Origin of the sequence: Xanthomonas sp. 3058, from assembly GCF_014199765.1 — a bacterium.
Lineage (GTDB): Bacteria > Pseudomonadota > Gammaproteobacteria > Xanthomonadales > Xanthomonadaceae > Xanthomonas > Xanthomonas campestris_B.
The window spans coordinates 173015-288357 of the sequence record NZ_JACHOF010000003.1 but is presented as its reverse complement, the minus strand read 5'-3'; the positions used below and the strand labels follow the sequence as shown (position 1 = coordinate 288357).

Annotated in this window: 95 protein-coding genes, 1 other RNA gene and 3 pseudogenes (2 of these 99 running past the window's edge); 35 read left to right on the top strand and 64 right to left on the bottom strand. The window is 66.0% G+C overall.

Annotation, left to right across the window (positions count from 1 at the left end):
- Positions 1–79, bottom strand: the 5' end (the start) of a protein-coding gene (birA, locus tag GGR61_RS06730) for a bifunctional biotin--[acetyl-CoA-carboxylase] ligase/biotin operon repressor BirA (RefSeq protein ID WP_221237301.1). Its footprint begins 926 nt before the window's first position; the window shows 79 of its 1005 coding nt (coding positions 1–79); the start codon lies at positions 77–79; its stop codon lies beyond the left edge, outside the window.
- A gap of 359 nt (positions 80–438) precedes the next feature.
- Between birA and GGR61_RS06725 the strand changes: the two genes are divergently transcribed.
- Both GGR61_RS06725 and GGR61_RS06720 read left to right on the top strand, forming a co-directional pair.
- On the top strand, positions 439–717 hold the full coding sequence (locus tag GGR61_RS06725) for a hypothetical protein (protein ID WP_184406403.1): 279 nt from the start codon (positions 439–441) through the stop codon (positions 715–717).
- 8 nt (positions 718–725) lie between these two features.
- Complete coding sequence (locus GGR61_RS06720; RefSeq protein ID WP_184620878.1) at positions 726–1481, top strand: M90 family metallopeptidase; 756 nt, start codon at positions 726–728, stop codon at positions 1479–1481.
- A 134-nt stretch (positions 1482–1615) separates the two neighbouring features.
- Here the strand turns inward: GGR61_RS06720 and GGR61_RS06715 are convergent, their stop codons facing one another.
- From GGR61_RS06715 to dinG, 11 genes are all read right to left on the bottom strand, one after another.
- Complete coding sequence (locus GGR61_RS06715) at positions 1616–2800, bottom strand: DUF1501 domain-containing protein (RefSeq protein ID WP_184620877.1); 1185 nt, start codon at positions 2798–2800, stop codon at positions 1616–1618.
- A gap of 44 nt (positions 2801–2844) precedes the next feature.
- Positions 2845–4353 carry a DUF1800 domain-containing protein gene (locus tag GGR61_RS06710; protein ID WP_326520621.1) on the bottom strand — a complete coding sequence of 503 codons (1509 nt, stop codon included), beginning with the start codon at positions 4351–4353 and terminating at the stop codon, positions 2845–2847.
- A gap of 204 nt (positions 4354–4557) precedes the next feature.
- Complete coding sequence (locus GGR61_RS06705; protein WP_184406609.1) at positions 4558–5928, bottom strand: ATP-binding protein; 1371 nt, start codon at positions 5926–5928, stop codon at positions 4558–4560.
- Between the two features lie 74 nt (positions 5929–6002).
- Positions 6003–6686, bottom strand: a complete 684-nt coding sequence (locus tag GGR61_RS06700; protein ID WP_002808458.1) for a response regulator transcription factor — start codon at positions 6684–6686, stop codon at positions 6003–6005.
- Between the two features lie 71 nt (positions 6687–6757).
- Positions 6758–7069, bottom strand: coding sequence for a hypothetical protein (locus tag GGR61_RS06695; protein WP_221237314.1), 312 nt, complete (start codon positions 7067–7069; stop codon positions 6758–6760).
- A 339-nt stretch (positions 7070–7408) separates the two neighbouring features.
- On the bottom strand, positions 7409–8416 hold the full coding sequence (gene dusA / locus GGR61_RS06690) for a tRNA dihydrouridine(20/20a) synthase DusA (protein ID WP_184620874.1): 1008 nt from the start codon (positions 8414–8416) through the stop codon (positions 7409–7411).
- Positions 8417–8869: 453 nt separating this feature from the next.
- Positions 8870–9091, bottom strand: coding sequence for a hypothetical protein (locus GGR61_RS06685; protein WP_184620873.1), 222 nt, complete (start codon positions 9089–9091; stop codon positions 8870–8872).
- 719 nt (positions 9092–9810) lie between these two features.
- Positions 9811–10386 carry an ankyrin repeat domain-containing protein gene (locus GGR61_RS06680; protein ID WP_184406410.1) on the bottom strand — a complete coding sequence of 192 codons (576 nt, stop codon included), beginning with the start codon at positions 10384–10386 and terminating at the stop codon, positions 9811–9813.
- A gap of 57 nt (positions 10387–10443) precedes the next feature.
- On the bottom strand, positions 10444–11949 hold the full coding sequence (katB, locus tag GGR61_RS06675; protein ID WP_184620872.1) for a catalase KatB: 1506 nt from the start codon (positions 11947–11949) through the stop codon (positions 10444–10446).
- Between the two features lie 82 nt (positions 11950–12031).
- Positions 12032–12382, bottom strand: coding sequence for a hypothetical protein (locus GGR61_RS06670; RefSeq protein WP_184620871.1), 351 nt, complete (start codon positions 12380–12382; stop codon positions 12032–12034).
- A 76-nt stretch (positions 12383–12458) separates the two neighbouring features.
- Positions 12459–14594: an ATP-dependent DNA helicase DinG gene (gene dinG / locus GGR61_RS06665; RefSeq protein ID WP_184620870.1), complete on the bottom strand. Its 2136-nt coding sequence runs from the start codon at positions 14592–14594 to the stop codon at positions 12459–12461.
- Between the two features lie 194 nt (positions 14595–14788).
- Between dinG and GGR61_RS06660 the strand changes: the two genes are divergently transcribed.
- Complete coding sequence (locus GGR61_RS06660) at positions 14789–15688, top strand: hypothetical protein (protein ID WP_184620869.1); 900 nt, start codon at positions 14789–14791, stop codon at positions 15686–15688.
- Between the two features lie 351 nt (positions 15689–16039).
- On the opposite strand, the gene GGR61_RS06655 is transcribed toward GGR61_RS06660, so the two are convergent.
- Genes GGR61_RS06655 through aroE form a run of 3 tightly spaced genes read right to left on the bottom strand, consistent with a single transcriptional unit; the run spans position 16040 to position 17479 of the window.
- Positions 16040–16267 carry a hypothetical protein gene (locus tag GGR61_RS06655; RefSeq protein ID WP_184620868.1) on the bottom strand — a complete coding sequence of 76 codons (228 nt, stop codon included), beginning with the start codon at positions 16265–16267 and terminating at the stop codon, positions 16040–16042.
- Entirely contained in the window at positions 16264–16593 is a 330-nt protein-coding gene (locus GGR61_RS06650; protein ID WP_184620960.1) for a hypothetical protein, read from the bottom strand. Before GGR61_RS06650 ends, GGR61_RS06655 begins: the two co-directional genes overlap by 4 nt.
- Positions 16594–16627: 34 nt before the next feature.
- Positions 16628–17479 carry a shikimate dehydrogenase gene (gene aroE / locus GGR61_RS06645; protein WP_184406416.1) on the bottom strand — a complete coding sequence of 284 codons (852 nt, stop codon included), beginning with the start codon at positions 17477–17479 and terminating at the stop codon, positions 16628–16630.
- A gap of 52 nt (positions 17480–17531) precedes the next feature.
- On the opposite strand from aroE, the pseudogene GGR61_RS21360 reads away from it, so the two are divergent.
- Positions 17532–17935 (top strand): annotated as a pseudogene (locus tag GGR61_RS21360) (TolB-like protein); the annotation flags it as partial.
- A gap of 175 nt (positions 17936–18110) precedes the next feature.
- On the opposite strand, the gene GGR61_RS06635 reads toward GGR61_RS21360, so the two are convergent.
- From GGR61_RS06635 to GGR61_RS06625, 3 genes are all read right to left on the bottom strand, one after another.
- A complete protein-coding gene (locus GGR61_RS06635; RefSeq protein WP_184620866.1) occupies positions 18111–18524 on the bottom strand; it encodes a hypothetical protein in 414 nt (137 codons plus the stop codon).
- 3 nt (positions 18525–18527) lie between these two features.
- On the bottom strand, positions 18528–18902 hold the full coding sequence (locus GGR61_RS06630; protein WP_184620865.1) for a hypothetical protein: 375 nt from the start codon (positions 18900–18902) through the stop codon (positions 18528–18530).
- Between the two features lie 492 nt (positions 18903–19394).
- Entirely contained in the window at positions 19395–21914 is a 2520-nt protein-coding gene (locus GGR61_RS06625) for a sulfite reductase flavoprotein subunit alpha (RefSeq protein WP_184620864.1), read from the bottom strand.
- 242 nt (positions 21915–22156) lie between these two features.
- On the opposite strand from GGR61_RS06625, the gene GGR61_RS06620 reads away from it, so the two are divergent.
- Positions 22157–22915 (top strand): DNA/RNA non-specific endonuclease, encoded by a 759-nt coding sequence (locus GGR61_RS06620; protein ID WP_184406421.1) that lies wholly within the window; start codon positions 22157–22159, stop codon positions 22913–22915.
- 115 nt (positions 22916–23030) lie between these two features.
- On the opposite strand, the gene GGR61_RS06615 is transcribed toward GGR61_RS06620, so the two are convergent.
- A complete protein-coding gene (locus GGR61_RS06615) occupies positions 23031–23945 on the bottom strand; it encodes a LysR family transcriptional regulator (protein ID WP_184620863.1) in 915 nt (304 codons plus the stop codon).
- Between the two features lie 92 nt (positions 23946–24037).
- Between GGR61_RS06615 and GGR61_RS06610 the strand changes: the two genes are divergently transcribed.
- A complete protein-coding gene (locus GGR61_RS06610; RefSeq protein WP_184620862.1) occupies positions 24038–25030 on the top strand; it encodes an NAD-dependent epimerase/dehydratase family protein in 993 nt (330 codons plus the stop codon).
- A gap of 44 nt (positions 25031–25074) precedes the next feature.
- Here the strand turns inward: GGR61_RS06610 and hemB are convergent, their stop codons facing one another.
- Together hemB and GGR61_RS06600 are read right to left on the bottom strand one after the other, a co-directional pair.
- On the bottom strand, positions 25075–26067 hold the full coding sequence (hemB, locus tag GGR61_RS06605; RefSeq protein WP_184620861.1) for a porphobilinogen synthase: 993 nt from the start codon (positions 26065–26067) through the stop codon (positions 25075–25077).
- Positions 26068–26164: 97 nt separating this feature from the next.
- A complete protein-coding gene (locus tag GGR61_RS06600) occupies positions 26165–26407 on the bottom strand; it encodes a hypothetical protein (protein WP_184406611.1) in 243 nt (80 codons plus the stop codon).
- 205 nt (positions 26408–26612) lie between these two features.
- Here GGR61_RS06600 and GGR61_RS06595 point away from each other — a divergent pair, with 205 nt between their 5' ends.
- Positions 26613–27068 (top strand): hypothetical protein, encoded by a 456-nt coding sequence (locus GGR61_RS06595; protein ID WP_184620860.1) that lies wholly within the window; start codon positions 26613–26615, stop codon positions 27066–27068.
- Between the two features lie 217 nt (positions 27069–27285).
- Here the strand turns inward: GGR61_RS06595 and GGR61_RS06590 are convergent, their stop codons facing one another.
- From GGR61_RS06590 to GGR61_RS06575, 4 genes are all read right to left on the bottom strand, one after another.
- Positions 27286–29076 carry a DUF885 domain-containing protein gene (locus GGR61_RS06590; protein WP_184620859.1) on the bottom strand — a complete coding sequence of 597 codons (1791 nt, stop codon included), beginning with the start codon at positions 29074–29076 and terminating at the stop codon, positions 27286–27288.
- 69 nt (positions 29077–29145) lie between these two features.
- Positions 29146–29619 (bottom strand): cytochrome c oxidase assembly factor 1 family protein, encoded by a 474-nt coding sequence (locus GGR61_RS06585; protein WP_260287058.1) that lies wholly within the window; start codon positions 29617–29619, stop codon positions 29146–29148.
- A gap of 160 nt (positions 29620–29779) precedes the next feature.
- Positions 29780–32032 (bottom strand): S9 family peptidase, encoded by a 2253-nt coding sequence (locus GGR61_RS06580; RefSeq protein WP_184620858.1) that lies wholly within the window; start codon positions 32030–32032, stop codon positions 29780–29782.
- A 320-nt stretch (positions 32033–32352) separates the two neighbouring features.
- Complete coding sequence (locus GGR61_RS06575) at positions 32353–33042, bottom strand: glutathione binding-like protein (RefSeq protein ID WP_184620958.1); 690 nt, start codon at positions 33040–33042, stop codon at positions 32353–32355.
- Positions 33043–33296: 254 nt separating this feature from the next.
- Here GGR61_RS06575 and GGR61_RS06570 point away from each other — a divergent pair, with 254 nt between their 5' ends.
- From GGR61_RS06570 to GGR61_RS06550, 5 genes are all read left to right on the top strand, one after another.
- A complete protein-coding gene (locus tag GGR61_RS06570; RefSeq protein ID WP_184620857.1) occupies positions 33297–36311 on the top strand; it encodes a TonB-dependent receptor in 3015 nt (1004 codons plus the stop codon).
- Between the two features lie 154 nt (positions 36312–36465).
- Positions 36466–37167, top strand: coding sequence for a SapC family protein (locus GGR61_RS06565; RefSeq protein WP_184620856.1), 702 nt, complete (start codon positions 36466–36468; stop codon positions 37165–37167).
- On the top strand, positions 37157–38170 hold the full coding sequence (locus tag GGR61_RS06560) for a cupin-like domain-containing protein (RefSeq protein ID WP_184620855.1): 1014 nt from the start codon (positions 37157–37159) through the stop codon (positions 38168–38170). Before GGR61_RS06565 ends, GGR61_RS06560 begins: the two co-directional genes overlap by 11 nt.
- Positions 38171–38181: 11 nt before the next feature.
- The gene (locus tag GGR61_RS06555) at positions 38182–39747 is read left to right on the top strand and encodes a tryptophan halogenase family protein (RefSeq protein WP_184620854.1); all 1566 of its coding nucleotides are present in this window, start codon (positions 38182–38184) and stop codon (positions 39745–39747) included.
- A 138-nt stretch (positions 39748–39885) separates the two neighbouring features.
- Positions 39886–40899, top strand: coding sequence for an energy transducer TonB (locus GGR61_RS06550; RefSeq protein WP_184620853.1), 1014 nt, complete (start codon positions 39886–39888; stop codon positions 40897–40899).
- 428 nt (positions 40900–41327) lie between these two features.
- Here GGR61_RS06550 and GGR61_RS06545 read toward each other — a convergent pair whose 3' ends face one another.
- The 6 genes from GGR61_RS06545 to GGR61_RS06520 all read right to left on the bottom strand — a co-directional run bounded on the left by GGR61_RS06545 (position 41328) and on the right by GGR61_RS06520 (position 47023).
- Positions 41328–42521, bottom strand: a complete 1194-nt coding sequence (locus GGR61_RS06545) for an ABC transporter permease (protein WP_184406433.1) — start codon at positions 42519–42521, stop codon at positions 41328–41330.
- Positions 42518–43264 carry an ATP-binding cassette domain-containing protein gene (locus GGR61_RS06540; RefSeq protein WP_184406434.1) on the bottom strand — a complete coding sequence of 249 codons (747 nt, stop codon included), beginning with the start codon at positions 43262–43264 and terminating at the stop codon, positions 42518–42520. The genes GGR61_RS06545 and GGR61_RS06540 overlap by 4 nt, the downstream gene beginning before the upstream one ends.
- A gap of 31 nt (positions 43265–43295) precedes the next feature.
- Positions 43296–44876, bottom strand: a complete 1581-nt coding sequence (locus GGR61_RS06535) for an alpha/beta hydrolase (RefSeq protein ID WP_184620957.1) — start codon at positions 44874–44876, stop codon at positions 43296–43298.
- A gap of 58 nt (positions 44877–44934) precedes the next feature.
- Complete coding sequence (locus GGR61_RS06530) at positions 44935–45135, bottom strand: helix-turn-helix transcriptional regulator (protein WP_184620852.1); 201 nt, start codon at positions 45133–45135, stop codon at positions 44935–44937.
- Entirely contained in the window at positions 45132–45716 is a 585-nt protein-coding gene (locus GGR61_RS06525) for a hypothetical protein (protein ID WP_184620851.1), read from the bottom strand. The genes GGR61_RS06530 and GGR61_RS06525 overlap by 4 nt, the downstream gene beginning before the upstream one ends.
- Before the next feature lie 446 nt (positions 45717–46162).
- Entirely contained in the window at positions 46163–47023 is an 861-nt protein-coding gene (locus GGR61_RS06520; RefSeq protein ID WP_184620850.1) for a ferredoxin--NADP reductase, read from the bottom strand.
- 1 nt (position 47024) lies between these two features.
- Here GGR61_RS06520 and GGR61_RS06515 point away from each other — a divergent pair, with 1 nt between their 5' ends.
- The 4 genes from GGR61_RS06515 to GGR61_RS06500 all read left to right on the top strand — a co-directional run bounded on the left by GGR61_RS06515 (position 47025) and on the right by GGR61_RS06500 (position 50928).
- Entirely contained in the window at positions 47025–48053 is a 1029-nt protein-coding gene (locus GGR61_RS06515; protein WP_184620849.1) for an ABC transporter ATP-binding protein, read from the top strand.
- On the top strand, positions 48050–48853 hold the full coding sequence (locus tag GGR61_RS06510; RefSeq protein WP_184406439.1) for an ABC transporter permease: 804 nt from the start codon (positions 48050–48052) through the stop codon (positions 48851–48853). The genes GGR61_RS06515 and GGR61_RS06510 overlap by 4 nt, the downstream gene beginning before the upstream one ends.
- A gap of 163 nt (positions 48854–49016) precedes the next feature.
- Positions 49017–49955 (top strand): 2-dehydropantoate 2-reductase, encoded by a 939-nt coding sequence (gene panE, locus GGR61_RS06505; protein WP_184406440.1) that lies wholly within the window; start codon positions 49017–49019, stop codon positions 49953–49955.
- Positions 49956–50412: 457 nt separating this feature from the next.
- Complete coding sequence (locus GGR61_RS06500) at positions 50413–50928, top strand: hypothetical protein (protein WP_184406441.1); 516 nt, start codon at positions 50413–50415, stop codon at positions 50926–50928.
- 6 nt (positions 50929–50934) lie between these two features.
- Here the strand turns inward: GGR61_RS06500 and GGR61_RS06495 are convergent, their stop codons facing one another.
- The 11 genes and pseudogenes from GGR61_RS06495 to mgtE all read right to left on the bottom strand — a co-directional run bounded on the left by GGR61_RS06495 (position 50935) and on the right by mgtE (position 63957).
- On the bottom strand, positions 50935–51339 hold the full coding sequence (locus GGR61_RS06495) for an acyl-CoA thioesterase (RefSeq protein ID WP_184406442.1): 405 nt from the start codon (positions 51337–51339) through the stop codon (positions 50935–50937).
- Between the two features lie 27 nt (positions 51340–51366).
- A complete protein-coding gene (locus tag GGR61_RS06490; RefSeq protein WP_184406443.1) occupies positions 51367–51819 on the bottom strand; it encodes a DUF3592 domain-containing protein in 453 nt (150 codons plus the stop codon).
- A gap of 40 nt (positions 51820–51859) precedes the next feature.
- Positions 51860–52186, bottom strand: coding sequence for a thioredoxin family protein (locus GGR61_RS06485; protein ID WP_184620848.1), 327 nt, complete (start codon positions 52184–52186; stop codon positions 51860–51862).
- Complete coding sequence (locus tag GGR61_RS06480) at positions 52158–52643, bottom strand: flavodoxin (protein WP_184406445.1); 486 nt, start codon at positions 52641–52643, stop codon at positions 52158–52160. Before GGR61_RS06480 ends, GGR61_RS06485 begins: the two co-directional genes overlap by 29 nt.
- 89 nt (positions 52644–52732) lie before the next feature.
- Complete coding sequence (locus tag GGR61_RS06475; RefSeq protein WP_184620847.1) at positions 52733–53776, bottom strand: ribonucleotide-diphosphate reductase subunit beta; 1044 nt, start codon at positions 53774–53776, stop codon at positions 52733–52735.
- A 178-nt stretch (positions 53777–53954) separates the two neighbouring features.
- Positions 53955–56465, bottom strand: coding sequence for a ribonucleoside-diphosphate reductase subunit alpha (locus GGR61_RS06470; protein WP_184620846.1), 2511 nt, complete (start codon positions 56463–56465; stop codon positions 53955–53957).
- 762 nt (positions 56466–57227) lie between these two features.
- Positions 57228–57449, bottom strand: a pseudogene (locus tag GGR61_RS21355) (hypothetical protein); the annotation flags it as partial.
- Between the two features lie 308 nt (positions 57450–57757).
- Complete coding sequence (locus GGR61_RS06465) at positions 57758–58798, bottom strand: DUF475 domain-containing protein (protein ID WP_184620845.1); 1041 nt, start codon at positions 58796–58798, stop codon at positions 57758–57760.
- Between the two features lie 107 nt (positions 58799–58905).
- A complete protein-coding gene (locus tag GGR61_RS06460) occupies positions 58906–61614 on the bottom strand; it encodes a bifunctional acetate--CoA ligase family protein/GNAT family N-acetyltransferase (RefSeq protein WP_184620844.1) in 2709 nt (902 codons plus the stop codon).
- Between the two features lie 289 nt (positions 61615–61903).
- Positions 61904–62557, bottom strand: coding sequence for a hypothetical protein (locus GGR61_RS06455; RefSeq protein WP_184620843.1), 654 nt, complete (start codon positions 62555–62557; stop codon positions 61904–61906).
- A gap of 32 nt (positions 62558–62589) precedes the next feature.
- Positions 62590–63957 (bottom strand): magnesium transporter, encoded by a 1368-nt coding sequence (gene mgtE / locus GGR61_RS06450; protein WP_184620842.1) that lies wholly within the window; start codon positions 63955–63957, stop codon positions 62590–62592.
- Between the two features lie 597 nt (positions 63958–64554).
- Here mgtE and GGR61_RS06445 point away from each other — a divergent pair.
- Together GGR61_RS06445 and GGR61_RS06440 are read left to right on the top strand one after the other, a co-directional pair.
- Positions 64555–65385 (top strand): carbonic anhydrase family protein, encoded by an 831-nt coding sequence (locus tag GGR61_RS06445; RefSeq protein ID WP_184406461.1) that lies wholly within the window; start codon positions 64555–64557, stop codon positions 65383–65385.
- 192 nt (positions 65386–65577) lie between these two features.
- Positions 65578–67383, top strand: coding sequence for a monovalent cation:proton antiporter-2 (CPA2) family protein (locus tag GGR61_RS06440; RefSeq protein WP_184620841.1), 1806 nt, complete (start codon positions 65578–65580; stop codon positions 67381–67383).
- An 89-nt stretch (positions 67384–67472) separates the two neighbouring features.
- Here the strand turns inward: GGR61_RS06440 and zwf are convergent, their stop codons facing one another.
- Together zwf and GGR61_RS06430 are read right to left on the bottom strand one after the other, a co-directional pair.
- Positions 67473–69287: a glucose-6-phosphate dehydrogenase gene (zwf, locus tag GGR61_RS06435; protein WP_184620840.1), complete on the bottom strand. Its 1815-nt coding sequence runs from the start codon at positions 69285–69287 to the stop codon at positions 67473–67475.
- Complete coding sequence (locus GGR61_RS06430; RefSeq protein WP_184620839.1) at positions 69284–71083, bottom strand: glycoside hydrolase family 15 protein; 1800 nt, start codon at positions 71081–71083, stop codon at positions 69284–69286. Before GGR61_RS06430 ends, zwf begins: the two co-directional genes overlap by 4 nt.
- Positions 71084–71180: 97 nt before the next feature.
- Between GGR61_RS06430 and GGR61_RS06425 the strand changes: the two genes are divergently transcribed.
- A complete protein-coding gene (locus tag GGR61_RS06425; RefSeq protein ID WP_184620838.1) occupies positions 71181–71927 on the top strand; it encodes a response regulator transcription factor in 747 nt (248 codons plus the stop codon).
- Between the two features lie 73 nt (positions 71928–72000).
- On the opposite strand, the gene GGR61_RS06420 is transcribed toward GGR61_RS06425, so the two are convergent.
- Positions 72001–73368, bottom strand: a complete 1368-nt coding sequence (locus GGR61_RS06420; RefSeq protein ID WP_184620837.1) for a HAMP domain-containing sensor histidine kinase — start codon at positions 73366–73368, stop codon at positions 72001–72003.
- A gap of 211 nt (positions 73369–73579) precedes the next feature.
- Between GGR61_RS06420 and GGR61_RS06415 the strand changes: the two genes are divergently transcribed.
- Complete coding sequence (locus tag GGR61_RS06415; protein ID WP_221237299.1) at positions 73580–75928, top strand: YadA-like family protein; 2349 nt, start codon at positions 73580–73582, stop codon at positions 75926–75928.
- A 65-nt stretch (positions 75929–75993) separates the two neighbouring features.
- A complete protein-coding gene (locus GGR61_RS06410) occupies positions 75994–77883 on the top strand; it encodes a S8 family serine peptidase (RefSeq protein ID WP_184620836.1) in 1890 nt (629 codons plus the stop codon).
- Positions 77884–77953: 70 nt separating this feature from the next.
- Here GGR61_RS06410 and GGR61_RS06405 read toward each other — a convergent pair whose 3' ends face one another.
- Together GGR61_RS06405 and GGR61_RS06400 are read right to left on the bottom strand one after the other, a co-directional pair.
- Positions 77954–81274, bottom strand: coding sequence for an ankyrin repeat domain-containing protein (locus GGR61_RS06405; protein WP_184620835.1), 3321 nt, complete (start codon positions 81272–81274; stop codon positions 77954–77956).
- Positions 81267–81527: a YcgL domain-containing protein gene (locus GGR61_RS06400; RefSeq protein ID WP_184406616.1), complete on the bottom strand. Its 261-nt coding sequence runs from the start codon at positions 81525–81527 to the stop codon at positions 81267–81269. Before GGR61_RS06400 ends, GGR61_RS06405 begins: the two co-directional genes overlap by 8 nt.
- 218 nt (positions 81528–81745) lie before the next feature.
- On the opposite strand from GGR61_RS06400, the gene GGR61_RS06395 reads away from it, so the two are divergent.
- From GGR61_RS06395 to GGR61_RS06380, 4 genes are read left to right on the top strand one after another with little or no spacing between them, the layout of a single operon-like run.
- Positions 81746–82942: a beta-ketoacyl-[acyl-carrier-protein] synthase family protein gene (locus GGR61_RS06395; protein ID WP_184620834.1), complete on the top strand. Its 1197-nt coding sequence runs from the start codon at positions 81746–81748 to the stop codon at positions 82940–82942.
- Positions 82942–83715, top strand: a complete 774-nt coding sequence (locus GGR61_RS06390; protein ID WP_184620833.1) for a beta-ketoacyl synthase chain length factor — start codon at positions 82942–82944, stop codon at positions 83713–83715. Before GGR61_RS06395 ends, GGR61_RS06390 begins: the two co-directional genes overlap by 1 nt.
- A complete protein-coding gene (locus tag GGR61_RS06385; protein ID WP_184620832.1) occupies positions 83712–84533 on the top strand; it encodes a glycosyltransferase family 2 protein in 822 nt (273 codons plus the stop codon). Before GGR61_RS06390 ends, GGR61_RS06385 begins: the two co-directional genes overlap by 4 nt.
- A complete protein-coding gene (locus tag GGR61_RS06380; protein WP_184620831.1) occupies positions 84530–86152 on the top strand; it encodes an NAD(P)/FAD-dependent oxidoreductase in 1623 nt (540 codons plus the stop codon). Before GGR61_RS06385 ends, GGR61_RS06380 begins: the two co-directional genes overlap by 4 nt.
- A 51-nt stretch (positions 86153–86203) precedes the next feature.
- Here the strand turns inward: GGR61_RS06380 and GGR61_RS06375 are convergent.
- Positions 86204–86279: non-coding RNA, sX9 sRNA (locus tag GGR61_RS06375), on the bottom strand.
- Between the two features lie 99 nt (positions 86280–86378).
- Between GGR61_RS06375 and GGR61_RS06370 the strand changes: the two genes are divergently transcribed.
- Entirely contained in the window at positions 86379–86714 is a 336-nt protein-coding gene (locus GGR61_RS06370) for a hypothetical protein (protein ID WP_326520619.1), read from the top strand.
- A 337-nt stretch (positions 86715–87051) separates the two neighbouring features.
- Here GGR61_RS06370 and fabG read toward each other — a convergent pair whose 3' ends face one another.
- The 10 genes from fabG to xanC form a co-directional block, all read right to left on the bottom strand.
- Entirely contained in the window at positions 87052–87789 is a 738-nt protein-coding gene (gene fabG, locus GGR61_RS06365; RefSeq protein ID WP_184620830.1) for a 3-oxoacyl-ACP reductase FabG, read from the bottom strand.
- Between the two features lie 163 nt (positions 87790–87952).
- Positions 87953–88390, bottom strand: a complete 438-nt coding sequence (locus GGR61_RS06360; protein WP_184620829.1) for a phosphotransferase — start codon at positions 88388–88390, stop codon at positions 87953–87955.
- Positions 88377–90743: an MMPL family transporter gene (locus GGR61_RS06355; RefSeq protein WP_184620828.1), complete on the bottom strand. Its 2367-nt coding sequence runs from the start codon at positions 90741–90743 to the stop codon at positions 88377–88379. The genes GGR61_RS06360 and GGR61_RS06355 overlap by 14 nt, the downstream gene beginning before the upstream one ends.
- The gene (locus GGR61_RS06350) at positions 90733–90957 is read right to left on the bottom strand and encodes a hypothetical protein (protein ID WP_184406482.1); all 225 of its coding nucleotides are present in this window, start codon (positions 90955–90957) and stop codon (positions 90733–90735) included. The genes GGR61_RS06355 and GGR61_RS06350 overlap by 11 nt, the downstream gene beginning before the upstream one ends.
- 93 nt (positions 90958–91050) lie before the next feature.
- Positions 91051–91698, bottom strand: coding sequence for a LolA-related protein (locus GGR61_RS06345; protein WP_326520229.1), 648 nt, complete (start codon positions 91696–91698; stop codon positions 91051–91053).
- Positions 91622–92596, bottom strand: a complete 975-nt coding sequence (locus tag GGR61_RS06340; protein ID WP_184406483.1) for an acyltransferase — start codon at positions 92594–92596, stop codon at positions 91622–91624. Before GGR61_RS06340 ends, GGR61_RS06345 begins: the two co-directional genes overlap by 77 nt.
- Positions 92593–92880 (bottom strand): hypothetical protein, encoded by a 288-nt coding sequence (locus tag GGR61_RS06335; RefSeq protein ID WP_184406484.1) that lies wholly within the window; start codon positions 92878–92880, stop codon positions 92593–92595. Before GGR61_RS06335 ends, GGR61_RS06340 begins: the two co-directional genes overlap by 4 nt.
- Before the next feature lie 10 nt (positions 92881–92890).
- Positions 92891–93640, bottom strand: a complete 750-nt coding sequence (locus GGR61_RS06330; protein ID WP_184620827.1) for a lysophospholipid acyltransferase family protein — start codon at positions 93638–93640, stop codon at positions 92891–92893.
- Positions 93641–93693: 53 nt separating this feature from the next.
- Positions 93694–94377 carry a ketosynthase gene (locus GGR61_RS06325; protein ID WP_184620955.1) on the bottom strand — a complete coding sequence of 228 codons (684 nt, stop codon included), beginning with the start codon at positions 94375–94377 and terminating at the stop codon, positions 93694–93696.
- 37 nt (positions 94378–94414) lie between these two features.
- Positions 94415–94684 carry a xanthomonadin biosynthesis acyl carrier protein XanC gene (gene xanC, locus GGR61_RS06320; RefSeq protein WP_005914783.1) on the bottom strand — a complete coding sequence of 90 codons (270 nt, stop codon included), beginning with the start codon at positions 94682–94684 and terminating at the stop codon, positions 94415–94417.
- A 232-nt stretch (positions 94685–94916) separates the two neighbouring features.
- On the opposite strand from xanC, the gene GGR61_RS06315 reads away from it, so the two are divergent.
- The 3 genes from GGR61_RS06315 (at position 94917) to GGR61_RS06305 (ending at position 97839) form a co-directional block, all read left to right on the top strand.
- A complete protein-coding gene (locus tag GGR61_RS06315) occupies positions 94917–96287 on the top strand; it encodes an FAD-dependent oxidoreductase (protein WP_184620826.1) in 1371 nt (456 codons plus the stop codon).
- Positions 96284–97291, top strand: coding sequence for a pteridine-dependent deoxygenase (locus GGR61_RS06310; RefSeq protein ID WP_070693896.1), 1008 nt, complete (start codon positions 96284–96286; stop codon positions 97289–97291). The genes GGR61_RS06315 and GGR61_RS06310 overlap by 4 nt, the downstream gene beginning before the upstream one ends.
- A 200-nt stretch (positions 97292–97491) precedes the next feature.
- Positions 97492–97839, top strand: coding sequence for a hypothetical protein (locus GGR61_RS06305; RefSeq protein ID WP_184406487.1), 348 nt, complete (start codon positions 97492–97494; stop codon positions 97837–97839).
- 57 nt (positions 97840–97896) lie between these two features.
- Here GGR61_RS06305 and GGR61_RS06300 read toward each other — a convergent pair whose 3' ends face one another.
- Complete coding sequence (locus GGR61_RS06300; RefSeq protein ID WP_184620825.1) at positions 97897–99240, bottom strand: AMP-binding protein; 1344 nt, start codon at positions 99238–99240, stop codon at positions 97897–97899.
- 600 nt (positions 99241–99840) lie between these two features.
- Here GGR61_RS06300 and GGR61_RS06295 point away from each other — a divergent pair.
- The 4 genes from GGR61_RS06295 to hemF all read left to right on the top strand — a co-directional run bounded on the left by GGR61_RS06295 (position 99841) and on the right by hemF (position 105218).
- Positions 99841–102201 carry a S9 family peptidase gene (locus GGR61_RS06295; protein WP_184620954.1) on the top strand — a complete coding sequence of 787 codons (2361 nt, stop codon included), beginning with the start codon at positions 99841–99843 and terminating at the stop codon, positions 102199–102201.
- 293 nt (positions 102202–102494) lie between these two features.
- The gene (locus GGR61_RS06290) at positions 102495–103211 is read left to right on the top strand and encodes a hypothetical protein (protein ID WP_184620824.1); all 717 of its coding nucleotides are present in this window, start codon (positions 102495–102497) and stop codon (positions 103209–103211) included.
- Positions 103208–103783, top strand: coding sequence for a hypothetical protein (locus GGR61_RS06285; protein ID WP_184406490.1), 576 nt, complete (start codon positions 103208–103210; stop codon positions 103781–103783). The genes GGR61_RS06290 and GGR61_RS06285 overlap by 4 nt, the downstream gene beginning before the upstream one ends.
- A 535-nt stretch (positions 103784–104318) precedes the next feature.
- Complete coding sequence (gene hemF, locus GGR61_RS06280; protein WP_184406491.1) at positions 104319–105218, top strand: oxygen-dependent coproporphyrinogen oxidase; 900 nt, start codon at positions 104319–104321, stop codon at positions 105216–105218.
- A gap of 426 nt (positions 105219–105644) precedes the next feature.
- Here the strand turns inward: hemF and polA are convergent, their stop codons facing one another.
- Positions 105645–108446, bottom strand: a complete 2802-nt coding sequence (gene polA / locus GGR61_RS06275; protein WP_184620823.1) for a DNA polymerase I — start codon at positions 108444–108446, stop codon at positions 105645–105647.
- Between the two features lie 77 nt (positions 108447–108523).
- On the opposite strand from polA, the gene GGR61_RS06270 reads away from it, so the two are divergent.
- Entirely contained in the window at positions 108524–108811 is a 288-nt protein-coding gene (locus GGR61_RS06270) for a DUF2782 domain-containing protein (protein WP_184620822.1), read from the top strand.
- 509 nt (positions 108812–109320) lie between these two features.
- Here GGR61_RS06270 and GGR61_RS06265 read toward each other — a convergent pair.
- Both GGR61_RS06265 and ecfK read right to left on the bottom strand, forming a co-directional pair.
- Complete coding sequence (locus tag GGR61_RS06265; RefSeq protein WP_184620821.1) at positions 109321–111855, bottom strand: serine/threonine-protein kinase; 2535 nt, start codon at positions 111853–111855, stop codon at positions 109321–109323.
- Positions 111834–112373, bottom strand: coding sequence for an ECF-type sigma factor EcfK (ecfK, locus tag GGR61_RS06260; protein WP_184620820.1), 540 nt, complete (start codon positions 112371–112373; stop codon positions 111834–111836). The genes GGR61_RS06265 and ecfK overlap by 22 nt, the downstream gene beginning before the upstream one ends.
- A 243-nt stretch (positions 112374–112616) precedes the next feature.
- On the opposite strand from ecfK, the gene GGR61_RS06255 reads away from it, so the two are divergent.
- The gene (locus GGR61_RS06255; RefSeq protein WP_184620819.1) at positions 112617–114248 is read left to right on the top strand and encodes a serine hydrolase domain-containing protein; all 1632 of its coding nucleotides are present in this window, start codon (positions 112617–112619) and stop codon (positions 114246–114248) included.
- A 35-nt stretch (positions 114249–114283) separates the two neighbouring features.
- Here the strand turns inward: GGR61_RS06255 and GGR61_RS06250 are convergent.
- Together GGR61_RS06250 and GGR61_RS06245 are read right to left on the bottom strand one after the other, a co-directional pair.
- A pseudogene (locus tag GGR61_RS06250) lies at positions 114284–114373 on the bottom strand (RNA polymerase subunit sigma-70); the annotation flags it as partial.
- A 442-nt stretch (positions 114374–114815) separates the two neighbouring features.
- Positions 114816–115343: the 3' portion of a follicular epithelium yolk protein subunit gene (locus GGR61_RS06245; RefSeq protein WP_184620818.1), read on the bottom strand. It continues 330 nt past the right edge of the window; the window shows 528 of its 858 coding nt (coding positions 331–858); its start codon lies beyond the right edge, outside the window — the gene reads right to left on this strand; the stop codon is at positions 114816–114818.

Genomic DNA, 115343 nt, shown 5'->3' with positions numbered 1-115343 from the left:
GGCCGCTCGCAAGTTTGGCCAGCAATGCGCGGTCATCCACGGCTGGTAGCGGGCGTAATGGAGGGCGAGATGCGTGCAAAGCGTCCTGTGCTGGATCGAAACGCGACGTGCCCAGCAGCCCAGGCGGCCTCGCGGGGAAACCCGCGCCAGGCCGTATCGGCATGCCACAGGCCGCTCGCTTCCGGCTTGGCCGGCGGCAGCGCAACGCGCGCACAGGGCCGGTTGCCTTGGCGCCAGCCATGCTGGCGCTTCGCAGCCGCGGCTCGGCATCGCTGACGACCGACGCATCTCATCTCAAGGTCCATCACACGCTCGAAGTCCCCACATCCATCCGTGAAAGTATGCGCCAAGCCTTCCCGGGCGCCCAGCGTGGCTTGCGTGAGGGAGTGAAAACCGCGTTATGATCGGGAACTCACGCCGCCTGCCTGGATGTGGACGATGCGCCGAATCACGGTTTGCTTGCTCCTGTTGTTGGTTCCGCTTGCCGCGCTGGCATCGGACCAGCTGGTCGATGGCGACCATGAGAGCTGCGTCAGCTCCAATTCGGCCGCGCGCGGCAGGACCCCGAATGGCGAGGCGGCGGCCCCCGCACGCGCGCCTGCCCACAAGCCCGCACCATCGACCGGTGGTGGCGGTGGTGGCGACGGCGATTCGTTGTTCCCGCGCATGCGCATGATGCCGCGCTGGCACAGTTTCCTGCCGGGCATGTTCCGCTGATCCAGTGGTTGAGCCGCTGGCTGCGCCGGCCGCCCATCGAACTCCCTGATGCGTTGTGGCAGCCGGTACGCACCGGTTGCGCCTGGGTCGCCGCGCTCGACCCACCCCGCCAGCAACGTCTGCGCGCGTTGAGCGCGCAATTTCTGCAGCAAAAAACCATTTCGCCGGTCGATGGGCTGCAGCTGCAACCGCACGATCACGTGTTGCTGGCGGCCATCTGTTGCCTGCCGCTGCTGGAAATCGGTGCGTCGGGCTGGCGTGGTTGGTCGCAGCTGATCGTCTACCCGAACGCGTTTCGCGTCCACCGCACCCATGTGGATGCGGCCGGCGTCATGCATGCCTGGGACGACACGCTGATCGGCGAGGCCTGGGAGCAAGGTCCGCTGATCGTCAGCTGGGCCGATGTGCAGGCCGACCTGGACGATCCGCATGCTGGCTTCAATGTGATCGTGCACGAGATGGCCCACAAGCTCGACGCGCTGGATGGCGCACTCGACGGCACCCCGCCGCTGCCGCGCGATGCGCAGCGCGCATGGGCACGCGATTTCCAGCAGGCCTTCGATGCGTTTTGCAAGCAGATCGATGCCGGCCAAGACACCGAGATCGATCCGTATGCTGCGCAAGCGCCGGAAGAATTTTTCGCGGTCGTGAGCGAATACCACTTCTCCGCACCGCAGGTCCTTGCGCGTGTGATGCCGCAGGTCGCTCAACAATTGACGCGCTTTTATGGGCCTTCGCCATTTGCGGTGCACGCGTCGAGGTGATGCCTCGGCGCGGGCCGGTTGCATTGGCGACATGCGTTTGGGTTCGCAGACAGTTCGCTCGATCGAACGACACACCACACGAGCCCTCGCACTACCTCATGCGGCACTGCAGCCGGCAACCGCATGCCACGCACTCACACCAAACCCAGATCGCGCGGTTTGGCACCGGGAAACACCCGCTCCAGCTGCGCGGGCGACAATCCCCACAACCTGCTCAACACGCCACCGAACAGGCTACGGTAATTGGTGAGCACCGGGTAATCGCGATTCTGCAGCAGCTGCGCTTGTGCAACGGCGACCTGTTCGCCTGCAATGCGCCCACCATGCACGCCGCCACCCAAGACCCAGTAGGTGGTGCCGTGTCCGTGATCGGTGCCCTTGCTGCCGTTCTCGCGGAAGGTGCGGCCGAACTCGGAAATCACCACCACCACGGTGTCGTTCCAGGCCGGACCCAACGCGTCGGCATACGCGGCCAGCCCTTCGCCGAGGTTACGCAGATTATTGGCCAGGCCGCCTTCGATGCTGCCCTGATTGGCATGCGTGTCCCAACCGCCCACATCGACGAAGCCCAAGCGATAACGCTCGCGCATCAAGGTCGCCATGCGCCGGGTTTCGTCGGCAAAGGTGCGCGCACTTGCAGCGCCACGACCGGCCCGCTCCATCTCATCGCGCAACTGCGCCGTCACCTGCTGACGCAGCGCCAGGCCGTCGCGCGCTGCCGCCGCCAACGGCGTCGCGTCGTACATCTGCGACAGGATCTGCGCCTGGCGTGCATTCACACCGCCCTTGCCGATCCCTTTGAGCGAGACGTTGGGCAGATCGCCGCCGCCTTGAAACGTCAGCGGCAACGAATCGGTGAAAGCGATTGCCGGCACACCGCTCAGCACGCCCGACAAGCGCGCCATGAAACCGGAACGATAATCGCGGCGCGTACCGGCCTGCCCGGATTCGATGTCGTCCTGGGTCTCGAAATGGCTGCGCGACAGATCATCGGTGCCGGCAAACGGCACGAAGGCCAGTTGCTTGCGTTGCCAAAACGGCAGCAACGCATCGCGCATCACCGGGTTGAGCCCCCATTGGGCATCCAATGCCACGGCGCTGTGCGGGTTGGATGCATCCGGCCGCGCGATCGCCAGCGTCGGCCGCGCCTGGTAGTAAAAGTCGCTGGCATGCGGCACCAGCAGATTATTGCTGTCGTAGCCGCCGCGCAGGAACACCACCAGCATGCGTGCGCTGTCGCGCGGTGCGGCGAACAGGCGGCCGGCCCACGGCATGCTTGCGGCAGCCGCAGAAGCGAGCAGAAATTGACGTCGTTGCATGATGCGTGCACTCCTGCGCCGGCAACCGCACGGCGATCGTTGAATCAGCGATAGTTGAAGTCCGGCGATGCCAGCAGAAACCCGTTCCATTCCGCTGGCGACTGCGCCTGACCCAGTGCCTGGCGCGTACCGCTGGACAGCGTCGGCTCCCACCACCGATAAGCGGGGCGTGCATCGATCCGCAGCAGTGCCGGAATCGGCGTGGCGTTATCGCCGTCCTGGCGGAACAACTGCTTGGGGCCACTGCCCAACGACCGTGCCACTTCGAAACGCCGTGCCAGTTGTCCGGAGCTGGTCCAGGCCTGCGATTGCAATGACCATCCATCTGGTGTGATGCGGCCGAACAACGGCTCGCCCAATTGCTGCATCCAGCTCACCATCGGCGCGGCGTTGACGATGGGTTGCCCCTCATAGCTCAGACGCATCGCCGAGACCACGAAGCGATTGGGGTCCTTGAACTTGCGCGGCTGGACCTGCGCGAACTCCGGCGACTCCAGCATGGTCTGCATCACCTTGGCGATATCGCCATCGCTGCGCCGGAAGGTATTGGCCATGCGCGTGACCAGTGCGGCAGGCGGGGTATCGCTGACGAAGTATTCGGCCAGGCGATGCGAAACGAATTGCGCACAGGCTGGTTGCCGTACCAGCAGTTGCACGGCGCGCTCGATCTCATCCAGGCCACCGCCGGCGATGCGCTGCCCCAGCAAGGTCTTGTCGCCCGGTTGATGGCGCGACGGATTGAATTCGAACAATCCCTTGCGCACCGCCTGCGGCTGCCCCGGCACGGCAGGCCGCAGCGGGGGAGCGCCTTCGGCCTTGATCGGCACCAGGCCGGCGCCGGTAAGGATCAATGCAAGTTGCTGCACGTCCTGCTGGCTGTAGCCGCCATGCACGCCCAGCGTGTGCAACTCCATCAGCTCACGGGCGTAATTTTCGTTGACCTTGCCCTTGGCGTTTTTGGCGTTGTCCAAAAACTCCAGCATGGCCGGGCTTTCCAGCGTGGCCATCACCAGATCGGCGAACTTGCCGGTGGCATTGGGCCGAATCGCGTTTTCCATGTAATCGGCCGCCATCCACTTCACGCGGCCCTTGTCGGCATACACGCTGAAATGGTTGAGCCAGAACCACACCAACTGCTCGCGCAGCTGATCCGGCGCATACACCGCACGCAGCAATTGCGCCTGACGCGCCTGGGTCAGCATCTGGCCGCCGCGCGCTTGCCACGCCTTGCGCGCAGCCACCTTGTCGTCGCCATCAGGCATGGCCTGCAGCTGGATCTTGTCGGCCTCGTATTGCGTCAGCAGGTCCACCAGCGGTGTGTGCAGCGCGTCGAATTGCTGCAATTGGTCGCGCGCCGGCGCCGGCAATGCGGCATCGCCGCTGGGCTGCAGTAGCAACGCGCCGTAGCGCTTTGGGCCAAGTCGGTGCAGTTGCGCGATGCTGTCGGCGTCCATTCCATAGGTGGCCCGTTGCAACCAGCGCGTTTGTGTCGGCGTCAATGGCGCTTCGGCCGCGACGCCCGGCAGCGCGACTGCGCAGCTGGCCACCAGCAGCGCGCTACGCCAACGGCGTTGCCAGTGCGCTTTGGTCAAGCCCGCTTTTACGCGGGCTGCCTGCGCAATGCGCTCGAACATCTGGTTCTCCATCACAACGGCCTCCAACCGACCCAGTATGGTCAAGCGAACGCATGAGGCGTTAAACGGTTGTCGGGCTGTTGCGCCACATTGACCGGGGATTCATCCGGCCGCGCCGGGCCGTCACAAGCCCGGCGGCAGGGTCACATCGAAGCGGGCGCCACCCAGTTCCTGGGAACGCACCACCTGCAGTTCGCCGCGATAGGCCTTGATCAGATCCTGCACGATCGACATGCCGATGCCATGGCCTTGCACGCGTTCATCGCCGCGCACGCCACGCTGCAGGATCTTGGCCACATCCTCCGGCGCGATGCCGGGGCCGTCGTCTTCCACCGACAGGATCAGGCCGGCGCGGCGACTACCGGTGGTGGGCCCGGGCTGTGCGGTCAGCAGCACACGGCTGCGCGCCCACTTGAAGCCGTTCTCCAGCAGGTTGCCGAGCAACTCCTGCAGATCGCCCGGCTCGCCATGGAAGCGTGCATCCGGCGAGATATCGAACTCGCACAGCACGCCCTTGATCGAATATACCTTCTCCAGACCGCGCACGATTTCCTCGGCGGTCGACTCGATCGGCAACGGCGCAGCGAACAACTTGTGGCCACTGGAGGCCGCGCGTGCAAGTTGATAGGACACCAGATCGTTCATGCGCCGCAGCTGCACGTCCATTTCTTCGTGCAGATCGCGCTCGGACGAACCGCTGTCCAGCTGGGTCCGTAGCACGGCGATCGGCGTTTTGAGACTGTGCGCCAGATCGGCCAGCGTGTTGCGCTGCCGATCCAGATTGTCGCGCTCACTTTCGATGAAGGCGTTGATGCTCTCGGTCAGCGGTTCGAGTTCGCGCGGATGCTGTTCGCTCATGCGCTGAATCTCGCCGCGTTGCACCTTGGAGAGCTCATTGATCACCCGCCGCAGCGGGCGCAGGCTCCACTGCAGGATGAAGGCCTGCAGCACCAGCAGCACCACGCCGGCACTGCCGAGATAGAACCACACCGCACTGCGGAACACGCGCAACTGCGCGCCCATCGAGCGCGCATCTTCCATCACGTAGATGGTGTAAGGAATCTCACCACCATGTTCGCGCTCGACATAGCTCACGCCCAGGCCGTAGCGGTATAGCTGGCCCAGGCTGCCATCGATCTGGGTCATTTCCAGCGGGCCGATGAACTCTTCCTGGCGCGGCTCGAGCATGCGCCCGTGCGGAATATTCGGGCCTTCGGCCGACATCGAGGTCCAGCTTTCGTCCGGACGCACGACTTCGACGTACAAGCCGCCACCGGGCACATCGAAACGCGGGTCGGGCGGCTGACCACCGATATACAACGAGCCATCGCGCACGAAGTCGATGTTGGCGGCGTACGCGGAGGCGTAGTTCTTCAGCCGCTCGCGCAGGTTCTTTTCGGCAGTGTCGGCAAACGCCACATCCAGGGCATAACCGGCCAGGGCCAGGAAGGCCACCAGACTGAGGCTGGCGGCCAGCAGCTGGCGGGCCTGCAGGGAGCGCGGCCGCCAGCGTCTATACCATTTGGAGCGGCCCGGCACCTGATCTTCCTGTTTGCCGACGCGCGGACTCAGCCTTCTGTACGCGGAATGGCGAAGCGGTAACCGCGACCACGCACGGTTTCGATCGGCTTGAGCTCACCATCGGGGTCGAGCTTCTTGCGCAGGCGACCGATGAACACTTCCAGCACGTTCGAATCGCGATCGAAATCCTGCTGATAGATGTGCTCGGTCAAATCGGCCTTGGACACCAGTTCGCCCGCGTGCATCATCAGGTACTCAAGCACCTTGTACTCGTAGCTGGTCAGATCGACATTGGCGCCGTTGACGCTCACCGTCTGCGCAGCCAGATCCAGGGCAACCGGCCCACACTCAAGCGTCGGCTTGCTCCAGCCAGCCGCACGCCGCAGCAGTGCATTGACACGTGCCAGCAACTCTTCGACATGGAACGGCTTGACCAGGTAGTCGTCGGCGCCCTGCTTGAGGCCTTCGACCTTGTCCTGCCAGCTCGAACGCGCGGTCAGGATCAGCACCGGGAACTTCTTGCCTTCGTCGCGCAGCGCCTTGATCAGCTCCATGCCCGACATCTTGGGCAGGCCAAGGTCGATGATGCCGACATCGAATGGGACTTCGCGGCCCATGTACAGGCCTTCCTCGCCGTCCTGTGCAGCGTCGACCGCAAAGCCTTCACGCTTCAGGCGCGCGGCGAGCGTCTCGCGCAGCGGAGCTTCGTCTTCGACCAAAAGGATACGCATGCACTCTCCCTAGTTACGTTATCGGCCATCGGCCTGGGAATTTATGAGACTGAACGTACGACTATCTACGTTCAGTGGTTATCGTCGCGTGGTGGTGGCGCATCCGGCGGTGCCGGGTCGCGCGGCGGCGGCGCATGCATCTGCTCCGACTCGTACACGGTGTGCACGCGCCCATCCTTCATGTATTTGACCCGATTGAGGTTGCCGCCATCGAACGGCACCCGCTCGGCCCCGAGAATCTGTCCCCCGGTGGACCGCTGCACGTGCCGGATGGTGTCCGATAGCGTACGGCTATTGGCGCCGCCACGCGCGGATGGCGGCAGCGCCTCGCGACCACCCTGCGCCATCGGGTAGCCCTGGCTCCACGCCGATGGCGCGGCCATGGCGACCCAAAGGGCAACCAAGGCGACATGGCGAGTGCGGCAGAGCGGCTGGGTCACAAACGAATCCTAGCGGGTTGTTCAGGAACATTCAAAATTCGTGAATCCGGTCACGCATAATGCGCTGGACCGGGCCTGGAATTGAGCCAAATTCTTGATTTTTCAGGGTGAATCCGATCTGAACTTTTTAGCTAAGCATTAACGCCGTTCAGTGAAATGAATTCCATGAGCCACTGTGCATCTTGTTGAAGGCTCATCCTGACGCCATATTGCTGCCCCCGATCGCCCGACAACGGCGATCCTGGAAGGCACGTTCAGCTGATGCAAGCTTCGGGCCGAAGCTCAGGCAACCACGCGCCAGGGGCGGTCATCGGTGCGCTGCAAGGCCTGTTCGACCAGATCCCAACCGGCACCCGGGCGGTGCGCGCCCTCGCTCAGCACCTGCCGGAATATCCGTCCGCCCGGCTGTCCATGAAACAGGCCCAGCACGTGCCGGGTGATGTACTTCAAGGCCAGGCCCTGCTCCAGCTGGGACTGCACATAGGGCTGCAGCGCACGCAACAAGGATTCGCGCGACTGCACGGCACGCTGATGCAACGCCGCATCCAGCCGGTGCAGCACATACGGGTCGTGATAGGCGGCGCGGCCGAGCATGACGCCGTCGGTGTGCTGCAGGTGGTCCAGCGCGGTGTCGACCGCAGCGATGCCTCCGTTGAGGACCACCGGCAGGTCCGGCCGCTCCCGCTTCAGGCGATACGCCCAGTCGTAGCGCAGCGGCGGCACTTCGCGGTTTTCCTTGGGTGAGAGCCCCTTGAGCCAGGCGTTACGGGCATGCACCACCACCATGGCTGCACCGGCCGCTACCACCTGGTCGACGAAGCTGGCAAACGCCGCATAGTCGTCATCGTCGTCCACGCCAAGGCGGCATTTGATCGTGATCGGCAGCGTGGTGGCCGCGCACATGGCGGCGACGCAGTCGGCCACCAATGCCGGCTCGCGCATCAGGCAGGCGCCGAAGCGTCCGGCCTGGACGCGGTCGGACGGGCAGCCGCAATTGAGGTTGACCTCGTCATAGCCCCATTCCTGCGCGATCGCCGCCGCCTGCGCGAGCAGGGCCGGCTCGCTGCCGCCCAGTTGCAGGGCGAGCGGATGTTCGACCGGATCGAAACCGACCAGCCGCGCACGGTCGCCGTGGATCACCGCGTTGGCATGCACCATCTCGGTATACAGCCGTGCCGAGGGCGCCAGCAGGCGGTGGAACACCCGGCAATGGCGGTCGGTCCAATCCATCATCGGGGCGACGGACAGGCGCAGGGAATCGGCGTACGCGGTGGACGGGGAAAAAGTCATCGACAATGGGCCGCGCACATGGCGGCCTGGAATGCAGAGCAGGATCAATAGCTTACACGGCAGGCGCTGAATCTGCGGCAGCCCGGCGTGGCAGATGGGCGCCTTGCTGCCGACCCTGCCCGACGATCATCTGCTCGTAGCGCCTGGCGATTGCGCCCTACCTGCTGGCCGAGGTCGACCCCTGCACGCTCGGATCCCGCTGGAGCCGCGCTTCGGCGGCCAGCATTACGGCAGCTTACTTACCGTCCAGAGGTGCGAACATCGCGTTGGTGTTGTTTCCGCTTGCTTGGCTTGCCGCATGCGAGCGCTATCGGATCGCGTCGCTGCGGAACGCGCAGTGCCTTGTGGCGTTTGCGTATGCACGGCAAACGCGCTGCATCATCAGTGACGAGCGGAGCTTCTTTCGTCAACTGTTGGGGCAAGCGCTGCTGCGCTCCCCCAAGACCACCCATCTCAGCTGCGGATGCTGGCGCGCTCTTCAACGCTCAGCGGCTTGCCCAGTGCGTGGTAGGAGGCCACCAGCGTGATCAGGGCGGTGCCCAGCACGGTGTAGAAGCTCCACGAAGTCGCCAGCACATGCACCTGACCGAACACCAGGGCGACCACGGCAGTGGCGGTGCACAGCACCATGGCCAGCAGGGACATCAGAAAGGGAATGGAGGGATCGAGCTTCATGGGCCGGGGGGTTCCGTGTGCGATAGCGGAAGCATCGGCGCTTACGGCACTTTCTTGAACTGTTTTTTGTGCTTTTCCGAGCCGGATGCCAGGCAAGTCAGCGCACGCTCAGTTTTATGTCAAACCCTTGGCGCACAAGGGTTTGCGCGCCAGCAAAATTCCGCCACTGCGGTCGAAGAATCACCACTTTCGCCAAACTTCCAACGCGGCAGCGGCGGAAAACCGGCGGCGCGGCAAACGTTGTTTTTGGCAACCGGAAGGCCGAAGCGGCGGCGTGGCGATCGGCCACCCGCATTTTCGAGCCACGGATGCACAGACGCGCTGACTGGACGAGCGCCGACGACCAGCAGGAGCGCGGGTGTCCTGGGCGAACAGGGTGTCCTGGGAGAACTGGCCGATACCGATAGACACCGGCTGCGCGTGCTGCACGACACCGCGCGCAGGGCGCAGGGCATGGCGGCCGATTCGATCCTCGCCATGCCACCGATCCAGGCGGGCCTGTTACGGCTGGCACGCCAAGGCCTGAGGTCGTCGTCGCCATGCGGTTTCCTGGGCGGCCTGTGCACACCGGTGAAACTGAAAGCCCACCTGGAATCAGCGTGCAGGGCACGTAGGTGATGCAGGGCAGAGGCAGACAGGCAAAAACGCGCGGCCCCGGCGTCGCAACGCGCAGCGGGAGGTTGCGCCAGATACACCGCAGCCCGGCATTGCAGCCGCGCTCAGCGAGCCGGCGCGGTGGCGAATTCGCCGCGTTGCAGCTTGGTCACGTCGTTGCCCTGCCCGTCCTTGAGGCTGAGGTCCGCGCCCTTGGCGGCCAGATCCTTGAGCACATCGGTGCGCTGGAACAGCGCCGCGTACATCGCTGCGGTCTGGCCGGCGTTGTTGCGCTGGTCCGGGGCGCAATCGGCCTGCATCAGGCGCCTGGCGATGCCCAGCTCGCCCTTGAAGATCGCGCCCATCAGCGCGGTGTTGCCACGCTTGTCCTGCGCGCAGGGATCGGCCCCAGCGCTGAGCAGTTGCTCCACCGCCGGGCGCTGGCCGTGATACGCGGCCAGGATCAAGGCGGTGTAGCCCTTCTCATCGCGGGTGTCGAGGTCGTAATGGGAGCGGATGAACTCGGCCAGCATGTCCTGGCGTCCCTCGCGTGCCGCGTCGAAAAAATAGTCGCGCAACTGCAGCTTGATCTGCTCGGGCGTGGTCACCGCGTTGGTGGCACTGGCAGGCACGGGCGCGGGTGAGGCGGCGTTGGCACCTGCAGACAAGGTGCCAAGGATCAGAAACAGCAACGTGCGCATGGCGCTCTCCGAAGCGAGGACGGCACTGCGGCACGGGCCGCAGTGCCGTCGGGTGGATCAGTCCTGCAAGCTGGAGGCCAGCTGCTTGACGCGGGCCAGGTCGCCCTTGGCAACACGGGCTACACCGGTGCCGTACTCCGGGTCGGCCTTGTACAGGAACGACAGCACCAGGTGCTTGCTCTCGGTGTCCGTATTGGCCAGCGACTCGCCAAAACTCTGCACCAGGTCGGCGCGATCCTTCTTGCTATAGGACCGATACAGCTCGCCGGCCTGCTTGAAGTTCTGCTCGCGGGTGATCTTGGCCTGCTGGGTGGTGCCCGACAGCGGCAACGCGCTGTAACGCGCTGCGGTGTCCTGCGGACGCGGCTCCAGACGGCTCGGCTCGTAATTCACGCCGCTGGTGGTATGGCCGTTGTTGCCTTCGCCATCCTGGTTGCCGTTGTTGACCGCCACCCGCGGACGGTTCACCGGCAGGTTCAGGCCGTTGGCGCCGATGCGATACAGCTGGGTGTCTGCGTAGGAAAAGATACGCCCCTGCAGCAGACGGTCTTCGGATGGTTCGATGCCGGGCACCAGGTTGGCCGGCGCCATCGCGACCTGTTCGGTCTCCTGGAAGAAGTTGTCGACGTTCTTGTTCAACACCATCTGGCCGACCTTCTGCTCCGGCACGTCCGGCCAGATCTTGGTGGCGTCCAGCGGGTCGAAATCGAACTTGGCCAGGTCTTCGGGCTTGAGCACCTGCACGTACAGATCCCACTTGGGGTAATCGCCCTGCTTGATCGCGCCGACCAGATCGTTGGTCAGGTGGCTGTAGTCCTTGGACTGGACGGCGGCAACCTGCTTGGGATCGAGGTTCTTGATGCCCTGCAGCGTTTTCCAGTGGAATTTGACGTAATGCACTTCACCTTGCGCGTTGACCAGCTTGTAGGCGTGCACGCCGTTGCCATCCATGAAGCGGTAGCCGGCCGGCGTGCCTTCGTTGGAATACAACAGTGTCAGCGTGCGGGTGGATTCGGGCACGTGCGAGAAGAAATCGAAGCGACGCGAGTCGTCGTCCAGGTTGGTGCGCGGGTCCGGCTTGAACGCATGGACCATGTCGGGAAACTTGATCGCATCGCGGATGAAGAAGGTGGGGAAGTTGTTGCCGACCAGATCCCAGTTGCCTTCGCTGGTATAGAACTTGGTGGCGAAACCGTGCGGGTCGCGCAGCGTTTCCGGCGAGTGATTGCCGTGTACCACCGAGGAAAAACGCACGAACACCGGGGTCTTTTCGCCGGCGCTGAACACCTTGGCCTTGGTCAGGCTGGACAGATCGGCGGTGGCGGTGAATTCGCCTTTGACGCCGGTGCCGCGTGCATGCACCACGCGCTCGGGGATGCGCTCGCGATCGAAACGCTGCAGCTTCTGGATCAGTTGCACGTCCTGCAGCAGCGTCGGGCCGGTGGCACCTGCAGTCTGCGAGTTCTGGTTGTCGCCGACCTTTGCGCCGTTGTCGCGGGTCAGAACGGATTGCGCGAAGACCGGCGGGGCGATCAGTGTCGGCGCTAGCAGGGCTAGCACCATGAGGGAACCTGGGCGCATGGCGTCAGCTCGTGTTGAGGGAGCTGAATCATGGCCAGCAAGCCGAAGCGAGAGAAGTCATTCGTTATGATCGCTGCGATAGGCGAATGTGATCGGTGCCGTTTTGCGTGATATGCATCGCTAACTGCTGAGGCAGTGGGTTGCAGATACGTCGCTTGTTCGCTTGACGATCACATTGATGCCCCGTGCATTCGTTGATGCCATTGCGGAGGCATTGCAGGCAATGCTGCGCTGCACGTTCGAAATGCCTGGCGTGATCGTGCAGCGCTTGCGTGTTGAGCGCCGTCTCTTCGCTGAGCGCATCCTGTTTGGGTGGCGCACTGCGCATCCATCTATCAATCCAGCGCAGCGATGCACGTCGTTGGCAATGCGTCGATCGATGGCGCGTGCCAACAGCGGATGCGCTGCCGATCATCTGTAGCAGCTGCGGCGCGTGCACAACGGGCAGTGGCTGCCTCCATGCAGGATCTGCACGGAGGCAGCACACTCGATCAACGTCCGATCACCCGCTTGAAAGGCGGCAGCGCGTCGATGATGCGCTTGCCGTAGCGGCGCGTGAGCAGGCGCGAGTCGAGGATGATCACGCGGCCGTGGTCGTTGGAACTGCGGATCAGCCGGCCGGCGAATTGCGTCAACGTGCGCAGCGCATGCGGGATGGCGATCAGGTTGAAGGCGTTGTGGCCGCGGCTTTCCAGCCATTCGCTCAAGGTGGAGGTCTGCGGGTCGGTCGGCACCGCGAACGGCACCTGGGTGATGACCACCGTGGTGCAGGCATCGCCGGGCAGATCCAACCCTTCGCCGAACGAGTTCAAGCCGAACAGCACCGAGCCCTCGCCTGCCGCAATGCGACGCATGTGTTCGGTGATCAGTTGCGACTTGTTGCCCTCGCCCTGAACCAGCACGCGGTTGCGCTGCACCAGCGGCATCAGGTCGGCGACCTTTTCCATCTTCCAGCGCGAGGTGAACAGCACGATGCTGCCCTTGGCGTTCCAATCGAGTTCGCGCACCAGATAGCGCGCAACTTCCTTCGGGTGGCCTTCGCGGTCGTCGGGGGTGACCGGAAAATTGGGCACGATCAATTCGGCCTGATTGGGCAGGTCGAATGGCGACGCCAGCGAGGCCATCTCGGCATGATCGGGCAGGCCGTTGTCGATGGCGAACGATTGGAAATCACCGCCGCCGGTCAAGGTGGCCGAGGTCATCACCACCGAATCCACTTCGTTCCAGATCATCGTGCGCAGCACCTGCGCGGCCGACACCGGCGAGCAATGGCAGATCAGATCGCCGTCGCGCGAGAGGGTGATCCAACGCGCCATCGGCGGCTGGCCTTCCTTGTCTTCGCGTCGCCAGCCGCTCCACAGATTGTGCTGCTGCTCGGCCATCTCCAGCGCCAGGCCAAGACTGCGCTGCAGGCGCTCGCGCGCCGAATCGTCCTGCTTGCCCTTGGCGATCGCGCTGTGCGCGGCATGCACCCAGTTGAACAGCGCGCGGGTCTCTTCGCCGAGCTCTTCGATCGCCGGGCCCCACTGCGGCGGCAGCTTGCCGTTGACCGCGCGCCACAGCGGATCACGCTCGCCGGGCTCGGGCTTCCACACGCGTTCGACCTCGGCGTGGAAGGCCTTGAGCAGTTTGGACACGCGCGCGGCCACCTCGATGGCCTCGTTGGGCAGCAGGGTGCCGAGCTTGTCCTTGTCCACTGCGCGGTAGGCGGCAGCGATGAGGATCTGCATCCGGCCGGTGCGCTTGGCCATTTCGTCCAGCGGCAGATTCGCCGCGCCCTGGTCGATCGCCACGCCGGCGATGTGGTGGCCTTCGTCGAGCACCAGCAGCATGTCGGCAGGCGCAGCGATCAAGGGCTGGCCATTTTCTGCATCGCCCAGCGACAGCGACGACAGCAACAGGGCGTGATTGGTGACCACGATCTGCGCTTCGCGCACGTCGGTGCGCGCCTTGAGCACCGGACACTGTGCGGCGTAGCTGCAGCGGCGACCGGCACAGCCGGAGGCGGGCGTGGTGATGCGCAACCGCAGCGGGACCGAGATCTGTTCGGGCGCATCGTCAAGATCGCCATTCCAGCTGCGCTCGGCGTAGGCCTTGGCCAGGCGCTTGGCCAGGTCGGCGTCGGCCGGGCTGAGCGGGCGGTCGTAGAGCACCTGCTCGTCGTCAAACATGCCTTCCTGGCTGGTTTCGCCCTGCAGCTCGGCGGCGTTGCGGGTGCACAGGTAGCGGGTGCGGCCCTTGGCCAACGCCACGGTCGCTTCCAGGCCGGTGGCCTTGAGGAAGGCCGGGATGTCGCGCTCCACCAGCTGCGATTGCAGCGCCACGGTGCCCGTGCTGATCACCAGCTTCTTCTTGGTCGCCAGCGCGATCGGCACGCCGGCGGTGAGATAGCCCAAGCTCTTGCCGACACCGGTGGGCGCTTCGGCGATGCCGATACCGCCGGAAGTGGCCAGCGCGCGCGAGACCAGGCCGATCATCTGGCTCTGCGCCCGCCGTGTGGCGAAGCCGGGCGTATTGGCCTGCAGCTTGGCGTATGCCTCGCGGATGCCGGCCTTGATCGGGTCGGTCAGGCTGCGCTGGGTAGGAACGGGCGCGGACGGCGCGGCCGGTGGGGCAAGGTCACTCATCGCGCTATTTTCGCACGGACCGGCGCCGCGGCTGCGACCGGCGCGCCGCGCAGCTGAATCTGTTTGCCTGGGCGTCGCCACTGCCTGGATATGGGGCTAGCGCTCTGAAGGCACGTTATAGTTTTGGCTCAAAGAACGGGCCCAACCCTGTTCTGGCACCGCCAAGCACATTCGCAGGGGCTGGAAGCATGAGGATGCCGAACATCAAGAAGGGCCATGAGGGCGCTTTTCCTCTTGCCAAGAAAGCTGATTTCGATGTACGTCCACATGTCCTGTGCGACGACCTTCGCGCAGAGATATATCCGGACACGTCCGATGAATTGGCTCGATTTTACTTCCTTGATAAAAGCTTTCGCGATTTCATCGAGCATGATCTTTTCAGCAAGCCGTTCTTCCGAAAATCCATGATTGAAAGCTATAGCGAGGAATCCACCGACCATTCAAGAAGGTTGACGCTTGACTACCCGTGGGGTGAAGTTTTCATTACCGTACATCCGTGGGCCGGCCCGAGTACCAGCGAAGAAAGTTCTGCATTTTCCACCTTGATTTCGACTGGCAACCCGCCGTCCGAAGCATCCTTTGCCTATTACGTGCAAATGTCGCTCGACCAGCACGCGATGGTAGGGTTTTGGGAGGACGAGCGATGCGACCGCGTCCCCGATGCATTTCTGGGCAAAACGCCGCTAACCGATCTTGTCGAGCTCGCCGCCGCCAATCCTTCGATCTTGTTCGGCTCGGAAGGATTGGCCACTTATCTGAAGCCTAGCGACCATATCAAGGGGCTGGAAAACATAGCCGGTGATGTCTTCCTGGCATCCGGAGAATATTTCAAAGACAAGAAAGACTTGATCCCCCAGTCCGCGCTATACCTGTGCAGATATTCGGAATGCGTCAAGCGCGTTTTAGAGATGCGTGACAACAAAGATGCAGATTTCGAATTCTGTCTTGCATATCTCCTGGATGTTATGGAGTTAATGGGAAACGGCATGTTCGGCTCACCCGTTCGCCTTGATGATTTCAGTCGGTACGGACTGGCTGGTTCCATACAGATGCCGGATTCACTGGCAACACCACGAAGCTGGAAATACGCTTGAACTGCAGGTCAACGCCTTGGTCGAGGTGATAGCGGTTTTTCGGTTCGCCCCGGACGATTGCAGTGTCCTGGAATGGCAATCGGCGCTTGAAGATGGCTTCAGGCAAGTCGATCGACTAGCCGGGTGGTCAAAGCCTGGTGGCGCACGCTATCGCGTGTCAGCGCCATCTGATACATACAGTGTGGCCAAGCGTTCGACAGCGCCGCCGCGCGCACGCGAATTTGCCAGCAGGACGTAGCAAGCACCCGTTCGCTGGACGCGTTGACCGCTCAGCAAAGCGCGGTGCAACACGCGGCGATCAGACAAGCGAACACCAGCCACAGTCGCTTCGCGGTCAACACCGCAGTGCGATCAGGGGCGACGCGGCCAGGCGTAGCGCGTCCACACCACGCCGATCGCCAGCATCAACGCGCCGGTGACCAGCATGCCGACGCCCACACCGGTCGGCCCGAAGCGCGCGTACAGGCTGCCGCCACGATTGACCTCCGCCAACGTATCCGGATGCAGCAGCGTCCAGACACCCTGACCGGTGCAGACAAGGCCAATCACCGTCAGCGCCAGCGGCTTGATCGGGATCATCGGCGCTTGCTCGCTGCGGGCGACAGCCGCTGCAGGCTGCGTGCCAGGGTCCATACCAGCATGCCGATGCCCACGCTCTGCACGACCGTCAGCACCAAGCGCGACGCGCCCAGCACCGAGGCGATCTGGCGCGCATTACCCTGCTGCAGCAACAGGACGGGAATGACCTGAAAGGCAACCTCGCACAGCACGCAGCCAAACAGCAGCCACACGGCTGCCAGGCTGGTGCGCCTCGGCGGCACGCGCGGGGCGCGCCACAGCAGCACCACGCCGAGCAGCAGGGCGATCAATAGCGGCACCCGCGACAGCAGGCTGGTCACCAGCATCAGCAGGATCTCGGTCGTGGTCACCGTGCCGGGCTCAGTCAGCGCTGATCAGGACGGACTCGCGCGCGCGCAGCGCGGCGTAGACCGGGTCGGTGTCCGGGCGCACGCCGTGCCACAGCGAGAAACTTTCGGCAGCCTGTTCCACCAGCATGCCAAGGCCATCGATGGCGTAGCGGCAGTGCGCCGCACGTGCCCAGGCCAGGAACGCGATGGCGGTTTGGCCGTAGTTGAGATCGACTGCAGCGGTGAGGCTGTTGACCAGCCCCAGCGGCATCGCAAAGGCACCGGCGTCACGGTCGCGTCCGGCGGCGGTGGCGTTGACGATCAACTCGAAGTCGCCCAGATCGCGCAGGTCTTCGATGTAGCGCGACACCACCCGCCCCGGCTCGCCAAGCGCATCGCACAGCGCGTCGGCACGCTCGGGCGAGCGGTTCACCACCACCATCTCGGTGATGCCGGCCTCCAGCAACGCCGGCGCCACACCCCGCGCGGCGCCGCCGGCACCCAGCAACAGCACGCGGCGGCCGCGCAGGTCCAGCCCGTGGCGGTCGGTGAGGTCGCGCACCAGGCCGGCGCCGTCGGTGTTGTCGCCTTGCCACTGGCCGTCGTTGCGCACCAATGTGTTGACCGCACCGGCGAGCCGCGCGCGCTCACTCAGGCTGGCCGACAATGCGCAGGCGGCCTCCTTCAGCGGCAGCGTCACGTTGGCGCCCTTGCCACCTTCCTGGGCGAAGCGCTCCAGCGCGGCGGCAAAGTCCTCCGGCGGCGCATCGATGGCGGTGTAGTCCAGCGCGATGCCGGCCTGCTTCCCGAAGTCGGCATGGATGGCCGGCGACAGCGAATGGGCGACAGGGTGACCGAACACGGCATAACGGGATGCGGGCATGAAACGCTCTCTGGTTGACTGGACTGTGCGCGACGTGAGGCAGGAACACCCCATGCAACGTCGCTGGACGCTGCTGGCGCTGGCGGCAAGTTTACGCTTGGTCCCGGCCGCGTCGGGACTTGCCGAGTTCGGCAGCCCGGGCATGGACCTGGTCTCCACGCCCGGCAACGCCACGCCCGGGCGGCCAGCGCATCGCGTGGGCCAGCGACCGCCAGCGGGCGGGTGACTGGGTCTACGGCAAGCCCGGCTGAGCGGCAGGCGGCGGCAACAGGCGCAGCCCTTGCCGATCGACACCGCGCGGAGGAGCGCGCGCCACTGTCCGCTGGCAACGGCCGCTGGCTACGGCTTGCCTCGGATCACCCAGGCGGTACCGGCGGCGCGGAGTTGTCTCGCGCGACGATGGATATGCAGGGCCGGATCGATGCTGTGCAATCGTTGGGAGCGGCGATCTACAGCTAGGGCGACCAACGCTCCCTCTTCCTTAATCCAGAACGTCTCACGCCCGGATCATCGATATCCCGATGAACTGCGTTTGCAGTACACCTCTCCGAGGCATTCCATCAAGCATTAGCTCAATCGCCGATTTACCCTGCGCAAAGTGGCGGCACTCCAGCCAATGGAGAAACCCACTTCATTGACCAGGCATATCCGAGAAGCTGATCGGCGCATTACTCGACTGGATGCGAATTCGAGCGCCCGGGAGAAAGTAAATATCGTACTCAGCGCCATCGGGAATATCTATTTCCACCTCATCCTCAGTCTCGTCACCGAATAGACTTGATGCTGAAGGAGCCAAGCCGGTAGGGGGAGTGATCTCGGCCAGAACATCGCTGGATAGATAAAATACACCTTTGACATATAGCTTGACCGGATTCGACTGCAGGCTCTCTTTGGTGAGGACCCAGCGCCTACCCTCTGGAACGGTTACCTCCTCCCCATTTTTCGCAGAGACGACACGCGGACTTGAGTCGGCCGCGAGCAGTGGAGGCAGGGAATAAAGAGAGAAAATGACAAAAATGAATGCCCTGGCCGCGTAGAGTTTCATCCCTCACTCCTGCTCGAGCAATAATGCTTCCAACGAATCGTAGGCAATTACTCTTGAGCCGCAGCGTATCACAACATCGCCTCCCGCCAAATCATTGAACGTGATATCGAACCTGCCGGAAATTTTTATCTTTTTCTTGCTTCCAAAAACGATGGACCCATTGAGACCGATATCGGGCGTACTATATTCACCTCTCTCAGCAACGCCGCCAAAACGTCTTGCATTCAATTGCTTGATGCGGAGCCCTTTTTCCTGGGTGACATCGTACTCGTCTTGTGCCTTTAGAGTGACAGCGGTGTCTTTCGCCACTGCGCCGCATGGGAAAATGAAGGAGGCTGCGAATAGAACTGTGAAAAACCGTAATGAAACGAGCTTCATATCACCCCCGAGTCCTTTATCTGCATCATTCAATAACGCGCGCTTTCTAAGCCGAACGCCTGGGACCTTGCATCCTCTCCGTCGTATCACCAGACGCTGCGAACCTGCGGGCAGCATATGTAATTACCACGTTCAAGCCACTTGCGTAACAGACCATTTTGAATGCGTTTTTTAGCGAGGAAAAGGATTTCAGTCGTCAGCAGGAACGCTACCGTGCTGGATACGGCCACGCCAGGCGAACGCTTGATTATCGGCAGCATATCCCTGCGGCGTGCGGGGCCGCTGGATATCTAGCGCACAAAGACGTCGTGGTGGGTGCCGATACCAGCTGCCGCCAAGGCGCAGCCCATTGTCGCGCCGTAGCAGACGTGACGCACCCGCGCAGCCGTGTATTGCTGCAGAACTGCGTAGTGAGCGCGATGGGCGCACGCTGCCGAACCTGAAGATGCGCACATCCGACGCAAGCCGCCCTGCAGCCGCCGACGCGCGCGCTCAATACACATCGCGCCGATAACGGCCCGCTGCGGTCAGCGACTCCAGGCGCGCCTCGCCCAGCAATTCGCGCAGCGCGGCATCGACCTCACGCGCCATGCTGTCCAGACTGCCGCACACGTAGATCACCGCGCCGCGATCGATCCAGTGCCGCAGCGTCTCGCCGGCGTCGCGCAATTGGTGCTGCACGTAGCGCTTGTGCGGCTGGTCGCGCGAGAACACCCAATCGAGCTGCTGCACGTGCCCGCCGGCGTGCCAGGCCTGGAGCTCGTCGGCGAACAGGCGATCGTGCGCGGCATGACGTTCGCCGAACAGCAACCAATGCCCATGCACGCCGGCCAGGTCGGCCTCGCGCAGCAAACCGCGCAAGCCCGCGATCCCGGTGCCGTTGCCGATCAACACCATGGGCGCCGATGCAACGCGATGGAAGCCGGGATTGGTGCGCAGCCGCGCGCGTATCGGCGCGCCGACCGCTGCGTGGCAGATCAACCATCCCGAGCCCAGGCCGGGGCTGCCATCGGCACGCCTGGTGAGCCGCACCACCGCCATCGCCGTGCCATCGGCCGGCACACTGGCCAGCGAGTAGTCGCGCGTCGGTAGCCAGGCGCAGGCATCCAGCCAGGTCTGTGGATCGGGATGCGGCATTGGCGGATGCGTGGGCGGCTCGGGCAGCACGCGCTCGGCGGCGGCCTGCTGCAGCGGCAGCAACTGCGCATCCACATGCACCAGCGCATCTGCTTGCAATCCCCAGGCCGCCAAGCAGGCACGCACCTGGGCGTGGGCATGGGCGGACTGCACTTCCAGGATATCGCCGGCCTGCCATTGCGCTGCCGGTGGTGGCTGTAGCTCGATCCGCCAGATCGGCGCGCCTTCGCTGCCCGGGTTGAGCTGCGTGCGGGAGGACAACGTCCAGTCGGCCAAGGTCGGCCGTGTCAGCGCCGCCGCCGTGACCGGCGCACCGGCGATCTGCCCCAGCTGCGCATGCCATTGCGCCAACGCCTGCGGGTCGACGTTGTCCATTTCCACAGCGGGAAACAGCGCACGTGCACCCTGCCCGTCCAACCAGCGTTCGATCCGCCGCGAGAACCCGCAGAACTGCGCGTACTGACGGTCGCCCAACGCCAGTACGGCATAGGCCAACTGCGGCAGCGGCATGCGCTGATGCAACAACTCGCGCTCGAAACCGCGTGCGGCATCCGGCGGCTCGCCATCGCCGTAGGTGCTGACCACGAACAGCGCATGCCGGGTGCGCTGCAGGTCCTGCGCTTGCAACTGCGCCAGCGAGCGCACCTGCACCGGCAGGCCGGCGGCCTGCAGATGCCCGGCCGCCTGCCAGGCGAGCCGTTCGGCAAACCCGCTCTGGCTGGCGAACCCGATCAACCACGGCTCGGCCTGCGAAGCCGGCGGCGTGCCTTGCAGCAGCTGGCGTGCGGCGCGCAGTGCGCGCTTCTTGCGACGACGATCCAGATACAGCATCCAGCCGGTGACGAAGAACACCGACATGCCGACACTGGCCAGCATCACCACGATGCGCCCCGGCAGGCCGAAGAAACTGCCCGAGTGCAGCGGAAACATGCTCACCAGCAGCTGCTGGCCGCGTGGCAGCACTGCGTAGTCCTGCCGACGCAGCAACGCACCGCTGACCGGATCGATTTCCAGATTGTCGTAGGCGCGGTCGTGGTCCGGTTTGTCGGCGAGAAACCGCACGCTCAGCGATTGCCCGGCACGCGGTGGGATGCGCAGATCCAGCGCCGCGTGATGCGTCGCCGGGGTAGCGTCGAGGGTGCGTTGCACCGCTGCGAAATCCACCGTCGCCGGGCGATGGTCGCGGCTGTCGCTACGCATCGCGGGCTCTTTGCCGAGCAAGGCCGCCATGCCATCGCGGTACCACGTGTACGACCAGGTCAGCCCGGTCAACGCCACCAGTAGATAGACCAGCAGACACCAGGTGCCGAACACCGCATGCAGGCTCCACAGAAAACTGCGGCCCTGGCGTCGCCATTCCACCACCCACCAGGTCCGCAGACTCCACCAGCGCCTTGGCCAACGCAGATACAGGCCCGATGCGCAAAAAAACAGCAGGATCAGCGTGCTCGCACCGGTCACCGCCTGGCCCCGTTTGCCGGCGGTCAGATGCCGGTGCAGGTCTTCGATAAAGGCAAACGCTTCGCTCAGACGCGGCGCGGCGACTTTTTCACCCGTGTACGGATCGAAGTACACGCGGCCGCCGCCCTTGGCGGCCAGGCGTGCGTTGGACGGACGCTTGCCGGTCGGGTCGATGAGCATGCGCGTGACCGCCTGCTGCTGGCCCAGATCGAGCCGGCGCAGCAGCACATCCACCGGCAATGGCCGCTCGCCTGCCGCATGCCGTTGCGCCAGCTGCGCGATGGCCGGATTGGCCACCCGCACGATCTCGTTTTCGAAGGACATCAACGCGCCGGTGAGCCCCATCACCGACAGCACCAGGCCGGCAGTGATGCCGAGCAGCCAGTGCAGTTGGAACAGCAGCGTTTTGATCAAGACCGGAGCACAACGAAAGGCGGCTCGGCATTGTAGATGAGAATGCGTCTCGCATGCGGCGCAGCGAGGACGCACGCGGCGTCAGGCCAACCGCAGTGCGGGCCCGGCAGCCAATCGCACCGACATCAACGCCGCGACAGGCCGGCATGCGCACCGTCATTTTTGCCACATGCGCTGGTCATCGCTTGGACATGACACGTTGCCACTTTCTTCATTCCCCCAACTGACAAGCGAGTCCTGCGATGTCACCGTCCTTCCTTCTACGCGGCTGTCTCTTCCTGGCGGCAGTGTTCGGCGCGCACACGGCAATGGCCGCCACCAGTTGCCCCACGCTGTATGCCAACGGCACGCCGCCGAGCGTGCGCAGCGCAACCACGCGCACCACCGAGGTGTGTCATACCGAATACGCCCTGCTGGCATCGGGCGTGACCAAGGGCCCGGTGTATTCGGCCGAACATCTGACCGACCAGCAAGTGGCCGGTGCCGAGGCGATCGGTCGGGTCGGGTCGTTCCACGAAGAGACCGGCATTCCCGCTGCCGACCGTTCCAGAAGTTCGGACTACACCAACACCGGCTACGACCGCGGCCATATGACCCCGGCCGGCGACGCATCGACCGAGAGCTCGGAAAAGGAAACCTTTTCCATGGCCAACGTCGTGCCGCAGGACCACAAGCTCAACACCGGCGAGTGGGCGCATATCGAAGAACAGGTGCGGCAACTGGCCAAGCAGCGGGGCGAGCTCTACGTGGTGACCGGCCCGACGTTCGACAGCGGCACCGCAGCGACCATCGGCACCGACAAGGTCGCCGTGCCCGATTACGTATGGAAGGCGATCTACGAACCCGGCGTGGGCGCAGCCGCCTATCTGTGCGTCAACGACAGCAGCATCAACTGCGATGTGGTGTCGATCGACGACCTGACCATGATGACGAACATAGACCCGTTTCCGTCGCTCAGCGCCAGCATGAAGTCCCACGCGATCGCGCTCGTACTGCCGTAACGGCTAGGCCTGCGCTGCCGGCTACACGCAATACAGTGCGGTGACGGCGCCTGCGCTGCGCAAACGGCGGGCGCAGCGGCCAGGCGCCATGCAGGGCGCGTGCATGCAGACGCTTTCAGGTTGCGCCGACGCCAGCATCCGGCGCGGCGCAGTGTGCGGCCAATCCAGCCGCCAAGGCCGCGAACACCGCACTGCAGGCGGCACTGGCGCGCAGGTCCTGGTGCATCGTGACCCAGGCCTCCAGGGCCATGCCGACCTGCTGCGGCAATACCGGCAACAGGCATGGGGTCCGCCGCGCCAGCGCCGCCTGGCAGAAGCCGATGCCGCAGCCGGCGCGGATCAGCGCCAGCTGTGCCAGATCGCTGTCGGCACGTAGCGCGAAGGCCGCGTGGGTCCAGAACGGGAAGGCCTTGCGCGCGCCGCGCAGGAACGGGGTGTCCGCGTCGAAGCCGACCAGCGCGTGGTGCGCCAGATCGTCCGGGTGCTGCGGCATGCCGTGCCGGTCCACGTAGTCCGGGTGCGCGTACAGGCCGATCGCGACCTCGCCGACACGGCGGGCCACCAGCAGCTCCTGCTGCGGCCGGGTCATGCGCACTGCCACATCGGCTTGGCGGTGCAGCAGATCCTGCACGCGATTGCTCAACACCAGTTCCATGCACAGCTGCGGATGCGCCTCGCGCAACGCAGCCAGGATCGGCGGCAGGATTTCCGCACCGACCACCTCGCTGGCCGAGATCCTGACCGTGCCCTGCACCGCGTCGCCGTGACGGTCGGCTGCGCGCTGCAGCGCAGCGGCAATGTCGGCCATCGCCCGCGCATGCCCGCGCAATGCCTTTGCGGCGTCGGTCGGCAACAGCCCGGTCTGCGACCGCACGAACAGCGGCACCGCCAGCAGCGCCTCCAATGCCGCGACATGCCGCCCGACGGTGGGCTGGGTCAGACCCAGCGCGCGCGATGCCGCCGACAGCGAGCCCTCTTCCAGCACCGCGAGGAAGGACCGGTAGAGTTCCCAGCTGATCGTGTCGGCCATACGCAAATGTATAGCTGCCCACTTATCTTGGGCAATTTATTCGTAGCGACAGCCTGTCCACACTGGCCGCATCTCGATAGCGGAGCGGTTCCATGACACAGACAGCGATCGCCTTGGTACTGGGCGCCAGTGGCGGAATCGGCGGCGAGCTGGCGCGGCAACTGCGCGACGCCGGTTGGCAGGTACGCGCCCTGCAGCGCGAGTTGGCGACCGCCGCCGAACACCGCGATGGCATCGACTGGCGGCGCGGCGACGCCATGCGGCAACAGGATGTCCTGCAGGCAGCGCGCGGTTGCGCAGTGATCGTGCATGCGGTCAATCCGCCCGGCTACCGGCGCTGGTCCGAGTTGGTGCTGCCGATGCTCGACAACAGCATCGCCGCAGCCCGTGCCGAAGCCGCCACCCTGGTGCTGCCCGGCACCGTCTACAACTATGGCGCCGACGTCTACCCGTCGCCGGACGAGGACGCGCCGCAGACGCCGAGCAGCCGCAAGGGCGCGATCCGGGTCGAGATGGAGCGCCGCCTGCAGGCGGCCACCGCGCATGGCGCGCGGGCACTGGTGGTGCGCGCCGGCGACTACTTCGGCCCGCGTGCGCGCAGCAGCTGGTTCGCGCAGGGACTGGTGAAGCCGGGACGCGCGGTCAGCACGGTGACCCTGCCGGGCGCGCCGGGCGTCGGCCATCAGTGGGCCTACCTGCCCGACGTCGCGCAGTGCATGCTGCGGCTGTTGCAGCGCCGCGACACCCTACCGGCGTTCGCGCGCCTGCACATGGCCGGGCACTGGGATGCCGACGGCACGCAGATGGCGGCGGCGATCGGCCGGGCGGTGGTGCGCCATGGCGGCGCGCAGCCGAGACTGCGCCGCTTCCCGTGGTGGGCACTGCCGCTGGCCAGTCCGTTCGTGCCGCTGGCACGCGAACTGCGCGAGATCCAACCGCTGTGGCGCCATCCGCTGCGGCTGCGCAACACGCGCCTGCTCGACATCCTGGGCGAGGAACCGCAGACACCGCTGAACGCGGCCGTGGAGGCCACGCTCGCCGGCCTGGGCTGCCTGCCGACGCCGGTGCTGGCGTCAGCGCGCTGAAGGCCGGTGCGCACAGCGCCACGTGCCCCCGCAGCAACGCCCGCTTAGGGCGCCTCGCGCAGCCAGCGCGCCACCTGCGGCGCGAAGTAGGTCAGCACGCCATCGGCGCCGGCGCGCTTGAACGCCATCAGCGCTTCCAGCACGCACTTGCGTTCGTCCAGCCAGCCGTTGGCACTGGCCGCCTTCAACATCGCGTACTCGCCACTGACCTGATAGGCGAAGGTCGGCACGCGGAACTCTTCCTTCACCCGGCGCACCACGTCCAGGTACGGCATGCCCGGCTTGACCATCACCATGTCCGCGCCTTCTTCCAGGTCCAGCGCAATCTCGCGCATGGCCTCGTCGCTGTTGGCCGGGTCCATCTGATAGGTGGTCTTGTCGGCCTTGCCCAGATTGCCGGCGCTGCCCACCGCATCGCGGAACGGGCCGTAGAACGCCGAGGCGTACTTGGCCGAGTACGCCATGATGCGCACATTGAGATGATCGTCGGCATCGAGCGCGCGGCGGATCGCGCCGATGCGTCCATCCATCATGTCCGACGGCGAAATGATGTCCACGCCGGCCTGCGCATGGGACAGCGATTGCCTGACCAGCGCCTCGACGGTGATCTCGTTAAGCACATAGCCCTTGTGGTCGATGATGCCGTCCTGGCCGTGGGTGGTGTACGGGTCCAGCGCCACATCGGTCATCACCCCGAGCTCGGGAAAGCGCGACTTGAGCGCGCGCACCGCACGCTGCGCCAGGCCGTCCGGATTCCAGGCTTCGGCCGCATCCAGGCTCTTGCCGGCCGGGTCGATCACCGGGAACAGATCGATCACCGGGATGCCCAATTCCAGCGCGTTTTCCGCCTCGCGCAGCAACTCGTCCAGCGACAGGCGCTCGACGCCGGGCATCGAGGCGATCGGCGCGCGGCCGGACAACTCATGCACGAACACCGGCCAGATCAGATCGTCGGCGGTGAGGGTGTTTTCACGCATCAACCGACGCGAAAACGCATCGTGGCGCATGCGGCGGGGGCGATAGTGGGGATGGGCCATTACGGGCTCCTGTCAACAGCGCACCAGTCTACGCCCGCCATCCGTCGCCGAACGCGCTGCGACGCTGTGTCGCAGCGCTGCAACGGCCAGTTCCCCGTCAGAACACACCACCGCCCAGACTCAGACGGATCACACCGACCACGATCACCAGGCCATTGAGCAACAAGCCGGTCTTGGCCCGGCCGCGGTTGCCGGCCGAGGTGAACAACAACGCGATCGCCGCAATGAGTGCGCCCACTGCTGCAAACGGAATCAGGAACCAGTTGCCCCAGCCCAGCAATGGGATGAAGGCCGGCACCATCCACAGCAACGCCACAATGCCCCACAGCAGGCTGATCAGTCCCACGTGCCACCTCGCCTTTCAAAGAAGGCACGAGCTTAGCGCCGTGCACGCCAACACGGCGCGGGCGGGTGGTCACCCTGACCAATGGCGGCTTGGCGGGAGCCTCACATCGGCATGGCTAGGGTGCGGGCAACGTCGGGCGCGATTCAGACCATGCGCCGGATCATCGCCGTCATTACCGCCATGCCCAGGGGGCTACACCATGAACAAGCACATCGTCACTGCAGCTGCGCTGGCGTTGCTGTTGGCCGGCTGCGCCAGCAGTTCCAAGGTCATGCTGGGCCAGGCACGGGCGCCGATCGACCCGGCGCAGGTGCAGGTGTACTCCAACGCACCGGCCGGCTCGGTGGAGATCGCCCAACTCGAATCCACCAGCGCTGCCGGTTTCGGCACCCAGGGCCAGACCGATGCGGCCGTCCTGCGGCTGAAGCGCGAAGCCGCCAAGCTCGGCGCCAATGGCGTGGTCATCGTCGGCGTGGGCTCCGAGCGCTCCGGCGGCGGCCTGTCGGTGGGCGGCGGCAGCTACGGCGGCCGGGTCGGCGGCGGCCTGGGCATCGGCATCCCGACCACGCAGAAGCGCGCGGCCGGCATGGCGATCTGGGTGCCGGCGGGTGCGCAGCAGCACGAGGCACCGCAGCCAGCGCCGTCCGTGCGTTGAGCTTGGAGCGGTTGTCGAAACGCCCCAGCCGCCAAGCAGGCGGCGGTGCGCGGAATCGGCAGCCCATGCGTTCACTGCGACCAGTGTGCGCGGTGCGTGCATCTGCTGAACACAGCTCGCAACGTTAGGTCGCCGCTGTTCGCCGCTGAGGGATACACGCGGACACGATGCCTGCAGCCTGCGGCATCGCGCCCATCGGACATCACCATCTGCCGAATCAGCGCTTGCCCTGCTGTGTTGGAACAAACTGTGTCTCCACTGCCTTGGCCAGCTGGTCAGGCGGCAGCAGGCCCTGGTCGAGCAGGAAGTTGTTGAAGGCCAGGCGGTCGAACTTCTTGCCTAATGCCAGCTCGGTGCGCATGCGTAGCTCGAGAATGCGGGTGTAGCCGTAGAAGTAGCTACCGGCCTGGCCGGGCGCGCGGACGGTGTAGCGGTCCAGTTCCTGGCGGGTCATCGCCGGCGAGAGGCCGACGTCGTTTTCCAGCACCTGGCGCGCGCGTTCGCGATCGATCAGGCCCAGGTTGAGCATCGGGTCGAGCATGGCACGGGCCGCACGCAACAGGCGGAACTGCAGCGCGATCAACTGACCGTCGAGCGGTTCGTACGGCACCATTTCGGCTTCGGCATACAGCGCCCAGCCTTCCACGTTGACCGAGTTGAACGCGAACATGCTGCGCGCCAGCGACACGCCGCGCTCGACCATGGCGGTGAACTGCAGCTCGTGGCCGGGGCGGCCTTCGTGCGCGCTGAGCGTCCAGGCGGCCGAGCCGAAGTTGAAATCGTCGTACTGCTCTTTTTTGCTGCCGTCGGCAGTCGGGTTGCCCAGCGGCAGCACGAACTGGCCTTGCTGGCCGGTATTGCCGATCAGCGGCGCGGGCAGGAAATGCGGTGCCGGCTGTGCGGCGCTTTCGGCCGCGCTGCCCAGGCGCATCTGCATCGGGCGATTGGGCACATCGACGATGCGCTGCTGGCGGATGATCGGGTCGATCTGATCGATCACGCCACGGTAGTGGGTCTCCAACTGGTCATCGGCGATGGTGTCGCCCTTGAGCGCGCGGATCACCTGCACATAATCGCCGCCCTGCACGCCCTTGGCCTTGGCCACCAGCGGCGCCAGCTGGCGCATCGCCGCGCGGGTTTCCATGAACTCCAGTTGCGCGCGCTGGATCAGCTGCTGCGGGGCGATATCGATGCCGACCTGCTTGAGCTGATAGGCATAGAGCGGCTCGGGCAAGCGGGTGTCCTTGCGCGCCTTCGGCAGCACGCTGGTGCGGGTCCAGCGGGCGTAATCCTTGAGCTGGGTGGACATTGCCTTGAGCGCTTCGTCGGCCCCGGCGATCTTGTACTTGGCGAACAACTCACCGATGCCGGCGACGTAGGTGTCCACGTTCGCCAGCGCCTGCTCCACTTCGCGCTCGGTGGGCTGCAGCAAGGCGGTGTTGCCAAGCTGTTCTTCATAGCGCTGACGCGCCAGCACGGTGGTTGGCGTGCTCCCCGGCACCAGGCCGACATAGCGCTTGAGGCGATCCAACGCCTTGGCGCGGCGCTCGGGCGCGGTCTGGTCGGACAACAACCCGTTGAGGCCGCTGAAGACCAGCTGCGGGGCGTCGTTCCACGGTAGTAGGTAGCGTTCGTTGAGCTCGCTGCCTTCGATGTTCTGTTCGGCCGCGCCGATCATGATCTGCAGGTCCTGGCGCACGTTGGCATCGCGCTCGGTGGCCAGCTTGGCCTGCAACGCAGCGCGTGCCTTGCTCATTGCCTCGCGATAGCGCGCAGGATTCTTCGGCCCCAGGTCGATGACCTGGTCGTCATAGCCGGGCACGCCGAAGAAGCTGGCGTATTCGGGTTGGAAGGGCGCCTGCGCGTTGAGCAGGATCTGCGCGTAGCCATTGCTGGTCTTTACCCAGGCCGGCACCGCAGGCTGGGCCTGCGCGGTGTTGCCGGTCTGTGCCTGCAATGGCAATGAACAACCGAGCGCCAGCGCAACAGCAAGAACAAGTGGTTTCATGTCGCAAATCCGCAGATGTGAGTAGCGCGACCCTACCCATCTGCAGCGTCTGCGGCAATGCGTCTTAGGTCATGGCATGCAGGGTTGCGATGGCGCGTGCGTGGCCGGTAGCAGGCTGATCGGCTCGGCCTGCCCGCTCGCGAACGTCAGCGTCTGATAGCTCCATCGTCCGTGCCGCCGCGTGGCGTCCACCTGTACGTTTCCGTCGCCGCGTGGACCATGTAGGTCCACGCTGAAGCGAGCATCTCCCGCCTGACCGGTATAACTGATGCTGCCGCTGGGCAAAAACGCGTCGTCGATCGGTGTGCCCAGCGCCTGTACCACGCGCGCATCGGCGCGTGCGATGCAAAGCGCATCGCGATACACATCGCTGGACTTCAGCGTTGCGGCAATCACCGAGAGCAAGCCACCGATCGCCAGGGCCAACAGCAGGAACAGCGCCACGCCAATGCCGGGCACCATCCACTTCCAGTGCCGGCTCCAGAAGCTGGGCGATTGCACCGTGGAAGGCGATGCAGCGGGAATCGGTGGCGGCGACGACATGGCAACGTCCTTCTAGGTCAGCTGTTGGCAAACGACTGCAGATGACGCGAGCGGCACGCTACGCTACAGCGCGGCCAGACACGTTGTGTGGGCAAGTGCTCGGCATCGGCGGCCACCTTACCACTGCACGTTGTTGCGGAACTCCGCGCCCAAGTGGCGACTACTCGCTTCCCTTTCCGACCGTTTCTGGCGTCAAACAGCGCTGAATAAACGCCTCTGCCGTCTTGTAGCGATGCAAGGCGGCACTGCCGGACAGGCCATGTTTGGCACCGGGGTACGTCATCAGTTCGAACGGCGTGCCGCGTTGCTGCAGCTCGCTCATCAGCGCGGTGGAGTTGGTGGACAGCACGTTGTCGTCGGCCATGCCGTGGATCAGCAGCAACTTGGCGCGCAGGCCATCCAGATGGGTGGCGACGCGTGCATTGCGATAACCATCGGCGTTGCCGGCCGGCAGGTCCATGTAACGCTCGGTGTAGTGGGTGTCGTACAGGCCCCAATCGGTGACCGGCGCACCGGCCACGCCACAGGCGTAGGCCTCGCTGTGCTTGGCCAGCAACATCAAGGTCATGTAACCGCCGTTGGACCAGCCCTGCACGCCGATGCGTGCCGGGTCCACCCAGCGCTGCGTCTTGAGCCAGGCCACGCCCTGCAACTGGTCGTCCACTTCGACCGTGCCTTGCTTGCCATGGAGCGCGCCGCCGAAATCGCGGCCGCGTCGCGGGGTGCCGCGATTGTCCAGCGAAAACACCACATAACCGCGCTGGGCAAGATACTGGTCGAACAACGCATCGCCACGGCCCGGCCAGGCATCGAGTACGGTTTGTGCGGCCGGGCCGCCGTACACGTACACCATCACCGGATAGCGTTTGGCCGGGTCGAAGTTATGCGGCTTGAGCAACCGATACTGCAGCGGCGTCTTGCCGTCGGCAGCGGTGAGCGTGCCGAATTCCACCGGGCGCTGCGCATCGCGATACCTGGCGTAAGGATGCTGCGGATCGGCCAGATCGTTCTTCAGCAGCGTGGCGATCTTTTCGCCATTGGCGTGGAACAGCTCGATCTGCGGCGGCGTGGTGGTGTTGGACCAGGTATCGACATACACGCTGGCATTACTGGCGAAACTGCCTGCGTGCGTGCCATTGGGCCTGGAGCGTTTTTCGATCGCGCCACCGGCCAGCGGCACGGCGTAGATGTGGGTCTGGGTCGGCGACTCTTTGCTTGCAGCGAAGTACACCGTGCCGGCCTGCTCATCGACGGCGAGCAGTGCATCGACCACCCAGGCGCCGGAGGTCAGCGGCGTGAGCGTGCGGCCGTCTTCGGACGCAATGTAGAGATGCTCGTAGCCGCTGCGCTCGGAATTCCAGATAAAACGGCCGTCCTTGAGAAACCGCAGATCGTTGTTGAGCGGCACCCAGGTCGGCGAGGTCTCGGTGATCAGCGTGCGTTGCTTGCCGTTGACCAGCGTGGTTTCGATCAGCTCGAGGGTTTTCTGGTCACGCGACTGGCGTTGAAAGGTGAGTCGCTGCGCATCGCGCCAATCCACGCGCGCGAGGTAGATATCGGGGTGTTTGCCCAGGTCGATCCAGCGCGGCGCCGCACCGGCACGCGGTGCGATCACGCCCAGTTGCACCGCCACATTCGGTTGGCCGGCCTGCGGATAGCGCTGGTCGATCACCTCGGTGTGGTCGGCATAGACTTCCGGGCGTTTCTGGATCGGTACGCCGGATTCGTCGATGCGCGCAAAGGCAATCGCCGAATCGTCCGGCGCCCACCAATAGCCGGTGTGGCGATCCATTTCTTCGTCGGCGACGAACTCGGCCACGCCGTTACCGATGGTCACGCTGCCATCGCCGGTGAGTTGCGCTTGTTTGCCGCTGGCAAGATCGATCACCCACAGGTTGCGCTCCCGCACGAAGCTGACGAAGCCGCCCTTGGGCGAGAGCTTGGCGTCGGTGGCGAAGCCTTCGCCGTGGGTGAGTTTGCGTACCGCCGCCGCGCCGGTCTTGCGCAGGTCGTACAGATAGAGCTCACCACCGAGCGGGAACAGCAATGCGTGCGCGTCCGGTGCCCACTGGTAATCGACGATGCCGGTCATCGCCGCGATGCGCTGGCGCTCGCGGCGGGCTTTTTCTGCATCGCTGAGCGTTTCGGTGCCGGGCAGCACGACTTTGGAATCGACCAGCAGGCGGGTCTGGCCGCTGGCGATGTCGTATTCCCACAGATCCAGTTGATTGCGGTCGTTGTCCTTGCCGCGCAGGAAGGTCACACGCGTGCCGTCGGGTGCGACCTTGGGCTTCATCAACGTCGGGCCGGCTAACGGCAATGGGCCGGTGATGGCTTCCAGCGTGAGTTTGTCGGCGTGGGCGGTGGTGATCGTGCTGAGCATGAGGGCAAGGGCTGCGAACAGGGAACGCATTGAAGATCCTGGCGGGAGTGCCGGGGCAGGATGCAGGGGTGCTGGGCGTTTGGGAAGCGCTGGGGCGCCCGCGAGGACTGCCCTCACCCCAACCCCTCTCCCGCAGACGGGAGAGGGGCCGGTGCGCATTCGATTTACGTCGTTTCTCCCGGCTGCGGGAAGGGGCTCGTGCGCATTCGATTTCGACATGCCGTCTTCCGCGCGGGACGTTCCTTCTTCCGCGTGCGGAGGAAGGTGTCCGCAGGACGGATGGGAGAGGGAGCGCCGGCAGTCGATCGAGCCGGCCGTTCTCCCGGCAGGAGACGGCGTGATGCTGCGCGTCAGCGCTTGCCGAACAGATGCTTGCGCTCTTCCTCGCTCAGCGGCTTACCGGCGTTGGGGTTGACCTGCTCCTTGAGCGCATAGGCGCGCAGGGTGGCTGGACGTGCGGCAATGGCGTCATGCCAGCGCTTCAAATGCGGAAAATCGGCGTAATCGGGACGGATGTCGGCGTAGACCTCGATCCACGGGTAGCTGGCCATATCGGCGATGCCATAGTCGTCTCCGGCCAGAAACGCGTGCGCGGCCAGACGCTTGTCGAGCACGCCATGCAGGCGACGCACCTCGGCGTTGTAGCGCTCGATCGCATAGGGAATCTTCTCCGGGGCGTAGACAGTGAAGTGGCCCATCTGGCCGCTCATCGGCCCCAGCCCGCCCATCTGCCAGAACAGCCATTCCAGTGCGGCGATACGGCCGCGTGCATCGCGCGGCAAAAACCGTCCGGTCTTCTCGGCCAGGTACAGCAGGATCGCGCCGGACTCGAACACGCTCTGCGCTCCGCCGCCATCGACCGGTGCGTGGTCGACGATTGCCGGCATCTTGTTGTTGGGCGAAATCTGCAGGAAGTCCGGTTCGAATTGCTCACCCTTGCCGATGTTGAGCGGCTTGAGCGTGTAGTCCAGCCCGGCCTCTTCCAGGAACAGGGTGACCTTGTGGCCGTTGGGAGTGGGCCAGTAATACAGATCGATCATCGTGCGCTCCAGTTCGAAAGGGGGAGGCGGCATGTCGCTGCACACCGTCAACGCGCGATGGTACGGCCTGAGGCATCGGCACGCGTGCATGCCACGCCGTGTGGATTGGAACGGTGTGTGACGCAATTGGCGCAGGCCGATGCTGCACTGCAAATTGACTTGCCCCACGCCGCGACAACAAATGCTCGCTTGCTTGATTGACTTTGCCTGTCCCGCCTTGGGGCCGGCGTTTTTCGTTTGGGGAAGAAATCATTGTGAGAGAGCCACGCACCCTGCCGCGCACGCGGCGTTTGACGTCTGCACTACTGTTTGCGTTGTCCACACCGCTTGCCGCGCAGACCGTGCCGGCGCCGCAGTCGGCATCTCCCATTCCCGGCGCCAGCCAGGCCGATCCAGCCACGCTCGATGCAGTGCAGGTCACCGGTATCCGTGGCAGCCTGACCTCGTCGATGAACGTCAAACGCGATGCGCAAGGCATCGTCGACGGCATCGTGGCCGAGGACATCGGCAAGTTCCCCGACACCAATCTGGCCGAATCGCTGCAACGTATCAGCGGCGTGTCGATCGACCGCTCACTGGGCGAAGGCTCGCGCGTCACCGTGCGCGGCGTCGGCCCGGACTTCAACCTGGTGCTGTTGAACGGCCGGCAGATGCCGGGCGCCAGCATCGAAGAATCCAACGCCTCCAACTCGCGTGCGTTCGACTTCGCCAACCTGGCGTCCGAGTCGATCTCCGGCATCGAGGTGTTCAAGACCAGTCGCGCCAGTACGCCCACCGGCGGCATCGGTGCCACCATCAACATCAAGACGGCCCGGCCGCTGGACAACCCGGGCCTGCATGCCAATGTCGGTCTCAAGGGCGTGCACGACAGCTCCAACGAGAACCTGCCAGGGCGTCTGCAAGGCGATGCGCTGACGCCGGAAATCTCCGGCATCTTCAGCAACACCTCGGCCGACGGACGCTTTGGCGTGTCGCTCAGCGGCAGTTATCAGGAACGCGATTTCGGCTATAGCCAGGTCGGCGTGCCCAACGGCTGGCGCGCGTTCCGTGGCGACTCCACCGCCTACGGCACCATCCCGCAGCCGGGTGCGCCGGGTTCGGAGAACATCGTCAACCGCCCTGGTCCGAACGATATCTATTCGGTGCCGCAGAACCTCAACTACCGCGTGGTCGGCGTCGAACGCCAGCGCACCAACGGGCAGCTGGTGCTGCAGTACAAGCCGCTGGACAACATCACCACCACGCTGGATTACACGTACTCGGAAAACAAGATCCAGCAGCAGCGCAACGAGATGTCGGTGTGGTTCAACTACGGGCCGTCGGCCAGCGCCTGGACCAACGGTCCGGTGGCAGGTCCGATCACCTACTCGGAATTCGTCAATCCGGCCACCAGCGATCTATCGACCGCCGGCTCCAATGCAGCCACGCGCAATCAGAACAAGTCGCTCGGTTTCAACGTGGACTGGGCGGTCAGCGATCAGCTCAAGCTCAACTTCGATATCCACAAGTCCACCGCCGAAGCCGGTGCGGACAGCCCGTACGGCTCGAGCAATTCGCTGGGCGTTTCCGGCTTCTACCGCGGCACCTCGGTGGTGGATTTCAGCAAGGATTTCCCGGTGCTGCAGCAGCAGTTGGGGTTTGGTCTGAACGGGCTGGATCCGTCACGCACGCTGGTCACCGGGTCGGCGTTCCGCAACAGCTACATGAAGTCGGAGATCGACCAGGCCCAGGTCAACGGCGACTTCACCTTCGAAAATTATTCGCAGTTGAAGTTCGGCATCGGCAGCACCGAAGTCAAGAACCGATCGGCGTTTTCCAACGTGCAGCGCGATACCTGGGGCGGCAACGGCACCGCGGCCGATTATCCGGACGATCTGTGGAGTCCCAGTTCGTTTGCGCAGTACTTCGATGCGATCGATGGCAGCGGCAATCCGGCGCAGTTCAACCAGCTGTTCCTGTTCGACTTCGAGCGTGCCCGCCAGGCCGCCGCGCAGGTGGCCGGCGATGACGCGCTGTACCGCATCTCGCCGGAGTTCACCACCGATCGCCGCGTCACCGAAAAATCCAAGAACGCCTACCTGCAGTGGAACAACAGCTGGGACGAGTTGCGCGTGCCGATCAGCCTGGCCGCCGGCGTACGTTACGAAGAAACCAAGGTGGAGGCGCAGGCGCTGGTGCCGGTGGCAGTGGGCATCGACTGGGTCGCCAACAACGAGTTGCCGATCCGCCTGGCCGATTCGGCGTTCGCCAGCGGCAGCGGCAAGTACGAATACTGGCTGCCCAGCCTGGACTTGAGCTTCAAGCTCACCGAGGACCTGGTGCTGCGCGGCAGCTACGGCGAAACCATCGGCCGTCCCGGTTGGGGCGATATCCAGGGCGGACAGACGCTCAACCAGATCGCGCGCCTGGAGGGCGGCACCGGCCAGGAGGGCAATCCCGGCCTCAAGCCGCTGCTCTCGCACAACATCGATTTTTCGCTGGAGTGGTATTACAGCGATGCCAGCTACGCGTCGGTGGGCTTCTTCCGCAAGAACATCGACAACTACATCGGCGTGACCACGCGCAACGACACCTCGCTGGGCTTGAACACCCCGATTGGCGGCGCGTACTGGAACGAAGCGCTGGGCAATGGCTGCGCCTCGGCCGACCTCACCTGCATCCGCAACTACATCTTCCGCAATCGCGGCGGTGCGCCCGGTGTGGTGCGTGGGGCGGACGATACCAACGGCAATGCCACCGGCGTGATCAGCGGGCAGCCGGGCGATCCGGTGGCCAACTTCGCCATCACCGCGCCGGCCAACCAGCGCTCGGCCTCGCTGGACGGTTGGGAATTCAACCTGCAGCACATGTTCGGCGCCAGCGGCTTCGGCGTGTCGGCCAACTACACCATGGTCGACTCCGGACTGACCTACGACAACTACGTGATCGGCGAGCAGTTCGCGCTGGAAGGGCTGAGCGACTCGGCCAACGTGGTCGGCTTCTACGACAAGGACAAGTGGCAGGTGCGTGCGGCCTACAACTGGCGCGACGAGTTCCTGGCCGCGCGTTTCGATGGCAGTGGCCAACCGAACCCGGTGTATACCGAAGCCTACGGTCAGCTGGACCTGAGCATCGGTTACCAATGGACCGAGAATCTGTCGCTCAGCCTGGAGGCGATCAACCTCACCAACGAGGTGCAGCGTCAGCACGGCCGTCATCCGAACCAGATCATCTATGCCACCCAGACCGGCCCGCGCTACATGCTGGGCGTGCGCTACAAGTTCTGGTGATGTAGGCGCTGCACCGAGTATCCCGGCAGCGCGTCTGCCGGGATGCTCGCACGGCCTTTCAGCATGCTGACCGGAGTCGTGCATCCGGCACTTGCCACGCGAAGGGCTTTTATCCAAGCATGGGCCACGCGCCCCGCGTGATGTGCCAGCCCCCATGACCAATGCCGTGTTGTTGAACAATCTCGATCACCGCGATCTGCGCGTGATCACCGCGCACGGCGCCGCCTATGGCGACGACGTGATGTCGGCTGCGACCTTTCCGCAGGAATTTCGCCAACTGCAGGCGCAATACCCGATCGTGTTCCATCGCAGCGGCGAGCGCAGTTTTCAACCGCTGGCGTTGCTGGGCCTGCGCCAGGGCGAGAACCTGTTTCTGGACGGCGCGCGCTGGGACGCGCCGTATGTGCCGCTGGCGATCCAGCGCCAACCGTTTTTGATCGGCGAACAACCCGACGGCCCGATGGTGCACGTGGATCTGGACAGCCCGCGCATCAGCAGCAGCGACGGCGAGCCGCTGTTCCGCGAGCATGGCGGTACCACTGCATTTCTCGACCACGTCAGCCAGGTACTGCGCACGCTGCACGATGGGCTGGCTGCCAGCGACGCGTTTGTCGCGCGCCTGCTCGCTTATGCGTTGCTGGAACCGTTCGTGTTCGAAGCCACCCTGCAAGACGGCCAGCACTGCAGTTTGACCGGGCTCTACGTGGTGCATGAAGAACGCCTGCGTGCGCTTGACGATGTTGCGCTGCTGGATCTGCACCGGCATGGCGATCTGGAGCCGCTGTACATGGCGCTGGCCTCGATCGCGCAGTTCCGCCACCTGCTCGACCGCATGCAGCGCCGCCATGCTGGCTGAGCCGCGCGCCATCGAAGCGGTGCACGGGCTGGATCCGCAGCAGCTGGATCCAGCCGTGCTGCGCTCCACCACGCCCCTGGTGTTGCGCGGGCTGGTGCGCGACTGGCCACTGGCGCAGGCCGGTGCGGCCTCCGCACAGGCGGCGGTTGCGTACTTGCGCGGCTTCGACCGCGGCGAGGCGGTGGTGGCACAGGTGGGCCCGCCGGAGATCGATGGGCGCTTCTTCTACAACGCGGACATGAGCGGTTTCAATTTCCGCCCCGAGCGCGTGCCGCTGGGGGTGGTGCTGGAGACCTTGCTGCGCGATCTGCACAACCCGCAGCCGCCGGCGATCTATGTCGGCTCCACCACGCTGGATACCTACCTGCCCGGCCTGCGCGCGCACAACCCGATCGCGCTACCGCAGGCCGAGCCACTGGCCAGCATCTGGATCGGCAACCGCACCCGCATCGCCGCGCACCAGGATCTGCCCGACAACCTGGCCTGCGTGGTCGCCGGGCGCCGCCGCTTCACGCTGTTTCCGCCCGAGCAATTGGCCAACCTGTATATCGGCCCGCTCGACCTCACGCCGGCCGGGCAACCGGTCAGCCTGGTCGATATCGCCGCGCCGGATCTGCAGCGGTTTCCACGGTATGCGCAGGCGCTGGAACACGCATGGGTTGCCGCGCTGGCACCGGGCGATGCGCTGTTCATTCCCAGCATGTGGTGGCATCACGTGCAAGCGCTGGAACCGTTCAACGTGCTGGTCAATTTCTGGTGGCGGCAGAGCCCGGCCTACATGGATTCGCCAATGAACGCGCTGATGCTGGCGCTGCTCACCATCCGCGACCTGCCACCCGAACAACGCGCCACCTGGCAGGAGGTGTTTCGGCATTACGTGTTCGACGCCGATGCGCACACCGCCGCGCATGTGCCCGAGCCTGCACGCGGTGTACTGGCACCGATGGACGACGCGCGCGCCCGCAGCCTGCGCGCGCGCTTGCTGCAACGCCTGAATCGCTGAGGAGCTGAGGCATGCCGCACACTGCATCTTGCGACCCGCAACAGCGCCCGGTGCGCCGCGTGGTCATCGCCGGCGGTGGCACTGCCGGCTGGATGGCCGCCGCTGCGTTATCGAAGGTATTGGGCCGGCAGTTGCAGATCACCCTGGTGGAATCGGACGAGATCGGCACGGTAGGCGTGGGCGAAGCGACCATCCCCAGCCTGGTCACCTTCCATCGCTTGCTGGAGATCGACGAGGCCGCGTTCATGGCCGCCACGCAAGCCACCATCAAGCTCGGGATCTGCTTCGAGCATTGGCGCGATGTGGACCAGCACTACATCCATTCGTTCGGCCACACCGGCACCGATCACTGGAGCGCCGGTTTTCAGCATTTCTGGCTGAAGGGCCGGCAGCGTGGCGTGGCGCGCGATTTCGGCGACTACTGCCTGGAATTGCGCGCCGCGCAGGAAGGCCGCTTTGCGCATCTGCCCAACGGCGGCATGAACTACGCCTACCACCTGGATGCGGGCCTGTATGCACGCTTCCTGCGCCGTTTCAGCGAAGGCTTCGGCGTGCGCCGTAGCGAAGGCCGCATCGGCGCCGTGGAAACCGATGCGCACAGCGGCTATCTCACCGCGCTGGTGCTCGAGGACGGCACGCGGGTGGAAGGCGATCTGTTTCTGGATTGCACCGGCTTCGCCGGCCTGCTGATCGGCAAGACGCTGGGCGTGGGCACGGACGATTGGTCGCAGTGGTTGTTCGCCGACAGCGCACTGGCGGTACAGACCGAATCGGTCGGCGCACCGGTGCCCTACACCCGCTCGCGCGCCGATCAGGCGGGCTGGATGTGGCGTATCCCGCTGCAGCACCGGGTCGGCAACGGCATCGTGTATTCCAGCCGCTACATGGACCAGGACAGCGCCGCGCAGGTCTTGCAGCGCAATCTCACTGGCTGCGCACTGACCCAGCCGCGCGCATTGCGCTTCACGCCCAACCAGCGGCATCGGGTATGGGAAAAGAATTGCGTGGCGCTGGGGCTGGCCAGCGGCTTTCTGGAGCCGTTGGAATCGACCAACATCCATCTGATCCAGCGCGGCATCATCCGGCTGATGCAGACCTTTCCGCAGGTCATCAACGATGTCGACATCGCCGAATACAACCGTCAGGCGGCCGCCGAAATCACCCATATCCGCGATTTCGTGATCCTGCATTACCACGCCACCGACCGCCGCGACACGCCGTTCTGGCGCGATTGCGCGGCGATGGACATCCCCGACACGCTGCGGCACCGGGTGGAGTTGTTCCGCCAGAGCGGGCGGGTGTTTCATCAGGCCAACGAGCTGTTTGCCGAGAACTCGTGGGTGCAGGTGATGCTGGGCCAGGGCATCGTGCCGAAGCAGCACCACCCGGTGGCCGACCTGATGGGCGATGCCGAACTCGGTCGCTTCCTGGAAACCATTCGCGCCCGCGTGGACGCCGCCCTGGTGCGGTTGCCGGCGCATGCGGACTTCCTGCGCCGCTACTGCCCGGCCCCAGCGCTGCCCGAGCCGTCGATCCACCGGCCGGCCGACGCGCCGCCGGCCGCTCCGGCGCACTGAATTTCGCCCGCCCCCTGCGCCCCCTTGGCTTACAGCGCCCCAGCAATGCTAGATTGCCGCTTTGCCGTCCATTGCGGGAACAGTGGCCGGCGCTCACCGCAGCATCATTATCTTTCGCACTCGGGGAAAGGGGGACGCATGTTGGATCTGACACAGGGCCGTATGGCACGCCGGATCGCGCCGGTCATTTTACTGGTGGGTCTGGCCGCCTGCTCCAAGCAGGAAGACAAGGCCGCCACCACGCCCGCGACCGGCGCCACGCCTGCGGCATCGGCTGCCGCGCCCACACCTGCCACGGCGGTCTCGCCGCAGGTGCAATCGATGGCGGCCGAGCAGTTGCGCGAATCGGCCACCAAGGCACTGCAGGACAACCGCATGTACGCCCCGGCTGGCGACAACGCGGTGGAGTACTACCTGGCCTTGCGTGAAAAGCAGCCGCAGGACGCCACCGTCAACAGCGCGCTGACCGACCTGCTGCCGTACACGCTGATCGCCGCCGAACAGGGCATCAGCCGCGAAGAATTCCCCGAAGCGCAGCGCCTGATCGCGTTGATCGAAAAGGTCGACCCCAAGGCACCGGCACTGCCGCGGCTGAAGAGTGGCCTGGAAACCGGCATGAAGACCGCCGCCAGCCGCTCCGAGCAGGATGCCGAGCAGGCCAAGAAGCTGGTGGAGGACAAGGCCAAGCAGGCCGCCGAGCAGAAGCGTCTGGCCGAGCAGCAGACCCGCGAAGCGGCCGCTGCGCAGCAGATCGCCGCGCAACAGGAAGCCGCCCGCCAGCAGACCGCCGAAGCCGAACGCCAGGCCGCTGCGCGCCGCCAGCCGGAGACCCCGGCCGCGGCCGCGCCGCGTCCTGCGCCGGCTGCGGCCGCTACGGCGGCAGCGGCACCGGCCGCACAATCGTTGCGCCCGATCAGCACCCCGGCGCCGCGTTATCCACCCGAGGCACTGCGCGCGGGCACCTCCGGCGAAGTGTTGGTGGAACTGACCGTCGGCACCGACGGCTCGATCACCGCCTCGCGCGTGCTGCGCGCCACCCCACCGCGCGTGTTCGACCGCGAAGCACTCAACGCGGTCAAGCGCTGGCGCTTCGAGCCGGTGGCTGCACCGGTGACGACCCGGCGCACACTGTCGTTCAATCCTGGGGGTTGAGCAGGTCGTGAGGCGATTGCACGGTGTGCAGGCGGCCAAGTGGGTGCGCTGGTTGATCGTGGTTGATGGTTGACGCAATGCACTCCCGGCAACTGCCGGTTGCCCAACAAAAAGCCCGCAGCGCTGCGGGCTTTTTGTTGACTGGCACTCGGTGCCCTCATCCGCCCCTGCGGGGCACCTTCTCCCGCCTGCGGGAGAAGGGATTAAACGGGAGGAGGGATTAAACGGGAGGAGGGATGACAAAGCCCCTCTCCCGCACGCGGGAAAGGGGTTGGGGTGAGGGCAAAGCGGCACAAGCACTCCATCGATAACAGCGACATTCCACCCTTCGCTGCCCGCTTGGCAGTTCAACCGCAGCGACGGTCCGCGCGCGACGGTCCGCGCGTATCCACCGCGCTCGGGATCAACTCCCAATCGCAGAAGCATCATCAGCCCGAAATCGCCAGCCGTTCCTGGTGATAACGCCGCACCGCCGCGTACCACAACACCGCCGCCAGGCCGAAGCCGGCAAACAAGTACACCGCCCAGGTCTGCGCATTGATCTGCTCGTGGCGGATCACCTTGAGCAGCATCTGGTTCTGCGCCAGAAACGGCACCGCGAAATGCCACAGCTGCGTCTTCAGCGGATACGCCATCAGCGCATACCCGGGCAGCATCGGCAACAACAGCAACCAGGTCATATGCGCCTGCGCTTCCTTCATGCTCTTGGCCGCTGCGGCCAGATAGGTCAGCAGCGAGGTGCCGATGAACAGCATCGGCACCAGGATGAAGAGCATCTGCAGCATCGGCACGAAGCCGACATTGAGCTGACGCCCCAGGTTCGACGTCGACAACTGCGCACTCAGCTTGAACGCCAGCAAGGTCAACAACAACGACACCATGCCGATCACGCAGGCGGCGGCGATCTTGCCGCTGACAATGGCGCTGCGCGGCGCGGGCGTGGCCAGCAAGGGCTCCAGCGATTGGCGTTCGCGCTCGCCGGCGGTGGCATCCAGAATCAACGACGCACCGCCCAGAAACGAGGTGATCACCAGCAACACCGGCAGCAGCACCGCCATCATCTGGCCGCGTTTGGCTTCGGCGGTCGCCAGGTCCTGCGCGGCGATTTCCAGCGGCCGGCCCACCTGCGCATCGATACCGCGCGCCAGCAAGCGCAGCGCACCGACCTGCTGGCTATACCCGCCGAGCGCGGCCTGCAGGCGCATGCTCGGCACGTCGGCCTCGCGGCGGGTGCTGTCCTTGATGATCTCCACCAGCGCGGGGCGGCCGGCGCGCCAGTCGTCGGCGTAACTGGCGCTGATACGCAGTGCCACGTCCACATCCTGATTGCGGATTGCGGCGGTCAGATCGGCTGGCGCATCGACGGCATTGAGGCCTTGCGCGGCCAGAAAACGCACCAGATTCGGCGCGTTTTCGCGACCGAGCGTGGGGATGTCCAACGGCTTGTCGATCTGCGTACGCACGCGGCTTTCGCTCAGCGCGCCCATGCCCAGAATCAGGATCGGATACAACAGCGGCGAGAGCAGCAACGCCAAGGCGAGCGTGCGGCGATCGCGGCCGATATCGCGCAGTTCCTTGCGCAGCACCGTCCACACGGTGGCCAACAACGATGTGGTGCTCATGCGTGCAGTCCCTCGTCCGAGCCGATCGCCTTGACGAAGGCGTCTTCCAGATTGTCTTCGCCGGTGGCGGCGCGCAGTTCGTCGGCGCTGCCGCAGGCCACCACCGTCCCCTTGGCGACGATGACGATGCGATCGCACAGCGCCGCCACCTCCTGCATGATGTGGCTGGAGAAGATCACGCAGCGCCCCTCTGCACGCAGGTGCTGCAGGAAGCCGCGCATCGCGCGCGTGGTCATCACGTCCAGGCCGTTGGTGGGTTCGTCGAGGATGACGTTGCGTGGGTCGTGCACCAGCGCGCGCGCAATCGCGGTCTTGGTGCGCTGGCCCTGGCTGAAACCGTCGGTCTGGCGATCGAGAATGTCGCCCATGTCCAATGCGTCGGAGAGCAGGCGGGTGCGCTCGGCGATCTGCGCGCGCGACATCCCGTGCAGCTCGCCGAAGTAGGCGATGTTTTCGCGTGCGGTCAGCCGCTTGTACACGCCGCGTGCATCCGGCAGCACGCCCAGCGCACGGCGCACCGTCACCGGGTCGCGCGCGGCATCCACGCCATCGACGGTGACGCTGCCCTGGTCGGGCGACATCAGCGTATAGAGCATGCGCAAGGTGGTGGTCTTGCCGGCACCGTTGGGCCCGAGCAGGCCGGTGATCTGGCCATCGGCCGCGTTGAAGCTGACCCCATCGACCGCCTTCACCAACCCGGTCTTGGTCTTGAACGATTTGTGCAGCGTATCGACGACGATCATGCGAGCGCCTCCGTGGCGTGGTCGGTGCGGCTCATGGTTCCCATCCATTGAACGAGGTGAATGCAGGCACATTGTTGAGGCTGGCCACGCACTGCGCATCCAGTGCCTTGGCATCGGCAGTCTGTAGAAACTGGCCCAGCAATTTGGGCATGCAGCCAAGCCGGAACACGCCGTGGCTCTGGCCCGGCGCCACCAGGTGCCGGCCGTTCGGCAGGCCCTGCAAGACACGTTCGGCATAGCGTGGCGGTGTCACCGGGTCCAGTTCGCCCGACAACAGCAACACCGGCAGGTTGGAGCGCAACGGTGCCGCATCGGCCGCGGGTGCCGGCGTGGCAGGCCAGGCCTTGCACGGGGCGAAGAACATCTGTGCCACCTCCGCGCCCAGTAAGGTGTCGTCCTTGCCGGTGGGCGGCGTGTAGCGGCCCGCATCCTCGCTGCACAACACCGACCATTGCATCGGGCGATTCATCTGATCGGACATGTCCGAGGCACTTATCTGCGCCAGTGCCATCAGCGAGGCGTAGCGACCGGCCGCTGCTTCGTCCAGCACCAGCGGCAATAGCGAAGCGGTTTCTGGCGCATAGGAAAACCCGAATGCCAGGCCGACCACGGTGTCGGCGGTGACCTGTTCGTGGCGCAGCGCGCCGGTGCGTGGGTCGCGGTAGTCCACCGCGACCGGCGCTTGCCGCAGCCGTTCGACGACATCCCGCAACTGCGTGCGCGTATCCACCGCAAAGCGCTTGGCGCATGCCGGTTGCTTGCGGCATTGCGCTGCCTGCAATGCGATCGCATCTTCGAAGGTGCGCGCAAATTCGCCGCCGATCACCAGATCGTTGGGCGCCACGCCATCGATCACCAGCGTGCGCGTGTGCTGCGGATAGCGCGCCGCATAGCGCTGCGCCACGCGGGTGCCGTACGAACCGCCAATCAGGTTGACCTGCTGCACGCCCAATGCCGCGCGCACCGCATCCAGGTCGCCAATGGCTTGGCGGGTGGTGAAGTAACGCGGGTCGGCATCGTTGCGCAGCCCTTGTGCGCATTGCCGTGCGTAGTTGGTCAATTGTTCGGCCGTGGCTGCGCTGTCGTTTTCCAGCGTCAGCGCCTTGCCGGCCGCATCGCGGCATTGCAGCGGATGCGATCCGCCGGTGCCGCGTTGATCGACCAGGAAGATGTCGCGCTGCTTGCGTACCTCGCGCAGCCCCATGTCCACGATCGCGGCGACCTGCGTGGCCGACTGGCCTGGTCCACCGGCAATGAAGAACACCGGGTCCGGCTTACTGCCCGCACCGGCATCGCTCTCCAGCCAGGCGATCTTCAAGTCGATGTTGCGCCCTGTCGGCACGGCCGGATTTTCCGGCACACGCAGGTGCGCGCACTGCGCCTCGATATTGCCGGCGGCGCTGCCGGAGCTCAGCGTGCACGGCGCAAACTGCAACGCGCCATAACGATTGCCTTCCGCTGTGCCGGTCTGGGTTTTTGCCGCGCGCGGCGGCGCAGTGCGCTGCACCGCTGCAGCGTTTTCCTTTGCAGGCGCGTCTGCGCGCTGACATCCGCCAGCCAGCATTGCGACCAGCACTGCCGCCACCACTGTGGGTTGCTTCACCATGTCCACCCTCTCCTGGTATTCCGTGTCCACTGACGCTGCAGTCGGTCGGATGTGACCGGCGCAGCTACTGCCCGTCTTCATACAGAAACACGTGCTCGAGCGATTCCCCGAACAACCGCGCGATGCGAAACGCCAACGGCAGGCTGGGATCGTACTTGCCGGTCTCCAGTGCATTGATGGTCTGCCGCGACACGCCAAGCCGCTCGGCCAACTCGCCTTGTGACCAGCCACTGGCCTCGCGCAATGCGCGAACCCGGCTGTTCATTGGAAACGTCGCGCGTTGATGCTCTTGGTGACGCCGTACAGCGCGCACAACATCGGGAACACCCACAGCATCGCCACCGTTGCCGGGATGTCGATCAGGTGAGCGGCCTGCAGGAAGCCACCGGTCATGTACGCGCCACTGACCAGCCCGGCCGCGATGGCGATCGATTCCAGTTCGATACGCCGTTGCATCTCGTCCGAATCGCGCACGTGCCGCGCCACCGCGCGGATCACCAACGCCACCAGCACCGCAGGCAACAACGCGATCAACACACGCGCCCAGTTGGGATCCACGCGGCCAAGCAGATATTTCCAGAACAGCATCACCACATACAACAGCATCGGCACGCCGAATTCGCGGTGATAGCGTCGCGCCAGCGCCGGTTGCGTGCTGTCTTGCAGATTGCCGCGCGATAGCCACAGCACCAGCGACAGCAGCAGGCAAAAGACACCCAGACCTGCACTGAGCCCGGCCAGATACTCGCTCAACGGCAATTGCCGCCACTGGCACAGCGCCGCAACGCCAAGCAATCCCAGGCCCAGGCAGAACGCGATCAGCGCGTTGCGATTGCAGGTGGTCATGCGCCTGGCCTGCCCTGCTCCATGGCAGGCGTGGCCCAGCGCGGGGCACAGGCGCGCTTCGATGGAGATGCCGCACATGGCTGTGTGCGATCGGCCTGCTGACGCTGCTGAGACATCCCACCCGCCTGTCAAGTACGCTTGACAGGCAAGATGCGCCGAATAGTTCCGGCTGTCAAGCGTCCTTGACATACAGATCCTGCGCGATCCGATTGCCCGGACCGTTGTCAGCGAGCGCCCGGCAAGGCGCCAAGCCGATAAGCCCGGCACCATCCGGACGCAGCTTGTCCGCACACAGCGAGACTGAGCAGGACTGGCGGCCATCGCCGTTGCGCCGCAGCCCGCCAGTGCTCGCTGCGGCACGCTCGCCATGGCCAGGGCATGACCTTGCCTGGCCAGGATCACCTGCGCGGGGCCGGCCACAGCCGCCCCGCGCGAGGCCTAAGCCCTCAGCTCTTTGCCGGCGGCGGGCTGACGTATTTCTCGCGGCGGATCTGTGCGTTCGGCAGGCCGGCTTCTTTCAGCGCGTCGATGCAGGTATCCACCATGTCCGGGTTGCCGCACAGGTAGGCGATGTCGCCTTGCCCATCGGGGGCGATGTCGGCCAGTTGCTGCTGCACGTAACCGTGGCGCACATCGGCGTGCGGCTGCTCGGGCAGTTCGCGCGAGAAGCAGGGCACGTAGCGGAACTGCGGATGCGCATCGGCGAACGCCCGGAAGTCATCGCCATACAACAGCTCGGCCGGGGTGCGCGCACCTTGCAGCAGCAGCACCTGCACGCCGCGGGTGGCGATCGCCTCGGCCAACAGCGGCAGCATCGCGCGGTACGGGGTGACGCCGGTGCCGGTGGCGATCAGCACATAGCGCCGGTTGTGGTCGCCCGGCGGCAGGCAGAAACGGCCGTAGGGCCCGCTGGCCTGCAACTGGTCGCCGATCTCCAACCCTTCGAACAGCGCGGTCGCCGCGCCACCTGGCACGAAGCTCACTGCGATATCCACCGCTTCGCCCGGTCCCAACGCATGGTCGTGGATGGTCGCCAGCGAATAGCTGCGTTTGGTTGGGGTGCCATCGGCGTTGCTGAAATGAATCTGGATGAACTGCCCGGGCTGGAAATCCAGCGGCTGCCCGTCGTCACGCACGAACTGACAGTGGGCTACGGTGGGCGCAATCATGCGCCGGTCGACAAGTTTGAGAGGAAATTGGACGGGCACGAACGTATTTAGGACAGTCTGTGATCGGGGCAACCCCCAACGGGCTTCTATAATAACGGCTGCAACTCGCTGCGCCGTCACCCTGGCGCGAAGGACCATCTTGACTGCCCCCTCCCTGACCGCAGCACCCGCGCTGCGCGTGTGCGATCTGCGCAAGACCTACGACAACGGCACCCAGGCGCTCAAAGGCGTCTCGCTGGACGTGGCGCCGGGCGATTTCTTCGCCCTGCTCGGCCCCAATGGCGCCGGCAAGTCCACCCTGATCGGCATCATCAGCTCGCTGGTGAACCTGTCTGCCGGCCAGGTGGAAGTGTTCGGCACCGACCTGGTCCGCCACCGCAGCGATGCGATGCGGCTGATCGGCCTGGTGCCGCAGGAGGTCAACTTCAACCTGTTCGAGAAGCCCTTCGACATCCTGGTCAACTACGCCGGTTTCTACGGCATGCCGCGCGCCGAGGCCGAGCGCCTGGCCGAAGCGGAGCTGCGCCGCGCGCACCTGTGGGAAAAGGCCCAGGTGATGAGCCGCACGCTGTCCGGCGGCATGAAGCGCCGGCTGATGATCGCCCGCGCGATGATGACCCAGCCGCGCCTGCTGATCCTGGACGAACCCACCGCCGGCGTGGACATCGAGATCCGCCGCGACATGTGGCGCGTGCTCAAGGAGATCAACGCCGCCGGCACCACCATCATCCTCACCACGCATTACCTGGAAGAGGCCGAGCACCTGTGCCGCAACCTGGCCATCATCAACCACGGCCAGATCGTCACCCAGGGCCCGATGCGCGAATTGCTGGCCAAGCTCGACGTGGAAGGTTTCCTGTTCGATATCGACGGCGACCTGCCGGCCGAGTTGCCGGTGATCGAAGGCACCACGCTCACCGCCATCGACGGCCACACGCTGGATCTGGACATGCCGCGCGCGATGGATCTCAATCGCGTGTTCGCCACGCTGGGCGGCGCCGGCATCCGGGTCCGCTCGATGCGCACCAAGAGCAACCGGCTGGAAGAGCTGTTCGTGCGCCTGACCGGTGACGCGCCGGTACCTGCCGATGCAGCCGCCACCGCACCCACGCCTGTTGCCCCGAATGGCACACCGCCAGCGCAGCCGCGCAGCGGAGGCCAGCCATGAACGAGATCCGCACCGTGACCGAACCCACCAACGCGCGCCGCAACTGGATTGCGCTGGGCACCATCGTGCGCCGCGAAGTGCAGCGCATCCTGCGCATCTGGGGCCAGACCCTGGTGCCGCCGGCCATCACCATGACGCTGTACTTTTTGATCTTCGGCGGGCTGATCGGTTCGCGCGTGGGCGACATGGGCGGCTACACGTACATGCAGTTCATCGTGCCGGGCCTGGTGATGATGAGCGTGATCCAGAACAGCTACGGCAACATTTCCTCCAGCTTCTTCGGCGCCAAGTTCGGCCGCCATGTGGAAGAACTGCTGGTCAGCCCGATGCCCAACTGGGTGATCCTGTGGGGCTATGTGGCCGGCGCGGTGCTGCGCGGGGTGATGGTCGGCGCGTTGGTGCTGGTCATCGCGATGTTCTTCACCCCGGTGCGCATCCCGCATCCGCTGGTCACGCTGACCACCGTGTTGCTGGGCGCGATCATCTTTTCGCTGGCCGGCTTCGTCAACGCGGTGTACGCCAAGAAGTTCGACGACGTGGCGATCGTGCCGACCTTCATCCTGACCCCGCTGACCTATCTGGGCGGCGTGTTCTACTCGGTGAAGTTGCTGCCCGGCTGGGCCGAGGCGGCCACGCATGCCAACCCGATCTTCTACATGGTCAACGCGTTCCGCTATGGCCTGCTCGGCAGCTCGGACGTGCCGATCTGGGTGGCCTACGCGCTGATGCTGGGCTTTGTCGCGGTCCTCAGCGCATTGGCGCTGTGGCTGCTGCGGCGCGGTGTCGGGCTGCGTAGCTGATGCGAACGCCGGGCGCGGGCTCTAGCGGGAAAGCGGGTTCGTAGCGGACGCTCCTTCCCCCATCCGCCCTTCGGGCACCTTCCCCCGCAGGCGGGGGAAGGGAATTGGACACGCTTGGCTGTCCGCTCCCTTTCAGTACCCCCCCTTCAGGACAGACGATTTCATGCGCATGCTCATTCTTGGCGCCGGTGGCACCGGCGGCTATTTCGGCGGGCGCCTGGCCCAGGCCGGTGTCGATGTCACCTTTCTGGTGCGCGCTGCGCGCGCTGCGCAGCTGCAGGCCGATGGCTTGCGCATCCGCAGCCCGCTGGGCGATGCACAGCTCGCGGTGGCGCATGTCACCGCGCAGGACCTGCCGGCGCTGGTGGCGCAGCGGCCGTTCGACCTGGTGATCCTCAGCTGCAAGGCCTACGACCTGGACAGCGCGATCGAGGCGATTGCGCCGGCGGTGGGCGAGCACACCACGGTGCTGCCGATCCTCAACGGCCTGCGCCATTACGCGGCGCTGGACGAACGTTTCGGCGCGGCGCGCGTGCTGGGTGGGCTGTGCTTCATCAGCGCCACCAAGGGCGAACACGGCGAGATCCTGCACCTGGGCAAGCCGGCGGCGATGACCTTCGGCGAGCGCGATGGCAGCGCCACATCGGCCCGTGTGCAGGCGCTTGCTGCGTCCTGCGTGCAGGCCGGCATCGACCATGTGGCCAGCGAACAGATCGTGCAGGAGCAGTGGATCAAGTACAGCTTCCTCACCGCGCTGGCGGCGGCCACCTGCCTGATGCGCGCGCCGGTCGGGGCGATCGTTGCCACCGACGACGGGCGTGCAGTGATCAACGGCTTGTACAACGAATGCCTGTGGGCCGCCGACGCGGCCGGGCAGTCGATTCCCGAAGCCGCGCGCGCCAAGGCGTTGCAGACGCTGTTGCAGCTGGACTCACCGTTGAAGGCCTCGATGCTGCGCGACCTGGAGGCCGGGCAGGATGTGGAAGCAGCGCAGATCGTCGGCGACATGCTCAAGCGCGTGCGCGAAACCGGGCGCAATGCGCCGTTGTTGATGGCGGCGCACGTGCATCTGCAGGCGTATCAGGTGCTGCGTCAGGCCTAATGCGGGCAGAGGACGTGCAGCGGCTGAAGGCGTGACGCGATGGCGCCCCTCATCCGCCCTTCGGGCACCTTCCCCCGCATGCGTGGGAAGGGAACGGGTAGCTCCACTGCATCGACTGCATCGACTGTATCGCTGGATGCATGGCTACAGCGCCTAGGAAACAAGGCACATCGCACTACTCCCTTCTCCCGCGAGCGGGAGAAGGTGGCGCGCAGCGCCGGATGAGGGGATTGGGCTAGCCAGGTTACTCAGCGCACAGCCCTACCCACTTTCCAAGGCGCATGACAGAGCCTGCAGCAACCAGACATGGCCGCACGCAGGCCTGACGCGACCGCATTCCCCTTATCCGCACCGCGCACAGACCTGCAGTGCGCCACGCTCATCATTCCCTTGCCTTCGCGCGGCAACGACGTGGCGCACACGATGCTCTGCGTCCCATCGCCCGTGTTGCCCCCTGATGAAACTGCTCAGCCACCTGTTCCGTGCCGGTCACCTGGTGATCCTGGCGTTTTTCGTGCTGTGCGCGGCGGGCCTGGTGGCGATGGCTGGGTTGGAGCTGTGGCACGGGTTTACGCCCGGCGGCGACATGGTGGTGCGCGACCGTTTCAACGTGGTGCTGGAAGCCATCGGCCTGCTGACCGTGGCATTGGTGACGCTGGAACTGGGCCAGACCATCTTCGAAGAAGAGATCCTGCGCGACGTCAAGGTCAGCGGACCCACCCGCGTGCGGCGCTATCTATCGCGCTTTTTCGTGGTGATCGTGATTGCGCTGGCGATCGAAACGCTGGTGTCGATCTTCGAGCTGATGCACGACGACCCGGCGAAGCTGCCGTACGCCGCAGCGGTTGGCCTGTGCGCGGCGCTGCTGCTGATCGCCTGGGGCGTGTTCGTCAAACTCAATCGCAGCGCCGAAGAGCTGGAACCCGAAGCGATGGCCGAGACCAAGCGCGAAGACCGCGAGGTCGAGGAATAAGCGCAGTCAGCCGGCGACGGCTGGCAGCGGCGGCACCGAGGTCGGCTTGCCGTCGGCATCCAGCGCGATCATCACGAAGGTACCGCGCGTGCACAACTCCCGCGCGCCACTGAGCAGATCCTCGGCGATCAGCTCCACCTCCACCTTGATCGAGCTGCGCCCGACCGACACCACCCGCGCGATGGTCTCGACCATCTGGCCCTGACGGATCGGCAGCTTGAAATCCACTTGGTCCGAGCGCGCGGTCACCACCGTGCGCCGCGCATAACGCGATGCCGCCAGAAACGCGGCCTTGTCCATCCACGCCAGCGCCTGGCCGCCGAACAGCGTGCCCATGTGATTGGTGTGGTTGGGAAACACGATCTCGGCCATGCGGGCCTCGGTCGGTGCAACGGTGGTGGTGCTGGTCATGGGGCGGGACCGTCGAGGAAGGGGCAATCAGCGTTGCAGCGTCGGCAGGAAACTCAGGTCCATGTGGTAGCGCGTGGGACGCTGCGGATCGACGAACACGCGCAGCCGTTGTCCTTCGACCAGGAACGGCTGCGGATCCACCCACAGATTGTCGCTGCGATACTCGGCTAGTGTGTTATGGGTGCGATCGTGGCGCTGGGCAAGAATGCGAAACGGATGCTGGCCGTTGACCTGCAGGGAGGGGTTGAGCTCGACCTCGACGAAGGTCGCCTCCACCACCGTGCCGTGCTGGCGTAGCCAGGCGGCACGGCGCGCATGCCACACCCGATAGCCCAGCAGGCCAGCGCCGGTACCGCCGAATACCAGGCCCAACAGCAACAGGATCCAGCGCGCCTGGTCGGGTAGCAGCGCGGCACCGACCAACATGCCCAGCCCCGCCAGCAGGAAGCTCCAGGCGACGATGGTGACGGTCGCGTTCATCGCCGGGCGCCTGCGCTACCGCAATGGACGGCCAGCATGCTCACAGCCCGCTACGAACCGCCGCTTCGACCTGCGCCGGCGACTGGAAACCGGGCAGGCGCGTCACTTCGGCGCCGTCCTTGAACAACGCCAAGGTCGGCGTCTGCCGCAGGCCGAGGTCGCGGAAGAAGTCCTCGCCCACCACTTCCAGCTTGACCTTCAACAAGGCCACACCGTCGGCCGCATCGCTGTTGGCGAACTTGTCCAGCGACATGTCGAGCATGCGGCAACCGGGGCAGTTGTCCTTGTAGAAATCCACCAGCGCGCGCGGATGCGCGGCCAGGGTCTGGGTGTAGTGCTCAGGCGACGTGACGGTAATGGTGTGCATCATGGGGATCGTGTTTGCATTGGGCCAGAACCTCGTCGGTCCAGGCGGCGATGGCCTGCGCGTCGCGCTGGCCGTGGGGCATCTGTTCGATGGTCAAGCGCGGAAACGGGCTGGCGAAGAACTGTGCGATGCGATGCACCGCACCGCAAAAATAGTCCTCGCCCCACTGCGTTTCGCCGGTGCCGAACACGGCCACCTGCGGTGGCTTGCCCAGCGTTTCGACCAACTCGACGATGAAGCGTTTCATCTCCGACGGCGTACGCCCGCCGTTGTCGGTCCAGCTGCCAAACAGAAAAAGATCGTACTGTCCCGGCGCATGCGGCACCTGCTCCAGCCGCTGCACATCCGTCTCCAGCCAGGTCACCGTGTGCCCGGCCGCCTCACAGTGCAGCGCGACACTGCGCGCCACATCGCGGGTATTGCCGCTCAACGATGCCAGGGCCAGCAGGATGTTCATGGGGCGGGGAATTGGGAGTGGAGAATGGGGAATCGGAAGAGCGCGGTGTTGTCTGCTTTTGCCATTCCCGATTCCCTATTCCCGATTACTCACAGATCGTCGAAGCCGTTATCCGAATTGGTCTTCTTGTACGAGGCATTCCGCATCTCGAAGAAGTCGGTCTTGGTCTCGGTGAAGTTGTCGGCGTAGGCCTTGATCCACGGCATTACGTTGTCGTTGGCGCCTTCGTACAGCTTCTCGATGCCGAGCATGCCGGCCATCTTGTTGGCGCGGTACTTCACGTAGCGGATCATCTCGTCCACGTCGATGCCGTCGATGCCGTCCAGCACTTCGGCCGTCCAAACCGTTTCCAGGTCGATCGCGTGCTCGAAGGCCTTGTGCACGTAGTCGGTGAGCTGGTCGCCCTGCAGCTGCTGGTTTTCGCCGATGATGGCGCGAATCAACTCGCTGATGAACTTCGAATGCGCCAGCTCGTCGCGGTTGATGAAGCTGATGATCTTGCCGGTGCCGGTCATGCGGTTCTGGCGGACCAGATTGTAGAAATACGCAAAGCCGGAATAGAAGTTGATGCCTTCCAGGATCGAGGACTGGATCAGCGCGCGGATCAGCGTTTCGGCCGTCTTGTCGCGCATGAAGTCTTCGTAGGCGCCCATGATCGGCGCATTGCGCTTGATGATGGTCGGGTGCATGCGCGCGATTTCGAACACGCGGTTCTGGTCGGCCAGGCCGGTGATCGAGGCCAGCACATAGCTGTAGCTCTCGTTATGGATCACTTCCTGCTGGCCGATGATCGCGGCATTGGCATGCGCGGCCGGGTCGGTGATGTATTCGGCAACGTTGTAGATGAAGCGCGTCTGCGGCGAATCCAGCGTGGCCAGCAAGCCGATGATCGAATCGTAGGCGTTCTTTTCGCGCGCCGACAGCTCGTTGTACTGGCGCGCATCGCCCTTCATGTCCACTTCGTCGGGGATCCAGAAGTTGGTCGACAGCTCCTTGTAGGCCCGATAGAAGGACGGGTACGGGATGTCGTTCCAGTTGAGGATGCCGGAAGTTTCGCCATTGATGATGGCGGTGGAGCGGTTCGGGTGACGCGGCTCCAGGATCTTGATGCGTTCAAGCGGTGTTGCGGACATGGGTCTTTACTCGTCTTTCAGGCGTCGCGCGCGCGTGCAGCAGGGACGACGGCAGCAATCGTTCTGGAGGAAAGCCCCCTGAGTCAGGGGGCGCGCCAAAGGCGCGGGGTGTGGGGGCTGATGAAGCAGGGTCCACGGTTCGCAACGCGAACCGTGGAAGCGAAAGCGCGAATGCGCTTTAGCTACTGCACCACTCGCATTCGCTGATGTCGATATCGTTGGAACGCACGTAGTACGTGGTCTTCAAGCCTTCGCGCCAGGCGGTCATGTGCAGATCCAGCAACGTGCTCGCACGGATGGTGCTGGGCACGTAGAAGTTGAAGCTGATCGACTGGTCGACGTGGCGCTGGCGACGCGCGTTCTGGCGCACGCTGGCGAACTGGTCGACCTTGTAGGCGCCCTTTTCGTAGTACGGCCAGGTTTCCAGCGACAGGCCGGGCGCGGCGACCGGACGACGGAAGTCCTTCTTCTCTTCGTAGTAGAACGCGCTATAGATCGGGTCGATCGAGGCGGTAGAGCCGGCGATCTGTGCGGTGCTCATGTTCGGCGCAACCGCCAGCATCCAGGCATTGCGCACGCCGTTGACGGCCACCTGCGCCGACAGCTCCAGCCACTGCGGGCTGTTGTAGTCGCGCGCACGGAAGTACTCGCCGGTGTGCCAGTCGCTGCCGCGGAACACGCTGTAGGTGCCCTTTTCCTTGGCCAGCTCCATGCTCGCCTGGACGGTCAGATAGTTGATGCGCTCGTACAGCTCGTCGCTGTAATCCTCGGCTTCCTTGGCATTCCAATGGATGGACTTCTGCGCCAGCAAGTGATGCCAACCGAAGGTGCCCAGACCGATGGCGCGGTACTTCTGGTTGGTGATGGTGGCCTGCGGCACCGGCAGCTGATTCAGATCGATCACGTTGTCGAGCATGCGCACCTGGATCGGGATCAACCGTTCCAGCACGTCGGCGCCCAGCAGATCGGCCTGGTCGTCCTGCGCGATGATCGCGCGGCCCAGGTTGATCGAGGACAGGTTGCACACGACGAAGTCGCCCGCCTTCTTGGTGGTGACGATCTGATTGCCGCTGATGATCTCCTGCATCATCCGCGTCGGGCTCATGTTCTGCAGGATCTCGGTGCACAGGTTGGACGAATAGACCATGCCCTCGTGCTTGTTCGGATTCTTGCGATTGACTTCATCGCGATAGAACATGAACGGGTTGCCGGTTTCCAGCTGGCTGACCATGATGCGCTTGAAGATTTCGATCGCCTTGACGGTCTTGCGCGTGATGCGCTCGTCGGCGACGACTTCCTCGTACTTGCGACGGAAGCTGCTGTTGGCGTCGCCCTTCTTCTCGTCGTAGAAATCCTGCAGGTACCAGCCCTTGATCCGCTTCACTTCGTGCGGATCGAACAGGTACCAGTCGCCGCGACGCTCGACCGCTTCCATGAACAGGTCGGGGATGCACACCGAGGTGAACACGTCGTGCGCGCGCAGGCGCTGGTCGCCATTGTTCAGGCGCAGATCCAGGAACGACTCGATGTCGCGGTGGAAGATGTCCAGATAGACCGCGATGGCGCCCTTGCGCTGGCCCAGCTGATCCACCGACACCGCGGTGTTGTTGAGCTGCTTGATCCACGGCACCACGCCGCCGGAGGAATTGGACACGCCACGGATCGCCGAACCCGACGAACGCACATAGCCCAGATACGCGCCCACGCCGCCGCCGTGCTTGGACACGCGCGCCACGTCGGTGTTGGAGTCGTAGATGCCTTGCAGGCTGTCGTCGACGGTGTCGATGAAGCAGCTCGACAGCTGGCCGCCGACCTTGCCGGCATTGGCCAGCGTCGGCGTTGCCACGGTCATGTACAGGTTGGACAGCGCCCAGTAGGCCTCGCCCACCAGCTGCATGCGGCGCTCGCGGCTGCCCTTGCCGTTGCCGATCTCGTCCTGCATCAGATACAGCGCAATGGTCAGCCAACGCTCCTGCGGCAGCTCGAACACGCCGCGCGAGTTGTCGGTGGCCAGGTAACGGGTGGCCAGCAGGTACAGGCCGTTGTAGGCGAACAAGTTGTCGCGCTCGGGCGCGATCATCTTGCCGGCTTCGATCAGCTCGTCCTTGGAATAGCGACGCAGGATGTCGTTGGAATAGACATTGCGGTCGGCCAGGCTCTCCTGCAAGCCGACGAACGAGCCGTACTTCTGGCTGGCGTCGTAGAAGCGGTTACGGCTGGCGCGCTTGTACAGGCGGCGCAGGTACAGACGCGCAGCGAAGTGCTCCCACTCCGGGGTGGTCAGATCGACGCGGGCCTCGGCCTCGCGGATCAGGTGGTCCACCAGGTCGTCGGCGTTGACGCTGTCCTTGCGATCGACGAAGCCGAACACCGAACGCTTGTAGTCGGCCACGTCCAGCTGCGGGAATTCGGCATGGATCTGGTCGATGGCGCGCTCCAGGCGCTGCGGCTCGAACGGGATCTTGCGGTTGCCGGCTTCCTTGGTGATCCAGGTGGCGACGGCTTGTTCTTCGATGGTCTGTGCGTGCATTGCAATGGCTTGGCGGGGAGGCGGCACGATGTCCGACGGGTCGGTCAATTCCGGCGCGCCGCAACCGGGCGCGCTGACGCTGGCTGGAACGCTGGCGGAAACGCTGTTGGGTGCTGCGGTGCCGGCGGCGATCGCGGCAAGGGTGTCGTTGGTGGTCATGCGTCCTCCATGCGTAGGCACACGAACCCGCTGGGGACGGGCTGCGACCGGATCCGGACTCCCTGGACAGCGATGACGGTGCGGGACGACCAGCACGCAAGACCCACGGTCTGCGGCGGCATCGCCATCACCAGCCATCTCCTCACCGGAGATTCCACGGCCGCCACCGCGCGGTGTGCTGTCGCGCGGTGGTCGGTGGCGAAACAACCGCAACCCCATCGGCCCACGCAGTCCGCTCCACGGCGTTGCCCTGGATGGCTGGATGAAACCGAATGCGGTTGCGGCGAGGAGGCTGATCGACCGCGTACCTAACGCAGATCGTGCTCTTTCAGGTCCAGCTGCTTGGGGCAGCCAACCACCGACTCCCCCAAGATAGTGGGGTACCCGCGAGGGGTCAACACATAATGTGGGGAAAGCCCGTAAACCCTTGTGGTGCAAAGCGCCATCTGACGAACGGTCGATTCACCACCGCGAACTGCCCAATCCGCGTGCGCAGTCAAGGGCCGGGCGAGCGTTTTTGCTGACTGGTTGGGTCCGGTTGGGTTAGCTGCGACACGCATCGATGCTGAAGCCGGTCACAGTCGGCCGTGACTGCCGCGGGCGCCATGCCCGCAGCACGCGCCAATAGACTTCACCAGCGGAGAGCGCTTACAAGCTGGCACCGGCCCGGGCGATCGGTCGGCGACGGAGCGATGTCAGGCGGCACGCCCAGCAACGGGAGGAACTCGCCACTGCCGAATCCAGGTGGGAAGCCCCGTTCCTCTATTGGGCGTTGCGGTCGAGGGCGCGGTGCCCTCGCCGCTCGCGGGACACGCCGTGAACCCGTCCGTGGGGGCTCGGTGGCGGCATCCATGCCGCCACACGGTCCCGCAAGCGGCGAGGACACCGCACCAGAAAGTTTGCTGGCTGCTTTGTTGAAAACCAAGCGCACCGATCAACTCTACTGGTCCTTGCCCGCTCACCGTCGCGGGACCTTACGCGGCATGGATGCCGCGTAAGCGCCTACAAGGACGTACTTGCGGCGTGTCCCGCGAGGGTGGGCGGGCAAGGGCCTTGCAGCAAACTCAAAGCGTCGAAGACACCGCACCAGACAGTTGCCGGTTGTTTTGTTGAAAACCGCGCACACCGGCCATCTCGACTGGTCCTTGTCCGCCCGCCGTCGCGGGACCTTACGCGGCATGGATGCCGCGTAAGAGCCTACAGGGACGTACTTGCGGCGTGTCCCGCGAGGGTGGGCGGGCAAGGGCCTTGCAGCCAAGTCTCAGATCAGCGGCGCCCGCCAATGCGCGCCATCAGATCTCGGTCGGGCCGACGTGGTGGCGCTTGCGGTAGCGGATCGACGACCACACCGAGGCGGCGATGAAGGCCACCCCGATCAGGCCGGTCAGCACCTCCGGCACGTGGTAGACGGTACCGACCAGCATGATGATCGCCAGCACGCCGATGGCGTAATGCGCGCCGTGCTCCAGGAACACGAACTCGTCCAGCGTGCCCTTGTGCACCAGGTAGACCGTCATCGAACGCACGAACATCGCGCCGATCGCCAGGCCCAGCATGATGATGACCACATCGCGGGTGATCGCGAACGCGCCGATCACCCCGTCGAACGAGAACGAGGCATCCAGCACTTCCAGGTAGAGGAAGGCGGCAATGCCCGAACGCTTGGCCGGGCCCATGCCGTCTTCGCTCTCTTCGGCCTCGAACAGGGCGTCCACGCTGCCGACCAGCAGATACAGCAGGATGCCGCCCAGGCCGGCGAACAGCACGCTCTGGAAGATCTCATTGGGCAGGAACACCTTGGTGCCCAGCAGCACCGTCACCGCCACGATCACCGACATCGCATCGGCCTTGCCCAGCTTGCCGACCAGCCGTTCCACCGGGCCGAGCCAGTGCAGCTTGCGCTCCTGGTCGAACAGGAAGTTGAGGAACACCAGCAACAGGAACATGCCGCCGAAGGCGGCGATCGACGGATAGTGGTCGGTCAATACCTGGCTGTAACGGTCCGGCTCCTTGAGCGCCATCTGCATCACCGGCACCAGGCCCATGCCGGTGGCCACCGACACGATCACGATCGGGAACACCAGGCGCATGCCGAACACCGCGATCAGGATGCCCACGGTGAGGAACAACTTCTGCCAGAACGCGTTCATGTGCTTGAGCACACCGGCGTTGACCACCGCATTGTCGAACGACAACGACACTTCCAGCACGCTCAGCACCAGACACAGCCACAACGCCTGCCACAGGCCCATCGAGGTGGTGTGGCCCCACCAGGCGGCGACGCCGAGGCAGATCGCTGTAACCAAGAACGACATTCTGAAATCGCGAAACATTGACACTCCCAGGCGGGCCGAGACGACAGCCGGAGCAACGGGCCAGGGCAAGGCCCGGCAGATCCGGCGTGCGGTGGAGGATGGGGGAACCGTGGCGTGACGTAACGTCAGGCCGGGCGCGGCTCGCCCATTATAGGGAGTGTCACCGCCATCAGGGTCGCATCGTCCGGATCCGGGCGTACCCCGAAGCCCAGGCTCTGGCACATCGCCAGCATGGTGCGGTTCTCGCGCAGCACCTGGCCTTCGATCTGCTTCAGGCCCAGCCAGCGCGCGTACTCGATCATGATGCGCATCAGCTGCCAGCCGATGCCGTGGCCCTTGAGGTCGGAGCGGATCAGGATGCCGTACTCGCCGCCCTCGTAGTCGGCATCGGCATGCAGGCGCACCGCGCCGAGCATGTCGCCGCTCTTGGGGTCGATGGCCACCAGCGCGATCGAGCGCGCGTAATCGAGCTGGGTCAGCCGGGCGATGAATTCGTGGCTGAAATGCTTGACCGACTGGAAGAACCGTAGCCGCAGATCTTCGTCGGTGACCCGCGCGAAGAACGCGCGGAACAGCGCGTCGTCTTCCGGGCGCACCGGGCGCACCAGCACATGCGTGCCATCGCCCAGGCCGATCTGGCGCTCCCATTCCTTCGGATACGGGAAGATCGCAAAGCGCGGATGGCCGCGTCCCTTGTGCAGCTTGCGCGCCGGCGCCACCGCCACGCGCGCGTCCAGCGCGATCACGCCATCGCGGTCGGCCAGCAGCGGGTTGATATCCAGCTCGGTGATTTCGGGGATGTCGGCGGCCAGCTGCGCCAGCTTGACCAGCACCAGCGCCACCGCGCGCTCGTCGGCCGCCGGCACATCGCGGTAAGCCTTGAGGATGCGCGAGACGCGCGTGCGACCGATCAATTCATGGGCCAGGCGCAGGTCCAGCGGCGGCAAGGCCAGTTCGCGGTCGTTGATGACTTCCACCGCGGTGCCGCCGCGGCCGAACACGATCGCCGGGCCGAACACCGGGTCGTCGGCAATGCCGGCGATCAGTTCGCGCGCCTTGGGCCGCAGCACGGTGGGCTGCACGATCACGCCCTCGATGACGGCGTTGGGGTGTGCGGCGCGCGCACGCGCCAGGATGCCGTCCGCCGCCTCGCGCACCGCCGCCACGCTGGACAGGTTCAGGCGCACGCCATCCACATCGGACTTGTGCGCGATGTCGCTGGACAGCACCTTCAAGGTCACCGTGCGGCCGACGGCCAGCAGCGGGTCGGCCAGCAACGCCGCCTCGTTGGCGGTGGCGGCCACCTGCAGCGGCACGATCGGGATGCCGTAGGCGGCCAGCAGGCGGTTGGTGGCGACCGGGTCCAGCCAGCGCCGGCCGGCGGCCAAGGCCTCATCGACCACCGCGCGCGCGATGCCGGCATCCACCACGAAATCTTCCGGCAGGCTGGGCGGGGTCTCCATCAACGCCGCCTGCGCCTCGCGGTAGCGCACCAGGTGAGTGAAGCCGCGCACCGCGTCCGATTCGGTCGCATAGGTCGGCACGCGCGCGGCATTGAGCGCGGCGATCGCCTGATCGTCCTGGCCCAGCCATACCGCGAATACCGGCTTTTCGCGCTGATAGCGGTCGCGTTGGTCCAGCGCGCGGGTCAGCGCCTTGGCCGCATCGGCCGAGGAGGTGAACGCAGTGGGCACATTGACCACCAGCAGCGCGTCGTTCTCCGGGTCGTCCAGTAGCGCTTCGATCGCCGCCGCGTAACGTGGCCCGTCGGCGTCGACGATGATGTCCACCGGATTGCTGCGCGACCAGCCTTCGGGCAGCGATTGATCCAACCGCTCCAGGGTCTTGGCCGACAACTCGGCCAGGGTGCCGCCGCGCAGCACCAGCTGGTCCACCGCCAGCTGCCCCACCCCGCCGCCATTGCTCAGGATGGCCAGGCGCCTGCCCGGAAAACTGCCGAGCCGGCCCAGGGTTTCGGCGGCGGCGAACAACTCGTCCAGTGCGCCCACCCGCAACAGGCCGGCACGTGCGAATGCCGCGCCATATACCGCATCCGAGCCGGCCAGCGCCTGCGCGTGGGTGTCGGCATTGGGATTGATGCGGAACTGGCGGCCGGACTTGACCACCACCACCGGTTTGGCGCGCGCGGCGGCACGCGCGGCCGACATGAACTTGCGCGCATCGCCGATGCGTTCGACATACAGCAGGATCGCGCGGGTGCGGTAGTCGGTGGCGAAGTAATCGAGCAGGTCGCCGAAGTCCACATCCAGCGTGTCGCCCAGCGACACCACCGCCGAGAACCCCACCGAGCGCGCCACGCCCCACTCCACCAGCGCCGCGGCAATGGCGCTGGATTCGGAGATCAGCGCCAGATCGCCGGCCTGCGGGCAATGTGCGGCGATGCTGGCATTGAGCCGCGCATGCGGGGCGATCACACCCAGGCAGTGCGGGCCGAGAATGCGCATGCCCTTGGCCCGCGCCGCCGCTTCCATGCGCGCGGCCGGCGAGCCGGGGCCGCTGCCGAGACCGGCGGTCAGGATGATCGCTGCGGCCACGCCGCGCCGTGCGGCAATCGAGACGATGCGCGGCACGATGCGCGCCGGCGCGGTGATCACCACCAGATCTGGCACCCAGGCCAGATCGGTCAAGCGCGCCACCGTGCGCACGCCATCGATCTCGCTGTAACGCGGGCTCACCCAACCGATCTGCCCCGGAAACCCGGCCGCGCGCAGGTTGCGCACCACCGCGCGCCCGGCCGAGCGATCACGCGGACTGCCGCCGACCACCGCCACGGTGCTGGGGCGGAAGACCTGTTGCAGGTGATAGGTACTCATCGTGCGGGGGAGAACAATGCCATCGCGCTACGGTACACGCACTGCCGTGCGAGGGCATACGGCAAGGTTGGCGAACGCGAGATGGCGGACAGCCGACGGGTGCGCGTGTCCCCTGCGGCCAGGGACTTGGCGCAGCCGTCTCGCGGCATGACCGCCGTCGACAATCGTCGATCGTTTCCTCCGAAGACCGTTCGGGCTGGTGATTCGTTTGGCTGGTCAGTGCACCACTGCCTGCACCGTCGTCATGCCTGCCGCAGCGCAGCGCGGTGCCCGACCTGTCGATGCCTGCCTACTTCGAAAGTGTCGAGGTCGATGTGCGGCAACGCTGGGCGCCGTAAGCCACCGAATAGGGTTCGTCGTAGCATTTGATCAGGCCATCGACGACATCCAGGTTTGGTGGCCAGCGCATCTTCATCTCAGCCCGGCCCTTCTCGGCGGGAAAAACCAGATAGCCATCCTGCAACGGCGGCATGTCCTTGGCCTGCGGATAGGGCACCGACGCAAGCTGCGCACGTGCGGCATCCAGACTGGCGCGATCGCGTTTGAGGAACGCGAGCATCGCATCCACATACAGATTCCAGCCGGCGAGATCCTCGGCGGCTGGCTTGTAAGACTTTTCGAACAAGGCGATCGCCTGTGCCGTTTGACCGGCCTCTGCACGCATCTGGCCTTCGTGCCAGGTCACGATGCCGCCAGTGATCGCATGCGCCAGGCGATACTCGCGCAGCAGATCGGCGGCAACCAGGGTGCAGCCGGGGCGGTCGGCGATGGCGCGCCAGCCGCCCTGCATGTCCTGGTCGAAGGCGTTCTCATCCAGCGCCAGCATGGCGGCGCGATCATAGGCGCAGGCCGGCGGATGGGCCTGTTCGGCCCATCCTGGCTGCGACATGGCGACCAGCAACGCACCCGCCCAAAGTAGATACCGCAGCGCCTTGTTGCCCATCGCGATCTCCTTATCGGTCGTGTTGGCAGACCTTACAACAACGTTCCGCTCAAGATGGCCGCCGCAATGCTGAAATAAATCACCAGGCCGGTGACATCCACCAACGTGGCCACGAACGGGGCCGAGGCGCTGGCCGGGTCGAAGCCGAAGCGTTGCAGCACGAACGGCAGCATCGAGCCGGATAGGGAGCCGAAGGTGACGATGCCGATCAGCGCCGCACCGATGGTCAGCGCCACCATCTGCCAGTGTGGGCCGTAGTCGTACATGCCGGCGGTCTGCCAGATGGTGATGCGCACGATCGCCAGCAGGCCCAGGATGGTGCCCAGGGTGAGCCCGGTCGGCAGCTCGCGCAGGGCCACCTTCCACCAGTCGCCCAGACGCAATTCGCGTAATGCCAGCGAGCGGATCAGCAGCGAGGTGGCCTGCGAACCGGAGTTGCCGCCCGAGCTCATGATCAGCGGAATGAACAGGGTCAGCACCACCGCCTTGGACAACTCGTTCTCGAAGTGCTGCATCGCGCTGGCAGTGAGCATTTCGCCCAGAAACAGCACGCTCAGCCAGCCGGCACGCTTCTTGATCATCTGCCCGAAGCCGATCTGCATGTAGGGCTTGCCCAACGCCTCCATGCCGCCGAACTTGTGCACGTCCTCGGTGGATTCGGCGATCAGCGCGTCCAGCACATCGTCCACGGTGACGATGCCCAGCACATGGCCGTGCGCATCCACCACCGGGATGGCGAGCAAGTCGTGGCGACGGATCAAACGGGCGACTTCTTCCTGGTCCAGCGCCGGGTCCACGGTGACCGGCGGGTTGACCTGCGCCACGTCCAGGATCGGTGCCTCCGGCGCGCCGGTGATCAGCCGACGCATGGTGACGACCTGGGTCAGCACGCGGCTGTGCGGGTCGAGCAGATAGATCGCGTAGACCGTCTCGCGGCTGCGCTCCACCTCGCGGATGTGCTGCAGGGTGCGGCCCACCGTCCAGTCGGCCGGCACCGCCACGAATTCGGTGGTCATCAGCGCACCGGCGGTATTGGGCGGGTAGCGCATCAACGCCTGGATCGACAGCCGCGCCTCGGCGCTGAGCAGCCACAGCAACGGCGCACGCTGCTCGGCGTCCAGGCCATGGAAGATGTCGGTGGCGCGGTCGTCGGCCATCTGCCCGAGCAACGACGCGGCCTGCTCGGCCGGCAGTTGCGCGACCAGGGCGCTGGCGTCGTGCAGCTCGGGTTGTTCGAGCAATTTCACCGCGCGCGGTTGCGGCAGCGCGGCCAGCACATGTGCGGCATCGTCGCGGTCGAGGGTGTTGAGGTATTCCACCGCATCGGCCGTGTTGCGGTCGGCCAGGGGTGCGATCAAGGCATCGACGCCTTGGGCAAGGCGCAGGGGTTCGTCGTACATGGTGGTTCGCCTGATGACGACCGTCGTCGATGACAGCCGGCGAACCTGAAGCCTCAGGCGCGCATCAGCTGGGTCATCGACCCGGGTCTAGGGTGACTGTCGCTGGACATGAGGTAAGGGCTCCGAAAGTGCGTACCGACCGATGGTTCGGGCGGCGGCGCGGCGCAGTCTGCGCGCCTGAGCTGGCTTGGTCAATGCCCTGCAGGACGCCCGTTTAAGTGGGCCTCCCGAATGCCGATCCGGCAGACCGCGATGCCCGCGCGCGCCGCCCATGCCGACCTTCGCACTGCTGGCGCAGGCCGGATCGCCCTGCATCCCCCTCCGATATCGTCGGCAGTGGTGCGCCTGCGGCAGGCGCCATCGATGCGATCGCCGGGCGGCGAACCGGTGCGTACACGACGCCGGCATGCACTTGACGTGCAGGCACGTCCCATCGGCGCACAGCCAGGGACGCGGCGAGCGGCCGTCGTAGAACTGTGCTGGCGGCCGCAGTTCATTGCTACAGTCCGCTTCGCACATTGCCGGTATCGCGGCGTTCTCTGCTATGGCGTCGGCCATCGCATCCACATTGCCATCGCGTCCTTTCGGGAGTTACCCATGCCCTCTTCCAGGTCTTTTCTGTTACGTCGCATCATCCCGGTGTGCCTGTGCCTGTGCGTGGCCGCTGGCTGGGGCGCGATGGCCACGGCGCAGACCCAGCTGCCCGCCAGCATGCCGGTGGACGCGCACGAAACCGCACCGCACACCGGGCACGAGTGGGGCTACACCGGCCCGCAAGGCGCCGAACACTGGGCCGAGCTGGCGAAGGAAAATGCGCTGTGCGGCAACGGACAGCAGAACAGCCCGATCGATTTGAAGGCCGCCATCGACGCCAATCTGGGCAGCTTGCTGCTGGATTACACCGCCGTACCGCTGGCGGTGCGCAACACCGGCCATTCCATCCAGCTGGATCTGCATGACGGCGGCAAGATGGCCACCGGCGGAAAGCAGTACGAGGTCTTGCAACTGCATTTCCATCATCCAAGCGAGCACTTATTGAACGGCCGGCGTTTTCCGATGGAAGCCCATATCGTGCACCAGGGCCCGGACGGAACGCTGGGCGTGCTGGCGATCTTCTTCGAAACCGGCAAGGCCAATCCGGCCTTCCAGCGCGTGCTCGATGCCATGCCCAAGGACAAGGACCGGACGCAACTGGTCGCCAACGCCTCGATACGTGCCAGCGATTTCCTGCCCGCCGATCATCGGCATTTCTTTCGCTACGAAGGATCGCTGACGACGCCACCGTGCAGCGAAACGGTGGACTGGGTGGTCCTCGATCATCCGGTGCAGGTGTCGGAAGCGCAGATCAATGCATTCGAACGCGTCTATCCGTTCAATGCCCGCCCGCTGCAGCCGCTGGATCGCCGCTTCCTGCTCAAAAGCCGGTAATCGCCCGATCCGAGCGTATTCAACGCACGACGGCAGCGCACGCGTTGCGTGGGTGTTCGCAGGTACAGACCCACACCGGGCGTGCAGCGGGCCGGGCTGCGTGCCCGGTGTGCTACCGCCGCATGCGGTATCTGGATGCGAACCGGCCGGCGACCTCGCGCGGCATAATGCGGGCCTCACGGGAGAGTGCTCATGCATAGCGGCGGTCTGGAACTGGCTCTGGTGCTGATGCTGGCGGCCATCGTCGCGGTGCCGGTGTTCAAGCGCTTTGGCCTGGGTGCGGTGTTGGCCTATCTGGTTGCCGGCGTGGTGCTCGGCCCCGATGGCGTGGGCGTGGTGCAGGATGCCGAGCGCATCAGCGGCGCGGCCGAGATCGGTGTGGTGATGCTGCTGTTCGTGATCGGCCTGGAGCTGTCGCCGACCCGCTTGAAGGTGATGCGCCACTCGGTGTTCGGCGCCGGCGCCACCCAAGTGGTGGTCACCACGGCGATCCTGGGCGGCTTGCTGATGGTCGGCAATCTGGGCTGGAAGAGCGCGCTGATTATCGGCGTGGCGCTGGCGTTGTCGTCCACCGCCGTGGGCCTGCAGTTGCTGGCCGAACGCAAGGCACTGGGCACCGACTACGGACGCCTGGCATTTGCCATCCTGTTGTTCCAGGACCTGATCGCAATCCCGTTGCTGGCGGCCATTCCGCTGCTGGGCGGCAGCAAGAACGCCACGCTGGAATGGCAGGACGTGGCCAAGGCGGTCACGGCATTGGCGCTGGTGATCCTGTGCGGGCGCTTTGTGCTGCGCCATCTGTTCAACGTGGTCGCGCGCACGCGCATGCCGGAAGTGTTCACCGCCAGCGCCTTGCTGGTGGTGCTGGGCACCGCCTGGATCATGCAGGAGGCCGGATTGAGCGCCAGCCTGGGCGCGTTCTTGGCCGGCGTGCTGCTGGCCGATTCGGAATTCCGCCACGAGCTCGAATCGCAGATCGAACCGTTCGAAGGCCTGCTGCTGGGCCTGTTCTTCATCTCGGTGGGCATGGGTATCGATCTGAACCGGGTGGTGGCCGAACCCTGGGTGATCGCCGCCGGCGTGGCGATTCTGCTGGTGGTGAAGTTCTCGCTGCTGGTCGCCATTGGCAGCGTGGCCAAGCTGCCGTTGCGCAGCAGCCTGATGCTGGGCAGCGTGTTGTGGCTGGGCGGCGAATTTGCATTCGTGGTGTTCAACGAGGCCGATCGGGTCGGCTTGCTGGAGCGCGCCAATCACGACCGCTTGGTCGCCATTGTCGGCGTGTCGATGGCGCTGACGCCGCTGTTGCTGCTGGGCATGCAGCGCATCCTCAACGGACCGCTACGGCAGCGGGTGCCCAAGTCCGACCGCCCGTTCGACACCATCGATGCACAGACGCCCAAGGTGCTGGTCGCCGGCATGGGCCGCTTCGGCCAGGTCGTCGCGCGCCTGCTCACCGCGCGGCATGTGCCGTTCGTGGCGCTGGAACACAACCCGGACACCGTAGAAGACTTGCGCCGCTTCGGCAGCCAGCTGTACTACGGCGACCCCACCCGCCCGGAACTGCTGCGCGCTGCCGGCGCCGACCGCATCAAGGTGTTCGTGATCGCGGTGGACGACCCGGAAACCAACATCAAGGCCGTACGGCTGATCCGCCGCCTGTACCCGCAGGCCACGGTGCTGGCACGTGCACGTAATCGCCAGCACGCCTGGAAACTGATGGACCTGGGCGCCGAACCGTTCCGCGAGGTGTTCGCCTCCAGCCTGGAACTGAGCGAACGCGTGCTGACCTCGCTCGGACTGGGCGAAGCGGTGGCGCAGGATCACGTCAAACGCTTCCGCCAGCACGACGAAGAGCTATTGCAACGCCAGCACCTGGTCTACGACGACGAAGCCAAGGTGATCCAGACCTCGCGCGACGCGCGTGCGGACCTGATGAATCTGTTCGAGGCCGACGTCAAGGTGGAGGCGGAGCCGGAGCAGGTGACGCGGGAGCGCTGAGCCGCTGCGTTGGCGCCAACGTCTGCGTCGTTCTGACCGCATGCAGTGCACACGCGCCAGCCGTCGTACGACGACTGGCGCGTGATGGATCAGCTGCGTGACTTGCGCGCAGTTGCGTTCTTGCCGACCGACTTTTTCGCTGCTGATTTGCCAGCCGTTTTCGCAGCCGCCCTGGTCACTGTCTTTGCCGCCGGCTTGACGACGGCGCTCCTTGCGACCTTGCTGGCAGAAGCGGTTGATGCCTGCGCAGGTTTCACCGCCGCTGCGGCAGTACGTTTGGACGCCGGCTTGGTCGCCTTCTTCGCCGTTTTCCTGGTGGCTTTCTTGACCGGCGTTGCCGCGCTGCTGCGCGCCTCCGGTGCACGGCGCGGCGGCGGTCTACGGCCGGGCGTGAGTGCGCGCCAGGCGTGTCCGCCATTCATGGCCAGCAAGGCATCGGCGGCCGAGGGGCCGGCGCTGCCGGCGGCATAATTGGGAAAGTCGCTGGGCGGTTGTTTCCAGGCATCCAGAATCGGTTGCACGATGCGCCAGGCGCCTTCCACCATGGCCGCATCCTGGAACAGCCCGGACTCGCCATTCATGCAGTCCTGCAGCAGACGTTCGTAGCCCACCGTGTATTCCTTGGGGAACCAGTCGCGGTAACGGAAGTCCATGCGTACCGGTGCCAGCGCGACCTGCGCGCCCGGGCGCTTGACGTCGAACTGCAGCGAAATGCCTTCGTCGGGTTGAATATGCAGCACCAGCCAGTCGGGGCCATAGCCGCCCACTTCGGTGCTGCGGAACGGCGCCAGCGGCGCGGGCTTGAAGCGGATCGCGATTTCGGTGGTGCGTTCGCGCAAGCGCTTGCCGGTGCGCAGGTAGAACGGCACGCCGGCCCAGCGCCAGGTGTCGACCTGCAGTTTCATCGCCACATAGGTTTCGGTTTCCGAATCTTCCGGCACGGTGTCCTCTTCTCGATAGCCCGGCACTGCACTACGACTCACAGCGCCGGAGGCATATTGCCCACGCACCACGTCTTCGGGCTTGATCGGGCGCACCGCCTCGATCACTTCGGCGCGCCGACGGTGCATCGCTTCGGTGGTGAATGCAGCCGGCGGTTCCATCGCAATCATCGCCAGCAACTGGAACAGGTGATTGGGCACCATGTCGCGCAGACAGCCGGTGGGGTCGTAGAAACGTCCACGGCCTTCCACACCGATGGTTTCGGCGGCGGTGATCTGCACATGATCGATACGGTCACGATTCCACACCGGCTCGAACAGGCCGTTGGCGAAACGGAACGCCAGGATGTTCTGCACGGTTTCCTTGCCGAGGAAGTGGTCGATGCGGAACACCTGATCCTCGTGCAACACCTTGGCGACGGTGGCATTGAGATGCTTGGCGCTCGGCAGATCGTGGCCAAAGGGTTTTTCCACGATCACCCGACGCCAACCCTGGCCCTCGCGCTGCTTGACCAGGCCGGCTTCGCCCAGGTTGAGCAGGGCCGGCTCGAAAAAGCGCGGGGCGGTGGCCAGATAGAACAACACGTTGCCCTGGGTGCCGTAGCGTTTGTGCAGTTTTTCCAGCGCACCGTTCAACGCCTGGTAGGCGCCCAGGTCGGTGAAGTCGCCGCGCAGGTAATGCATGCGCTCGCGCAGCCAGTCCCAGGTGTCGGTATCGAACTGATCGGTCTGGAATTCAGCGTCGCGGCTGCTGAGCAGCTCGGTCATCGACCGCCCCATGTTCGTGCGCCACGCGCGCTCGCTGATGTCGCCATGGTCTATGCCGACGATGGCGAAGTGTTCGCCCAGTGCGCCGGAGCGACGCAGGTTGTACAGCGCCGGCATCACCAGCCGTTTGGTCAGGTCGCCGCGTGCCCCGAAGACCACGATGATGCACGGCGGCGTTGTCGCTTGTTCGTTCATGGATGCGTTTCCTTTTCGCCCATACGTCCGTGCAGGCGCAATGCCGCATTGACCAGGGCCACGTGGGAATACCCTTGCGGGAAGTTACCGAGCATGCGCTTGCTGCGCGGGTCGTATTCTTCGGCGAGCAGGCCCACATCGTTGCAGAGCCCGAGCAGGCGCTCCAGCAACACACGCGCCTGCTCGGTGCGCCCGATCAATGCATAGTTTTCCACCAACCAGAAACTGCAGGCCAAAAAGGTGCCCTCGCCGGCCGGCAGGCCATCGGCGCTGTCGTCGGCGCGATAGCGCTCGACCAAGCCGTCGATGGTCAGATCGCGGGCGATCGCATCGGCGGTGGCGGCAATACGCGGGTCGTCTGCGGGCAGAAAGCCGACGATCGGGATCAGCAGCAGCGAAGCGTCCAGGCGATCGGAGCCATAGCTCTGCACGAAGTGCCCCTGCGGGTGCACGCCCTTTTCCAGCACTTCGGCATGGATTTCCTCGGCAATGCGGCCCCAATGCGCGCGCTTGGCCGGATCGGCGTTGGTGATGCCGTCACGTGCGCCGCAATCGAACGCCAGCCATGCCATGACCTTGGAATGCACAAAATGGCGGCGTTCGTCGCGGATTTCCCAGATGCCTTCGTCGGGCATGCGCCAGAGCGTTTCGAGCGTGTCCAGGATCTTTTCCAGCAACGATGCGGACGAGCCATCGTCATCGGCCGATGGCGCCACGCCTTTTTCGCGTGCGTAATGGAACGCGCCGATCAACTCGCCATACACGTCGAGCTGGAACTGATCCACTGCGGCATTGCCGATACGCACCGGGCCGGAGTTTTCGTAGCCGGGTAACCAGTCGGCTTGCCACTCCTGCAGGCGGCGCTCGCCGGCAATGCCGTACAGCGCCTGCAACTGGTCCGGCGAGCCGGCGATGGCGCGTTGTACCCAATCGCGGAACGCAGTCGCTTCGTCGTGATAGCCGGCCTGCAACAAGGCAATCAACGTAAAGACCGAATCGCGCAGCCAGCAGTAGCGGTAATCCCAGTTGCGGGTGCCGCCCAGATGCTCGGGCAACGACGCGGTGGGCGCGGCGACAATGCCGCCGGTGGGCAGGTAACTTAGGCCTTTGAGCACCACCAGCGAGCGGCGCACCTGCTCGGTCCACGGGCCGACATCGGTGCAGCGGCGTGCCCAGCCGTGCCAGAACGCGGTGGTGCGTTGCAGCGCCTGCTCGGCATCGATCGCCGCCGGTGTGGGTTCGTGCGACAAGCCGTGACTGAGCACGAACCAGGTGCTGTCGCCCTCGCCCAGCGTGAAGTCGGTTTCGGTGCCCAGGTGCTTGCCATGCAGGGCCTGCGGCGTGCGCAACGCCAGTTGGTCCGGGCCGGCGATGGCACGGATGCCGCCGTCGATGCCGGTCACCCACGGCACCGTGCGGCCGTAGTTGAAGCGGAACGTCAGCCGCATATGCATCGGCACCTGCCCCTGCACGCAACGCACGATCCGCACCAGATGCTGGTGGCCATCGCCATCCTTACCGGCCACCATGAAATCGACCAGTTCCACCGTCCCGGCGTCTGCGATCAGGCGCGTGCACAGCACCAGGCTGTCGTCCTGGTAGGCGCGTTCGCTGCGGAACTCGACGCTAGGCGCCAACGCCCACCGACCATGCTGCTCATCGCCCAGCAGCGACGCGAACACCGCGTCCGAATCGAAGCGCGGCAGACACAGCCAGTCGATCGATCCGTGCGGGTCTACCAGCGCTGCGCTGTGGCAATTGCCGAGCATTGCGTAGTCTTCGATGCGTGGGGCCATTGCGACGTCGCCTCTGCAGGAAACCATCAGTGTGGCACCGCCCACGTCTGCACTTCGTAACGCGCCATGACCGTCTGCGGCTACACTGCATGGGCGCATGAACGCCGACCCTGCTGCCGCTGCCTTGCGCGTGCTTGTCCTCGAGGACGACCCGATGCTGCGCGAGCGCATCCTGATTCCCGGGCTGCGTCGTTTCGGTTTTGACACGCACGGCTGCGGCACTGGCGCCGAACTGCAGGCATGGTTGCAGACCGCGCAGACCGATATCGTCGTGCTCGATGTCGGCCTGCCCGATACCGACGGCTTCACGGTGGCGCGCGCATTGCGCCAGCAGCAGTCCGCACTCGGCATCGTCATGTTGACCAGCCTGGACCAGACCGAAGACCGCATCCGCGGCCTGACCGGCGGCGCGGATGCCTACCTCACCAAACCGGTGGAAATCGACCTGCTGGCGGCGACGCTGCACAGCCTGGCGCGCCGCCTGGGCAGCCCGGCCGGCGACGCGGCACGCAGCCACTGGCAACTGAACGCCGATGGCTGGTGCCTGCTCGCTCCGTCGGGGGCCACCGCCGCGCTGACCGCCAGCGAACGGCGGCTGTGCCGGCGTCTGCTGGAACAACCCGGCTTGCTGGTGGCGCGCGAGTCGCTGATCGCTGCGTTGACCGATCACGTGCACGACTTCGACGCGCACCGGCTCGATTCGATCGTGCACCGTCTGCGCGCCAAGGTGCAACGCCGGTGCGGCGCCGCCTTGCCATTGGCGTCGGTGCATGGCGAAGGCTACATCTTCGACCCGGCCGGGCTAAGCGCGGCCAACCCGACGTCGCGAGCGGTCGTCAGATGAGTGCGGACAGCGCGCTCAGGGCCAGACGTCTGCGGGTGGCACGCGCCCGCCTGTCGGCGGCGCAGGTGCGTTGTCAGCCGCCCCGAGCGGCAACTGCGTCGGCGCGCGGCAAGACGATGCGGATGCGGGTGCCCGCGCCAATGTCGCTGTGCACCTGGATACGGCCACCGGCGCGGACCACCAGGTCGTGCACCACCGCCAGCCCCAGGCCGGTGCCGCTGTCGGCAGGTTTGGTGCTGTAGAACGGCTCGAAGACCCGCGCGACCACATCGGCCGGCATGCCATGGCCGTCGTCGCACACCTCGATCACCGTCCAGCCGTCTTCGCAGCGCACGGCGATATCGAAATGGCCGCCATCGGCGATGGCATCGCGGCTGTTGGAGGCGAGATTGAGCAGCATCAGTTCGAACTGGCTACGCTCGAACAGGATCGGCGCCGGCTGTGCGGGCAATGCGCAGCGCAGCACGATGCGCGCTTCCAGCAATTGCCGCAGCATGGGTTGCAGGACATCCACGGCGGCGGCCGCGTCGAAGCATTCGGCATGTTCGGCCTCGCTGCGACTGAAGCGCAGCAGCCGGCGGGTAATCGCCGTGCCACGCCGTGCCGATTCCTCCACCGCTGCAAGATGGGCTTCCAGGTGCGTGGCGCGCTCGGCGTCGCTACCGGCCTCGTCGTCGTGGCGTGCGCCGGCAAACCCGATGATCACCGCCAGGATATTGTTGAAGTCATGCGCCAGGCCACTGGCCATGCGTTCGATGATTTCGCGTTTCTGCGCATGGATCAGCTGCGTCTGCGCGCGTTCGCGTGCAAGCATTTCCTGCTGCAGGCGGTGCCCGCGCGCGTTGGATTCGCGCAGGCTTTCGCGCAGCGCTTCGGTGGTGCGGTCCAGTAGCAACGTCACCAGCAGATAACTGAAAAGCACCGACGGCACGTTGTAGAAGGCGCGCTCCGGGGTCTGGACAAACTGCGTCAGCGCATCGCGGGCAACGCCCACGCCCAGCATCAGCAGCAGGGCGGCGAAGGTGACCCACAGCGCGCGCCGCCCGAGCACCAACCCCGACAGGATCAGCAACAGCATCTGCGCCAATTGATCCGGCAACTGGCGCTGCAGGCCGTGGACAGCGGCATTGACCAGCAGCGACAACAGCATCGACGCCAGCAACAACCGCACGCCCCTGCGCAATGCGCCACGGCGCACGTGCGACAGCCCGATCGCCGCGCACACGGCGATCAGCAGGCTCATGGTCAGCGATACCACCAGGCCTGGAGGCGGCGCGCGCCCTTGCAACTGCGGCCACGCCAGCGTCAATGCCACCGCCGTAACCGCCGGAATGGTGATGGCCAGAAACAGCAGCAGAATCTGGATCACGCGCGCGTTGCGCCGATCCACTTCATCGACGATCGGCGCGCGGTCGAACCAGCGCAGCAAGGCATTGGTCATAAGACGCGAGTCCTGTTTCCGCATTCAGTGAGAAACCGGTGAGCATCCTGCGAGAACTTGCGGGTGACAAGCAAATGACGACGCGCCTAAGTTCGATTCACGGACTGCGCCCGGGGGCCCGGGGCGCACATCCAACACCCACCGTACCGAGATGGCACACGCGTGCTGTCGACGTCGCGTCCTGCCCAGTCGTCCGTCTCCAGAGATCGCCATGACCACATCCATGTCCACGCGCGGCACCGCCGCCCATCGCTCGGTCCTTCGCGCTGCACGCAGCGCACACCCCATGCGCGCTCCGCATGCATTGGCGCTTGCCTGCGCGCTGTGCCTGGCTGCGCCAGCGATCGCGCTGGCCGCCATTGCCAATCCCCCGGCAACGTCGGCCACGACGCCGGCAACCGATGCCGCCGCGACCAACGCCGGCACCGTCTATCTGCAGGCGACCGGCAGCGACAGCAGCGATGCCGGCGCCTATGCCGACGGCGAAGAAGCACTGGCGGCCGGCGAAGCCGCCTCCGCAGTCGGCACCGGCACCGTAGCGCTGGGCGCCGGCGCGGTCAGCTATGCCAACCAGGCAGTGGCGGTAGGGCATAACAGCCTGGCCACCGAGATCTCCACCACCGCGGTCGGTGGCGTGCTCGACCTGGATTTTTCGTACAAGCAGAACGGGCAGGTGATCCTGCAGCAGACCTCCGCCTCCGGCCTGGCCGCAACCGCGCTGGGCGCCGGCGCGCAGGCCAGCGGCGAGTACAACGTGGCCACCGGCGCCGGCGCGATCGCCAGCGACCGTTCCAGCGTCGCCATCGGCGGCATCGTCGATCTGGGCAATGAGTTGTATCCCGGCTTCGGCCTGGACGGGGTCTATCTACAGGCCACCCAGGCCACCGGCCCGCTGTCCACTGCGGTGGGCGGCGGTGCGGCGGCCACCGCCTACGGCACCACTGCGGTCGGCGCGCTGGCCGAGGCCAGTTCCGAACGCACCGTGGCGATCGGAACGCAGTCGATCGCCAACCAGTACGGTGCGGTGGCCGTCGGCGGGCGCAGCGAGGCGTCCGGCGAATTCGCCGTGGCGATCGGCGTCGCCTCCAGGGCACTGGGCCGGAGTAGCCTGGCGCTGGGCGGAAGCGCCTTGGCCGCGATGGACGACACCACCGCGCTCGGACAGGCCGCGCTGGCGCTGCAGCGCGGCGCCACCGCCATCGGCAGCGGTGCTTGGGCCGGCGGCACGCGCAGCATCGCCATCGGCAAGGCGATGGTCTGGAACGGCAATTTCTGGGGCGACACCCCGATCCTGTTCTACGACAGCATTGCGGTGGGCACCGGCGCAGACGTCTACGGCAACCAGTCGATCGCGATCGGCGCCGGCGCGCGGGTGGGCAACTCCACCTTCGTCAACGATGTGCAGGTAATCACCAACAACAGCGTGGCGCTGGGCGCCGGCGCAGTGGCCGAACGCGACAACACCGTCTCCATCGGCCATGCCGGTGGCGAGCGCCAACTGACCAACCTGGCCGCCGGCACCCTCGACACCGATGCGGTGAACCTGGCCCAGCTACGCGGCGTCGCCAGCGCGTTCGGCGGCGGCAGCGCGGTGGATGCCAATGGCAACCTGATCGGCGGCAGCTATCTGGTCAATGGTGCGCGCTATGCCGACATCGGCTCGGCGGTGGATGCCATCGACGATGCACTGACCCTGTTCGACACCCGGCTCGACACCATGACCGCATCCGGCAGCGGCCAGGGCGTCAGCGTTGGCGGTGGTGGCGGTGGCGACATGACCGCGCCGAGCACCGGTGTCGGCACCAACGCGGTGGCGATCGGCTCCGGGGCCACCGCCAACAGCGACAACGGCATGGCGCTGGGCGCGTCCGCACTGGCCTACGGCCCCAACGACACCGCGATCGGCGCCAATGCCAGGGTCAATGCCGACGGCAGCACCGCGCTGGGCGCCAATGCCCGCATCGCCGCCGTCGCGACCAATGCGGTGGCCGTCGGCGAAAGCGCTGCGGTCAGCGCCGCGTCCGGCACCGCGCTCGGACAGGGCAGCTCGGTCACCGCCGAGAACGCCGTGGCGCTGGGCCGGGGTGCGCTCGCCGATCGCGCCAACAGCGTGTCGGTCGGCAGCGCCGGCAGCGAACGCCAGATCGTCAACGTCGCCGCCGGCACCGCCGACACCGACGCGGCCAACCTGGCACAGGTACGTGCCGGCGACAGCGCCACGTTGAACAGCGCCAACGCCTACACCAACAGCCGCGTCACCACGCTCGACGACAACTTCACCCAGTTGCGCAACGACACCAAACGCCGCCTGGGCGATATGGACCGGCGCATGGACCGCCAGGGCGCAATGAGCGCGGCGATGCTCAACATGGCCATCAATGCGGCCGGCACGCAGAGCCCGCGTGGACGCGTGTCGGTGGGTGCCGGTTTCCAGAGCGGCGAGCAGGCGCTGTCGATCGGCTACGCCCGCAAGATCGGCAGCCGCGCGTCCTTCAGCCTGGGCGGCGCCTTCAGCGGCGGCGAATCCTCGGCCGGCATCGGCCTGGGCATGGATCTGTGATTCCCAGCATCGCCCGCGCACCGCGCCTTCCCGCGTTTTCCCTTTCGAGCCTCTAGGAACTGCAGATGACTTCTTCCAACACACTCGCCACCGCCCTTGCCGCCGCCCTGGTCGCCAGCGGCGCCCAGGCCGCGACGGTTGCGGCGATCGGCCGCGGCAGCGTGCACGAACCAGTACCACAATCGACCCAGGTGCAGGACCTGGGTCAGCGTTTCATCGTCAAGACCCGCGACAGCGATGCGCAAGCGCGCGGCCGACTCAACAGCGCGCTGTCTGCGGCGGTTGCACGCACCGGCATGCAGCGGGCCAAGGCGGCCAGCGGTGCGCTGCCCGCACGCGGCGCGCTCAGCGCGCAGGTGCTGCGCGAGATGGCGGTGCCGGGCTGGCATGTCGTGCGGGCGTCGCGCCACCTGGCGGCCAGCGAGCGCGCCGCCTTCATCGACGAACTCAAGGCCGACCCGAGCGTGCTGTCGGTGCAGGTCGATCGCCTCTACCAGCGCCTGGACGCTCCCGGCGTGACCCTGCCCAAGGGCGCCAAGGCGGTGGCCGCCGCCGCGCCGACCGATCCGAACTACGGCGCGCTGCAGTGGAACTTCCACGACCCGGTCGGCGGCGTGAACGCCGAGCAGGCCTGGACCCGCTCCACCGGCCAGGGCGTGGTGGTCGCGGTGGTCGATACCGGCGTGGTCAAGGACAACCCCGATCTGGCCGCGAACGTGCTGCCCGGCTACGACATGATTTCCGATCGCCGCGTCTCGCGGCGCGACAGCGATGGGCGCGCGGCAGGTGGCGACGACCTGGGCGATTGGGTGGAGGCCGATTACTGCGCCGCGCTGGGATCGCCCGGAAATGCAGCGCAAAACAGCTCCTGGCACGGGACTCATGTCTCCGGCACCATCGCCCAGGTCACCAACAATGGCGCGGGCACGGCCGGGTTGGCCTACGACGCCAGGATCCTGCCGGTGCGCGTGCTCGGCTCGTGCGGCGGCTTTTCCAGCGATATCGCCGACGGCATGCTGTGGGCGGCCGGTCTGCCGGTGGATGGTGTGCCGACCAACCCGAACCCGGCCGAGGTGATCAACATGAGCCTGGGCAGCGGCGGCCCGCAGTCATGCCCGACGCTGTACCAGGATGCGATCGACCGCATCAACGCTGCCGGGGCGATCATCGTGGTGGCCGCCGGCAATTCCAGTGCCGACGCCGGCACCTACACCATGTCGTCCTGCGACGGCGTCATCAGCGTCGGTGCCACCCGCATCAACGGCGGGCGCGCCAGTTATTCCAGCTACGGCCAACGCGTGGACATCGCCGCGCCCGGCGGTGGCGGCAGCGTCGATGGCGATCCGGGCGGCTATATCTTCCAGGTGGTCAACGCCGGCCCCCAGGGGCCGACCAGCACTTGGGAGGTCCGCGGCATGGCCGGCACCTCGATGGCCGCTCCGCACGTGGCCGCCGCCGTGGCGCTGGTGCAGAGCGTGGTGCCGACTCCGCTGACCTGGAGCGCGATGCGGACGCTGCTGCGCTCCAGCGCCCGGCCATTCCCGGTGACGATTCCGACCGCCACGCCGATCGGCGCCGGCATCCTGGACGCCGATGCCTTGCTGCGCCAGGCGACCACGCCGCCCTGCGATCCAGCCGATACCAGCTGCATTCCGCCGACCACGCCGATAGCCAACAAGGTCGAGCTGCGCAGTCTCGACAGCCGCGACGGCAACCGGCTGTACAGCTTCGAGGCCAAGGCCGGCACGGCGCTGACCTTCATGTCCTTCGGTGGCAGCGGCAGCGTTGCGCTGTATGCCGCCGCCGGCCGCGCGCCGACCGACAGCAGCTACGACAGCCGCTCGGTGCGCACCGGCACCACCCAGACAATCCGCTTCACCGCACCGACGGCAGGCACGTATTACCTGCGTCTGTCCGGCAGCTACAGCGGGCTGACCCTGGTGGCGCGGCAGTAAGCGCAAGCGGCAGCGCCTGCCGGCGCAGTCCGGCAGGCGCCGCCGGCATCGACAGGCGCATGCCGCCTGTTCAGCGCACCTCGCGCAGGAAGCGTGCCATCGAGGACACGCCCGGAAGCGCCGGCTCGAACTGGCCGGCCACATCGATGAAACCACGCATGATCGCGATCTCGCGCGGGGTGCGGTTGAGCGCGTCGCGGTGGTCGGCATCGGCGCCGGCACGCAGCAGGCGCTGCACCAGCAGCGGCAGGCCGTGCAGTGCGGCCAGATGCAACGGACCGAAGCCGCGTTGATCGGCCACCTCCAGCGCAACGTCTTCGTCGAGCAGGCGTTCGACGCCGGCCAGCACCACCTGCTCGTCGCAGGCGGTGCCCGGTTCGGCGCGCGCGCCCAGCAACAGCAGCAGCGGACTGACCCGTCCACCGGCCAGGGATTGCGGGTCGGCGCCGGCCAGCAGCAAGGTGTCCAGCAACGCCAGCAAACGGGTCTTGTCGCGCGCGGTGAAGCCGTACAACGCGGCGCAATGCAGCGGCGCCAGGCCTTGATCGTCGTTGGCGTGCACGTCGGCGGCGGCGGTGAGCAGGCGCGCCACGATATCCGGCAGGCCCAATGCGCAGGCCAGCATCAGCACGGTGACGCCGCCGGGCAGGCGGTGTTCGATCTGCGCGCCGGCCTGCAGCAGGGCCGCCACGATCTCGGTCTGGCGCATGCTCACCGCCGCCGACAACGGCGTGGCGCCGCTGGTGGACGCGCGTTGCGGGTCGGCGCCACGGCCGAGCAGATGCGTCACCACGCCCAGATGCCCGCCGCCGGCTGCGCGCAACAGCGCGGTGCAGCCCTGTGCATCGGTAGCGTCGGCGGGTAGGCCGAGGTCGATGAGGCGACGCACCGCATCGGTGTCGCCGGCCATCGCGGCGGCCGGCACATCCGCCTCGCGCAGGCTGCGGCGTGGCAACGGCCAGATGCGCCAGTCCAGCCAGTCGGCCAGATCACGGCGGCCGATCGACAACGCCACGCCCAGTGGGGTCTGCCCATCGGCGGCGCGTGCTTCCGGCGAGGCGCCGTGTCTGACCATCAATTTCAGCGACGCTTCGCGGCCCAGCGCGGTGGCCAGATGCAGCGCGGTCATGCCGTGGCTGTCGCGCGCTTCACGGTCCACGCCGTGCTCCAGCAACCAGTGCTGCAGGCGCAACCAGCCCAACCGCACCGCCAGCGACAACGGCGGATCGCCGACCGCCGAGGAGGCGAACGGATCGGCGCCGCGTTCGAGCACTTCCAGCGCGAACTGCTCCAGCCCGCGCGATGCCGCGTCGTGCTGCACGCAGGCGCTGAGCAGCCGTGTCAGACCGCCCGCACCGGCCGGCGACACGCCATGGCGCAGCAGCACCTGCAAGGCCGGTACCGCCTCCACTCCGCGCGACAGCAGCGCGAACATCGGCACATCGCCACAGGCGTCGCGCACCTCGGCATCGGCGCCGTGGCGCAGCAGCCAGTCCACCGCTTCCGGGTTCAAGGCCAGGTGCGCATCGTGCAACAGGCCGCCGAGTTCTTCCGGGCCGCAGAGCCTTGCCAGCGCGGTCAGGCCATCGCGTTGCCCGAACTGCAAGCCTTCGCGCAGCAGCACCAACGGCGGACGATCCGGGGGCACCGCAACGCCGGGGCTATCGCCCTGCGTGTCGCTGACCGCGGACGGCAACGGATACGCCGGGTCGAGCAATTGCACGATCGCCCAGCGCCCGGCTTCGGCCGCCACATCCACCGCGCGACGGCCCTGCGCATCGGTGCTGTCGGCCGGCACCTGCAGATCGAGCAGGCGGCGAATCAAGGCCGGCGACACCCGATCGGCGGCGCACGCCAGCATTACCGCATTGCGGCCGTCGCCATCGACGGCCAGCACATCGGCCTTGCGTGCGACCAGGCGCTCCAGGACCGCGCTGCGTGCCTGCCGCGCGGCATCCAGCCACGGGGTGCGGCCGAGCAGATCGCGCGCTTCCAGATTGGCGCCGGCCGCCAACAGCGCTTCGACGATATCGCCATGCCCGGCCAATGCGGCTTCGTGCAAGGCGCTGCGACGCTGGCGGTCGCGCGCATCCACGCGTGCCTTGTGCTTGAGCAGCAGTTGCACGCCGGCCGGGTCGTCTTCTTCGGTACCGGCCGCAGCCAGCAGCACCGGCGCGCCGCCTTCCGGTTCGGAATGCGCGCCGCGTTCCAGCAGGAATTTGGCCAGCCGCCAGTTGCCGACCTGGCAGGCCATCGCCAATGGCGAGAGGCCGTCGTTGTTGAGTGCGTCGAGTTCGGCGGCGGCATCGCGCAACAGCGCGGCCACGCCGGGGTCGGAGCTGCGCACGGCGTGATGCAGCGGCGTGTTGCCGTCGTTGTCGCTGGCGCGCGGGTCGGCGCCATTGGCCAACAGCGTCATCACTGCATCGGGGCGGCCGTGCCAGCTGTCGCGCGTGGCGGCCAGCAGCGGGGTCATGCCGCGATGCGGTTGGTTGACGTCGACGCGGCGCACGATCAGCTCGCGCAGCAGGCGCAGATCCGGCAGCACGGCGGCCAACGCAGGAAGGCTGCGTTGATCGCGCCATTCCGGCAGCGGCATCGCCTGCGGGTCGGCGCCGGCGTCCAGCAACTGCAGCGCGCGGTCCACCCGTCCACTGCGCGCGGCTTCAAACAATTCGGGCACCAACTGATGCTGGGCGACCGGCTCCAGCGGACGTGGTTCTGCCGCTGCTTCGGAAAAGAAATCGGCCGCCTGCAAGGGCGCCGGGGCATCGCTGCGGGTCGGTGCGGCGGTGCGTTGCAACAGCAGATGCGCCGCCGGCAGCAGCACGCTGGCCGCGATCGCCAGACTCCAGCGCAAACCACTCGACAACCAGCCCGGCCAGGCCAGCGCCACGGCCAACGTACACATCGCCAGCACCAGCGCGGCGGCCAGCAACCCGCGCCAGGCGTGGAGTTCCTGCGTGGCCAATGCGTGCCAGCGCGGCGCCAGCGCGCCACCGTCGCGTTCGACCTCACCCCACAGCGGCCAGGTCCGCCACAGCCCGAGCAGCGCGGCGCTGACCGCCACGCTCAAGGCCAACGCGGCGGCCAGGCTGCCGCTGTCGCGCAAGGCCGTCAGCGGCCAGCTGATCAGGGCCGCCAGGGCCAGCAGGCCAACGCCCCAGATCGCCAGCAATGGCGGCAATGCCTGTGCAATCGCGCGCGGCTGGGGCGGCAGCGCGCGGGTGCCGCGTGCCCACGACACCGCCAGCGCAAATGCCGGTTGCGCCAGCCACAGCGTCAGCGCAGCGACGCTGTGGCTGGCGCCGCCCAGCAACGCCAGCGCCACACCGGCCACGCCAGCCAGCGCGGCGGCACGCAACCGCGCGGCACGCGTGGCCTCAGTCATAGTCGCACTCGCCCGCCAGCACCACCGTCTTGGGCAGTTGCAGATAGAAGCCGTGCCTGCTCAGCGCCTCGCGCACGGTTGCCACGTCGGCCTGCGCCAGACGGCGCTCCGGCGTCAACGCCACCTCCAGCACGAACGCGAACGGCGCCAGCTGCGCGTGCACGGTGGCGGGGAGGCCGGAGAAGTCGTCACGCGTGGCGAGATAGACAAAGGTGTCCTGCTTGCGTTGGCTTTTATAGACGTAGGCGTGCATGCGCGCGTGGTCGCGCTCGAAGTCAAGGTGTGTCGCAGGATTGTGTCCCAATTGCGCCGATGGCGAAAGCGCGGCGCGCGCGAAAAATCCCAGCCGCGTCAGCGACATGACCGGCACGTTCAGTTGCGCCATCCACGGGAGACAGCCACGCCCCCGATATACTGCAAGCACTTTTTGCCAGTCAGACCACCGTGAGCCAAGCGCAGCATCCGTCCCAGATGGCCCCGGTCGCCGTCACCGCATTTACTTCCACCACCGCGCTCGGCGTCGGGCTCGATGCCCAGGCTGCCGCCTTGACGGCCCGCCGCAGCGGCCTGCGTCGCAACGATTTCGGCCCGCAACCGCTGCCGTGCTGGATTGGCCGTGTCGCCGGCGTGGAAGACGTCGTCTTGCCGGAAACCCTGCAAGGCTGGGACTGCCGCAACAATCGCCTGGCCTGGCTGGCCCTGCAGCAGGACGGCATGGCCGACGCGGTGCACGCCGCCGCGCAGCGCTACGGCGTCGAACGCGTGGCGGTGATCATCGGCACCTCCACCTCCAGCATCGGGGCTAGCGAAGAGGCGTATACACGGCTGGTCGAAGACGCCGACGGTGCGCGGTTCCCCGAGGATCTGAACCGCCCGATCGTGCACACCCCGCATTCGCTGGGCGATTTTGTGCAGCACGCCACCGGCCTGCGCGGCCCCTGCGTGACCGTGGCCACGGCCTGCTCGTCCAGCGCCAAGGTGTTCGCCCAGGCCGCGCGCCTGATCGACGCCGGCGTCGTGGATGCGGCGCTGGTCGGCGGCGTGGACACCTTGTGCGGCAGCGTGCTGTTCGGCTTCAACGCGCTGCAGGTGGTCGCGCCGGAGCCATGCCAGCCGTTCGACGCGCGCCGGGTCGGCCTGAGCCTGGGCGAGGCCGGCGGCTTTGCCCTGCTCGAACGTCCCGCCGCTGCCCCGGACGCGGCGCTATGGCTGTACGGCTATGGCGAATCCAGCGATGCGCACCATATGTCCGCCCCGCATCCGCAAGGCCTGGGCGCGCAGCTGGCGATGCGCGGCGCGCTCGATCGCGCCGGCCTGCAGCCGGACGCGGTGGGCTATCTGAATCTGCATGGCACCGCCACGCCGGCCAACGACAGCGTCGAAGCCGCTGCGGTGGCGGCGATCTTCCCCGGCACCCTGCACGCCAGTTCGACCAAGGCCTGGACCGGCCACACGCTGGGCGCGGCCGGCATCGTCGAATCGGTGATCGCGCTGCTGGCGCTGCGCGACGGTGTGCTGCCGGGCACGCTCAACAGCGAGGTTCCCGACCCCGCCTGCGGCCCGCAGATCCGTTTCGACAACGCCCATTCCAAGATCGATTACGCAATGAACAACTCCTTTGGATTTGGCGGCAACAACTGCTCGCTGCTGTTCGGGCGGGCACGCTGATGTTGTCTGCCACCATCGAAGGCATCGGCTTCTGGACCCAGGGCCTGCCCACTTGGGAGGCCGCTGCCGCCTTCGTGCGCGGCGGCGCGCTGCAGGACACCCCGGCACGCCCGGCGCCGCAGCTATTGGCCCCCAACGAGCGCCGCCGCGCACCCGATACCGTGGCCGTGTCGCTGGAAGCCGCGCTGGCCGCCTGCAGTGCCGCTGGCCGCGATCCGGCCAGCCTGCCGTCGATCTTTACCTCCACTTACGGCGATCTGGCGATCTCCGACTACATGTGCACGACCCTGGCCAGTGACCCTCTGGCGATCTCGCCGACCAAGTTCCACAACTCGGTGCATAACGCCGCGGCCGGCTACTGGACCATCGGTGCCGGCGCGATGACCCCGGCCACCGCGATCAGCGCCAGCCAGGCCAGCTTCGCGCAGGGCCTGCTGGAAGCGCTGGTCCAGCACGCCGCCGGCATGGACGCGGTGCTGCTGGCCGGCTACGACGCCCGCTCGGTCGGACCGCTGGGCCGGGTCGCGCCCAGCCAGGGTCTGCTCGGGGGCGCGCTGGTGCTGGGCGCGCCCGGCCAGGCCGGCAAGCCGCAGCTGCGCGTGCGCCTGGACAACGGCACGCCCTCGCCCGGCGACGGTCCGCTGGCGCGGCATGTGGCCAGCAACGCGATGGCACCGATGCTGCCGTTGTTCGATCTGCTCGCCGGCACTGGCGACACCGTCGCGCTGTATGCCGGCCCCGGCCGCGTGCTGCGCGTGGAGATCCAGCGATGAGCCGGCAGCCCCTGACCCGCGAAGACACCGCGATCCTGGTGCCGGCGCTGAACGAGTCGCTGCGCATCCGCGAGGTGGTCAACGATGCGCTGACCTATTGCTCGCAGGTGATCGTGATCGACGACGGCTCCGACGATGGCACCGCCGATTGCATTGCCGATTTGCCGATCACCCTGATCCGGCATCCGCAGCGCATGGGCAAGGGCGCGGCGTTGCGCAGCGGGTTTGCGCAGGCGCAGCGGCTGGGCATGCGCGCAGTGATGACCATGGACGGCGATGGGCAGCACAAGGCAGCCGATTTCCCGCGTTTGCTGGCGGCCGCCAATCGTCATCCCGGCTGCGTGATCGTCGGCGCGCGCATGCGCAAGCGCGCCACCCAGCCCACCATCCGCCGCATCGGCAACGATTTCGGCGACTGGGGCATCGCCTGGGCCTGCGGCTTCCAGCTGGTCGACAGCCAGAGCGGCCAGCGCCTGTATCCGGCCTCGGTATTCACCTTGCCCGACGTGCCCGGCGAAGGCTTCGTGTTCGAGGCGCAGCTGCTGATTTCCGCCGCACGCCAGGCCGGCGCGCGCGTGGTCGCGGTGCCGATCGAAACCCGTTACGCCGGCAGCTCGCCGGGCACGTTCCGCAAGAGCCATTTCCGCCTGGTGCGCGATTTGTGGAACATCACCTCGCACGTGGTCGCGCAGGCCTGGAGCTACGGGCATATCTGGCGCGAATACCGCCGCGTGCGCGCCAACCCGGTGCTGATCGACGATGCTGACGGCGAATTTGCTACTGTGCCCCCGGTCACCAAGAGCACCCCATCCCCATGAATGCACAGCGTGCCGATGTCGTCATCACCGGTGGTGGCCTGGCCGGACTGAGCCTGGCCCTGCAACTCAAACAGCGTGATCCGGCGCTGGCCATCACCGTGCTGGAGCGCCGCGCGCACCCAGTGCGCGAGGCGGCGTTCAAGGTCGGCGAATCCACCGTGGAAATCGGTGCGCACTATTTCGCCGAGGTGCTGGGCCTGCGCGAGCATCTGGAGACCGAGCAGATCCGCAAGTTCGGTTTCCGCTTTTTCTTTTCCGATAAGCGCCAGGACATCGACCGCTGCACCGAGCTGGGGGTCAGTCAGATCCTGCCGACGCCGTCGTGGCAGATCGACCGTGGCCGCTTCGAGAATTTTCTCGGCGAACGCGCCCGTGCGCAGGGCATCGCCTTTGTCGACAGCTGCAGCGTCAAGGGCGTGGACCTGTCCGACGACGAGGCCGACCACGCAGTGCGCTATGAGCGCGCCGGCGAGCCCGGCACGTTGAGCGCACGCTGGGTGGTGGATGCCAGCGGCCGCGCCGGCCTGCTCAAGCGCAAGCTCGGCCTGGCGCAGGACAACGCACACGATGCCAATGCGGTGTGGTGGCGCGTGGAAGGCCTGATCGATCCCAATGGCTGGTCGCAGGACAGCAGCTGGCTGCAGCGCTGCACGCCGCCGGACCGCTGGCGCTCGACCAACCACATGTGCGGGCCGGGGTATTGGTTCTGGTTGATTCCGTTGTCGTCGGGCGCCCATTCGCTGGGCATCGTCTGCGATGCGTCGATGCATCCGCTGGACACCATGAACACCCACGAAAAAGCGATGACCTGGCTGCGCACGCATCAGCCGCAGGTCGCCGCCACGCTCGACAAGGCCGACTACCGGCTGCAGGACTTTCTGTTCCTGCGCAACTTCTCCTACGGCTGCAAGCAGGTGTTCTCGCCGCAGCGTTGGGCGCTGACCGGCGAAGCGGGCCTGTTCCTGGACCCGTTCTATTCGCCCGGCAGCGACTTCATCGCCATTTCCAACACGTATATCTGCGAATTGATCGGCCGCGACCGCGCCGGCAGGTCGCTCAGCCCGTATACCGAGCTGTATGAGCAACTGTATTTTTCGTTCTACGAAAACACCCTGACCCTGTACCAGGATCAATACGCGCTGTTCGGCGACGAGCAGGTCATGCCGGTCAAGGTGATCTGGGATTACACGTATTACTGGTCGCTGCTGGCGCCGCTGTTCTGCAGCGGGCGCATCGCCAACCTGAGTCTGCTGGCGCGCATGAAGGCCGATTTTTTGTACGCGCGCGATATCAACATGGCGATGCAGCGCGTGTTGCACGACTGGGGTCGGTACAACGGCGAACAAGGTCTGGCCACCGGACAGGGACGGCTGCTGGATCAGTACCTGATCGGTTGGTTCAACGAACTCAATGGCGCCCTGCACGACACGCTGGACGACGACGCCTTCGCAGCACGCATCCACGGCAACATCGCGCGCATGGCGGTACTGGCGCGCGAGATTCTGCTGCAGGCGCGTCAACGCCATCCCGCACTGCCCGATCACGGCCTGGACGCGTTGACCACCAATGCCATCGGCGAGCCGATCCTGACCGCCGCCTGGTACGCCGACGCGGCGTGAGATCGATCGAACGCGCCGACGCCGCATTCGTTTCGGCGTGGCGCTGGGAGCGGCTGACAACGCCTGGCGAGCAGACGTCAGCTGGATGCGGACGGCGCGCACTACCCGCAGCGCACCCTTGGTACATGCCGATTGCGAAAACCGGCTCCGCTTGTGTGGAGGTTGCGCAGTCGTTTTGTTATTGATCCCTTACACTTGAAACATCCGCATTCACGTCAGGTGACCCGTGTATCGACCGTTGCTCTTTTCGCTTGTCGTGACCATCGCCGGCCTCGTCAGTACGCAAGCCATTGCGCAGAACGTCGTGCAGTACACACCCGAGCCGCTGCTGATGAACGGCAGCGACCTGGTACCGGTGTGTCGGCGCGCTGCTGAAACCCATTACCTGGCGCAAGGCGCCAGCATCTACAACTGGACAGCGTCGTATCACGACCGCGGCGATGGCCTGTATGTCGACGGCCGCCTGCGCGCCAATGGCAAGACGGTGTCGGTGCATTGCAGCGCCGCGCGTGGTGCACGCGAGCGCGAACTGATCCTGAAGATCGACGAGACCGGCGGCTAAGCGCAGCTGACAAGACCTCGCCAACGTCGTGGCGATGTTGGTCCGTCGAGGGCGCGATGCCCTCACCGCTTGCCGGACCCGGTGGCGGCATGGATGCCGCTACCAAGCCTGCAGCGACGGATGGACGGCGTGTCCGGCAGCAGTGAGGACATCGCAGCTGCCAACATGGTGGTAGCGGATGGGCACCACAACGCCGGCTGCGCCCACCTGGCGGTGGGCGTGGTCGCTTGTTAGCGGCTATACACCGGCGTGCGCTTGTCGATCTGCACCGTGCACGATTTGACGCGCCGAGGTTGCGACCCACGCTGCGCCGGCTGCGTCTCTTGCGCCGGCCGACTCAACCCATCCCGCCATTGATGCCGATGATCTGGCCGTTGATGTAGCCGGCTGCCTCCGAGCACAGGAACGCGACCAGCGCGGCGACTTCGTCGGGTTTACCGACGCGCCCGGCCGGCACCAGTTGCTTGATCATCTCCGGTGCAAAACTCTCGCCGACCATCTCGCTTTCGATCACACCCGGCGCGACCACGTTGACCGCGATGCCACGGCTGGCCATTTCGCGCGACAGCGATTTACTGGCGCCGTGCAAGGCGGCCTTGGCGGCGGCGTAATTGGTCTGGCCGCGATTGCCCAGCACGGCCGCCACCGACGACAGGCTGACGATGCGGCCCCAGCGCGTACGCGCCATCGGCAGCAGCAATGGCTGGGTGACGTTGAAGAACCCATGCAACGACACGTCGATGACCCGGTGCCACTGTTCGGCGTTCATGCCGGCCATCGGCGCGTCGTCGTGGATGCCGGCGTTGTTGACCACGATCTGGATCAGGCCGACCTCCAGCAGGCGTGCCAGCGCCGCCGCGCTGGCCTGCGCATCGGCCACATCGAATGCCACCGCCTCCGCGCTACCGCCATCGGCCACGATCGCCGCGACCACCGCATCGGCGCGAGCGATATTGCGGTTGGCGTGCACGATCACGTGGCGGCCTTGCGCGGCCAACTGGCGGCAGATCGCATCGCCAAGATCGCCGCTACCGCCGGTGACCAGGGCGCGGCGCTGAGGAACGGGTGTACTCATGGACATCTCGCTGGAAGCCGCAGCCACGACGGCGGAAAGATCACCATCCTAGCGATTCGCGGTTGGCGCAGGAACAGCCGTGCCGGCATCTTGCAGCAGCGCGCGGGTGCGCGCTGCGCGTCGGTGCTGCGCGCGCAGCGTGCTTGGACGGCGGCATGAACCGCTAGTCCTGCGCGGCGCCCAACATCACCGTGGCGCGCCCCTCGGAGAGCAGCTGGCCCTGATGGGTCAGGCGGAAGCTGTATTGCTGGCTGTCCTCGCCCTGCATCAGCACCTGCGCCTCGCAGACGATCGCATCGGGCAGGTCGTCCAGATAGGCGACATGCAAGTCCACCGCACGCAGCGCCACCAACATCCCCGGACGCACCGGCTTGCCCGATGCGCGGCCCAGCAAGCCGCCATGCACGGCCATGGCCTGCGCGCCGTATTCGCACAGATGCAGTGCGCGCAGGCGCCCATTGGAGCGCAGCGGATGCGTGTCGCAGCGATGCGCATCGCTACGCAGCACGATGCGCTGCGCATCCCACTCCACCACCGCTTCCCACAGGCACATGCTGCCCTGATGCGGAACCAGCGCGGCAATTGCGTCACGTCCCTGCATGCGGCTCTCCGGGCGTGGTGCGCTCCAATGTCGGCTCGCGCGACACCAGCAAGGCCAGAATGAAATTGAACAGCACGCCCAACGCCACCGTGCTGCCGATCGCGCGCAGCACCGGAATGCTGGAGGCCGCCAACAACGCGAACACCAGCAAGGTCATCAGGCTGCACACGATCAAGGCATGCAAGGTGCGCAACTGATCGGCGTGATCGTCGCCGGCATGATCGAAAAACAGCGCGTAATCCAGGCCAAGACCGGCCGCCAGGATCAGCGCGATCAGATGGAACAGATTGAGCTCCACGCCGGTGCCGCGCAGGATCGCCAGGATCAGCACCGTGGTCAGCGCCATCGGGACCAGCACACGCACGATCCGGCGCGGGCTGCGCAACGCGATCGCCACGGTCACTGCCAGCAGCAACGCGGCCAGCACCAACGCGCCAAGCACCCGCCCGCGATACGCGGCCACCAGGGATTCGGACGCATCCTTGAGATCCAGCAGTTGTGCGCCACTGCCCCGCACGGCGGCGGCCAGCACCGCCGGATCGCGCAGCCCGGTCAACGACACCAGCGCCGTGCTGCGATCGCCACGCCCCAGCAACAGTCCACCGACCGAAGTCGCCAGCGGCGAGCCGGCCAGGTCCTTCGGCAGCAGCGGCGCGGCCTGCTTTGCTAGCGCCAGATCCTGCAGGAATGGCGCAAACGCATCGCTGCGGAACGGCGTGGCCGCCACGGCGCTGTCGGTCAACGCACGCGCCTGCGCGGCATCCGGCAACGCGGCCTGACGCGCACGCTGGGTCTTGGCGCTGGGCAGATACCGCGCCGCCATGTCGTAGCCGGTCAATGCGCCGTCGCGCATCAATGCATCCAGGCGTGGGCGCAACTGCTCGCTGGCCTGCAGCGCGGCCTCATCGTTGGCTGCCGATAACGCGAGCACGTAACGCACATCGGGAGCGCCCAGTTCCTGTCGCAACTGCGTGTCCTGCGCCAACGCCTTGGGCGGCACCGGGGTCAATTTCGACAGGTCGTTCTGCCAGAACTGCCCTGGTGCAAAGGCGATCACCGCGATGCCGATCACCGCAATCACCGCCAGACTGATGCGCGGCCGCGGCAAGCGCGCGATGCCACGCCAGAGCGCGGCGAGCATGCGCGAATCGGCGTAGTCGCGTGGCGCCGGGTCGATCAACGACGGCAACAGCCAACGGGTGGTGACCGCAGCGGTCGCCAGCCCGGCGATGGTGAACACCGCCAGCTGCCGCAAGCCGTCCACACCGGAAAACAGGAAGGTCACATAGGCAATACAGGTGGAGACCACGCCAGTGGCCAGTGTCGGCCACAGGTGGCGCGCGTTGTCGCGCGGATCCAGACCCGGGCGCTGATGGCTGAACAAATGGATCGGGTAGTCCTGCACCACCCCGATCAGGGTGAACCCGAACGCCACGGTGATGCCGTGTACGCCGTCGAACAACAGCGCCACCGCAGCCAGGCCGGCCAGCCCGGCACTGGCCAACGGCAGCACGCCGAGCACCGGAATCTTCCAGCTGCGGTAGGCGACCAGCAGCAACAGCACCAGCCCCACCGTATCCAGGGTGCCGATCCACTGCGCCTCGCCTTGCGTGCGTGCGGTGATCTCCACCGCGAAGGCGCCGGGACCGGTCAAGGTGAGTTGCGTCGTGCTGCCCTTGCTGACCTTGGCGAAGGCCGCCTGCACCGCGTCGTAGGCCAGCTGCTGACCGGTGGGATCGAAACCGGCTGCGCGCGTCTGCACGATCAACAAGGCCGAGCTGCCGGCGCGGTCGAACCACACCGCGTTACGCGTCTGCGGTGCCGCTGCCGGCTGCAGGGTTTCGGCCAGATGCAGCACTTCCAGGGTGGGATCGCGCGGCAGCAACGGCTCCACCATCGCGGCCGCAGGCGAACCCAGATCCTGCACCCGCGACTGCAGCGCCGCTTCCAACGTGGCTGCATCCAGCGGCGTCTTGTCGAAGCTGTCGCTGAGCAGATAGCGATATGGCAGCAAGCGCTCGGGGATCGCATCCAGCCCCGTATTGCCGCCATTGCCGACCAGCTCGAACAGCTCCGGCTGCGCGGCCAGGGCCTGCTGCAACTGCTGCGACTGCGCAGCCAGCGTGGCCGGATCGCTCTTGGACAGTGACATCAGCAGCAGGCGCGAGCCGGGGCCTTCGCCGAGTTCTTCGATCAACAATTTCTGCGCAGGCGTGCGCGGGGCGGGCATGAACTTGCGCAAGTCACCTGAGACTTTGAGCGTCTCGCTCAGCCAGAAGCCGGCAACCGCCAGCAAGGCCAGCCACAGCAGCGCCAGACCGATACGACGGTTTGCATTCAATTCAAGCGCCATGCGAAAGCTCTGCTGCGGTGGTGGAACGTGCAACGGCCGCACGCGCGGCATCGGGCGGTACAGGCACGTTCCGCTTACTGAGGGCGGGCATGAACTTGCGCAAGTCACCTGAGACTTTGAGCGTCTCGCTCAGCCAGAAGCCGGCAACCGCCAGCAAGGCCAGCCACAGCAGCGCCAGACCGATACGACGGTTTGCATTCAATTCAAGCGCCATGCGAAAGCTCTACTGCGGTGGTGGAACGTGCACCGGCCGCACGCGCGGCATCGGATCGTTCGGACGCGTCGTTATTGCAGAGGGCGGCGCACGTCACGCGCCTGGGCCGTGGCACAGCGTGGTCAGCGCCGCCGCATCGGTCACGTTGGCCGCCTCACGCGCCGCGCCGGCCAGCAACGTGCGTTGCACGTCGCCCTTGGCCGGCAGGCTTTCGATGCAGCGCAACTCGTCATTGCGCCCGTACAGCCGCAACTCGCGCACCTGCCTGGCCACGGCAGCATCCTTGGGCTGCAAGGTCAGTTGCCAGGCCTGCGGCTGGCCCTGCCCGCTGATGCGGTAGTGCTGCTCCAGCAGCGCGCGGTCGCCAGCCAGCAATGCGCCGAAACCGGATTTCAATCCGGCCAGTTCCGGTACCCGGCTCAGCGAGAAACGCCGTGGCGTCTTGCCTTCGCGTTCCAGCACGCCTTCGTCGCCTTGCAACGTGGTGGTTTCGCGATACGGCGCGCTGACCTCGCGCACCAGCGTCTGCGCATCGGGGCGACGGTAATGGCCCTGCACGCGCAGCGGCGTCTTCAGCAGCGCAGAGCCGCGCAGTTCGACGAACTCGGTGCTGACCGGTGCGGGGCGTGCCAGGCGCTGCAACACCTGGCCGACGTCCAGCGCCTCAGGCGGTGCGGCGCATAGCGGTGCGGCGCTGAACAGCAGTATCAGCATCCACGGCAGGGTGCGGCGCATCGGCATGGTGGGTGTTCCAGAAATCGTAGAAGTTGAACCAGTTGTAGGGCGCGTAGCGTGTGTAATGTTCCAGCCTGGCAGCGTAATCGCGCATGAGTAACGCCAACACCGGCGCACGCTGGCGACGCGGCACGTCCAACCCTTCGCTGAAGGTCTCGAACGCCAGCTCGTAGTGATTGCCGCCACGATACAGGCCAAACGCCAGCACCACCGGCACCTTGAGCGCGGCGGCGATCAGCCACGGCGAGGTCGGGAACATCGCATTGCGGCCGAGAAACATCGCCGGCAATGCCGGGTCGCCCTCGCGCGGGCGGTCGATCAGCAACGCCACCAGCGCACCGGCATCGGTGGCGTCCTTGATCGCCATGACGATCGAGGTCGCGTCCATGCCGGCGTCGATGATGTTGGCGGCCAGTTGCGGGTTCAGTGCGCCCAGCAGGTCGGTCATCGCGCGGTTGTGGGCCTTGTCCAGCACCACCTTGACCTGCACGTCCGGGCGCTCGGTGGCCAGCACGCGCAGCGCATCGAAGCTGCCCAGGTGCGAGCCGAAGATCAGCACGCCGCGGCCGCGGTCCATCTGCGTATGCAGTTGATCCAGCCCGGTGATGTCGACGCGGAAACGCTGCATCTGCCCGCACAACATGTAGACGCGGTCCAGGATGGTCGAGGCGAAGCTGTGGATGTGCCGGGCCACATCGCGCAGCGTGGCCGGGCGATCGAGCACGCGGGCCAGGTAGGCGCGCGAGGCGTTGCGCTCGGGCGCACGCACCAGCAGGAAGTACAGCGTGATCGGGTAGAGCAGCGCACGTCCCACTGCGCGCCCGGCGTGCTGGGCGATGCCCCGGATCAGCCACAACGCAAAGCGCCCACCGCCTTCCGGGCGTTGTTTCCACTGACTGCTCATACCGCGGCCTCCGCCACCACTTCGCCGCTGACCAGCAGCGCGTCGTCGCGTTGCACGCGAAAACGCCAGCGCGGGCCCTCGCCGTCCAGCGTCACGCACGCCGTCTGGCCGGGCAACAGCGGCTGCACGAACTTCACCTGCGGCAGGCGCGCCGCAGCGCGTGGGCCATGCAGCGCTTCCACCACCTGCAGCACATGGTCGAGCACGACCACGCCAGGCACCACGGGGCGACCCGGAAAGTGCCCGGGCAGGCAGGGATGATCATGCGGTACGACGAAATCCATAGCGGGTAACTCAGATCCTGGGTTGAAGCATGGCAGCCACGGCGTTGTGTGCCTGCTCGGTCAATTGTTGGCGGTCCGGCGCATCGGGCCCCGTCACCGGGATCGGATCGCCAATACGCACGCGGATAGTGCCGGGACGCACCCTGAACACACCCTCGACTGGCAGTACCTTGCCGCAGCCATCCAGCGCCACCGGCACCACCTGCACACCAGCATCGATAGCGGCCTGCAGTAGCCCGGCCTTGAATGGCAATAACGCACCGCTGCGGCTGCGCGTGCCTTCGGGAAACAGGCACAACTGTTTGCCTTCGCGCAGCAACGCGGCGGCCTGGCGCCTTACCATTGCCCCGGCGCGCCGGCTGTCACGGTCCAGGAACAACATGCCGGTGGCCCGCGCATACCAGTTCACGAACGGCACCTTGAGCATTTCTTCCTTCAACAGAAACCGCAGCGGCACCGGCAAGGCGTAGAACAATGCGCAGATATCGATGATCGACTGGTGGTTGCTGACGAACAGATAGTTCCTGGACCAGTCCACGCGCTCGCGGCCTTCCACGATCACCTTGGCACCGGCGCCGCGAAACAGCACCGGCGACCACATCCAGGCACCCATACGCAGCAGGCGGTCGGCATCGCGCGTGATCGCCAGCAATGCCAGCGCATAGACGATGCCGCCGGCGGTAAACGCCAGCGTAAAAACCAACTGCAACAGGTTGAACACGGCCCACGCCAGGCGCGACGGCATCCTTGCCAACGGCATTTTTGTCTTGTCCCCGAAAATCTGCACGTACGTCGCTGCCCCTGGCCACGCACTCAGCGCAGCAGATCGCGCCAGAACTCCGGCCCGAGCCGCGCCATCTGGCGCAAGAAGTCTGGCAGATTACGATAGGGACGCTGCGGAAACCAGCGGCCGCGCAAGAGATATTCGCCCACGAAGAACCCGCCAACCACGCCATAGACCAGCAGATTAGCGAACAATGAGGCGCGCGCATCGCTGATCGGCAGCGGCGAGGCATGGCCCAATTGCGCCAGCACGCCACTGGGTTCGGCGCACAGGCCGAGCACCAGATTGACCAGGGTCAGGCCGCACAGCAGCAAGGTCCAGATCAGGGTGAGGCGGCGCGTATAGCGGTATTGCCCCGGGGTGATCGGCATGCCGGCCTGGGAGTACAGGCCTTCGACGATGCGGGTGATCAGCGGCGTGCGCCCACCGCGCAAGCTGCGGCCGAAGAACCAGGCGATCCAGCCGGTGAACACCACCGGCGGCGCGGCCAGCAGCAACATGGCGTAGGGCGAATGCCACAACGCGCTCAGGCCGGCCAAGATCAGCACCGCCAGCGCCCAGGCCCAGGCACGGCGCGCGACCATCGGCTCGATCAGCACCATCAGCACCAGCAGCGCCCCGGCGATGACCGCCAGATCCGGGCGATGACTGGCGTTGGCCCAATGCGCCAGCGGCGAATAAGCCACCGCCAGCACCACGCCCAACCCCAGCACCCACGGGGGTGCATCGGCGGGCGCTGCGGTCGGAACCTCAGACGGTCTTGTTGGCTTGGACATGCGCCGACAATGCGCGCAGCGACGCGAAGATGCGACGGTTCTCGTCGTTGTCGGAGCGCAGCTGGAAGCCGTAGCGCTTGCTGATCGCCAGCGCCAGTTCCAGCGCGTCGATCGAATCCAGTCCCAGCCCGGTGTTGAACAACGGCGCTTCCGGATCGATGTCGGCGGGTTGGACGTCCTCCAGGTTCAGACTTTCGACCAGAAGTTCGGCCAGTTCACGTTCGGCAGCGGTTTGCGAGGACATCCAGAACTTCCACAGGTGAGGGTCGGGCAACAAGTTTCGAAACAGGCAAGGCGCAGCGCGCACGATCGCTTGAGTGCGATGGCCGCCGCGCAGAACCGCAGTGTACGTTGTCGTAACTGCCGATCCGAGTGCGGCCGTGCGTCGGTAGGACCGGTGCCCGACACAGCTGTCCGGGCTGCCGGTCAGGCTATCATGCCTGCATGACGCTCGCTCGCCGCAGGTTCGTTCCAGGATGACTTCCACCGCTGTTCGCCTCGCCCCGGCTGCTACGCCCAGCGCCGGGCCCGCTCCCGGACCCGAGTGCCCGGACGTCTTGATCATCGGCGGCGGGCCGGCCGGCTGCGCGGCGGCGATCGTGCTGGCCGAACTCGGCTGGGCGGTCACCCTGCTCGAAAAGGAGCAGCACCCGCGCTTCCATATCGGCGAATCGCTGCTGCCGATGAACATGCCGATCCTCGAACGCCTGGGCGTGCTCGAGCAGGTGCGTGGCATCGGCGTACTCAAACGCGGTGCGGATTTCCCCAACGATGCCGGCGGCTACAACACCTTCCGGTTTTCGCGCGCACTCGATGCCAAGACCGATTTCGCCTTCCAGGTGCCGCGTGCGCAGTTCGACCAGGTGCTGTTCGCGCGCGCACGGGCGGTGGGCGTGGATGCGCGCGAACAGGTCAAGGTCGAACAGGTGGCGTTCGATGGCCAACAACCGGTGCTGCAGGCGCGCGCCGCCGATGGCCAAGCGCAGCAGTTCCGCCCGCGCTATCTGCTTGATGCCAGCGGCCGCGACACCTTCCTGGGCAACCGCTTCAAGCTCAAACGCGCCAATGCCAGGCATCAATCGGCGGCCGTGTTCAGTCATTTCCGCGGGGTGACGCGTCGCCCGGGCGAAGATGCCGGCAACATCAGCATCTACCGCCATGCGCATGGCTGGATGTGGCTGATCCCGTTGCCGGACGACATCACCAGCGTCGGCGCGGTCTGCTACCCCGAGTACATGAAGACCCGCAAGGGCGATAGCGAAGGGTTCTTCATGCGCACGCTGGCGCTCAACGCCGAGCTCGGCGCGCGCATGTCGGGTGCCGAGCGGGTCGCACCGGTGCACGCCACCGGCAATTACGCCTACGAATGCACGCGCATGGCCGGGACGCGCTGGTTGCTGCTGGGCGATGCCTACACCTTTGTCGACCCGATGTTTTCCTCCGGCGTGTTCCTGGCCATGCACAGCGCCGAGCGCGGTGCGGCGATGGTGGATGCAGCGCTGCGCGCGCCGCAGCACGAAGCGAAACTGCAGCGTGCGTTGCAGCGCGAACTCACCCGCGGCGTGGATGAGTTCAAGTGGTTCATCTATCGCTTTACCTCCCCGACCATGCGTGCGCTGTTTGCGCAACCGCAAAACGTCTTCCAGATCGAAGAAGCGGTGGTGGCGATGCTGGCCGGCGACGTGTTCGATAGCCCCAAAGTCCGTCTGCGCCTGCGCGCATTCCGCGCCATCTATGCGCTCACCACCCTGTCGATCATGCCGCGCGCCTGGCATGCCTGGCGCCATCGCCGGCGCCAGGCCAAGCTCGGCTTCGACGGCGATACCTTGCAACGAGAAACGCAATGACTGCTTCCCAGGCCCAGACCACGCACACCGTGCGCCATCCCCGCCTGCAGATCGACTATGTCGATCAGACCGACCCATCGGCCCTGCTGGCCGACCCGCAGGTGCTGGCCGTGTTCGGCTTCGGCGATGCCGCTCCACGCCTGGACGATCCGCGCTACCTGCGGGTGCCGTTGCAGCCGTATCGGGCCAACGTGCTGGAAGTGTGGCGCAGCGATTCCCCGGTGCGCAGCGGCCGCGATGGCCACATTGCCTGGTCCAGCGACGGGCGCCTGCAGTTCGGCGTGATCGAGATCGACGAGCAGGAGGTGGAGATCGAAGAAGCCGCCGCCAAGGCGTATGCGGAGATCACCGCGTTCGTCACCGGCAGCCAGACCCCGCGCCTGCTGCGCATCTGGAATTACCTGGACGCCATCACCCTGGGCAGCGGCGACCGTGAGCGCTACCGCCAGTTCTGCGTGGGCCGCGCGCGCGGCCTGGGCGCGTTCGATACCGCACAGCTGCCGGCCGCCACGGCGGTGGGGCGCTGCGATGCCGAGCGCATCATCCAGATCTACTGGTTGGCCGCCACCGATGCCGGCACCCCGCTGGAAAATCCGCGCCAGGTCAGCGCCTACAACTATCCGCGCCAGTACGGCCCGCAATCGCCGAGCTTCGCCCGCGCCATGCTGCCGCCGGCCGGCAGCGACATGCCGCTGCTGCTGTCGGGCACCGCTGCGGTGGTCGGTCACGCCTCGATGCATACCGGCCAGCTGCTGGCGCAGCTGGAAGAGACCTTCGCCAACTTCGACGCCCTGCTCGGTGCCGCACGCCAGCACGCTCCCGCCCTGCCCGCGCAGTTCGGCGCCGGCACCCGCCTGAAGGTCTACGTGCGCGAACCTGCCGACCTGCCCAAGGTCGCGCAGGCGCTGGACGCGCGCTTCGGCGATGCGGTCCCGCGCCTGCTGCTGCATGCGGTGATCTGCCGCGACGAGCTCGCGGTGGAGATTGATGGAGTGCACGGCTGAGTGATGCCTTGCGTGCGGATGCCGCAGACCGTGGCTAACCGTCGCCACTGAAAACCGCGCGGAGATACCCCCCATCGTCGCGGCCAGGCGGTTATCTATCTATCCCGCCACTGACCGTTCCACGCGCAGGCACTGGCCGGCAGTCGCTATCGGTGAGAGCGTGCGCGCTGTCGACGAGACGATGTTCTCACGGAGGCAACGTGCTTGTTTTCGCAATCGTCCTGGCGGCCGCCACCCACGCCAGTCCGCAGATATTCGAAGGACCCGCGTTCGAAACGCTGGCAGACCAGACCGATCGACGCTGTCCCGCGCGACGGATCAGATCCATCACGCCAGGTGACCTGGATTTCGCCCAGGAAGGGTTCCAGGCGCAGCTGACACAACGGGACCGCACGCGCTTGAATGCCGTCAACGCCGCCGATCGGCGTTGCGCGGATCAGAATGGATTGACCTGCCAGGTAAATGCGACCCTGCAGGCGCTGCGGGAAACCGGCCTGATGGCGCGTTTTTCGTCCTACATCTGCTCTCATCCAGCGCCCGGTCAGTGAGCAATCCGATCGCGCGGCCGCTGTGATCGACCTGCACACCGTGTTGCCCACCATCACTCAGCCGTTGAGCAAGCCCAGCACCACATCGCGCGGCAGTTTGCCGGTTTCGTTGCGTGGCAATGCGGCGAGTTTGCGCAGGCGGCGCGGCAGGAATACCGGGTCCACGCTGGCGCGCAGGGCGGCGAGGATGTGCGCTTCGTCCAGGGTCGGGGCGACCACCAATGCGGCGATGCGGCCGACCACCTGACCGGGATCGGCGGGAAGCTGCACGATGGTGCCGTCGATCACGCCGGGGATGGCGAGCAGGCGACGGGTAAGGTCGGCCAGCGAGGCGCGTTTGCCGGCGATTTCCAGCAGGTCCGCCTGACGCCCGCGCACCTGGAAACTCCCGTCGTCGGCCACATCCATCATGTCGGCCAGCAATACCGGTGTGGCCAGATGCGGTGCATGCACCAGGGTGCCGGCCGCCTGTGTTTCCAGGCGTACGCCCGGCAGCGGTGTCCATGACATTTCCAGTGCGGTGCGGCGCACGGCGAACACGCAGGTTTCGGTAGAACCGAACATCTCGCGCACTTCGCCACCGAAGCGCGCCTCGGCGGCCGCCGCAACGTCCTGCGCCAGCGGCGCGGTGGCCGACACGATGCCGACCAGCGGCGGCAACGCCACGCCGGATTCGACCAGCGCGCGCAGATGCACCGGCGTGGTCACCAGCACGCGCGGGGCGGGAATATCGGCCAGCGCACGCGCCACATCGTCGGGGAAGAACGGGCGGCCCGCATGCACCGCAAGCGCGGTCACCATCGGCAGCAGCACCGACAATTCCATGCCGTACATATGTTGCGGCGGCACTGTGGCCACCACGTGCGGCACCGCATCGGTATGCGCCCACAGGCTTTCCAGCGCCACCAGATCCTGCCGGGTACTGGTCAGGAAACTGCCCCAGGTCTTGGGGTTGGGCTGCGGGCTGCCGGTGCTGCCAGAGGTGAAGCCGATCGCCACCAGGGCGTCGTCGGCCAACTGCGGGATCGGGCCCTCGGCCTGCGGCAATTCGGCCGGCAACTGCCAATAGCGCGGCGGCGCCAGTTCCAGCGCCAGATCGCCCAGGCAGTACGCATCGTCGTGGCGCGCCTGCACTTCGCCCACCACCGCCGGGGCGCGCGAGGACGGCAGCAGCGACACCTGCCCGCGCAGCGCACACGCGTAGAAGGCCACCATGAAGCGGTAGCGGTCTTCGCACAGATTCACCGCGTGGCGGCCGGCAGGCAGCTGCTGCGCCAGGCCGTGCACATGCGCGATGAAGGTGGCCAGATCGACCGATTGCCCTGCCCGCCAGGCCAATGGCCGGCCGGGCGCGCCGACGGCCATCGGGTGGAAAACAGCAGAAGCGGGCAAGCTGGACATAGGAACCGACAGTCGCAAAAGCGCGCTAGCTTGGCCGCCACCTGCGCTGCTGGCAAGTCGGGAGGTTTCCGGCGGCGCGGCAACCCCGGGGTCGGCGCGTCTTTGCTGCGGTGGGCAACGCGTCGCACGGACCATGGCAATGACATGCACTGCGACGTGGCATGTGCCATGCGCGATGGCGCATGGCGGTTGCTGGCCACAGCAGCGCCTATGCCGCCAGCAAGCAAGCACGCAGCCTTCCATTGCAGTTGCCCAGCGCCCACGGCCAAACCGTGCCATGCCAGACGCGCACCAGAGCGCGTTCTGACACAGGCGCAGCAGGCAGGCCGTCGCATCGCAATGGTCAGGCGCACCACGCACTTGCACGCTGACGATGCGTGTGTCGTTCCATCGTGATGCATCCACCCACGCGGTTGATCGTCATTGGCAGCCTCCGACCCAGCCATCATGGTCGCGCCCGCCATTCACGGCCGCGCCGACGTTTTCAGCGACGCGATCCAACGCACTCACGCACATGACCTGTGGCCCAAGCCTGCCGCAGAAACAAGCTGCTAGGCTTGTCCGCTACTCCGTTGCGTCCAGCCGTTACCGATGCCCAGATTGTTGCCGTTGTCTTTCTTGTTGCTGGCCGTCACTGCACATGCGCAGTCCGCCGCACCGCTGACCATCGAACAGGTGATGGCCGATCCGGACTGGATCGGGCCGTCGGTGGAGCAGGCCTGGTGGCAGTGGGATGGCAAACAGGTGCAATACCAGCTCAAACGCAGCGGCAGTCCGGTGCGCGACACCTATCGTCAGGCCAGCGGCGGCGCGGCAGCCGAACGCGTGGCCGACAACGCCCGCGCCGGCCTGGATGCCGACAACCCCAGTTACGACGCAACCCGTCAGCGCATGCTGTTCGCGCGCAACGGCGACATCTTCCTGCGCGATCTGCGCTCTGGCGCGCTCACCCAGCTGACCCGCAGCAACGAGGTCGAATCGCGGCCGCAATTCGCCAGCGACGGCGGTGCCATCTGGCGCGCAGGCAACAACTGGTATCACTGGCGCGCCGATGGCGGCACCGCGCAGGTGGCGGTGGTCAAGGCCGAGCGCGATCCCGATGCGGCCCCCAAGGCCGATGTGCTGCGCGAGCAGCAACTGGCCACGCTGGCCACGCTGCGCCGCGACCGCGAACAACGCGACGCATTGCGCACACAGGAAGATGCCTGGCGCCGCGCCGATACCACGCGTGCCGCCGCGCCGGTCTACCTCGGCGATGAGGTGGAGATCGTCGACAGCGCGCTGTCGCCGGACGGCCGCCATCTGCTGGTGGTCACCCAGGCCAAGGGCGCCGAAGAGGGCCAGGCCGGCAAGATGCCCAAGTACGTGACCGAATCCGGCTACGAAGAATTCCAGGAAGTGCGCACCCGCGTCGGTCGCAATGCCCCGGTGGCGCATGCGCTGTGGTTGGTCGATGTCAGTGCGGGCACTGCCAAGCCGCTGTCCTTCGACACGCTGCCGGGCATTGCCGCCGATCCGCTGGCGGCGCTGCGCAAGGCCGCCAAGCGCGATGCGCTCAAGGGCAACCGCGCCGTGCGCGTGGAAAGCGACGGCGACGGCAGCGGGCCGGCAGTGCATTGGAGCGATGACGGCCGCAATGTGGCGGTGGAAATCCGCGCAGTGGACAACAAGGACCGCTGGATCGCCAGCGTGGATCTGGACAACGCCAAACTGCAGCCGCGTCATCGCCTGAGCGACAGCGCCTGGATCAACTGGGACTTCAACGATTTCGGCTGGCTGCCCGACAACCGCACGCTATGGCTGCTGTCGGAAGAATCCGGCTATTCGCAGCTGTACACGGTGGAAGGCAACGGCAAACCGCGACAGCGCACGCGCGGCAAGTGGGAAGTGTCGATGCCGGTGCCCAGCGCCGATGGCAGCGGCATGTTCTTTCTCTGCAACCAGAAATGGCCGGGCGATTACGAGGTCTGCAAGCTCGATCTGGGCAGCGATCAGCTCACCGAAGTCACTGCGTTGAACGGCGTGGAAGGCTTCAGCCTGTCGCCGAACGGGCAGCAGTTGCTGGTGCGCTATTCCGGCGCCTATCTGCCGCCACAGCTGGCGGTGGTGCCGGCGGCGGGCGGTCAGGCCACGGTGCTCACCGACACCCGCACGTCGGCCTTCAAGGCGCAGCCGTGGATCGCACCGCAATACGTGCAGGTGCCGTCCAAGCATGGCGCCGGCACGGTCTGGGGCAAATACTACGGGCCGCAGACCCCCGAGCCCGGCAAGCGGTATCCGATCGTGATGTTCGTACACGGCGCGGGCTATCTGCAGAACGTCTCGCAGCGCTACACGCCGTATTTCCGCGAGCAGATGTTCCACAACCTGCTGGTGCAGCAGGGCTACATCGTGCTGGATCTGGATTACCGCGCCTCGGAGGGCTACGGCCGCGACTGGCGCACCGCGATCTACCGCAACATGGGCCACCCGGAGCTGGAAGACTATCTGGACGGGCTGGATTGGCTGGTCGACACCAAGCAGGGCGATCGCTCGCGTGCCGGCATCTACGGCGGCTCGTACGGCGGTTTCATGACCTACATGGCGCTGTTCCGCAGCCCCGGCACCTTCAAGGCCGGCGCGGCGCTAAGGCCGGTGGGCGACTGGATGCAGTACAACCACGAATACACCTCCAACATCCTCAACACGCCCGAACTCGATCCGCAGGCGTACAAGACTTCATCGCCGATCAACTATGCCGACGGGTTGCGCGACCATCTGCTGATCGCGCACGGCATGATCGACGACAACGTGTTCTTCAAGGACTCGGTGGACATGACGCAGAGATTGATGGAACTGCACAAGGACAACTGGCAGGTGGCACCGTATCCGCTGGAACGCCACAGCTTTACGCGTGCCGATTCGTGGCTGGACGAGTACAAGCGCATCCTCACGTTGTTCAACGAGCAGGTGAAGCAATAAGACCGCCGGCGGAATGATGCATCGCTCCGCTCGCCGATACCCAGGTATCGTCGGCAGGCCGCGCCAGCAGCGAGCGGCCGCCACGGTCCGGCAGGATGCGCAATGCGTTGGCTCGTCGGGTGAGCGCTTGGCTCGCACTCACCTCAACCTACGCAAGTCGCTCTAAGCTTGGCCAAGGATCGGCAGATCGCTGGCGCAGTGCGCGCCCTTCTGCGTCGGTCTGTCGCCTGACCGGTGCGCCGCCGGCATAGCTGCGGCTTCACTCACCGACCGGCGCGCAGAAGGTAGATGCAATGGGCCTATGGGATCGTTTACTTGGGCGCAAGCCCGCCGCGACAAAGACGCCGCGAACCGAACCGGTCGTGGCGCCGGCGGCGGTTGCAGACAACGCGGAAACTGCCGTCGAGATCGATCCTGCATTGCTGCCCGCGCTCCACTTGTTCCAGCGTGGCGATCATGTGGGCGCGGTCAATGCCGCACAGGCGCAGTTGCATGTCGGCGCCGATGCGCAGCGGTTATGCGCGCTGGCACTGAGCGCGCTGGACCGCTATCGCGAGGCGTACCCGCACTGGCTGGCGCTATACGAACTGGAGCCAACCGCTCACAACGCATTGCAGTTGGCGACCACCTCGGTGATGTGCAACGAGATCGACCGTGGCGAACAGTGGTTGCTGACCTTCGATGATTTGAACGCGCAAGAGCGCTCCACCTCGCCCGCCACCGCGCGCACCAGTTTCCTCACCGCGCTGACCCGCGCCGGCCACGGTGCGCACGCGCTGCCGCACCTGGAATGGTTACGCGAGGCGTATGCGGGCATGTCGATCACCGACAGCCATTTCCTCTACGTGCGCGGGCTCCCCTTCCTGGAGGCATTCCTGGAGCGCAGCACGCCATTGCTGCGCGCGTGTCTGCCAGCCGATGCGCTGCCCGGTTGGTATGCGCAGCTGCAGCCGTCGCTGGATCCGCCTGGCCAGGCCGCCGTGGCCGCCCACATCGCATCGCTGCAATGAACGCGACGCCGGCACCGTCATCGCGACCACGCGGCGGCTTCGTCACCCCGCTGGCGTGGGTGTCGTTGCTGCTCGGGGTGGTCAGTGCGATGACCAACGCCTTGCAGATCATGCTGATCGTGCTGCTACCCGATACAGCGTCACTGGGGCTGCCGGAGGGCATCACCCTGCCCGCGTCGTGGCAATGGCTGATCGACCATGCGCTGTCGTTATCGGTCGTCGGCGTGGTGGTGTCGGTGGCGTTTGCGTGGCTGAGCTGGGCCTTGCTGCAGCGACGCGAATGGGCGCGTATCGGCTTCGTGATGGTGTTACTGGTGACCGGCCTGCTCAATTTCGGCGGCCTGGCCTTGATCGGGCCGTTGTTCGATGGTGTGCAGGCCATGTTGCCTGCCGACGTCGTGCACAGCGCCGAATGGCCCGAGCTGCAAGTGCGCCTGCAGGCGACCCGCCAGGCCGCGCTGCTGCTGACCGGGCTGGGCGCCCTGGCAATCGGCTGCGTGCATGCGGCGCTGGCGTGGCGGTTGTGTACGCCGGCCGTGCGCGCCGAATTTGCGGCCGCGCGCGAGGTCTGATCGTTCGCTGATGGGTCATCGCTGCGCGGATTGCTTCAGTCGCGCATTGGTGCGTCGCGTGCGCGGTGCCCTCGCCGCTTGCGGGACACGCCGTGCATCCATCCATGCCGCCACAGGGTTCCGCAAACGGCGAGGACACCACAGCAGACCGCTGCCCGGTGCCTGGCTGGATGAAAAGCGGGCAGTGACGCGGGGGTAGTGGCCGAGTGCTGCGGGTGGCGTCGCGATCGCAGTCGGTCAAGTTATCGCAGTCGCTCAAGAGCGACAGGGAAGCTGGCGAGCCGGCATGTGTATCAGAGCACCCTCAGGCACTGCTCGCACGCTCCACACCGACCTTCTCGACTGGCGCTTGACGGTTCGCCGTCGCCAGACCGTGGGCGGGCAATATCCCCGCAGCCGGTTGCTCCGATCGGCCGTGCCGCAACCAGGTCTCCCGCTGCGCGCGCTGCCCACGCCAGTGTCACATCGCCCTGCGACAAAACTGGCGCGTTCGGGCAGCTACGCCGGGCGCAATCCACGGCTTAGAATGGGCGACATGAACGAATTCGACCGTGTACGCGATTATCTGACCGACCTGCAGGACCGTATCTGCGCTGCCGTGGAAGCCGTCGATGGACGCGCGCGGTTTAGCGAGGATCTGTGGCAGCGTGCGGAAGGCGGTGGCGGGCGCACCCGTATCCTGCGCGATGGCGCGGTGTTCGAGCAGGCCGGCATCGGGTTTTCGGATGTCTCCGGCTCGCGTCTGCCGCCTTCGGCCAGTGCGCATCGCCCCGAACTGGCAGGGGCCACCTGGCGTGCCTGCGGCGTGTCGCTGGTGTTCCATCCGCACAACCCGCATGTTCCGACCACCCACACCAACGTGCGCTATTTCCGCGCCGAGCGCGATGGCGAAGTGGTTGCCGCCTGGTTCGGTGGCGGCTTCGACCTGACCCCGTTCTATCCGGTGGATGAAGACGTGCTGCATTGGCACCGCACGGCGCAGGCGCTATGCGCACCGTTCGGCGAAGAGCGCTATGCGGCGCACAAGCGTTGGTGCGACGAGTATTTCTTCCTGCGCCATCGCAACGAGACACGCGGCGTGGGCGGGCTGTTCTTCGACGATCTGGGCAGCGACTTCGAGCGCGACTTCGCTTACCAGCGCGCGGTCGGCGATGGATTCCTGGATGCGTATTTGCCGATCGTCGAGCGCCGCAAGGACACGGCTTACGGTGAGCGCGAGCGCGAGTTCCAGCTCTATCGGCGCGGGCGCTACGTGGAGTTCAACCTGGTCTACGACCGGGGCACCCTGTTCGGGCTGCAAAGCGGTGGACGGGCCGAGAGCATTCTAATGAGCCTGCCGCCCCGTGTGCGTTGGGAGTACGGCTTTGAGGCCGAACCAGGCAGCGCCGAGGCGCGCTTGATGGACTATCTGATACCGCGCGACTGGCTGGGCTGAATAGGCCCATCAAGAACGCGGCGCCCAATAAAGCGCCGCGTTCGAAAAATCACGCTGATTACGTATTTCAATTTGTGATCCACACCGCGGGCGCTGTATTCAGCCGGTGTAATGCACGGCTTATGTTGCGCCAGTGGAACTCACGCCGGAAAATAAAAAGCCCCGCAGACCAGGGGGAGGTCGGCGGGGCCAGGGAACGGAAACTTGGGGAGGAGTTTCCGCTCCGAGATCTGCTCCAGGGGATGGGAGAGATCTGCCGACAGGCGTTGCGCCCGTCGAGGGATATAACACCATTTTGCACATTGATGGATCGTGAAGATAACTGTTAAAAATATGTAGAATTTAGCGGTTATTCATTCCTTCGACGGCTGCCGAATGCGCATTTCTCTGCCATGCGTATTCAGCATATCAATGTGAATTTGCGCGTCAGTGCGCCTCATCCCAATTGTCGCCAACGCCGGAATCGACCACCAGCGGTACGCGCAATTGCGCCGCCGCCGACATGCGCGTGGTGACTTCGCTCAGCAATGTCTCGACGAAATCGGCATCGGCTTCGAACACCAGTTCGTCGTGCACCTGCAGAATCATCAGCGCGCGCTGCGCGTGGTCGGCGATCCAGCCGTCCACGCTGACCATGGCGCGCTTGATGATGTCGGCGGCGGTGCCCTGCATCGGTGCGTTGATCGCAGCACGCTCCGCGCCGGCGCGCTGGCCCTGGCTGCCGGCATTGATGAAGTCCAGATACAGCCGGCGGCCGAACACGGTTTCCACGTAGCCCTTGTCGCGCGCCTGCTGGCGGGTGGTTTCCATGAAATCGCGCACGCCCGGGTAGCGGCTGAAGTACAGCGCGATGTAGTCCTGCGCCTCGCCACGGCCGATGCCGAGCTGGCGGGCCAGGCCGAACGCGCTCATGCCGTACATCAGGCCGAAGTTGATCGCCTTGGCGGCGCGGCGCTCGTCATTGCTGACCGTGTCGATGGTGCGGCCGAACACTTCGGCCGCGGTGGCGCGGTGGACGTCGGCACCGGACTCGAACGCGCCGACCAGGCCAGGGTCGCCGGACAGGTGGGCCATGATGCGCAGTTCGATCTGCGAGTAGTCGCAGGCGATCAGCTTGCGCCCGGGCGGTGCGACAAAGGCGCGGCGGATGCGGCGGCCGTCTTCGGTGCGGATCGGGATGTTCTGCAGGTTGGGATCGGACGAAGACAGCCGCCCGGTGGCCGCGCCGGCCTGGTGGTAGCTGGTGTGCACGCGCCCGGACTGCGGGTGGATCATCTCCGGCAGCTTGTCGGTGTAGGTGCTGCGCAGCTTGGCCAGGCCGCGGTATTCCAGGATCACCCGCGGCAGCTCGTGCTGGTCGGCGATGGCTTCCAGCGCCTCTTCGTTGGTCGAGGGCTGGCCCTTGGGCGTCTTGACCACGGCGGGCAGCTTGAGCTCGTCGAACAGCAGCGCCTGCAGTTGCTTGGGCGAATCCAGGTTGAAGCTGCGCCCGGCCAGTTCGGTGGCCTTCTGCTGGGCGGCGAGCATGCGCTTGGACAGGTCCGCGCTCTGGCGGCGCAGTTCGGCCGCGTCCACGCACACGCCGTTGGCTTCGATGCGCGCCAGCACTTCCACCAGCGGCATCTCGATCTCGCGGTAGACGCGCTCCAGGCCCGGCTCGGCGGCCAGCCTGGGGCCGAGCACCTGGTGCAGGCGCAGGGTGATGTCGGCATCTTCGGCGGCGTAGCGGGTGGCGTCGTCCAGGCTGATCTGGGCGAACGGGATCTGCTTGGCGCCCTTGCCGCAGACGTCCTCGTACTTGACCGTGTCGTAGCCCAGGTAACGCTTGGCCAGGCTGTCCATGTCGTGGCGCGCGCTGCCGGAATTGAGCACGAAGCTCTCCAGCAAGGTGTCGTCGCTGTAGCCGGCCAGGGCGATGCCGTGGCGGCGCATCACGTGCAGGTCGTACTTGCCGTGCTGGCCGAGCTTGCGCAGCGCCGGGTCGGTGAGCAGCGGCGCCAGCTGGGCCAGCGCCTGGCTGCGGTCGAGCTGGGCCGGAGCGCCGGGAAAGTTGTGGCCGAACGGCAGATACGCGGCCTGGCCGGGCTCGGCGGCCACGCTCAGGCCGATCAAGTCGGCCTGCAGCGGATCCAGGCTGTCGGTTTCGGTATCGAAGGCGAACTGGCCGGCCGCGCGCAGGCGGGCGATCCAGCTGTCGAGCTGTTCCTGGGTCAGGATGGTGTCGTACTGGCCGGGTGCCGACAGCGCGGGGTCCAGATCCACCGGGGCACTGGCCGGGCCGGACACGAAGCCGGTGCCACGCGCACGACCGGGTTCGGTACGGGCACTGGCGGCGGCCGCGCCGAGCGGCATCGGCTCGGTCAGCAGGCCGGCCTGGGCGGCTGCACCGCCGAGTTCGCGCAGCGCCTGGGTGAAGCCGTAGCGTGCGTACAGCACCGCCAGCGTTTCGGCGTTGGGCTCGCGCAGGTCCAGCGCGCGCGGGCCGCTGGCCAGGGTTACGTCGGTCTTGATGGTGACCAGTGCGCGGTTGAGCGGCAGCCGCGGCAGCGCGGCGCGCAGGTTCTCGCCGATCTTGCCCTTGATCTTGTCGGCGTTGGCGATCACGCCATCGAGCGAATCGTATTCGGCCAGCCATTTGGCGGCGGTCTTGGGGCCGCACTTGTCCACGCCGGGCACGTTGTCGACGGTGTCGCCCATCAGCGCCAGCAGGTCGACGATCTGGTCGGGGCGCACGCCGAACTTGGCGATCACCGCCGCGTCCGAATCCATGCGGCTGCCGCTCATGGTGTTGACCAGCTCGATGCCCGGACGCACCAGCTGGGCGAAGTCCTTGTCGCCGGTGGAGATGGTCACGCTCAGGCCATCGGCGGCGGCCTGCAGCGCCAGCGTGCCGATCACATCGTCGGCTTCCACCCCATCGATGCGCAGGATGTCGATGCCCAGCGCATGCACGATGTCGCACATCGGTTGTACCTGCGCACGCAGGTCGTCGGGCATCGATGGGCGATTGGCCTTGTAGTCGGCGTACAGGTCGTCGCGGAAGGTCTTGCCCGGTGCATCCACCACGAACGCGACGTAAGCCGGGCGCTCCTTCAGTGTGGCGCGCAGCATGTTGACCACGCCGAACAAGGCACCGGTGGGCTCGCCCTGGGCGTTGGTCAGCGGCGGAAGCGCGTGGAACGCGCGATACAGGTAACTGGACCCGTCGATCAGGACTAATCTGCTCATCCGCCAATTCTACGCTGCACGCTCAGGCCACACCCTGCCGGCGCATACTGGCCGACGACCTAGAACGGATGACCACGATGATCAGAGCGAGTCTTTTGCTGCTGCCGTTACTGCTGCTCGGCGGCTGCGCCACCGGCGGGGCAAGTGCCGGCGGCGATGTACCGGCCGGTGCGGATGTGACCACCAAGACCATGGGCAACGGCGACAAGATCGACGAATACCGCGTCAACGGCCAGCTGGAAATGGTGCGTGTCACGCCCACACGCGGGGCGCCCTACTTCCTGTACGACCGCGACCATGACGGGCATACCGATGCCGAGAAGGACAAGGTCAACAAGGTGTATTGGAAGCTGTATAGCTGGTGATGTGGGAGTGGCAGAGCGGAAAGCGCGAGCGCGCCGACGCTTCAGCCGATGGGTTCGGTATGCAGCAGCGCAGGTTGCGCCGCTGCTGTCGCTCTTCGGGGCAACCGCCGCACTGCGGCGGCGGTGAGGCCATGCCGCCAGCGTCGCCATTGATGAACCCGTTGGCGCGACCGTCGGATAGGCCACGGACGGGATGGGCAGCATGTCGGTACAAGCAGGCAGTCGCCTGACCCAGCGCAAACCGGCATTGGCATGGCCAGGTCCAACTGAGGACTCCCTGCGCTTCCCTGTCGGATGGCTCCGTTGTCGTCGGCGATGCTGCCAGGATCACCGGCAGCAGCAAGGCAACGCAGCGACGTTTCAGATCCCCACCTGCGCCACCACGCCAGCGACCATCACGCAGATTGCAGGTCGGCAAAGCGCACTGCGGAGTGCAGCGATACGCTCCCGACGTTGTCGGCAGGCGGCACTATCCACGCGCGAGCTGCCCCCCCCCCAGCCCATACGTCTCAGCGTTGCACGACGGCGGCGGCGGTCTGCGTACCGGCGGGAGCGCCCGCTGGCAGCGTCTTGATCGGCTCGATCAGGGCCAGGGTCTGGCGCGCGGCGCGCAGCGGCTCTTCTGCGTCGCCAAAGATGCCGGTCAGAATCTGTAGCGCCTGCCGGGCGTGATCGCGCGCGGCGACGGTCTGGCCAAGCCGGCGTTCGGCCTCGGACATGCCACGCAGGATCTCGGCGGTTTGTGGATGTGCACGCCCGAGGCCACGCAACGATGCCGCAAGTGCAGCACGTTGTTCGTCCAGTGCGGCCTCTACTTGGCCGTCGTCCAATAACCAGAACGCGTGATTACTGCGATAAGCGATGGTGGCCGGCGCATCGCTGCCGAATGCAGCGCGTGCACGCTCCATCGCCGCGCGGTAATGCGCGCCGGCTTCGGCCAGTTTGCCCTGCTGCCGCAATGCATCGGCCAGATTGGCTTGCACCATCAAGGTGTCGGCGGCGTGCTCGCCGTACAAGGTGCGCATCACGCCCAGCAACGGTGCAAGTTCCGCTTCGGCAGCGGAAAAGTTGCGCTGCCTGAGCAGAAAGACCGCAAGGCTGTTGCGCATGGCCAACGTCAACGGATGCTCTGGCCCACGCAAGGCGATGCGCTCGCGCAGCAGGCCACGCTGCAAGGTGATTGCCGGCAACAGCTGCCCGGTATCGGCCAACATGCCGGCATAGACATGACCGGCATCGACACGTTGATCTGCCGTGGTCGCAGCGTTGGCCAATGCCGCTACATACGCGTGCCGGCCCTGCGCCAATGCCTCGGTCATGCGGCCTTGGTCGCGCAGCACCCATGCCAGCCTGGCACGCATGGCGTTGCCCATTGCCTGCTGCTGGACAGTGCCGCCTGCCGCCTGCCCGATGCCATCGCGCAGCACGCGCTCGGCCTCATGCGAGTTGCCTGCGCCACTGAGCGCCTGGCCGAGCATGGAAGTGGCTTCCAGCATCGGCAGGCTGACCTCGCCCGCTTGCGGCTGCGCGAGTGCCAGCGCCGTGCGCAGGTGCGTCACTGCATGCGAGTAATCGGACATTGCGATCAAACTGCGACCCAGCGTGAGCTCGACCTGCATCCGTGCATCCGGCTGGGTTGCCAGCTCACTTGCGGCACGCTGCGAGGCTTGATGCAGCACGCGTTGCATCAGCGTCTTGTCCAGTCCCTGCGCGATGGCAGGGTCTACGCTGGACAGCACCGAACTCATGAAATCGCCGGTCACCTGCGCGCGCTGCGCATCGCGCGCGGCCTGATGCAGCGACCACAGCGTGGCGCACAAACCGGCGACCAGCGCCACCGACATCAGCCCACCGGCCACGACGCCAGTGCGATGGCGCTGGGTGAATTTGCGTAACCGCAACCACCGTCCCGCCTGCAACGCACGTGGCGGATACCCGTCGAGCCACCGGTGCAGATCGTCCATCAAGGCCGATACCGATGCGTAGCGCGCGCCGGGTTCCGGCGCCAGCGCGTGCAGCACGATCGCATCCAGGCCGCCACGCAGGTGTTCGCGCAGCGCGTGGTGCGTGGTCGTGCGGGCTGCGCAGATACGCGCGCGCGCATCGGCCGGCACCGCCGCCAGCCGCTGCGACGGCGGCTGCGGAAAACCGTCGCCCCCGGCAACCGGCACCAACCCGCAGCTGAGTTCGTAGAACATGGCACCCAGCGCATAGATATCGCTGCGCGCATCCACATCCTGCGCACCACGTGCCTGTTCCGGGCTCATGTAGCCGGGCGTCCCACGGCCATGTGCCGAGGTCACGCCGGGGTTGGACGCATCGATCGCGATGCCGAAATCGATCACGCCCGGCATCGGCCGCCCGTCGATGGCGCTGACCAGCACATTGCTCGGCTTGAGATCGCGGTGGATCACGCCCTTCTGATGCGCGTGCTGCACCGCCTCGCCCACCCGCAGCATCAGCAAGGCACGTGCGCGCAACGACAGCAGATGCGCATCGCACCACCAGGTGATCGGATCGCCACGCAGGTACTCCATCACCAGATACGGGCGGCCGTGCGCATCGGTGCCTACGTCGTGAATCTGCGCGATCGCCGGATGCACCATCTGCGCCAGCAAGCGGCATTCGAACTCGAACAACGCGCGCCGTTGCACATCCAGGACGTCGGCAGCGACCAGCTTGATCGCCACCTCGCGCTCGTAGGCACCGTCGGCGCGATGGCCCAGATACACCTGCCCCATGCCACCGGCGCCGATCAGGCGATCGATTGCCCATGCGCCAAAACGCGTACCGGCCGGCAGTTCCGGCAATGGCGCGCGCAATGCCGCAACCGCCTGTTTCAGCGGCGCGCATACCCGCAACGTGGCCTGCGATTCGACCGCCAACATCGCGAGCAACTCGTCGCGCAGCACCGCATCATCGCCGGCCTGGGCATGCGCAAAGGCCTCGCGCGCCTCGACCGGTTGCTGGCATGCCTGGTGAAACAACGCCTCCAGCCGCTGCCAGGCGGTGGCGCCCACGCTCACAGCTGCGCCGCCAGCCATACCCGTGCAAAGCGCAGATCGCGCTCCAGCGTCGGCACCGAGACCTCCAGTTGCTCGGCTGCCTCGGCCACACTGAATCCCACCAGCTCCGTCAACGCGAAGGCTCTGGCCTTGCGCTCGTCCACACGCGCCAGCTTGTCGAAGGCATCGGCCACCACCATCAATGCTTCCGGCCTTGGCGCGCCGTCGGACAGGCTGACCGTCAAGGTCACCGCTTGCCCAAGCCGCTTGGCACTGGCCTGCTGGCGCGCCAGATCCACCAACAGATGGCGCATCTGCAACGCCGCCACCGCATAGAAATGGGTCCGCGAGCGAAACGCCTGCTGCCCCTGCTCCAGACGCATCCACGCCTCATGCACCAGCTCGGCCGCTTGCAGGCCCGCGCGCGCATCGCGCCGCAACTCGCGCATGGCCGTCTCGCGCAGCACCTCATACACCTGCCGGGCCAATGCATCGGCTGCGCCGGGTTCTTCGCGCTGCCAGGCCTGCAACAACTCGGTGATCGGCAACTCGGACATCCGGCCCATCTCGCCTGCGTAGGAGCGCAGTATCCCGCATTGGCCGCCGGGTGCGAGACAGAATACGTAACGGTTTAGATGGCTGGCGGTGCGCCGCGCCGGCCCCGGCGCGCACGGCGCCAGCATCGGAGGGCGATCCGCTGGCAGCCAGGTCCGACTCTGGCAGATGAAAACTCCCCCTGCCGCTTCAATCGGTAACCCACGTGCTGTTAGCCGCGTCTCAAGACGCAGCACCACATCGCAATGTCCCAACGCGCCGCTCCCACGCGTGTCGATCGCCACTTCGCGCTATACCGATTCGGTTCATGCTCAGGCACACTAGCGCAGAGACTTGCAGAAAACTCCAGACGCGTCATGCCTATACTCCATCGTCGTGAGCTGCTGGTTGGCGGGCTGACCCTGCCGCTGTTGTCGCTGCCGATAGCCGGCCATGCCCGCGCGGCAATCCCGGATACGAGCTTCCAAACATTGCTGCGGCCGACCGTCCACAGCGGCCAAGAACGCTGGTCCTTGCAGGCGCGCATGCAGCACCATCACGTTCCGGGCGTGGCGGTTGCCATCCTGCGCGATGGTCGGATTCACAGCAGCACCTGCATCGGATCGAAACAAGCAGGGCGTCATTGGCCGATCGGCGAAGACACTTTGTTCTCGGTTGGGTCGGTCAGCAAAGTGGTGACCGCCGCGCTATGCGTGAAGCTGGCAGCCCTGGGCATCGTGGATCTGGAGAAAGACGTCGGCACCTGGCTACGCCGTTGGAAGATCCCACCGGGTCTGGATGGCGATTCCGGAAAGATTTGCCTACGCATGCTGCTCTCGCATACCGCAGGTTTCAACGTGCATGGCTTCCAGGATTTCGATCCGGGTGCTGCGCTGCCCACGCTGGTACAGACGCTCACCGGAACCTCGCCTGCCGTCAACGCGCCATTGCAGCGCATCGATATCGCCGGCACCCGTGCACGTTACTCCGGCGGTGGTTACATGATTGCCCAGGCAGTGATCGAAGACGCGGTCGGCAAGCCGTTGCCTGCGATTGCCAGCGAGTATCTGCTTGGTCCGTTGGGAATGCGCAGAAGCCGGTTCGCAGCCAGCCTCCCAGCCGATACCCGCGATGTGGCACACGCACACGATGACGCTGGCGCGCCGGTGGCGCTTCCGCGTGGATGGCAAAGTTTTCCGGAGCTGGCCGCCTCAGGCTTCTGGACCTGCGCCAGGGAGTTGGGTCACTTCGTCATCGCATTAGGCGACTCCTATCGACGCGGCGACGGGTGGCTGCCGCAGGAGCTGGCGATCGACATGATGACCGAGGTGTCCCCCAGCATCCACGGACTCGGGCCACGCCTTGCCGGGCTAGGGCAATCGCGCATGTTCCACCACGCCGGAGCCAACGACAGTTACAAGGCCTATCTCGAAGGACATCTGGAAAGCGGCGACGGGCTGATCGTGCTGACCAACGGCGAAAATGGCGACCTGCTGCACAACGAAATCCGCAATGCGGTGTCCGATTCGCTCCACTGGCCTGGCGATTGGTCGGTGCAAGTCAGCAAGGTCGATATCACGCCTGTGATGCAGCAGTACGAAGGCCGCTATGTGCGTCAGCCCAATCAGCAGCCATTGCTTACCGGCGCGCTGGATATGATCCTTTTCGACGATGACATCGTGATCTCGTACAAGAGCGGGGAGTTGGAGTTGAACGTCAGGAATAAGCGTCGCTCGCTGAAGCCGGTCACCAGTCATCGCTTTGTGGTCGCCGAGGCATCCCTCCCTGCCGCAACCCTACAGCTTCAGTTCGATCGAGGCAGCGATCGTCGTGTGGCGACATTGAGAGTGATTGCCGGAGAGAGCCTGATGGTGTTTGAGCGCAGTCAGCAGGGTTGAGCGGCCAGGGGGCGACTAGCGGGGTTCATGTCCTCGTTATACACCTGCCGGGCCAATGCATCGGCCGCCCCGGGTTCTTCGCGCTGCCAGGCCTGCAACAACTCGGTGATCGGCAACTCGGACATCCGGCCCATCTCGCCTGCGTAGGAGCGCAGTATCCCGCATTGGCCGCCGGGTGCGAGACAGAATACGTAACGGTTCAAAGTCACTGACAACATGTGGTCGACAGTCCTGCCGGCGCATGCGGATGGCGCGCGTGCAACCGCAGTGCAAGCGTGGTGCATGCCATCCCAGGCGCCGGTGCATCCGCCCGATCGTTACGCCGTGGTCGTGTTGCTCGTTGGTCGGTGGCTGGCCTCGTCTGAAGTCGATCAGGACCAAAGCATTCGACCCGCTGGATTGGCGCTCGGTCATGGTCCGAGATGGACATTGCGCCATGGTCGGATCTCACGATGCACAAGGATGTCTCCTGCATCCGGTTCGCCAGCGCACTTTTTCCAAGGCTGGATGACTGCGGGTCAGTGTGTGTGTCTAACCCGCACCAAGGCGACCCTGGCTCACCTCATGTCAGGGATGCAGTGGACCCACGACGAAAGAAGTGAGCGATTTACCACTTGGATCCTTGAGCACGATCTTCGAGTTGGCATAGAAATCGATCTCGATCGTTTCTGTGGTGGTGATCGAGGTTGGAGAACCTGCCGCTGCCATGACAGCATTGATGTCCAAAGCCCAGAAATGGTGATCCTTGTAGGTGTCGCCATAGTTGATGGCCGTATATCCAGACAGGGTCAGCTGGTAGACGATCTGTACAGTCAGCTTCCCTCTGCTTGCGGTGAGCTCTGCTTCGACGGATTGGTTTGGCTGCAATGTCACGGTGATACCCGAGCTTGTCCCCAACGTCACGCTTTGGCTCTCCGAGCCGCCTTTCTCCCAGCTCTGGCTGTAACTGAGCGAGGTTTCCCCGCCCGCGCCGGAGCCCAGGAAACTGATGTCGTACGAAATCGTCTGACCAACCTCAACCGTGGATGTTTCGGACCAGTTGCTTTCGGTGGTGACGCTCACTTCCTGGGTGATCCCACAATTAAAGTCCGCAGG

Bases quoted from the DNA above. Each gene is read 5' to 3' on its own strand.
- GGR61_RS06480 (WP_184406445.1), bottom strand. From the start codon at position 52,643: ATGAACATCCTGCTGGCCCTGGCATCGTTGAGCGGCAATACCCGCGAT.
- GGR61_RS06310 (WP_070693896.1), top strand. From the start codon at position 96,284: ATGACTGCTTCCCAGGCCCAGACCACGCACACCGTGCGCCATCCCCGC.
- xanC (WP_005914783.1), bottom strand. From the start codon at position 94,684: ATGTCCTCGCAAACCGCTGCCGAACGTGAACTGGCCGAACTTCTGGTC.
- GGR61_RS06270 (WP_184620822.1), top strand. From the start codon at position 108,524: ATGATCAGAGCGAGTCTTTTGCTGCTGCCGTTACTGCTGCTCGGCGGC.
- GGR61_RS06655 (WP_184620868.1), bottom strand. From the start codon at position 16,267: ATGATCCCGATCAAGCCGCTGGCGCTGACGGTGATTGGCCTTGTCTGC.
- GGR61_RS06425 (WP_184620838.1), top strand. From the start codon at position 71,181: ATGAACGCCGACCCTGCTGCCGCTGCCTTGCGCGTGCTTGTCCTCGAG.
- GGR61_RS06405 (WP_184620835.1), bottom strand. From the start codon at position 81,274: ATGACTGAGGCCACGCGTGCCGCGCGGTTGCGTGCCGCCGCGCTGGCT.
- GGR61_RS06415 (WP_221237299.1), top strand. From the start codon at position 73,580: ATGACCACATCCATGTCCACGCGCGGCACCGCCGCCCATCGCTCGGTC.
- GGR61_RS06340 (WP_184406483.1), bottom strand. From the start codon at position 92,596: ATGAGCAGTCAGTGGAAACAACGCCCGGAAGGCGGTGGGCGCTTTGCG.
- GGR61_RS06630 (WP_184620865.1), bottom strand. From the start codon at position 18,902: ATGAAGCTCGTTTCATTACGGTTTTTCACAGTTCTATTCGCAGCCTCC.
- GGR61_RS06565 (WP_184620856.1), top strand. From the start codon at position 36,466: ATGACCAATGCCGTGTTGTTGAACAATCTCGATCACCGCGATCTGCGC.
- GGR61_RS06420 (WP_184620837.1), bottom strand. From the start codon at position 73,368: ATGACCAATGCCTTGCTGCGCTGGTTCGACCGCGCGCCGATCGTCGAT.
- GGR61_RS06285 (WP_184406490.1), top strand. From the start codon at position 103,208: ATGAACGCGACGCCGGCACCGTCATCGCGACCACGCGGCGGCTTCGTC.
- GGR61_RS06455 (WP_184620843.1), bottom strand. From the start codon at position 62,557: ATGGGCAACAAGGCGCTGCGGTATCTACTTTGGGCGGGTGCGTTGCTG.
- GGR61_RS06315 (WP_184620826.1), top strand. From the start codon at position 94,917: ATGACTTCCACCGCTGTTCGCCTCGCCCCGGCTGCTACGCCCAGCGCC.
- GGR61_RS06430 (WP_184620839.1), bottom strand. From the start codon at position 71,083: ATGGCCCCACGCATCGAAGACTACGCAATGCTCGGCAATTGCCACAGC.
- GGR61_RS06530 (WP_184620852.1), bottom strand. From the start codon at position 45,135: ATGAACAGCCGGGTTCGCGCATTGCGCGAGGCCAGTGGCTGGTCACAA.
- GGR61_RS06695 (WP_221237314.1), bottom strand. From the start codon at position 7,069: ATGGCCGCGCCATCGGCGTGGAGCCAGGGCTACCCGATGGCGCAGGGT.
- GGR61_RS06410 (WP_184620836.1), top strand. From the start codon at position 75,994: ATGACTTCTTCCAACACACTCGCCACCGCCCTTGCCGCCGCCCTGGTC.
- GGR61_RS06525 (WP_184620851.1), bottom strand. From the start codon at position 45,716: ATGACCACCTGCAATCGCAACGCGCTGATCGCGTTCTGCCTGGGCCTG.
- GGR61_RS06580 (WP_184620858.1), bottom strand. From the start codon at position 32,032: ATGCGTTCCCTGTTCGCAGCCCTTGCCCTCATGCTCAGCACGATCACC.
- GGR61_RS06560 (WP_184620855.1), top strand. From the start codon at position 37,157: ATGCTGGCTGAGCCGCGCGCCATCGAAGCGGTGCACGGGCTGGATCCG.
- GGR61_RS06460 (WP_184620844.1), bottom strand. From the start codon at position 61,614: ATGAGTACCTATCACCTGCAACAGGTCTTCCGCCCCAGCACCGTGGCG.
- GGR61_RS06440 (WP_184620841.1), top strand. From the start codon at position 65,578: ATGCATAGCGGCGGTCTGGAACTGGCTCTGGTGCTGATGCTGGCGGCC.
- GGR61_RS06660 (WP_184620869.1), top strand. From the start codon at position 14,789: ATGCCGAACATCAAGAAGGGCCATGAGGGCGCTTTTCCTCTTGCCAAG.
- GGR61_RS06500 (WP_184406441.1), top strand. From the start codon at position 50,413: ATGAAACTGCTCAGCCACCTGTTCCGTGCCGGTCACCTGGTGATCCTG.
- mgtE (WP_184620842.1), bottom strand. From the start codon at position 63,957: ATGTACGACGAACCCCTGCGCCTTGCCCAAGGCGTCGATGCCTTGATC.
- GGR61_RS06520 (WP_184620850.1), bottom strand. From the start codon at position 47,023: ATGGTCCTTCGCGCCAGGGTGACGGCGCAGCGAGTTGCAGCCGTTATT.
- GGR61_RS06615 (WP_184620863.1), bottom strand. From the start codon at position 23,945: ATGGCCGACACGATCAGCTGGGAACTCTACCGGTCCTTCCTCGCGGTG.
- GGR61_RS06495 (WP_184406442.1), bottom strand. From the start codon at position 51,339: ATGACCAGCACCACCACCGTTGCACCGACCGAGGCCCGCATGGCCGAG.
- GGR61_RS06550 (WP_184620853.1), top strand. From the start codon at position 39,886: ATGTTGGATCTGACACAGGGCCGTATGGCACGCCGGATCGCGCCGGTC.
- fabG (WP_184620830.1), bottom strand. From the start codon at position 87,789: ATGAGTACACCCGTTCCTCAGCGCCGCGCCCTGGTCACCGGCGGTAGC.
- zwf (WP_184620840.1), bottom strand. From the start codon at position 69,287: ATGAACGAACAAGCGACAACGCCGCCGTGCATCATCGTGGTCTTCGGG.
- GGR61_RS06300 (WP_184620825.1), bottom strand. From the start codon at position 99,240: ATGTCCAGCTTGCCCGCTTCTGCTGTTTTCCACCCGATGGCCGTCGGC.
- GGR61_RS06555 (WP_184620854.1), top strand. From the start codon at position 38,182: ATGCCGCACACTGCATCTTGCGACCCGCAACAGCGCCCGGTGCGCCGC.
- dusA (WP_184620874.1), bottom strand. From the start codon at position 8,416: ATGACTTTTTCCCCGTCCACCGCGTACGCCGATTCCCTGCGCCTGTCC.
- GGR61_RS06465 (WP_184620845.1), bottom strand. From the start codon at position 58,798: ATGTTTCGCGATTTCAGAATGTCGTTCTTGGTTACAGCGATCTGCCTC.
- GGR61_RS06470 (WP_184620846.1), bottom strand. From the start codon at position 56,465: ATGACCACCAACGACACCCTTGCCGCGATCGCCGCCGGCACCGCAGCA.
- GGR61_RS06575 (WP_184620958.1), bottom strand. From the start codon at position 33,042: ATGATCGATCTGTATTACTGGCCCACTCCCAACGGCCACAAGGTCACC.
- GGR61_RS06650 (WP_184620960.1), bottom strand. From the start codon at position 16,593: ATGCTGGTGACCAGCCTGCTGTCGCGGGTGCCGCTATTGATCGCCCTG.
- GGR61_RS06490 (WP_184406443.1), bottom strand. From the start codon at position 51,819: ATGAACGCGACCGTCACCATCGTCGCCTGGAGCTTCCTGCTGGCGGGG.
- dinG (WP_184620870.1), bottom strand. From the start codon at position 14,594: ATGAGTGACCTTGCCCCACCGGCCGCGCCGTCCGCGCCCGTTCCTACC.
- GGR61_RS06585 (WP_260287058.1), bottom strand. From the start codon at position 29,619: ATGTCGTCGCCGCCACCGATTCCCGCTGCATCGCCTTCCACGGTGCAA.
- GGR61_RS06670 (WP_184620871.1), bottom strand. From the start codon at position 12,382: ATGATCGGCAGCGCATCCGCTGTTGGCACGCGCCATCGATCGACGCAT.
- GGR61_RS06610 (WP_184620862.1), top strand. From the start codon at position 24,038: ATGACACAGACAGCGATCGCCTTGGTACTGGGCGCCAGTGGCGGAATC.
- GGR61_RS06725 (WP_184406403.1), top strand. From the start codon at position 439: ATGCGCCGAATCACGGTTTGCTTGCTCCTGTTGTTGGTTCCGCTTGCC.
- hemF (WP_184406491.1), top strand. From the start codon at position 104,319: ATGAACGAATTCGACCGTGTACGCGATTATCTGACCGACCTGCAGGAC.
- GGR61_RS06290 (WP_184620824.1), top strand. From the start codon at position 102,495: ATGGGCCTATGGGATCGTTTACTTGGGCGCAAGCCCGCCGCGACAAAG.
- GGR61_RS06685 (WP_184620873.1), bottom strand. From the start codon at position 9,091: ATGAAGCTCGATCCCTCCATTCCCTTTCTGATGTCCCTGCTGGCCATG.
- GGR61_RS06395 (WP_184620834.1), top strand. From the start codon at position 81,746: ATGGCCCCGGTCGCCGTCACCGCATTTACTTCCACCACCGCGCTCGGC.
- GGR61_RS06635 (WP_184620866.1), bottom strand. From the start codon at position 18,524: ATGAAACTCTACGCGGCCAGGGCATTCATTTTTGTCATTTTCTCTCTT.
- GGR61_RS06545 (WP_184406433.1), bottom strand. From the start codon at position 42,521: ATGAGCACCACATCGTTGTTGGCCACCGTGTGGACGGTGCTGCGCAAG.
- aroE (WP_184406416.1), bottom strand. From the start codon at position 17,479: ATGCCCGCATCCCGTTATGCCGTGTTCGGTCACCCTGTCGCCCATTCG.
- GGR61_RS06510 (WP_184406439.1), top strand. From the start codon at position 48,050: ATGAACGAGATCCGCACCGTGACCGAACCCACCAACGCGCGCCGCAAC.
- GGR61_RS06680 (WP_184406410.1), bottom strand. From the start codon at position 10,386: ATGCGCACGTTGCTGTTTCTGATCCTTGGCACCTTGTCTGCAGGTGCC.
- GGR61_RS06400 (WP_184406616.1), bottom strand. From the start codon at position 81,527: ATGCACGCCTACGTCTATAAAAGCCAACGCAAGCAGGACACCTTTGTC.
- GGR61_RS06475 (WP_184620847.1), bottom strand. From the start codon at position 53,776: ATGTCCGCAACACCGCTTGAACGCATCAAGATCCTGGAGCCGCGTCAC.
- GGR61_RS06715 (WP_184620877.1), bottom strand. From the start codon at position 2,800: ATGCAACGACGTCAATTTCTGCTCGCTTCTGCGGCTGCCGCAAGCATG.
- katB (WP_184620872.1), bottom strand. From the start codon at position 11,949: ATGGTGCTAGCCCTGCTAGCGCCGACACTGATCGCCCCGCCGGTCTTC.
- GGR61_RS06360 (WP_184620829.1), bottom strand. From the start codon at position 88,390: ATGCAGGGACGTGACGCAATTGCCGCGCTGGTTCCGCATCAGGGCAGC.
- GGR61_RS06330 (WP_184620827.1), bottom strand. From the start codon at position 93,640: ATGCCGTTGGCAAGGATGCCGTCGCGCCTGGCGTGGGCCGTGTTCAAC.
- GGR61_RS06345 (WP_326520229.1), bottom strand. From the start codon at position 91,698: ATGCCGATGCGCCGCACCCTGCCGTGGATGCTGATACTGCTGTTCAGC.
- ecfK (WP_184620820.1), bottom strand. From the start codon at position 112,373: ATGTCCGAGTTGCCGATCACCGAGTTGTTGCAGGCCTGGCAGCGCGAA.
- GGR61_RS06700 (WP_002808458.1), bottom strand. From the start codon at position 6,686: ATGCGTATCCTTTTGGTCGAAGACGAAGCTCCGCTGCGCGAGACGCTC.
- GGR61_RS06445 (WP_184406461.1), top strand. From the start codon at position 64,555: ATGCCCTCTTCCAGGTCTTTTCTGTTACGTCGCATCATCCCGGTGTGC.
- GGR61_RS06335 (WP_184406484.1), bottom strand. From the start codon at position 92,880: ATGGATTTCGTCGTACCGCATGATCATCCCTGCCTGCCCGGGCACTTT.
- hemB (WP_184620861.1), bottom strand. From the start codon at position 26,067: ATGGCCCATCCCCACTATCGCCCCCGCCGCATGCGCCACGATGCGTTT.
- GGR61_RS06390 (WP_184620833.1), top strand. From the start codon at position 82,942: ATGTTGTCTGCCACCATCGAAGGCATCGGCTTCTGGACCCAGGGCCTG.
- GGR61_RS06380 (WP_184620831.1), top strand. From the start codon at position 84,530: ATGAATGCACAGCGTGCCGATGTCGTCATCACCGGTGGTGGCCTGGCC.
- GGR61_RS06355 (WP_184620828.1), bottom strand. From the start codon at position 90,743: ATGGCGCTTGAATTGAATGCAAACCGTCGTATCGGTCTGGCGCTGCTG.
- panE (WP_184406440.1), top strand. From the start codon at position 49,017: ATGCGCATGCTCATTCTTGGCGCCGGTGGCACCGGCGGCTATTTCGGC.
- polA (WP_184620823.1), bottom strand. From the start codon at position 108,446: ATGAGCAGATTAGTCCTGATCGACGGGTCCAGTTACCTGTATCGCGCG.
- GGR61_RS06620 (WP_184406421.1), top strand. From the start codon at position 22,157: ATGTCACCGTCCTTCCTTCTACGCGGCTGTCTCTTCCTGGCGGCAGTG.
- GGR61_RS06385 (WP_184620832.1), top strand. From the start codon at position 83,712: ATGAGCCGGCAGCCCCTGACCCGCGAAGACACCGCGATCCTGGTGCCG.
- GGR61_RS06255 (WP_184620819.1), top strand. From the start codon at position 112,617: ATGTCCCAACGCGCCGCTCCCACGCGTGTCGATCGCCACTTCGCGCTA.
- GGR61_RS06540 (WP_184406434.1), bottom strand. From the start codon at position 43,264: ATGATCGTCGTCGATACGCTGCACAAATCGTTCAAGACCAAGACCGGG.
- GGR61_RS06590 (WP_184620859.1), bottom strand. From the start codon at position 29,076: ATGAAACCACTTGTTCTTGCTGTTGCGCTGGCGCTCGGTTGTTCATTG.
- GGR61_RS06350 (WP_184406482.1), bottom strand. From the start codon at position 90,957: ATGGCGCTTGAATTGAATGCAAACCGTCGTATCGGTCTGGCGCTGCTG.
- GGR61_RS06265 (WP_184620821.1), bottom strand. From the start codon at position 111,855: ATGGCTGGCGGCGCAGCTGTGAGCGTGGGCGCCACCGCCTGGCAGCGG.
- GGR61_RS06595 (WP_184620860.1), top strand. From the start codon at position 26,613: ATGAACAAGCACATCGTCACTGCAGCTGCGCTGGCGTTGCTGTTGGCC.
- GGR61_RS06485 (WP_184620848.1), bottom strand. From the start codon at position 52,186: ATGCACACCATTACCGTCACGTCGCCTGAGCACTACACCCAGACCCTG.